The sequence below is a fragment of the Streptomyces triticagri genome, assembly GCF_003429565.1.
GTDB lineage: Bacteria > Actinomycetota > Actinomycetes > Streptomycetales > Streptomycetaceae > Streptomyces > Streptomyces triticagri.
This window is the reverse complement of the sequence record NZ_QUAK01000075.1, coordinates 56,706-151,837: the sequence shown is the minus strand read 5'-3', so window position 1 is coordinate 151,837 and position 95,132 is coordinate 56,706. Positions and strand designations below refer to the sequence as shown.

Here is a 95,132-nt window from a genome sequence, read left to right as displayed (position 1 = left end):
GGGCTCCACGCGCGCAGGGCGGACGTGCACCCGCGGCCTCCTCACGCGAGACCGAGGGCGAACACCGCGAACCCCGCCGCGAGCAGCCCGGCGACCGCCCGCCGCACCTGCGACGCCCGCGTCCCGGTCTGCCACGGCGCCTCGAACTTCCGCGCGTACCGCCCGATTCCGATCAACAGGGCCGCGAACACCGGCAGCCAGAGGAGCCGCGCCGCCACCCAGCCCAGCGTGTCAGGGGCGGCCGTCAGACCCGGCACCGAGCCGAGCAGCGCACCCGAGGCGGCCGCCGAGAACATCGCGGTCTGGTGCCAGCACAGGATCGTCATCGCCGACAGATTGATCACGACCACCGGCGCCCACAGCGCGGGCCGCTGCAGAAGTGCCCCGATACGGTCCCGCAGCAGGATCGCCGCACCGCTCTGCGCGGCCGCGAGCGCGAGCACGAGCAGCGACGGCGGATGCGAGTTGGTGCGCGCCTCGCCCGGCACTCCGACCATCGACGCCGGGTAGTGGAAGGCGAGCAGCAGCACCGCGAAGAGCGCGGCGCCCCCGGCGAGCAGCAGCCAGGCCCCGCGCCGGCCGAGCCGCTTCTCGCCCCAGGACACACCGAGTTGGTACGCGAACATCCAGCCGGGCAGCAGATTCAGCAGGCTCAGCCAGGACGGCATCGCCTCGGCGTACGGCCCGTACCGCAGGAAGTCCACGGCGGCGACGACCGCGAGCAGCGGGGCGGCCGCCCAGGCACCGAGCCGCTCGGAGGCCAGTACGCAGTACGGCGTGAGCACGGTGATCACCGTGTAAACGCCGACGAACCACAGCGGCTGGATCACCAGCGTCGACCCGGTGCGCAGCGTCGTGCCCGGCACCCCCAGGGCGTACAGCAGCGGGATGAGCGCGGCCCACACCGCGGTCACGCCGAGCACCGGCCGCCCGAGCCGGGCCACCCGGCCGCGCAGCCAGCGCCCGGTGGACTCGCCGCGCCCGGTCGATCGCCGGTACGAGAGCACCGAGGCGTAGCCGCCGACCAGGAAGAACACCCCGAGCATCTGCAGGACCCAGCTGAGCGGCGCGAAGAAGCCGAACGAGGAGAGCGGGCTGGCGTTGTGCAGGCCCGCGGAGTCCAGGGTGAAGCCGCCGAGCAGCCAGTGCCCGGTCGGCACCGCGAGCAGGGCGAGCGCCCGCAGCCCGTCGACGGCCCGGTCCCGGTGCGCGGGCGTCTTCGCGTCGATGGACTCGGCGCTCCTGCGCAGGACGGTGAGGGTGCGCGTACTCATGAGCGGCCTCCGAGACTGTGCTTGCCGGCGTCGGAAACGCCGAAGTCGTGGTCGCCGACGGCGATCCGGGCGAAGGCACGCAGCGAGTCCGTGCCGGGGGCGAAGTAGCCGGTGTGTCCCTCGGCGGTCGCCGCGGGGATGCGCCGGGCGCCGAAACCGGCGCCGGCCGGGTCGGCGCCGTGGCCGAGCCCGAGCACGTTCACGTTCGGGACGCGGCCGATCCAGTCGTCGTCGTTGCGCGCGGCCCAGACGCGGGCCTTGGTGTCCAGACCGGCGGCGTTGTCGCTGCGCATGCCGGGCGAACCGGCCACCACCAGGTCGGCGGCGGGTAGTTCGGCCGCGGCGAGACCGCATACCACCGAGCCGTAGCTGTGGCAGAAGACCGCCGGCTTCGCGCTTCCGTTCGCGGTGAGGCCCTGGACGAGTCGGGTCAGACGCGGGGCGCCGGCCTCGGCAAGGCGCCCGGTGGCTGCATCGGGCCCGAGCCCGACGGGCGTGGTGTATCCGGCCCAGGCGACCACGGCGGTGCGCTCGCCGGTCGCGCGGTACAGCGAGCGCGCCATGCCGGTCGGTGTGCCGTACGGGTCCGAGTCGCGGTCGAAGGTCTCCAGATCGATGTCGGAGCCGGGCACTACCACGGCCGTGTGCTCGGCACGCCTCAAGTCCCCGTACACCTCGGCGACTTGGCCGCGGCCGCGCGGATCGAAGGCGAGGATCCGGCGGCCGCCGGACAGCAGCCGGTCGTAGCGCTCGGCGCGCTCGCGGGCCGCCGCACGGTCGCGGGCGGGAGTGGATGCGTCGTCGGCGCGGCGGAGCTCGGCGGCGCGCTCCTGCCGCAGCGCCGCCGCGTTGGCCCGGTAACGCAGTTCCACCGGTGCGCCGTCCAGATTGCCGACCACCAGGGCGTGCCGTTCGGCGAGCGCCCGGTCGTGCCCGGCGGGCAACGCCTGGAAGAAACGGGCGACTTCGGCAGGGGTGGCGCTCGCCGGGTCCGGCAGCGGCCCGTCCGGCCCGCGGTCCGCGCGCCACTCGGCGGCCCCCGGTACCGGCCCGGTCACCGCGACCTGCTCGCTGCCGACCGCCCAGCCGGCCGTGCCCGCCACCGCGACGGTGGCCACGGCACCGGCGAGCAGCGTCCTCAAGTAGCGCCCGTGCCCTGCTCGTTGGCGCCCCTGCCCGTTGCGGCGGCTCATGGCCCGTCTCCCTCGTCCGTCGACTGCGTTGACGGAGGGAAGTAAAGGAAGACGCCCTGCCCGCACACGTCACACCGCGGAGCCAACTGCGGGGTGCTACCGGGGTAGGGGGTGTACGGGGCGGGCCGCGGCAATCAGCCGCGAACACCGAGGGGTTGAAGCGGACGCCGGCCGGTCAGGGCGCGGATTCCCCCGGCGTCACAAGCCCCGACTCGTACGCGAAGATCACGATCTGGGCGCGGTCCCGCAGATCCAGCTTGGCCAGGACCCGGCCGATGTGCGTCTTCACGGTCTGCTCGGCGAGCACCAGCGTTTCGGCGATCTCCTGGTTGGACAGGCCGCGGGCGATCAGTTCGAGCACCTCGGTCTCGCGCGGTGTGAGCCCGTTCAGGCGCAGGCTCGTGGCCTTGCGCGGGGCCGTCCGCTGCTTGGCGAAGTCGGCGATCAGGCGGCGGGTCACGGACGGCGCGAGCAGCGCCTCGCCGGCGGCCACCACCCGTACCGCCGCGATCAGATCGGCGGGCGGAGCGTCCTTGAGCAGGAAGCCCGAGGCGCCGGCCCGCAGCGCCTCGTACACATAGTCGTCGACGTCGAACGTGGTCAGCATCAGGACCTTCGGCCGGTGCACCACACCCGGCGGCGGGTCGAGCAGCGCGCGGGCGGCCGCGAGCCCGTCCATCTCCGGCATCCGGACGTCCATCAGGACCACATCGGGATGGGTGCTGCGGCTGACCTCGACGCCCTGCCTGCCGTCCGGGGCCTCGCCCACCACGTCGATGTCGCTCTGCGCGGCGAGCAGCGCGGCGAATCCCGCACGGACCATGGCCTGGTCGTCGACGATGATCACGCGAATGGTCAAGGGGTACCCTCCGGGGTCGGCACATCGCTGAGGCCCAGCGGAAGTCGGGCGGCGACCCGGAAACCCCCGTCCGGCAGCGGCCCCACGTCGAGCGAGCCGCCGGTCAACCGTACGCGCTCACGCATGCCCACCAGGCCGTGCCCGGTCCCGGAGCTCTCGAGCGGCGTATCGCGCGCGGTGGGCGGTCCGTTGACGATGAGCACGGTCAGATCGGTCCCGTCGGAGCCGACCGACACCCGGGTGCCGGCACCCGGCGCATGGCGCACCACGTTCGACAGCGCCTCCTGCACGATCCGGTACGCGGACAGGTCCACCGCCTGCGGTACGGCGCCGAGTTCGGCCGCGAGCGAGAGCTCGGCGGGCACCCCGGCCCGTACCGTCGCCTCCACCAGCTGCTGCAGCTTGTCGAGACCGGGCTGCGGGGTCCGCTCGCCGCCCGCGTCCTCGCTGCGCAGCACCGCGAGCAGCCGCCGCATCTCGGCGAGCGACTCGCGCGCACTCGCCGCGATCGCGCCGAACTCCTCCTGTGCCGCCGCCGGAATCCCCTCGATCCGGTACGGCGCCGAGTCCGCCTGCACGGTGATCACCGACATGTGGTGGGCGACGACGTCGTGCAACTCCCGTGCGATGCGGGTGCGTTCCTCGAGCAGGGTGCGCCGGGCCCGTTCCGCCTCGCTGATCGTCTCCTGTTCGACGAGCCGGCGTTCCGCGGCCCCGCGCTCGCGCAGCGCGTAGGTGACGACGAGTGCGACACCGCTGAGCACGAAGAGCAGCAGCTGGACACCGTCGCTGCGCTCCTGCGAGATCAGCTCGAAGAGCAGGCCCGCCGCCCCGGTCGCCAGCCACACCGCGAGCAGCGTCCGCCGGGACTCGCGCAGTCCGAGCAGGATCATCAGGAGGACATAGCCGACCACGACCATCGGCGGCCAGGGCCAGGACAGTTGATGGGTGGGGCTGCCCAGCAGGGCGAACGCCCCGACCACATCGGCCGCGAAGATCACCCACCAGGCCTGCAGGGGCCGGGTCAGAGCCAGCAGCAGGGGCGCGGTCTGCGCGGTGGCGAGCGCCCCCGCGAGCGCGCCGTTGACCTCGTAGTTCCGCACCAGGAGCGTCACCGTCACCGGCAGCAGTGCAGCGACGAAGCCGAAGACCACCACATACGGCAGGGTCCGCACCCAGCGCTTCGGGGACCGGGCGAACGGTGCTTCGCCGGCCGCGGCGGGCGTCGCGAGGGCGAGGCCCAGCTCCCGCAGCGCGGACTGCAGATGCGCGGTGCCCCCGCCGGAGCCGGCCAAGGGCGGCCGGGAGGGGCGGAGCCTGCGCAGCCGGGAGCGGAGCGCGGCGGCTCGGCCGGGCGTCTCCGGCGACTCCGGGGGCTCCGGCGGCTGCGCGGGCGAGGGGTTCGGTTCGGTACTCATGGCCCGATCAGCGTAGACACGGCAGGTCCCGCCCGGCGTCATACCGGAGAGCCGGACCGGGTGCTACTCGGGTATCACCCCACGGTGCCGGCCGCGCGGCCCATGCCTCCCGTGCGGCCGCTTCCGCTTCCGCTCCCGCTCCCGCTCACAGCTCGGCGAGCAGCTCCGCCTTCTTCGCGGTGAACTCCGTGTCCGTGAGCAGCCCCGCCTGATGGAGCTCGCCCAGATGCCGGATGCGGTCGGCGATGTCCGCCGGGTCCCGGCGCCCGGGCGGCCGCTCGGCCTCCACCGGGTCCGGGCCGCAGCTGCGTACCGCGCCGAGCACGGCCGCGGCGAACGGCAGCGACTCGTGCACCGGGCCGTACCCGAGCCCGAACACCACGGCGGCCGGGTCCTGGTCGGCCTGCGCGGGCTGCGGCACCCCGTTCGGCTTGCGGAGCAGCCGCAGATAGCCGTCGAAGACCTCCGGCGAGCGCCACTCCACACCGCTGAGGTCGTTCACCCGGAAGGTCTGGTCGCCCGCCTTCCATTTCGCGGACGACGCCCCCGTCCAGAACCAGCGGAACGACGCCGACGTCCCGTCGAAGGACGCCTTCCCGTCGTAGGCCTTGAACTCCTTGCGGCCCTCCGGCGGCGCCACCAGATACGAGTCGGTCGGCCCGGTGTCCTCGGGCAGCAGCGGACGCAGCTCGTCCGCGTAGTACTCGGCGAGCGTCTCGCGCTCGCCCGGCAGCACCAGGCGGTACGGGTCGCAGTGATCCTTGAGCTGGCCGGCGGCCGCTTCCATCAGCGGGTCGGCACCGGGTCTCGGCGAGGCGTGCAGGACCACCGTCCCGCGCTTGCCGGGAGCGAGGGTCACCGCCGCCAACGCCTCGTAGGGGATGCGGCGTTCACCGAGCGCCTGGAACAGCCGCGGCGTCCTGATCCCCCGTTCGAAGCGGATGAGCACGGAGTCCGATTCGAACTCCCAGGCGGCATGAAATCCGGCCAGTACATCACCCATGCGGCTCATCGTATGCGGCACGGACGTCCACGTCCCCCCTCGTGACGGACCCACCGCTTTCCGGGCACGGCGGGCTTCTACGCGCGTCAGGCCACCGCCGCGCCGGTGGTCCTCCGGCAGGCGTCGTCACCGCCCGCGCAGTTCACCGACTGATATGCGCCGACGCCGATCCTGGCGAAGTTGCGCAGGCTGTCCGTCCCCGGCTGGAAGTAGCCGGTGTGCCCGGACGCGCCCCGCGCCGACACGACCCGTGCGCCGAACTCGGCGGAGACGGGGTCGGCGCCGTGCCCGAGCCCGCCGAACTCCAGGTGCGGAATGTCCGCGATCCAGTCGTCGGCATCCCGCATCGCCCACACCCGGGCCCCGGTCCCGAGCCCGCCCGCCGTACCGGAACGCATGCCCGGACTGCCGGCGACGGCGATGTCGGAGACCCGGCCGGGCAGCTTGTCCGCGGCCACTCCGCACACCACCGATCCGTAGCTGTGGCAGTACAGGGCGATCTCGGAGGTGCCCGGCAGCGTACGGGCCAGCTCCTCGAGGCGCTCGGCGCCGTCCTCCGCCCGCTTGGCGGTGGCCGCGTCCACGCCCACGCCCACCGGCGCGGTGTAGTCGGCCCAGGCGATGACGGCGGTACGGGTGTCGGGGCTCTGGCGCCGCTCCTCGCGGTAGAGGGCGTTGGCCATGCCGCGCGGCGCGGTGTAGCGGCCGTTGGTCTTCTGGAATGTCAGCACATTCGTGTCGACGCCCGGCACCACCACCGACACCCGCTGGGCACGGTTCAGGTCGCCGATGACCTCGGCGACGCGGCCCGCGCCGGTCGGGTCGAAGGCGAGGATCTGCCGGTCGCCGGACATCAGCGAGTCGAAGCGGTGCATCCTGCGGCCCGCCTCGTGGCGGCCGACGTCGGAGAGCCGTTCGTCGTCCATGCGTTGTCGTTCGACTTCTCGCGCCTTGGCCAGTGACGTCCGGTTCGCCGCGTACCGCACCTTCGGCGGGACGCCGCTCATGTTGCCGACCGCGAGCGGATGCCGGGAGGCGAGTCTGCGCTGCTGTGCGGTGCTCAGGGAGGCGAAGAAGCGGGCGACCTGGTCGGCCGACGCATGCGACCCGGGGAGCGGGCGGCCGTCTATGCCGCCGCGCTCCCAGGCGCTCATCGCGGCTTCGAGCGGACTGCTGCCGCCCTGGTGGTTGCGCACCACGGTCCAGCCGGTGGTCGCCAGCATGACGAACACGACGGCGAGTGCGAGCAACGCACGCCAGGCGTTGAGGTGGGGGGACGAGTCGAAGGAAGTCACTGCGGGACACCCTAGGAGAACCGCGCACCGCTCCGGGCCAGGGGTGGGGCAGATCACGTTTCCCGCCGGGAGAATGAGACAAAGCGGGCCTGGGTGATACGGAGTGACTACGCTTCGTGCGCTTTGACCTGGTTCTCGGCCTGGACGCCGGCCGGGTTCGTGGCCCCCGGCTCCCCGGCCGCGGACGCCGGGTCCTCGCCCCCGCCGCGCCAGTGCTGGGCGAGGGACGGTCCGAGCTGGTCCAGACAGGACTCCGTCACGGCGCGCATCGAGGCCACCGAGAGATCGCCGCCCGCGCCCCACAGCCTCCCCGTCAGCCGCATGACCCCGCTGAAGGTGGCCACGGCGACCCGCGGACGAGGATCCGCGTCGACATCGACACCCTCGCGCGCGGCGACGATCCGGGCGATCTCGTCCTCGCTCTCCACCGAGCGCCGCAGCTGCACGGCGAGCAGCGCGGGAGTGGACTCGATCAGCAGGCAGGCCCGCATGTACACATCGACCGGTACGACGCGCTCGATCGCCTCGCCCACGTCGTCCCAGGACGCGAGCACCGCCTGGCGCAGGGCCTCGAGCGGCGGCTCGTCGGCCGGCCGCTCGCGCAGCACCGCGGTGAAGTGCCGCTCGACCATCTCCTGTACGGCGAAGGCGGCCTCCTCCTTGCCCGCGAAGTAGCGGAAGAAGGTGCGCTGCGAGACGTCGACCTCCTCGACGATCGCGTCGACGGTGGTGTTCTCATAGCCGTGTGTGATGAAGAGTTCGAGCGCTGCGCGCAGCAGCGCGTCGCGGGTGCGCTGCTTCTTGCGTTCGCGCAGGCCGGGCGCGCGCAGGTCGGGTCGGCCTTCGCGCGGGCCGGTTTCGGTGCGGGGTTTCACCACTCCATGGTCCTCTTTCCCGCCGTCCGGATTCGCCCGTTCCGTTCCCATCCCCGGAACTGTGAGCAACGTGACAGTTACCGACTTGTGAATTGGTTTGTCAACTGTCAGTAGCTGACATTAGCCTCACCGGCATGACTAGTCAGACCACCGTCGCGGACGAGGCCCCGGATCCACTGGGGAAGCCGGCCGCTCCCGAGCCGGCCAAGGGGCTGCGCGGCCACCCCTGGCTGACGCTGTTCTCCGTCGCCATCGGCGTCATGATGGTCGCCCTCGACGGCACCATCGTGGCCATCGCCAACCCCGCGATCCAGAAGGACCTGGGTGCCTCGCTGCAGGACGTGCAGTGGATCACCAACGGGTACCTGCTCGCCCTCGCCGTCTCGCTGATCACGGCGGGCAAGCTCGGTGACCGCTTCGGCCACCGGCAGACGTTCCTGATCGGCATCGTCGGCTTCGCCGCATCCTCGGGTGCGATCGGCCTGTCCGACAGCGTCACCATGGTCATCGTCTTCCGCGTCCTGCAGGGCCTCTTCGGTGCCCTGCTGATGCCGGCCGCGCTCGGTCTGCTCCGCGCCACCTTCCCGGCCGAGAAGCTGAACATGGCGATCGGCATCTGGGGCATGGTCATCGGCGCCTCCACCGCCGGCGGCCCGATCCTCGGCGGCGTACTCGTCGAGCACGTCAACTGGCAGTCGGTCTTCTTCATCAACGTGCCCGTCGGCGTACTCGCGCTCCTCCTCGGCCTGTGGATCCTCAAGGACCACCGCGCCGAGAACGCACCGCGGTCCTTCGACATCCCGGGCATCGCCCTGCTCTCGGCGGCGATGTTCTTCCTGATCTGGGCGATCATCAAGGCCGGCGAGTCCTGGGGCTGGGGCGGCGGCAACACCTGGCTGTTCATCGGCGCCGCGATCGTCTGCTTCGCCGTCTTCGCGTTCTGGGAGACCCGGGTCAAGGAGCCGCTGATCCCGCTCGCGATGTTCCGATCGGTGCCCCTGTCGGCGGGTGTCGTCCTGATGGTGCTGATGGCCTTCGCGTTCATGGGCGGCATCTTCTTCGTGACGTTCTATCTGCAGGGCGTGCACGGCATGAGCCCGGTCGACAGCGGTCTGCACCTGCTGCCGCTGACCGCGATGATGATCGTGTCCTCGCCGATCGCCGGTGCCCTCATCACCAAGTTCGGGCCGCGCGTCCCGCTGGTCGGCGGCATGACCTGCACCGCCGTCGCGATGTTCGGGATGACCACTCTTTCGACGGACACCGGCACCTTCGCCATGTCCCTCTGGTTCGCCCTGCTCGGTCTCGGGCTCGCGCCGGTCATGGTCGGCGCCACCGAAGTCATCGTCGGCAACGCCCCGTTGGAGCTGTCCGGAGTCGCCGGCGGTCTGCAGCAGGCGGGCATGCAGGTCGGCGGCGCGCTCGGCACCGCCGTACTGGGCGCCGTGATGTCCAGCAAGGTCACCTCCGAACTGCCGAACCAGTGGCGGGACGCCGGCCTGCCGGGCGAGCCCGCACCGGGCCTGGACCAGGCCGCCGAGGTCGGTGTCGTCCCGGTCAAGGAGCTGTCGAAGGCCCCGGGGACGACCCCCGACATCATCGACAAGATCGGCGGCGTCATCCACGACACCTTCATGTCGGGCATGCACCTCGCCTTCGTGACGGCCGGCGTCGTCGCCGTGATCGCGGCAGGCGTGGCCCTGCTCACCAAGCGCGGATCCAACGCCGACGCGGGAGCGGGCGTGGGCCACATCTGAGCCCTCGCTCCGCCACGGCCGACTGCATGGCTCGTGCGGCAACCCGAGGCCCCGCCGGTTCACCCGGCGGGGCCTCGGCGCGTTCCCGCCCCGGCATTCGTGTATCAGGGTGGCCGCTCGCGTACCCCCTTCCCGGCCGGCGTCGCCGGAGGCCACAGTGGCGCCCCAACTGATCCGTACGACACGGGGGTTACGACCATGAAGCACATCCCGACGACCCGACACACCTCGACTTCGCGACGCGCCTCGACGCGCGGCCTGGCGCGGCCCGCGCTCCTCGCCGCGGCCGCCGTCTGCTGTCTGGCCGCCGGCACGGCCGCGACAGCCGCCCCGGCCGCCGCGAGTCCCGCCACGGCCGACACCCGCTGCGGCGCGGGAGAGCTCTGCCTCTGGGAAGGCGCGAAGTACCGAGGCACCCGGCACACCTACGAACTGTCCGGCACCGACATCGAGAGCTGCATCGCCCTGCCGGCCGGCGCCGCCGCCAACGCCCTCGCCAACCGCACCGGACGCCCCGTCACCACCTACCAGTCCGCCGAGTGCGCGGAGACCGGCGAGTTCGACACCTACCCCGGCAGCGGCACCCTCGCCCCGCAGACCCCGTACCGCGTCCGCGCGTTCAAGATCTGGGAGAACTGACCGCGCCGCGCGTCGGCACCCACCCGCCCACACGGACCACGACCCCGGCCGGAGAACTCCGGCCGGGGCCACGATCCATCAACTGCGGTACGGGGCAGGCCCGTACGGGAGCCCTACGCGTCGCCGCCCGCCGGACCCGGGTCCGCGGCCGCGACATCCAGGAGCTGATAGCGGTCGATCGCCTGCTTCAGGACCGACCGGTCCAGCTTGCCCTCCTGCACCAGCTCGGTGAGCACACCGAGCACGATCGACTGCGCATCGATGTGGAAGAACCGGCGAGCCGCCCCACGCGTGTCCGCGAAGCCGAAGCCGTCCGCCCCCAGCGAGTTGTAGCGGCCGGGCACCCAGCGCGCGATCTGGTCCGGCACCGCCCGCATCCAGTCCGACACCGCGACGAACGGCCCCTCGGCCGAGGACAACTTCCGTGTCACATAAGGGACCTGCTGCTCCTCGTCCGGATGCAGCAGATTGTGCTCCTCCACGTGGAAGGCCTCGCGGCGCAGCTCGTTCCACGAGGTCACCGACCACACGTCCGCCTTGACGCCCCAGTCGTCGGCCAGGATCTGCTGAGCCTCCAGCGCCCACGGCACCGAGACTCCGGAGGCCATGATCTGCGCGGGCACGGTGCCCGCCTCGCCCCGCCGGAAGAGGTGGATCCCCTTGATGATGCCCTCGATGTCGGCGCCCTCGGGCTCCGCCGGGTGCTGGATCGGCTCGTTGTACACCGTGAGGTAGTAGAAGACGTCCTCGCCCGGCTGCCCGTCCGCGGTCTCGCCGTACATCCGGCGCAGCCCGTCCCGCACGATGTGCGCGATCTCGAAGCCGAAGGCCGGGTCGTACGCCACACAGGCGGGGTTGGTCGAGGCGAGGAGCTGCGAATGACCGTCCGCGTGCTGCAGCCCCTCGCCGGTCAGGGTCGTACGACCGGCGGTCGCACCGAGTACGAATCCGCGCGACAACTGGTCGGCCATCTGCCAGAACTGGTCGCCGGTGCGCTGGAATCCGAACATCGAGTAGAAGACGTACACCGGGATCAGCGGCTCGCCGTGCGTCGCGTACGCGGAACCCGCCGCGACCAGCGATGCGGTGCAGCCCGCCTCGGTGATGCCGTCGTGCAGCAGCTGCCCGGTCGGCGACTCCTTGTAGGCGAGCAGCAGTTCACGGTCCACGGACTCGTACTGCTGACCCAGCGGGTTGTAGATCTTGGCGCTCGGGAAGAAGGAGTCCATGCCGAAGGTCCGGTACTCGTCCGGCGCGATCGGCACGAAGCGCTTGCCGATCTCCTTGTCCCGCATCAGATCCTTCAGCAGGCGCACAAAGGCCATCGTGGTGGCGATCGACTGCTGCCCCGACCCCTTGCGCACCGAGGCGTAGGCCTTGTCGTCCGGCAGCTGCAGCGGCTTCGCGCGCACCACACGCGTCGGCACGTACCCCGCGAGGGAATTGCGCCGGTCGTGCATGTACTGGATCTCCTCGGAGTCCCGGCCCGGGTGGTAGTACGGCGGAGCGCCGTCCTCCAACTCCTTGTCCGGGATCGGCAGATGCAGCCGGTCACGGAAGCGCTTGAGGTCGTCGACCGTCAGCTTCTTCATCTGGTGGGTCGCATTGCGCCCCTCGAAGTTCGGGCCGAGCGTCCAGCCCTTGACTGTCTGCGCGAGGATCACCGTCGGCTGGCCCTTGTGCGCCTTGGCCGCCGCGTACGCCGCGTACACCTTCTTGTGGTCGTGACCACCGCGGCCCAGGTGCAGCAGCTGGTCGTCGCTCATGCCCTCGACCATCGCCCGAAGCCGCTGGTCGTCACCGAAGAAGTGCTCGCGGATGTAAGCACCGGACTCCGTCGCGTACGTCTGGTACTGGCCGTCCGGAGTGGTGTTCATCCGGTTCACCAGGAGGCCGTCCCGGTCCTGGGCGAGCAGCGGGTCCCAGGAGCGGTCCCAGATCAGCTTGATCACATTCCAGCCGGCGCCCCGGAACTGGGACTCCAGCTCCTGGATGATCTTGCCGTTGCCGCGCACCGGACCGTCCAGGCGCTGCAGATTGCAGTTGACCACGAAGGTCAGATTGTCCAGACCCTCCCGGGCCGCGATCGACAGCTGGCCGAGCGACTCCGGCTCGTCCATCTCGCCGTCGCCGAGATACGCCCAGACATGGGACTTGGAGGTGTCCGCGATCCCGCGGGCCTCCATATAGCGGTTCATCCGCGCCTGGAAGATCGCGCCGAGCGGGCCGAGACCCATCGACACGGTCGGGAACTCCCAGAAGTCCGGCATCGACCGCGGGTGCGGATAGCTGGACAGGCCGTTCGGCGCCTTCGACTTCTCCTGCCGGAAGCCGTCGAGCTGCTCCTCGGTGAGCCGGTCCAGGAGATACGCCCGGGCGTAGATGCCCGGTGAGGCGTGCCCCTGGAAGAAGACCTGGTCGCCGCCGTCGCCCTCGTCCTTGCCCCGGAAGAAGTGGTTGAAGCCCACGTCGTAGAGCGAGGCCGAGGAGGCGAAGGTGGCGATGTGGCCGCCGACGCCGATGCCCGGACGCTGGGCGCGCGAGACCATCACCGCCGCGTTCCACCGGGTCGCGTTGAGGACCTTGCGCTCGATCTCCTCGTTGCCCGGGAAGAACGGCTCGTCCTTGGTCGCGATCGTGTTGACGTAGTCCGTACTGCGCATCTCGGGCACCGCGACGCGCTTCTCGCGGGCCCGCTCGATCAGCCGGAGCATCAGGTAGCGGGCCCGCTCGCGGCCGCGCTCGTCGACCGCGGCGTCAAGGGAGTCGAGCCATTCCTGAGTCTCTTCGGGATCGAAGTCCGGGACCTGGCTGGGCAGGCCGCCAATGATGATCGGGTTGCGATCTGATCCGGAAGCCACGCTGTTCCTTCGCTGTCGGTCTTGCCTGCTATGCCTGGGAGTGCGTCTTGCCTGCTACGCCTGGGAGTACACCGTCCGGCGCGGGGCACGCTCACTCCGCGGGACCTCCGCGCCGCCCACCATCGTCCCCCCGGGGCATCCAAACGTCATCTGTACCGAGAGGTAACCGAGTGGGTCGCGAGCGGTCCGGCGTAAGCTTCTTCTCAAATCGCAACGATACGCCCGCGCACCGCGTCGGCTTCGTCCGGTTGTCCACGGGGCGGTCCGCGGAGTTCCCGACCGGTCGGGAACGTCACCGTTTCGGCGGTCTCGACCGCCGGGTACTTGCGCGATCCGTCCCGCCCGTGTGGACTACGGCCAGTGACGCGCGTACGCGCGTGGCTTGAAGACATCACCGAAACATGATCAGGAGGCAACCCGTGAGCGCGACCGCGGACCACGCGGAGGAGCGGACCAACCCTGCCGCAAGGCTGGGATTCCAGCCCGAGCAGGTGGTCCAGGAGATCGGCTTCGACGACGACGTCGACCAGGAGCTCCGCGAGTCCATTGAAGAGGTCATCGGCAGTGAGCTCGTCGACGAGGAGTACGACGATGTCGCCGATGCCGTCGTGCTGTGGTTCCGGGAGGACGACGGCGACCTGACGGACGCGCTGGTGGACGCATCCCAGCTGGTCGACGACGGCGCCCCGGTCTGGCTGATGACCCCCAAGACCGGCCGCGACGGCTACGTCGAGCCGAGCGACATCAACGAGGCCTCGCAGACCGCGGGTCTGTCCCAGACCAAGAGCATCAACGCGGGCAAGGACTGGACGGGCAGCCGCCTGGTCACCCCCAAGGCGGCGAAGTCCAAGCGCTGAGCCACCGTGCCGTGCCGAGAGCCCCCGCAGACACCGTCTGCGGGGGCTCTCGCGATCTCTCGTAGGCTGGGCGGCACCCGTTCGGCGGCGTGCGGCGTCGCCGGGCAACGGTCATGACGAAGGGAACCAAGCACATGGCGATCGAGGTCGGCACCAAGGCCCCGGATTTCGAGCTGAAGGACCAGCACGGCCAGACCGTGCGCCTCGCGGACTTCCGCGGCGAGAAGAACGTGGTGCTGCTCTTCTACCCGTTCTCCTTCACCGGCGTGTGCACCGGCGAGCTCTGCGCGCTCCGCGACGAGCTCCCCAAGTTCGTCAACGACGACGTCCAGCTGCTGGCGGTCTCCAACGACTCGCCCTTCACCCAGCGCGTCTTCTCCGAGCAGGAAGGCCTCGAGTACCCGGTGCTCTCGGACTTCTGGCCGCACGGCGAGACCTCGCGCGCCTACGGCGTCTTCGAGGAGGAGAAGGGCTGCGCGGTCCGCGGCACCTTCATCATCGACAAGGAGGGCGTCGTCCGCTGGACCGTCGTCAACGGACTGCCCGACGCCCGGGACCTGAACGACTACGTCAAGGCGCTCGACACCCTCTGATCCTTCAAGGGGAAGAGCCTGGTTGACCCGGGAACCGGTCACTAGGATCAATTCGTTGATCCGATGCCATCGCAAGACGGGGGCGCTGCCCCTCAACACTTTTGGGAGGACTCGTGGGAGTCAGCCTCAGCAAGGGCGGCAACGTCTCGCTCTCCAAGGAGGCCCCGGGCCTGACCGCAGTACTGGTCGGCCTCGGCTGGGACGTCCGTACCACCACCGGTACGGACTTCGATCTCGACGCCAGCGCCATCCTGACCACCGAGGACGGCAAGGTGAGCAGCGATGCGAACTTCGTCTTCTTCAACAACCTCAAGAGCCCCGACGGCTCGGTCGAGCACACCGGTGACAACACCACCGGTGAGGGCGAGGGCGACGACGAGGCGATCAAGGTCAATCTGACCGGAGTGCCGGCAGAGATCTCCAAGATCGTGTTCCCGGTCTCCATCTACGACGCCGAGAACCGCCAGCAGTCCTTCGGCCAGGTGCGCAACGCGTTCATCCGCGTCGTCAACCAGGCCAACAACCAGGAGATCGCCCGGTACGACCTCTCCGAGGACGCCTCGACGGAGACCGCCATGGTCTTCGGCGAGCTGTACCGCAGCGGCGCGGAGTGGAAGTTCCGCGCGGTCGGTCAGGGTTACGCCTCGGGCCTGCGCGGCATCGCGCAGGACTTCGGTGTGAACGTCTGACCGGGATCCTTCTCCGTACGTACACGTGCCAGACGTACGTCACGTACGCCACGTACGGCCCCCGGGCCGTACGGTCACGTCCGGCGCCGCATGCTGAGTGCGGCGCCGGACGCCTTGTGCCAGTCTGTTCAGCATTTCGGGGAGGATCACGATCATGGGCGTCACACTCGCCAAGGGGGGCAATGTCTCCCTGTCCAAGGCCGCACCCAACCTCACGCAGGTGATGGTCGGGCTCGGCTGGGACGCACGATCCACCACAGGTGCCCCGTTCGACCTGGACGCCAGCGCACTCCTGTGCCAGGCCGGCCGGGTGCTCGGGGACGAGTGGTTCGTCTTCTACAACAACCTGAAGAGCCCGGACGGATCGGTGGAGCACACCGGTGACAACCTGACGGGTGAGGGCGAGGGTGACGACGAGTCGCTGATCATCGACCTGACGAACGTCCCGGTCAATGTCGACAAGATCATCTTCCCGGTCTCGATCCACGAGGCCGACAACCGCGGCCAAACGTTCGGCCAGGTCAGCAACGCCTTCATCCGCGTCGTCAACCAGGCCGACGGCCAGGAGCTCGCGCGCTACGACCTCTCCGAGGACGCCTCCACCGAGACCGCGATGATCTTCGGTGAGCTCTACCGGTACGGGGGCGAGTGGAAGTTCCGTGCAGTTGGTCAGGGGTACGCATCGGGCCTGCGAGGCATCGCTCTAGACTTCGGGGTCAACGTTTCTTAAAGCCGCTCGCGGCGCGGGGGAGTCCCGTACACGGGGAGACCCGTTCACAACGATGGGGTAGCCAGTGGTTCTGAAAACCTTCGGCTGGTCGTTCGCAGTTACTGCGCTCGGCCTGGTCGCGGCGGTGTTCTACGGAGGGTGGGCGGCGTTCGGGATCGTCGCGATCCTGTCCATCCTCGAGATCTCGCTGTCTTTCGACAATGCGGTGGTCAACGCCAGCATCCTGAAGAAGATGAATGCCTTCTGGCAGAAGATCTTCCTCACCATCGGCATTCTCATCGCCGTGTTCGGCATGCGTCTTGTCTTCCCCGTCGTCATCGTCGCCATCAGCGCCTCGATGGGCCCGATCGAGGCCGTCGACCTGGCCATGACCGACAAGGACCGCTACCAGGAGCTGGTGACCGACGCTCACCCGTCGATCGCCGCCTTCGGTGGCATGTTCCTGCTGATGATCTTCCTCGACTTCATCTTCGAGGACCGTGACATCAAGTGGCTGGGCTGGCTGGAGCGGCCGTTGGCCAAGCTCGGCAAGGTCGACATGCTGTCGGTCTGCATCGCGCTGATCGTCCTGATGATCTCCGCAATGACGTTCGCGACCCATGCCCACCAGCACGGCGGCACCCATGTCGACAAGGCGGAGACGGTACTGATCTCCGGTATCGCCGGTCTGATCACCTATCTCATCGTCGGTGGTCTCTCCGGATACTTCGAGGACAAACTCGAAGAAGAGGAGGAGCGCGAGCACGAGGAGGAGGAAGAGGCCAGGAAGAAGGGCAAGCCCGTCTCGGCCGTCAAACTCGCCGGCAAGGCCGCCTTCTTCATGTTCCTCTACCTCGAGGTCCTCGACGCCTCGTTCTCGTTCGACGGTGTGATCGGCGCATTCGCCATCACCAACGACATCATCCTGATGGCTCTCGGCCTCGGCATCGGCGCCATGTACGTCCGTTCGCTCACGGTCTACCTGGTCCGCCAGGGCACCCTGGACGACTATGTGTACCTGGAGCACGGCGCGCACTACGCGATCGGCGCGCTCGCCGTGATCCTGCTCGTCACCATTCAGTACGAGATCCACGAGCTCATCACCGGTCTCGTCGGTGTCTTCCTGATCGCCGCATCCTTCTGGTCCTCGGTCCGGCGCAACAGGGCACTGGCGGCGGCCGAAGGCGGCGGCGACGGTCCGGCCCCGGGGGAGAAGACTGAGGTCTCTTCCGGGGTGTGACCCACGGCCCGGTCAGGGAACGCTCTGAAGCGGGGCGGCCACGAGGTTGGACCTCGGGGCCGCCCCGCCGCATGGGATCAGACACCAGGGGGCAGGATGTCCTTCTTCGACGGGCTGCGGCGAGGTCGGGCCGCGCAGTTCGACTCCGGCAGCGCTGCGTCCAACGCAATCGAGCTCACCAAACGGAATCCGTCCGTCTCACTGACCAAGCAGGGGGCGGCCACCGGCAATCTGCGGGTCAACCTCTCGTGGCGGATGCGTACGTCCGACATCGAGGGGCGCTCCCGGCAGAGCGGACGCCTCTTCCGGCACCCGTTCCGGCTCTTCCAGCCGGACGTGGTCCAGGCCCACACCCAGGGTGTGGTCAACGTGGACCTGGACATCGGCTGCCTCTACGAACTTGCCGACGGCACAAAGGGCGTGGTCCAGCCACTGGGCGGGTTCTTCGGCGATCTGAACGGCCCGCCGTTCGTCAAGCTCAGCGGCGACGACCGCTTCGGCTCACCCTCGGGCGAGACCATCTACGTCAATCTCGACCATCGCGAGTCCATCAAGCGCCTGCTGATCTTCTGCTACATCTACGACCAGACCCCGGCCTTCGACCGTACACATGCCAAGGTCACCCTGTATCCGAGCAACGGGCCGCGCATCGAGATCGAACTCGACGAACGAGCCCCCCAGGCCCGCTCCTGCGCCGTGCTCACGCTCGAGAACGTCAAGGGCGAACTGGTCGTGCGCCGTCACGTGAAGTTCGTCTACGGCTTCCAGGCCGAGCTCGACCGGCTCTTCGGCTGGGGGCTGCAGTGGGGGCGCGGATACAAGTCGTCGGTGGGGGAGCGCTGACGGGTGCGGTGCCCTCTCGGTGAGGCGTTTCTGGTGGTGCCCCTTCGGGCCGTCCAGGTGCGGCGTGCGCGTGAGTTCGGTGGTGCGCCCGCGTGACTCCGGTGGTGTGTCCGGGTGACCCCGGTGGTGCGCCTCAGCGGCCGACGAACTGCGGACCCTGGGGCGGGAGTTGGAAGTCGGGGTCCGGCGCGATGGCCGGGACGGGCGGACTGACGGGGGCGGCGGGTCCGACGGGGTCGGTGGGTGCCGCATGTGGGCTCACGGGCCCCGGGTAGCCGTAGGAACCGCCCTGTGCCGGGACAGGCTGCGGATAGCCGTACGCGGGTGCGGCTGTGGCCGGTGCTGCCGGTTGCGCGGGTGGTGGTGCCACGGGCGGCTGGGGGTAGCCGTACGCCGGCTGGGCCGACGGCTGTGGCGCTCCCTGGGGCTGGACTGCTGGTGGCTGGGTGGCCTGGGGCTGCGGCTCGGCCTCCGGAGGCTGGGCCGGCGGCGGAGGTCCCGTGGGGCCGGCCGTGGCGGCGGGCGGCGCGGCCTCGGCCTCGGACTCGTCGACCGAGATGCCGAAGTCGGTGGCCAGGCCCACCAGACCGTTCGAATACCCCTCTCCCAGCGCACGGAACTTCCAGGCGTCACGCCTGCGGTACAACTCCCCGCAGATCAACGCCGTTTCCGCGCCGGTCTCGGGATTCACGTCGAAGTATGCGTACGGCTCGGCATCCGCGTCGGTCGATGCCGCGTCGTACAGCAGGATGCGCAGCTCCCGCACTCTCCCGAAGGCCACATCGTCCGCCGAGGCGACGATCAGCACACGGTGGACCTCGCTGCCCAGACCGGACAAATCCGCCTGGATGGTGTCGGTGAGTCCATCGGGCCCGGCCTTCTTTCCGAGCCGCCACACCTTGCCCGACGGGTGGCGCGGCTGGTTGTAGAAGACGAAGTCACCGTCGGAGCGCACTCGGCCGTCCGCGCCGAGGAGCAGCGCGGAGGCGTCGATGTCCGGGACGTCGGGGCCGGCCGTCCACCGCAGCACGGCGCGGACCGCCGTGGCTTCGAGCGGGACGTTCGATCCCTTCACCATCGCGTGCGTCATGTCGTCATCCTGCCTTCCCGGTCGGTGTACGGACAACGCGGGGGCGGTGGTATCCAGGGTCTTCGCCGTGCGGTTGGGGAGATTTCCGGCCGTAACCGTGAGGATCGGTTACCGGATTTTCATCCGGGTGGGGAACTGTTGATGTGCGCCCCCACGTACTATTACCGGCCACAGCAAGTCAGCGGGAGCGCTGCATAGGTCAGTCAGGATCCTGCAACGGGGGAGTCTCATGCGTCATTTCGGATATATTGCGCCTGAGATCCGGAAGGGCCTATTCCACAGCGAGCCGTGCGAGTTCACTCTGGACTCGTCGCCCGAGGTGCTCTCGGTGGCACTCGGAGCGACCCTGTACAGCCCCGCGACCAGGCTGCATCTGGCCGACGACATACTGAAGCAGGCCTCCCGCGGTGTGGCGTCCATGGTCATCTGCCTCGAGGACTCCATCGACGATGCCGATGTCGAGCAGGCGGAGCAGAACCTGATCTCCCAGTTCCTCGAGCTCGCCAGGCGGGCCGCGCCCTTGTCGAAGGCGGGCGAGGATGCGGTCTCGACCGGGTCGACCGGCTCTGCGCCGACCATCGACGATCTGCCGCTGTTGTTCGTCCGCGTACGTGAGCCGGCGCAGATATCGGATCTGGTCCGACGCCTCGGCCCGGCCTGTGCCCTGCTGTCCGGATTCGTACTGCCGAAGTTCACCGAGGAACGAGGAGCCCCGTTCCTCGAAGCCCTCGCCGCCGCGGAGACTGCGGCCCGGCGTCGGCTTTTTGCCATGCCGGTCCTCGAGTCGCCCGAACTCCTGCACCGCGAGACCCGGGGCGAGACCCTGGCCGGAATCGCTCGCACCGTCGACAAGTACCGCGACCGTGTCCTCGCCCTGCGCCTCGGTGTCACCGACTTCTGCTCGGCCTACGGACTGCGCCGCACCCCTGATATGACGGCCTACGACGTACAGATCGTGGCCTCCGTCATCGGCGATGTCGTGAACGCCCTCGGCCGCGCCGACGGCACCGGCTTCACCGTCACCGGACCGGTCTGGGAGTACTTCAAGACCCAGCAGCGGATGTTCAAACCGCAGCTGCGCAGCAGCCCGTTCCTCGGGCGGGCGGAAGAACTGCGCAGCTCGCTCATCGAGCACGACATGGACGGCCTGCTCCGCGAGATCGAACTCGACCGGGCCAACGGTCTGCTGGGCAAGACCTGCATCCACCCCTCCCATGTGCTGCCCGTACACGCACTGTCCGTGGTGAGCCATGAGGAGTTCAGCGACGCCGAGGACATCCTGCGGCCGGAGCGCGACGGCGGCGGCGTTCTGAGGTCGGTCTACACGAACAAGATGAACGAGGTGAAGCCGCACCGAGCCTGGGCCGAGCGCACCCTGCGCCGGGCCAGTGTCTTCGGTGTCGCGCGGGCCGAGACGGGCTTCGTGGACTTGCTCACGGCCGGACTGCCGCATTGATCCGGGCATGGCGTCACGAGTGGCGGTGCTCCCACCCGCGTCGGCACGGGGGACCGGAGCGGATCGTGTGAAGCGCGCGGCACGAGCCGCGTCGATCACGCGCGGAGTACGACTGGTACGAGTGGGACGGGAATGACGGAAACGAAGAGCACGGCGACGAACACCCCCGACGACCGAGCGCCACACGGAACGCAGGCGACCGAGGCCGGCAACTCCACCGCTCCGGCGGGACACTCGACCTGGTCGGGCTCCTGGGTCGCCGAACGCCTCGGCGTCGAGCTCGCCGGGGACGAACAGCTCACCTCCATGCTGGGCCTCGCCCTGCGGCGCAATCCGAAGCGGGCCCACCTCCTCGTCTCGAACGTCCTCGGCAAGCACGTCCCGCAGAGCCCCACGATCGTCTGGCGCGCCGGCTACGACCTCGGCCGCCGCGTGCACGACCTGCTCGGCACCGAAGAGGCCGCACGCGCTGTCGTCCTCGGATACGCCGAGACCGCCACCGGACTCGGGCACTCCGTCGCCGACGGCCTCGCGCTCGCGCCCTGTCTGCACTCCACCCGCCGCCCGGTCGAAGGCGTCGACCGAGCAGGCGGCTTCGAAGAGTCCCACTCCCACGCCACCTCTCATCTGCTGCTTCCCGAGGACCCCGCCCTCCTGCGCGGCGACGGCCCGTTGGTCCTTGTCGACGACGAGTTCTCCACCGGCAACACCGTCCTCAACACCATCCGCTCCCTGCATGCCTCCTTCCCGCGCAAGCGATATGTGATCGTCGCCCTCGTCGACATGCGCTCGGCCGAGGACCAGGGGCGATTGGCGGACTTCGCGGACGAGATCGGCGCCCACGTCGACCTGATCGTCACCGCGAAGGGCACGGTGCACCTCCCCTCCGACGTCCTGCAAAAAGGCCAGGATCTCGTCGCCCGGTACGAGACCACGTCCCACGCAGGCACGGCCGACCCCGCTGCCGCTACTCCTCCCTCCGGTTCCTCGAGCTCCTCCGGTTCCTCCGGCTCCATGCCTGTCCGGGACCCCGCTGCCGTACCGGGCCCCAGACACCGGAGCGCACGGACAGCCACCCCGGCATCCGCACCAGGCACCGAAGTGCCGGACACAGCAACGGCGTTCGGAGCAAGGCCGGCCGAGGTGACCAGAGTCGACCTCGGCTGGCCCACCGGCCTGCCGGACGGCGGCAGGCACGGGTTCACCCCTCGCGACCGGGAGCGACTGGAACAGGCGCTCCCCGCAATGGCCGCTCACCTGGCCCAGGAGCTTGCGCTCCCCGCCGTGTCCGGCACTTCCTCCATGGCCTCACCGGGGCCCCGGCCGGGCGCGGACGGCCGCCGCTCACGTGTACTCGTGCTCGGCTTCGAGGAGTTGATGTACGCCCCACTGCGACTCGGCGCCGCCCTCGAAGAACTCGTCGACGCCGACGTGCGCTACTCCACCACCACCCGCTCACCCGTACTCGCCGTCGACGACCCCGGCTACGCCATCCGCAGTCGCCTTGTCTTCCCCGCCCACGACCGTCCGGCAGACGGCCCCGGTCCGCGCTACGCGTACAACGTCGCCGGTGCCGGCTTCGACGCGATCGTCGCCGTGGTCGATTCGACCGCGGACACCCCCGAACTGCACGCCTCCGACGGCCTCCTGGCCCAACTCGCCGCCCATACAGGGCGGCTGCTCCTGGTGAGCCTCCCCTCCTATGTGCCCACCCGGCATCACGCCGCCATGGACTCCACCTCTCCTTCCGCCACCCACCCGGGCACGCACACCACCAACCGCATCACCGAACGGCAGGACCCTTCCATGCTGCCCGAGCCCCTTCGCGGCCCCGCCTTCTCCTCCTACCGATCGGACGAGGTGGGCTGGCTCCTCCAAGACCTTTCCGACGCCGAACTCGAGGCGCCCACGGAGGAACGCGAAGAGGCCATCCAGAGCGGCGGCGCGCACTACGCCGAGTCCCTGCCGGTCGAGTACCAGCCCAGCCCGGCCTACCAGTCCCTTTTCACCTCCGCTCTCGCACAGTCCGCCTCCCGGGTCGCCACCGCCGTGGGCACCGTCACAGACACCGTCCTCACCGAACTCGCCCAACGCTCCGGAAACCCCGATGCCCGACCGGTCCTGGTGTCGCTGGCCAGAGCAGGAACCCCCGTGGGTGTCCTGATGCGACGCTGGGCCCAGCACCGCCATGGCATCGAACTGCCGCACTTCGCCGTGTCGATCGTGCGTGGCCGGGGCATCGACACCAACGCCCTGCGATGGCTCGCCGCCCACCACAACCCTGCCGACGTCGTGTTCGTGGACGGCTGGACGGGCAAGGGAGCGATCACCCGAGAACTCGCCCAAGCCTTGGAGCAGTTCGAGAAGTCCACCGGCATCACGGGCTTCAGTCCTGAGATCGCCGTGCTCGCGGACCCCGGATCCTGCGTGCGCACGTATGGCACCCGCGAGGACTACCTGATCCCCTCCGCCTGTCTGAACTCCACGGTCTCAGGCCTCATATCGCGTACGGTCCTGCGCGCCGACCTCGTCGGACCGAACGACTTCCACGGCGCGAAGTTCTACCGAGAACTCTCCGACTCCGACGTGTCCGTCGCCTTCCTCGACGCTGTCCAGGCCCGCTTCGACGAGGTCTCCGACGCCGTCGACGCACAGGTGAAGGACATGCTCGCCCTCGACCGTTCCCCCACCTGGGAGGGCTGGGCCGCCGTCGAGCGCATCAGCGAGGCCTACGGCATCCACGACGTGAACCTGGTCAAGCCGGGCGTCGGCGAGACCACCCGGGTCCTGCTGCGACGCGTCCCCTGGAAGATCCTCGCCCGGCGAGGCGCCGGTCCCGACCTCGACCACCTCAGGATGCTCGCGGAGCAGCGGGGGGTCCCTGTCGAGGAGGTCGACCAACTGCCCTACTCCTGCGTCGGACTGATCCACCCCAAGTACACCCGCGGAGCGACCGGAGCCGACGGTAAGGCGGTGACCGCTCCGTGAACAACCGGCCCTTCCCCCCTCGGTCAGCTCCGCGAACACTCGCGGCGAGTCCACGTGACTCCGCCCGGCCCACGGCCGGCACATTGGTCGCGAGCGACCTCGACCGCACACTCATCTACTCGGCACCAGCCCTCCAGTTGTCCGTGCCCGACGCCTCTGCACCCCGGCTGCTCTGCGTCGAGATCTATGACCGCAAGCCGTTGTCCTACCTCACCGAGGACGCTGCCGAGCTCTTTGCCGAGCTCGCCCGCACCACCGTCTTCGTGCCCACCACCACCCGTACTCGTGAGCAGTACCGGCGCATCCACCTTCCTGGCCCGGCACCGCAGTTCGCCATCTGCGCCAATGGAGGGCACCTCCTGGTCGACGGTGAGTCCGACCCGGACTGGCAGCGTCACGTACGCCGGCGTCTGGCTGACGAGTGCGCCTCCCTCGACGAGATCCGCACCCACTTGCGGCGCACCGCCGACCCCGCCTGGCTCCTGAAGGAGCGCGTGGCCGAAGACCTCTTCGCCTACCTGGTCGTGGAGCGTGCCCTGCTGCCCGAGGGCTGGGTCAAGGAGCTCGCCGCATGGGTCGAACCCCGTGGATGGACCGTGTCACTTCAGGGCCGGAAGATCTACGCCGTACCGCAACCGCTCACCAAGAGCGCCGCGATGCGCGAGGTCGCCCGCCGCACTGATGTCGAACTCACCCTCGCCGCCGGAGACTCGCTCCTCGACGCCGACCTGCTGCTCGCCGCGGACCGCGCCTGGCGGCCCGGCCACGGCGAACTCGCCGACTCCGGGTGGCGTGCACCGAACCTCACGGTTCTCGACGAACAGGGAGTGGCTGCTGGCGAGCAGATTCTGCGTGAGTTCCTGCGCGCCGCCGGCCACGGCCGGGGCGCTTGAGTATTCGCGTCCCGATGAACGTCAGCACGACCAGCGCCGCGCCTCCGAGAACCACGGTCGAATAGGCGGACACATAGCCCGTCACCTGCGCCCAGTTGTCGCCGAGGAGATAGCCGGCAAGGACGAACACGGTGTTCCATATCGCGCTGCCCAGCGTCGTGAGCAACAGGAACATCGGCAGGGGCATCCGCTCCACACCTGCGGGTACCGAGATCAAGCTGCGGAAGATCGGGACCATGCGGCCGAAGAAGACCGCCTTGCGGCCGTGGCGGGCGAACCAGGCTTCCGTCCTTTCTATGTCGGAGACCTTGACCAGGGGGAGTCGTGAGGCGACCGCGATGATGCGGTCGCGGCCGAACAGCGCCCCGAGGCCGTACAGAGCGAGGGCGCCAAGCACCGATCCCGCCGTTGTCCACAGCAACGCGGCCGCGAGGTTCATCTCCCCTGTGCTCGCCGCGAATCCCGTGAGAGGCAGGATCACTTCGCTGGGCAAGGGCGGGAAGATGTTCTCCATGGCGATCGCGAGGCCCGCGCCCGGCGCTCCGAGCGTGTCCATCAGGCTGTTGATCCAGTGAGGTGCCGTGCTTTCGATCATGCAGCCAGGCTAGGAAATCGCAGCTGAAGGCACACTGAAGCCAACCGCAAGAAGTTGGTGGTGTGCACCGCAGCCGAGGATTGCGGTTTTCCGCAATGTGCTCGGCCGGATCGTCCCGCTAACGTGCCTGATCATGAAAGCAATGGCACGAAGCGGGTTGCGGCTCGCAGCAGGACTGGGGCTCGGCGCCGTAGCGGTGGTCGCCGAAGTGGTCTTCGTGCTGCTGTCCGCACTGGCCCTGCTGTTCGTGCAGACCTGGCCCGGACCGCGGCGCGTAGTACAGAGACAGGTCGGGCACCTCGCCAGAAGGCTCGCAGAGGCCCATCGGCGCAGACTCGGCACCTTCCTGGGCATACAGTGCTCCCCCGCGTACCCGGACGCGCAAGCTCTGAGCTACATCGCCACGCGCTGGCCGTTGGGGGTGCTCGGCGCGGTGGTCCTGTTCAGCGTGATCCTCGGCGCGGGCTACGGCTCCTTGGTGATCATCGGCTGGTTCATACCTGATGTGCGATACCCCGTCACGTTGCTCGTCACCGGCTGTGCCGGTCTGTTCCTTCTCTTTCTCGCCGTCCAGGGCGTGCTCGGAGTCGCCACATTGGAGCGGAAGTTGGCGCGGCGGTTCCTGGGCCCGAGCCGGCAGGAAGAACTGCAGCGCCGTATCGAGGAGCTCGCCGTGAGCCGAGCCGGTGTAGTGGAAGCCGTCCACGATGAACGACGTCGCATCGAAAGAGATCTGCACGACGGAGTGCAGCAGAGACTGGTGGCGCTCGGCATGTTGTTGGGCCGTGCGGTGCGCGGTCAGGATCCCGACCGATCGGCCGAACTCCTGCGCCAGGCACACGAGGAGAGCAGACACGCGCTCACCGAACTGCGCGAGGTGGCCTGGCGGGTCTATCCCACGGCGCTCGACGAAGCAGGTCTACGGGCGGCGTTGGAGACCGTGGTCGAGCGGTCGACGATCGAAGTGGCTCTGACGTACGAGATAGCCGCCGAGCCACGTCGGCCCGTGGCGACCGTCGCGTACTTCGTGGTGTCGGAGGCCGTCACCAACGCCCTCAAGCATTCCGAGGCGAGCCTGATACGGGTCGACGTCAGAGAGGAGGATTCCCGCTTCGTCCTGTGCATCGAGGACAACGGCAAAGGAGGGGCGGACTCCTCGGGAAGCGGCTTGATCGGCTTGGCCCAGCGCCTGGCCGCGCTCGATGGGAGACTTGCGGTGAACAGCCCTCGGGGTGGGCCGACGATCATCACAGCGGAGCTGCCGTGCGTCTGATCCTCGCGGAAGACTCAACTCTGCTGCGCGAAGGCCTGATTCGATTGCTGGTCGAGGAGGGGCATGAGGTTCTCGCGGCTGTCGGCGACGCCGAGAAGCTGATCGAGGCAGTGTCCGAGCAGCGTCCTGATGTGGTCGTGGCCGACGTCCGAATGCCGCCCACACACACCGACGAAGGGCTGCGGGCAGCCCTGGAGATCAGAGAACGCTGGCCGGGGATCGGTGTTCTGGTGTTGTCGCAGTATGTCGAGCGGAGGTTCGCCACCGAGCTGTTGACGGGGGAGTCCGAAGGGGTGGGATATCTGTTGAAGGACCGTGTGGTTCAGGTCGACGAGTTCCTCGACGCCCTGGAGCGGGTGGGCCAGGGCCGGGCGGCCTTCGACCCCGATGTGGTGCGACAACTCCTCGGCCGCTCCGCACACACGGACCTTCTCTCACGCCTGACTTCCAGGGAACGCGGCGTTCTGGCCGAGATGGCCCAGGGGCACACAAACGCGGCCATCGCCAAGCGGCTGCATGTGTCCCAGAGCGCTGTGGAGAAGCACATCAACGCGATCTTCGACAAGTTGGAACTGACCGGCACGGCGGGGTACTCACGGCGAGTACTCGCGGTGCTCCGATACCTGGGCACCTGACAGCGGCCGACCCCTCGAGCCGACGAAGGGGCGCCGCGGTCAACCGCAGCAACCTCCACCGCAACAACCGCCGCCCCCGCCGCCGGCGGCCGGGGCGGAAGCGCCGCCCGAGCCGGCTGTGCTCCCTACAGCGACCGTGGACAGCAGCTTCACCGTGTCCGTGTGACCGGAGGGGCAGTCCGCCGGCGCGGAGGACTGGGACATGGGGCGGCTGACCTCGAAGGTGTCGCCGCAGCTCCGGCAGCGGAATTCATAACGGGGCATGCCCACAGGCTAACCGCCCGCTCGCCCGGCGGGAACGCCACACAGGACGCAGTCGATCGAGACCGAGTACGGAGGGACCGTGATGTTCGACGGACTGTCAGCGCACCACAGTGCCCGACTCCGCACCGAGGAGTGCGAGCTCGGACCGAGTGGGAGCGCCCTCCCAGTCCCCGTGCGAAGCCACGGCGAACGCTCCTGTGGTGACCGCACGCTCCAGCCTGCCGGTCACGCCAGCACCGTCGAGCAGCGCGGACACGTACCCGGCGACGAAAGCGTCTCCGGCACCGACCGGATCGACAGCTTCCACGGATCGGGCCGGCCTGTGCACGCTGCCTTCCGCCGTGTACGCCGTCGCCCCCGCCGCACCGAGCTTCACGACGACCTCGCGTACCCCCTGCGACAGCAGTTGGTCGGCGTGCATCTCCGCCGGATCCTTGCCGGCGGCGGATGCTCCGTCCCGGGAGACGGACAGACACAGCGGAAGTTCGTCGTCGGAGGCGATCAGCACATCGACGTACGGCATCCAGTCGCGCAGCACGGCCGCCGCATCGGCCTCGTTCCACAGCCGGGAGCGGAAGTTGACGTCGAGACAGACCTGCACGCCGTGCTCGCGGGCCAGTTCAAGGGCCTGGCGTGCTGCCGCGAGCGGTGCCGGCCCGAGGGCCGGCGTGATGCCGGTCAGGTGCAACAGACGGGGCGGCGCGCCCGCGCCGTCGGTGAACGCGGCGGTTACGGCAGCGCTGTCGACCCGAGAGCCGGCGGATCCGGACCGGTAATAGTGCACGCGTGTGACCTGCGGCAATCGAGGTTCGAAGAGCAGCAGGCCGGTCGGAGCGGAAGAGTCCCTGGAGCTCCCGGTGACGTCCACGCCTTCGGCTCGGAGGGTGCGCAGCACCAGTTCACCGGCTTCGTCGTCGCCGACGGCGCCCGCCCATCGCACTCGGTGCCCGAGACGGGCCAGCCCGATGGCGACGTTGGACTCGGCACCGGCCACCGACACATCCAGGGAGCCACCCAGCCGGAGCGGTCCGCTCCCGCGCAAGGCCACCATCGTCTCGCCGAAGGTGAACACCTGGGTATCGCCGGACACCGGTACAGCATCCCGGCCCGCAGACGGACCACCCGCGCTCACGAGCACACGGCCTTGAACTCGGCGGCACGTCGACGCAGCCCGTCCAGATCGCCACCGTCGGCAGCATCCCCGACGAGAGGAGAACCGACACCCACAGCCACGGCACCCAGCCGCAGATAGTCAGCGGCCTCCGATGCACCGACCCCACCGACCGGCACGAACGGCACATCGGGGAACGGCGCGCGCAACGCCTTCAGATAGGAGGGACCACCCATCGCGGACGCAGGGAAGATCTTGAGCGCCGTCGCCCCGCAGTCGGCGGCCTGGCACACATCGGTGGGGGTGAGTACTCCGGCCAGCACGGGCAGTCCGCTCTGCACCGCCGTACTGACTCCGGGGCCGAGCCCGGGGGTGACGATCAGATTCGCGCCGGCGGCCGCCGCTCGCTCGGCGTCTGCGGCAGTGAGCACGGTTCCGGCGCCGAGCCAGGCCGATTCACCCAGTTCGATACGTGCTCGTTCGATCACCGCAAGTGCGTCCGTGCTGCTCAGCGACACCTCGATGAGGTCGACACCTGCCTCCGCCAGCGTCAGTACGGTCCTGAACGACGCCTCGGGGTCCTTGCCGCGGACGATGGCGACGAGCCGTCGCGTCCGCAACGCGCTGCTGAAGTCCATGCTCCTGCTTTCCTCGGGACTTCCGACCAGTCGAGGGCGCACACGGCACCGTCACCGAGGCCGACTCGGGCCGTCCGCCGGATCGACCCCAGGGCGCCCAGCACTTGTCCTCGCGCTCCTCGACCGGACCCATACCTGTGTACGGAACTCTACGTGCGCACTCACTGCCGCCCTCGGCCGGGCGGGTAGGCCGGCACATGTCACGCGTAAGGCGACTGCCCGCCTCATGCGCCGCGGAGTAGAGGCTGCGGCTCGGGTGCCCGGCGGACGGTCCTCAAGCGGGCAGGCGGTGTCGGCCGGAGCGCCGGCGTTGCTCGTCGGCGGCCTGCTCGGGGTGCCGCGCCATCCAGTACGGGTTGTCGTGCGGCAGGGCGCTGCCGACCCGCCCGTACATGCCGAAGAGCATCAGCAGCACGCCCACCACGAAACTGAACAGGACGTTCTGGATGCGGAAGGCGAGGAAGTTCAAGCCCGTTTCAAGCAGCGCGAGATTGACGAAGCCACTCAGGATGAATGCGATGCCGAGGACCATATTGAGCGTCGACGCGAAGTTGCCACCGATCACCATGCCGGCGAACAGGAGCAGCCCGACACAGATGGACAGCACACTGAGTGCACCGTTGGTGTTCAGACCGGCCACGCTGTCGCCACCGGTGTCGAAGAAGCCGATCCGGTTGATCAGACCCAGGATGCCGAAGGCGAGCAGCAGCAGACCGGTGAGGCCGGCGCCGATTCGATAGACCTTGCTGAGGCGGTGGTCGACGGGCAGATGCTCGTCGAGGGTGATACGCCGCTTGGTACCGGAGCGAATTGCTTGCGTGGCCATGTCCGCCTCCCTCGGGTCGCGGAGGCCGCTTGTCCCGGCGCGCTGCACGCGCCGCATGTCCAGGATCCGCCTTCGGAGCGACGAGCGCCACACCGAGTTCCGGATCGCCGGTCAAGCTCCCATGCCCCGATCCTCCCGGATCTGCGAGACGACCCGGCTCACGGTCTGGCGTACCGCCTCCGTCTCCGTCAGGAAGTGCCAGTAGTCGGGGTGGCGGCCCTGGAGCGAAGCGATCGCACGGTCCAGACGTGCCACCGAGTCGTCCAGCGGCCGGGCATGCTGGGGATCCGGCGTGTGCCGGCCGGCCATGGCGAGCCGCTGGGCATCACGGATGGCGAACCGAGTGCGTTCGATCTCCTGCTCCGGGTCCTTGGAGACCGCATTCAACTGCTGCAGGCGATCGCCTGCAGCAGACACTGCCTCGTCGGTCGAATTGAGGAGCGCACGCACCGTGCTCAGGAGCGCGGTCGCATCGGGCCAGCGCTGCTCGTCGCGAGCCTTGCGGGCCTCCGCCAGGCGCTGCTCGGCCTGCTTGACCGACGCAGACGCCTGATCGGGGACCTGCTGCAGATCCTGCCAACAGGCGGCGGCGAAGCGACGCCGCAGCTCACTGAGCACCGGGTCGACCTGAGCCGCCCTGGTGGTCAACGCCTGGGCCCGGGTACGCAGCGAAACGATGCGCTTGTCCATCTCGGCTGCCAGCTCGGGAAGCCGCTCGGCCTCGGCCCTGATCGTCTCGGCCTCGCGCAGCACCTCATCGGCCCGATGCAGCGTGTCGGTCACGCCGTGCCGCCCGGCGCCCTGATTGAGCTTGGTCAGTTCCGGCCCGAGAGCCGCGAGGCGAGTGGCAAGATCGTCGGCGCGCAGTCCGGAATTACGTGCCGAGTCGAGCGCGGTGCTGGCAGCGAGCAGTGCCTGGCGGGCCCGCTCGACCGCGGGCGCGAGGCGCGCCAGCTGCGTCTCCGCCTTGTCGAGAAGTGGCCCGAGTCCCTGAGCGAAACGGTCAAGATCCTGCTTGACCCTGACCAGGTCGTCCTTCGCCCGGGTGAGCTCGGTCTTCGCCTGCGCGGCGACCGACGCCTCCAGATCGTCCCGGTCCAGATCGTAGGAGTCCACCGCCGCGATATACCGGTGGCTGACCTCGTCGATCCGGTGTCCGAGTGCCTCGAAATCGGAGACCGTCCGCTGAGCGGCAGGCGTACCGTCGACCGCGGTGATCGTCTCGATGGAGATGCGCAGATCACGCTGAGCGGTGTCGAGTTCATAGAACGCTGCGGCAGCGGCGTCCTTGGCCGCCTGAGCTTCGGCACGCTGGCCCTCGCCCCGTCCGCCGAACCAGCGGCGCGTACCCCCTCCGGCGAACGCTGCCGGAAGCACGCCCGCCAGGAGGGGCACGGGAAGTGCTATGAGGGCCAGCACATCACGGGCAGCGCGTCGGTGCGCCCGGCGCGGGCGGCCGACGGCGGCCGTCTGCGCCGAGTCAATTCGATCCGTCGTACGGCGCCGGGCGGCCGTACGGCACCGGGCAGCCGCCCGCAGACCGGTGGTCTCGGTGATTTCGGTGACCTCGGTGAGCGAGGCAGCCGGGAGAGGACCCGCGGACTCACGGTGGCGCGCAACTTGCTGCGTGTACGGCTGCGATGGTGTCGCCGTCACATCCCTCTCCCGTGCTGTCATCCGCCCTGCCCGGTGACATTCTCCCACCGGTTGACGTCGAACACACGGGTCCTTTAGATCGCGATTACACAGCTCGCCGGAACGCGATGGCCTTGCCCGGCGGATCGCGCCCACGAAGTCAGGATCCGCCCGCCTTCCAACCGCCCCTCCGCTTCAATGCGCACCACCGGAAGCCCTACGCCAATGCACCCGGCCCGGGACTCACCTCTCCCGCACGGTCACCCTGCCGTCATCGCTGTGCGCCGACACCGCATGCCGACTCGAGGAATCCCGCGGCACACCCACGTCCACGGCGCCGTCCCCACTGCCCGCATCCACCCGATACCTGCCGTGCGGCACCTCCACCGTGACCGAACCGTCCCCGCTCCGTGCCTCCACGGCTTCCGGAACGCGGGAGAGACGCACGTCCACCCGGCCGTCCTCGGACCGCGCCGTGACCCGACGGGACGACACGTCGACGGCCTCCACCCGGCCGTCCTTGCTCAACAGGTCGAGCGGTCCCTTCGAGTCGCGCACCGTCACGCGGCCGTCGTCGGCTCGTACCTTCACCGGGGTCGCGAAGCCCTTCGCCGAGACCGACCCGTCGCCGTTGACCACGTCCACCGCCACCCCGGAGGGCACCTCGATGCGATGCCGTGCGTCGCAACTCGACGCCACCCCAGGGCACTTGGTGCGCAGCTTCAAGGTGTCGCCCTTCATCTCCCAGCTCACACCGGCGTCCCCACCCAGAAACGTCCTCCCGGCGAACCACCGGGTCACCTCGATCCGTGCAGCGCCGCGACGGCTCTCACCGTCCGCCGCCACCAGCTCGATCGCGGAGTCGTCGGAGTCGACCTTCAACGTCCCGCCATCGAGTTCGAACGACCGAGTCTCCGGCTCCTCGTCCGACTCCGCGTCCACGCATCCCCCGGCCAGCAGCGCGACGGCGACCACACCGCCGAGCGCGAGCGCGGAACGGCGACGACGGTCACATACGGCGGTGCTGCCCATCCTGATCTCCCCGTGCAGTTCGACGGCCGGCCCGAGCTCGTAGGTACTGTCCGAGCCCGTACGTCGAAGCTACGGAGCCGCAGCCGTCGAGAGCATCCGGCCCGCCACCGAATCCCGGGTGGGGAAAACCCCCGATCCGCCCCGGCCCGTCGGCCGTTTGCCCTGCACGTCCCGCGTCAGGGTAGGCTGTCGAAACATCCCGGGCGCGTAGCTCAGCGGTAGAGCGCTGCCCTTACAAGGCAGATGTCGGCGGTTCGAAACCGTCCGCGCCCACCAGCCTCCCGGCACACAAAAGGCCCAGGTCAACCGGTACGAATCCGGAAACCTGGGCCTTGATCTTTTAGGGCGGTCGACGGGCGCCGTGCCACTCACGTGCCAGATGGGCCGCCGCGAGGCCGCTTGGCCCGCTGGATCTGGTCGTCCACATGGTCTGCGATCTCCTGGTCCCGTCCGTTGACGAGGTGCTGATAGATCAGCGCTGCGCGGACCGACGAGTGCCCCATGCGGTGCATCAGTTCGCGGGTCGAGGCGCCACCGGTCGCGGCGAGGGCGTTGCCCGTATGCCGGAGATCATGGAAGTGGACGTCACCCAGGTCCGCCGAGTCGAGGGCCCGCAGCCAGATACGACGGAAGTTGTTCCGACGCAGGAGCCACCGAGCGGCCCGACGAATACGAGGCCAGTTCGGCCGGCATCGGCGTACTCGGCGAGGTGCGCGGCCAGCTCGGTCGTCAGCGAGGCCGGGAAGGCGACGGTCCGGACGCCAGCGGCACTCTTCGGAGTTTTGATCAGCAGCCCGTCGGAGCGGGTCTCGGCGAGTGCGCGGCGTACGGAAATGGTGCGCTGGTCCAAGTCGATGTCTCGGCGCTGTAGGGCGGCCAACTCCCCGAAGCGCAGTCCGGTGAAGGCTGCAAGCAGGATCAATGCCCGGTAGCGCGAAGGCACTTCGCCAGCCAGCCGGTAGACCTCATCCGCCGAGAGGAACGGGCGCTCGGCACTGACGGCGTTACCTGCGCCTTTGATCCGGCACGGATTGCGCTGGATCAATCCGTCGTCGACGGCGGTATTCATGATCGCGCGGAGGATCTGGCACGCCTTTGCGACCGTGGGACCGCCAACCCCGTTGTCGAGCAATGTCGTGCGCCACCGGCGGACTTGCGGAGTCGTGATCTCCTTCAGCGGGAGCGCGCGGAAGGCCGGGAGTACGTGCAGCTTCAGGGCGCTGCCGTTGCGCTCTCTGGTCGTCGCCGCGTAGTCGCGATCCTTGAACCAAGACCCCCGCGCACGGCGCGGGGCGCGCCGCCTTGCGGCGCGGCCCGCCTCCATGTCTTCGCCACCGGCAGTGGTGGAGTAGCGGCAGGTGTTGGTGGAAAAGTGGCCCCGGAAGCCGAGCATGTGGGCCCACTGGCGAAGCCGGAGTTCTTCGAGTGCCGGCCGCGCGCCGAGCTGCCAGGCCGTGCGGATCATCCGGCGAGCGTGCTCGCTGATGCGGAGCTGAGCGAGCTCAGCGAGGAACTTGAGCGGCCGGTCCAGCGTGCGCGTGGTCGCCTCTGCGCCCTTGGTGGCGTAGTTGGCGATGTACTCGGCTACGGCACGGTCGGTGAGCTCGGTACCGCCAGCGAAGTCCGCCGAGCGGATCGGGCGGATGTCGAGCTGTGTACCGAAGGCGAACGAGTGGGCGCGTTCGCTGACCCGTGGACCGGGTACCTCAGCCGCCCGAGCAGCTGCTCGGATCGCATCGGCCGGTGGCGGACTGTCGCCGCCGTCGGGGCCGTCGAGGCGGACCACGGCGTGGAAGTGGACCGCGCCACGGCGCTGGTATTCCGCCATCTTGGCGAAGGACACCCGCGCGCATTCCTCGAAGGCGCGACGGCTGAGTCCTGCGCATTTGGCGACCTCCCGGCGAAGGTAGGTCGTGAAGCGGGCCTAGATCTTCGAGGCATGCGCGTTCCAAATGCAGTTCGCAATGCTGCGGGGAGCACCAGACATACGAACTGTCGAGGGTGGCGATGTTCTTAGGGCGCGGGCGGATGCTGAGCGTCCACCCGAAGCCGCGGCGGATCGTTCAGGTGGCGACGAGTGATCCACTGCTGCTTCCTGGCCACTTTCCGCCAAAGGCCGCTTTCTCGATTAGGCTTCGCACAGATGTCAGTACGTTTTCCGGTGAGGCGATTGCGAGCAGTACGGCCATGGGAATCAATGTCGCTTGAATGGCATCGGGTGATTCCCGGAGAGCTGGAAATAGGGGGAGGGTGAATGCGGCGACGATCAGCGTTATCGATGGTCCAAATCGTGCTGTCATTTGGATGACTCGCGAGGTCGAGGTGATTTCTGGCGCGTAAAAGAGGAGTGCGTCCCAATCGTCTGCCGCAGCAGCCCTGAGTCCGTCCTCGCTTAGATCTGATATTTGATTGATGAATTCCCAGATTCTAAGCCGTTCATCGATGGTCTGTTCTCGAATTTGGATTAGCCCTATTTCCTGGGTCGTCTGTCTGAAGCTTCTGACCGTTGAAGCCAAACTTTCCCCCAAAGAGTTGAATGTCTCCATCGGTGCGCGTAGTTGCGTCAGCGTGCGTGGCGTCGTAATAGAGGATGAGGCTGGATCGGAAGCCTAGCGAACTGTTCGATTGTGGTGGGGAGTTCTAGGCAGAACTGCGGGCATTGGCCTACAGGCGGTCGTGCCGAGGAGTCTGCTCAGCACGTCAGCTGGACAAGCGGGACCTTGTGACTGTGGCTAGATCGGGCTCTTGCCGGTGGCGCCTGTACGTGTCACACAGTTGGTACGCGGGGTAGCCGGGGGAGAGGACTCTGCATGTCTGTGCTGGGTGGTAAGCAGGGTGGGCCGTCCGACTGGGCAGTGAAGCGGTTTGGGCGGCATGCCGGCAGGCTCGTCGAGGCGATACCTGAGCAGTTGGCCAGGGCTCATGCTCGCGCCCACGCCGTGCACCTCACGGCAGGGCTGAAGAAGCGGAGCCCATACGGCGTCACCCTGGCTGAGGCCGTGCGAGAGAACCTGGCGGACATGGCTCGGGAGTTGGACGAATCCGTGCGGGATGTGCGCGGCTACGAGTACGCCGTCATAGGGGACCACGCGCTCTTTCCCTTCAAGTACGCAGACCGACCGAGGCCGCTTGAGCGTGCGCGGTTGTCTGCTGGCGCGTCCCCTACGCGCCGTCGGCTCCTCCTGGGCCATGGCCCAGATGCGCCGGAGGGTCTCTTCGAGCTCGACGACGGGATGACGACAGAGGAGTACGAGCAACTACACGAGAGTTTCGAGGCGTTGGGAGCTGACACGAAGCTCGTGTGTTTGTTCTTTACGGCCGACGCTGAGGCGGGGATTCACTTCATCCACTGGGGAGACGCTCACCTCGAGCCGGACCGCACGTTCACGTGGCTCTACAGCGAAGAGCTTCCGGTGGCGGCACAGCCGCTGGAGTGAGTAGTGCGGACGGTGCTGTCAGTGCTCGGCCGTACGCTTCCGCCATGCGTAGAGGTGAGATATCGCGGGAGTCCGTACTCAAGACCCTGGCAGAGCACGATGAGCTGGGACGTGACGCCTTCCTGGCGAAGTATGGCTTTGGGGAAGCGCGGTCCTACGTCTTGGTGCACGAGGGTCAGGAGTACGACTCCAAGGCCGTCGCGGGGGTAGCGCACAAGTGGGAGCAGGGACGGGCCCTCGCGCCGGGAGAGTTCAGCGGAGGCAGGGACCACGCCGCGGCGTGGCTCAAGCGAGCGGGCTTTCACGTCAAGGCCATCCAGAACCCGGACTGGGCACGGGACGAGATTATCCTCGCCTGCCAGCTGGTGATGGAGAACGGATGGAAGGGACTGGAAGCCCAGGACGGCCGGGTGGAGGAGCTGTCTGCCCTGCTCCAGTTGCTTCCCATCCATGCTGAAGCCGAGCGCAACGAGAAGTTCCGCAACCCCAACGGCGTCGCACGCAAGACGTTCGACATCGCTACTCGGCACCCGGAGTACCAGGGCAAGCCCACCAACGGCGGTGCCCTCGATGTCGCGGTGCTACGCGAGTTCCTCGCTCGGCCGGAGGAGATGACCGAGACCGCGCGACTCATCCGACAGGGAATCGCCACGGGCGAGCTGCAGCCCCTTGCGCCGACTGAGGACGAGGAGTTCGACGACTACAGCGCGCCCGAGGGGCGACTCCTCATGCGCCGGCACAGGGCACGCGAGCGGAACAAGGGCCTGCGGAAGAAGAAGATCGCGTCCGTACTTCGGCGCGGCGGACGGCTCGCTTGCGAGGCGTGCGGCTTCGACTTCGAAAAGGTCTATGGGGAACGCGGAGCTGGATACATCGAGTGCCATCACGTCCTTCCGCTTCACGTCGCGGGTGAAGGGCGGACCAAGCTCAGCGATCTCGCTCTCATCTGCGCCAACTGCCACCGCATGATCCACCGGCAAGCGCCATGGCCGACCCCTGGAGAGCTGAAAGCCTCCATACAGGAAAAGCATGCAGCTGACGTGCGTGCAGCGGCAGCTATCGCGCGTCCACGCTGGGCGGCTGACGAGCAGATGCCAAACCCCTGAGCTGACATCCACAGCTGACATCAACGGCAGGGGACAGTACCAACGTTCGGCAGTCACCGAGGAAGCCCGTACGCCGAGCAAACGCGGAGCTCAGGCCCTCTACGGCGAACTTACAAGGCAGATGTCGGCGGTTCGAAACCGTCCGCGCCCACCAGGTTGAGCAGTGCAAGAGCCCCCGGTTCCGCAGGTCATGCGAGGTCGGGGGCTCTTTTGACGCTCAATCAGTGCACTCTCGCTGCGCGTTAGCTATGCGCTGAGTCCGCTCCCGCTACTCCCGAGGGGCGGTCGGCTCCGCCAGAACGCCCCTCGGGACAACAACAGCGAGCCCGGACTCATTGCGGCGCAAGGTCAGCCGGCGCCCCCGGGTGACCCGTGCTCGTCACCCATGGCGGAGGACCGCCCTGCGAAGTCTCCGACCGTCGCGACCACAGCGCCGCCGGGCGAACCCTCGCTTTCACCAGCGGGAGCCGCACCGCCGCTGGGTGAGCCGCTGCCGTCGTCCATGGGGGCAATGCCCCATTCGTTCTCATCCTGTGGCGCGAGACCGCCGGTGGGGGCGCCACTGCTGTCACCCGTCGGCGCGAGGCCGCTCGTGGGCGAGCCGGAGCCATCTCCCAGCGGTACGAGGCCCCACTCGTTCTCGTCCGTGACGGAGAGGGGTCCCGCGAAGTCCCCGACGGTCGTCGGAGTCACACCGGCACCGGGTGCGCCGTGGTCGTCGCCGGCCGTGGCTGCACCCGCGCCCGCAGCCATGCCTCCGGTCGCGAGCAGCGCCACCGCGGCAGCACGCGCCATCGTCTTCTTGATCGTCATTGCCGTCTCCCACCACTCATCCACGCGCGGACACTCCAATGAACCTCCGTCACCTGCCAGGCGCCGCACCAGACGTTTCGGCCGCCCCCGAAACAACCGTCAGTGCGTCTGCCGGCCCGACACTCCACCCTGCCCATTGATCACCGCGAACCGGGCGACGTCCATCTCGTCCCGGTCCGTCCTGAAACCCGGCCTGGGGACCACGACTCCGTTCGGAACCATCCGCGCCCACCAGGGCGAAGACCCCCAGCCGGGCCCGGCTGGGGGTCTTCGTGTTTGCGGTCATGCGGTCAAGCGGCGCTGCGGCGTTGTTGGTTGTGGCAGGTGGGGTCGTGGTCGGTGCCGAGGGCGGTCCACCAGCGTTCGCAGCAGGCCGTGTTGAGTTGGGTGACCGTGTGGTCGACGGATGCCTCGTCCGTCGTGGGGTGTGCGGAGGCGTTGTGCCGGCGGCGAGACGCGAGGGTTCTTGTGGCGGTGTGTGGGTGTGGGCGTGTGCGTGGGCCGGCGGGCCGCTCCGTTTCGCGTACTGCGGCGTCGATGGGGGCGAGTGAGGCGAGCCCGAAGAGTACGGCGATGGGCCAGGGGCCGTAGAGGGCGTACTGGACGGCGACGAACGCGAGGCACGTGGTGGCCGTGCCGTGCAGGGCGATCCGGGCGCGCTGGGTGTGGGTCATGAGGTCTCCGTGTCGTGCGAGCGGCTGGCCGCGCTGTGCACAACGACGGAGACGGCCGAGGCGAACGGGGCGAGAGCGGGGGATTCCGGGACACGGAGGATGGGGGCGGGAGGTAGGCAGGGCGGCGGAGGTGGGTGTAGGAGGCATCGCGTTATGCAACCAGTTGCAAAACATCGTGTGGATGGTCTACAAACGGAAGTCGAGCGGTCCACCGCCACCGACAGGAGATTCCGATGCCCTCCCACTCGTACCCACGGCTCATGGCCCCCCTCGACCTGGGATTCACCACGCTGCCCAACCGGGTCGTGATGGGCTCGATGCATGTGGGCCTGGAGGAGGCGGAGCGGGGCTTCGAGCGGATGGCGGCCTTCTACGCGGAGCGGGCGCGCGGCGGCGTGGGGCTGATCGTCACCGGCGGCATCGCGCCCAACGAGCAGGGCAGGCCGTACCCCGGCGGCGCGATGATGACCACCGCCGATGAGGCGGCACGCCACCGCGTCGTCACCGATGCGGTGCACCGCGAGGGCGGGCGGATCGCGATGCAGATCCTGCACTTCGGGCGGTACGCCTACCACCCCGACCTGGTGGCGCCGAGCGCGCTGCAGGCGCCGATCAGCCCGCACGTACCCCGCGAACTCACCGATGACGAGGTCGAGTCGACGATCGAGGACTTCGTCCGGGCGGCCGAGCTCGCCAAGAGGGCCGGCTACGACGGGGTCGAGATCATGGGCTCCGAGGGCTATCTGATCAACGAGTTCATCGTGTCCGCCACCAATCGGCGCGAGGACCGCTGGGGCGGCTCGTACGAGAACCGGATGTGCTTCCCGGTGGAGATCGTCCGCCGGGTCCGGGAGCGCGTCGGCCCCGACTTCATCCTCGTCTACCGGCTCTCGATGATCGATCTGGTGCCCGGCGGCTCCACGCTCGACGAGGTCGTGACACTGGCCCGCGCGGTCGAGGCGGCCGGTGCGACGATCATCAACACCGGTGTCGGCTGGCACGAGGCCCGCATCCCGACCATCGCGACCTCGGTCCCGCGCGGCGCCTACACCTGGGTCACGCGGAAGCTGATGGGTGCGGTCTCGGTGCCGCTGGTGACGACGAACCGCATCAACACCCCCGAGCTCGCCGAGCAGGTCCTGGCGGACGGGGCTGCGGACCTGGTGTCCATGGCGCGCCCCTTCCTGGCCGATCCGGAGTTCGTCGCCAAGGCGCGGCAGGGCAGGGCCGACACCATCAACACCTGCATCGGCTGCAATCAGGCCTGTCTTGACCACACGTTCAGCGGCAGGATCACCTCGTGCCTGGTCAATCCGCGGGCCTGTCACGAGACCGAGCTGGTCCTGGTGCCGGTGCAGGAGACCCGTCTGCGCAAGGCGGTCGCCGTGGTCGGGGCCGGGCCCGCGGGACTGTCGTTCGCCGTGTCCGCGGCCGAGCGCGGGCATCGGGTGACGCTCTTCGACGCGGCCGGCGAGATCGGCGGTCAGCTCAACGTGGCCCGGCGCGTCCCGGGTAAGCAGGAGTTCGACGAGACGGTCCGCTACTTCCGTACGCAGCTCGAACTGCGCGGTGTGGACGTGCGGTTGAACACCCGCGTCACCACCGACGAGTTCCTGGACGGGAGCCTCGGACGCTTCGACGAGTTCGTGATCGCCACCGGAGTCACCCCGCGCATCCCCGACATCCCGGTCGTGGGCGAGGGCGGGCCGCGGGTGCTCAGTTATCTCGATGTGCTGCGCGACGGCGCCCCGGTGGGGGAGCGGGTCGCCGTGGTCGGGGCCGGCGGGATCGGCTTCGACGTCGCGGAGTTCCTCACGGACGCGGGGGACAAGGCGTCGCTCGATCCGGAGGTCTACTTCCGGCAGTGGGGCGTGGACATGTCGTACGGCGAGAGGGGCGGGCTCGGCACTCCGGAGCGGCCCGCGCCGCCGCGCGCCGTCCACCTGCTGCAGCGCAAGCCGACCAAGGTCGGCGCCGGCCTCGGCAAGACCACGGGCTGGATCCACCGCACCGAACTGCGCCACCGCGGGGTCAGCATGCGCGCCGGTGTCTCCTACGAGCGGATCGACGCGGCCGGCCTGCACATCACCGTCGACGGACGAAGCGAGGTCCTGGACGTCGACACCGTCGTGCTGTGCGCGGGTCAGGAGCCGGAGCGCGGGCTGTACGAGGGACTCTCGGCGGCCGGCCGGACCGTGCATGTGATCGGCGGCGCGGACGTCGCGGCCGAGCTCGACGCGAAGCGTGCTGTACGGCAGGGGACGGAACTGGCGGCGGCGGTCTGAACGATTCGCCACCCGCCCGGCCTTCGCGGGCGGCGTACTTAGGATGCCGACATGTCCCTGCCGCACGCCATCCTCACCGCCCTCCTTGAGAAGCCCTCGTCGGGGCTCGAGCTGACGCGTCGATTCGACAAGTCGATCGGCTACTTCTGGTCGGCGACGCATCAGCAGATCTACCGCGAGCTCGGCCGGCTCGAGGAGTCCGGACTGATCCGCGTCCTGCCGGCGGAGCGTCCGGCCCGCGGACAGAAGAAGGAGTACGAGGTGCTCCCCGCGGGCCGGGACGAGCTGGCCGCCTGGGTGGGCAGGCCGGAGGATCCCAAGCCGGTGCGCGACCCGCTGCTGCTGCGGCTGCGCGCGGCAGGGGTGGTCGGCACGGGCGGTCTGGTGGCCGAGCTGCGGCGCCATCTGGGCCTGCACCGTGGGCAGTTGGCGGAGTACGAGGCCATCGAGGAGCGGGATTTCCCGCCCGGCCCGTCCGGCGCCGAGGACCGGCTGCGCCACCTGGTGCTGCGGGGCGGCATCGACCTTGAGACCTTCTGGGTCAACTGGCTGACCCAGGCACTGGCCGACGTGGAGGGCGGCGCGCAGCGCAGTCGTAGCCGCGACACCCGGTGAACTCCCGGGCGACAGCAGCACGGTGGAGCTGCCGGCGGCTCAGCCCGACAGATGGCGGGTGTCGCCGAGAGCGACGACCTGGCGGTTGTGGAAGTAGTCGTCCTCGTGCAGCACCGTGATGCTGCCGGCCGCCGCCCGGAAGGCCGCGCGGCCGGTCGACTCGGCGGGTATCCCGAGCCAGGCCGTCACCACGAACGTCAGTGAACCGCCGTGCGTCACCACGATCTGCTGTGTGCACGGCCGCGCCAGGATTTCTCCCATGGCCGCATGGACGCGAGCCACCCACACGGCCTTCGTCTCGGCACCGGCGATGCCCTCGTCGTGGTCGAGGCGCTCGCCGACGGCCGGGGGCGGTACGAAGCGTTCGTCCAGCCAGGACTGGGGCCGGCCCTCGGCCCGACCGTAGGACTTCTCCCGGAGCCGGCGGTCCAGGAACGGCTGCACGCCGAACAACTCGCCTATCGCCGCGGCCGTCTGCCGGGTGCGGCGCAGGTCCGAGGAGAACAGCTCGACCTCCGCCCCCTCGGGCACCCGCGCCCGCAGCGCACGGGCGGCGGCGTCGGCTGCGCACTCGCCCGCCGCGGTGAGTGCCGAGTCGTGCCATCCGCCGACCACGCCCTCGACGTGGTGCGTCGCTTCCGGGTGGGTGACGACGTACAGACTGCGCATCAGTGCACGGCCTCTCTGCTCGGCAAAGTCATTCGGCTGCTCCGGGCTCGGCCTGGTCATCCCGCTGTTCCGGGCTCGGCCCGGTCGTTCCGCGCCGCGCCCTCGCCCGGTCCGGTCCGCTTCAGGCGCATCCGGGCGCCCACCAGATCCTCGGCGTCGAACTCCTGCCAGTGCCGATGGCAGGTGATGAACACCGCCAACTCCCGCTCCCGCTCTCGTAACTTCTCCACCTCGGCCTGCTCGTCCGCCGTCCAGCCGGGCGAGGCGGGGCGCTCGATCCTGCGCCAGCCCGCCGTGTCACTGAAGCCGTCCAGCGGCTCGACTGACCAGGGGAGCCGCTTCAACAGGGCCAGCAACTCGGCTCGCACCTGGTGCAGCTCCTCCTGCCCCGCGAGGAGGTCGCTCGGAAATTCTTGGGTCGCTGCCACACCGCAATGCTACGCCTGTTCGAATTTCAAACGCGAGGTCTCTTCGGTCCCATCACCCGAAAGTGGCCCCGCGCGGCACACTGGAGGCATGTGCCGCAGCATCAAGACCCTTCGCCCGCCCGTGATTCCCGAGGAAGCCACCGAGGAGGAGATGCGCGCAGCCGCCCTGCAGTACGTGCGCAAGGTCTCCGGCTTCCGGCAGCCCGCCGCACACAACCGCGAGGTGTTCGACCGCGCCGTCGAGGCAGTGACCGCGGCGACCCGCGATCTGCTCGCCGACCTGGAGGTACGCGGATCGGCAGCAGCGCGATCCGTGGAACGGTCGGTCAGCGAGCCGCGGCAGCAGGGCGCCGCATGAGATAGGCCGCGGCAGCACCCGCGGCGATCAGGGCGACGAGCGAGACCCCCGTCGCCAGCCAGGTGGCGCCCAGCCAGTGGCCGCCGAAGTAGCCGAGGCCCACGCTGTACGCGGCCCAGACCAGGCCGGCGAGGGCCGACCAGGGCAGGAACTCGCGGCTGGTGCGGCGGGCCGCGCCCGCTCCGATCGAGACGACCGAGCGCCCGGCGGGCGCGAAGCGGGCGACGACGACGAGCGCACCGCCGCCGCGTGCGACGGCGGCGCCGAGTCGTTCCTGCGCGGACGTCAGCCGGCGGGACCGGGCGATCGCCCGGTCGAAGCGGCCCCCGTCGCGCCGCGCGAGCCGGTACGCGACGAAGTCGCCCAGCACCGAGGCGGTCGCGGCGCACAGGATGAGCGCCGCGATGTCCGGCACGTCCTGCACATGACGTGCCGCGCCGGTGCCCGCCGCGGCCGCGGTGGCGGCCATGATCACCAGGAGTCCGCTGGGCAGCACGGGCAGGAAGACGTCGAACAGGACCGAGATCGCCACGATCACGTAGATCCAGGGGCTGCCGATCAGCGACCCCACACTCTCCAGCACCCGAAACTCCCCGTTCCTCAACTACAACGCCGCGACGTCGCAGGGGAGCGGCAGGGGCGGCCATGACGGTCAGCCATACAGCGTACGCGTGAGGTGCGACAGTCGGGGCGCAGGGGGTGCAAGTGTTCGCCGATTCACGTTCACCCGGGTGTCGATTCCCGTGCGCCGTACGGCTTCACCCGCATGCCGCGTCCCGGACGGCGGCCGTCCGCGTTGTCCCGTACGAACGAGGAAGACCGAGGCGGGACCGAGAGGAGCGGGACGATGGTGGCAGCGATGGTGGCGGGTGCGGTGGCGAGCGCGCTGTTCGCGACGGGCAGTGCCGGCGCGGGCTCGGCGGATGTGTATGCGACGCAGGTGAGCGGAGTCTTCGCGCCGCCTTCGGCGCTGGTGGCGTCGTCGGCCAAGACGTACGACCTGAAGACGGTGCCGGCGGGAGCGCGGATCACCGTCGGCGAGACCGCCACCCCGGCGGGCACCGCGGTGACGCTGCATGTCTCGGGTCTGAAGGCGGGCTATGCGTACGGAGCGCATGTGCACCAGAAGCCCTGCGGGACGCAGCCGGAGGACGCGGGCGGGCACTACCAGCACCGGGTGGACCCGGTGCAGCCCTCGACCGACCCGGCCTATGTGAATCCGCGCAACGAGGTCTGGCTCGATTTCACGACCGACGCGCAGGGGCGCGGGCACGCGGTGGCGGAGCACGACTGGGGCTTCCGCAAGGGCGGCGCCGCCTCGGTCGTCCTGCACCGCGAACAGGGCGGTGCAGGCGACCGGCTGGCGTGCTTCAGTGTGCCGTTCGGACCTCATCGGGGGTGACGGTGGCTGCGGGTCCGGCCGGCTGCTCCGCGCTCCGCGAGGAGAACAGCCGGTCGACGCCCAGCGCTCCGGAGCCGGTGAAGACGAGCAGCAGGAAGGCCCAGCAGAACATCGCGGCCGGCTCTCCGCTGTTCTCCATCGGCCACAGGGCCTCGGGCTGGTGGACCTTGAAGTAGGCGTACGCCATGGAGCCGGAGGCGACGAGGGCCGCGATGCGAGTGCCGAGACCGAGCATCACGAGTCCGCCGCCGACCAGCTGGATCACCGCCGCGTACCAGCCGGGCCAGGTGCCGGCGGGTATGGTGCCGCCGCCCATCGCTCCGCCGAGCACGCCGAAGAGCGAGGCGGCGCCGCGGCAGGCGAAGAGCAGTCCGACGACGATGCGGAACAGGCCGATCGCGTAAGGCTGGGCGCTGTTGAGACGTCCAGTCATGGGGGGATCTCCTTCGGTTCGTGTGGGGACGGGAAACCGATCGGGAAGCCCCTAGGTTAGGCAGGCCTAACCTGTGCTTGCAAGTTCAACATTTAATTGGCGTCCGGTTTCTGCCGGACCGTCCGAAGCATCCCTCCGCTATGTGATCGCCGACTCCTCCACCGTCCTCAGGCGCGCCTTGCCGCCCCGCAGGGCCTGGGCCTGATCCATCCGCAGCCGTGCGGAGCGGCCGCGCAGGGTCAGGGTCATCAGCTGGTTCCCGAACCAGGGCCCGCCCGTGCGGCGCCAGTCGACCCGGGCCGGGCGGGTGCGGCCGTGCCGGGCGAGGCGCCGGCCGAGCCCTCTGCCGAACCGGCTCCAGCCGAAGCGGAATCCGAGCTTGATCACCGCGGGGATCGAGTTGTGCATGGGGGAGCAGGTCAGCTGGAGCACCCGGGATCTCGGGCCCGTGCCCGCCGGCCAGCTGGGCTCGGCGACATAGGCGTGGTGCACATCGCCGGAGAGGACGCAGATGGCGGCCGGTGCGTCCGGTCGGCCGCCCACCTCCTCGATCAGCGTGGTCAGTTCGTCGAAGGAGTCGGCGAAGGCCGGCCAGTGCTCCAGGTCGCTGCGGCGCCGGATGTCCTCCGCGAAGCGCGCCCAGCGCGGGCCGCGCTCGCCGGCGGCCAGCGCCGCGTTCCACCCTTCGGCGTCGTGGATGAGGTGCGGCAGGAGCCAGGGCAGCGAGGTGCCGATGAGCAGGTGGTCACAGGGGCCGTCGAGGGCCTGGGCCCGGATCCAGGCCGCCTCCTCGGGATCCACCATCGCCCGCCCGGACTCCTCCAGGACGCGGGCCGCGCGGGTGTCGATCATCAGCAGCCGGACGCCGCCGAAGTCCCGCCGGTAGCTCCAGCGCGCGCCGGCCGGATCCTCGTCCGCCGCCGCGGCGAAGTCGCGCAGCGCGTCCGTGCCGTCCGGGTGGGCGCGGACCGCCGCGTACACCGCGTCCGCCGCGAGCTGCTCCGGGGTCAGATTGCCCAGGTGCTGGTACACCCAGTACGACATCAGTCCGCTGAGTATCCGCTCGCGCCACCAGGGTGTCGCACGCATCTCGGCGACCCAGGCCGCGCTGGTGTTCCAGTCGTCGATCACGTCGTGGTCGTCGAAGATCATCAGGCTGGGCACGGTGGAGAGCAGCCAGCGGACCTCCGGGTCCAGCCAGGACTCGTAGTAGAGGTGCGTGTATTCCTCGTAGTCGGCGACCTGGTCGCCCGGTGGCTCGGAGAGGTCACGGCGGGCGGCGAGCCAGCGCCGGGTGGCCGGGGAGGTCATGTCCGCGTAGACCTGGTCGCCGAGCAGCAGCAGGACGTCAGGCCGCTCGGCGGCGGGGTCGGCGGCCAGGCGTACGGCCAGGGTGTCCAGCGCGTCCGGGCCCATCGGGTCCTTCTCGCCGGTCGGCGAGATCGCCCAGCGGCAGGAGCCGAAGGAGACCCGCAGTTCGTCCTGTGTCCCGGCGGGGGTGCGGATCGTCGAGGGCGGGAAGGGGGAGTCCGGCTGCGGCCATACGCGGTCGCCGTCGAGCAGGACCTCGTACGCCGTCTCCGTGCCCGGCGTCAGGCCCTCGACCGGGATCAGGGCGTAGTGGTGACCGGCGACCTGGAACGTACGGGTCCGGCCCGCGGCGCCGTCCGCACAGCGCACCTCGGCGGTGCTCGGCCGGTCGGACTCGACCCAGATGGTCGCCGCGCCACCGTCCACGTGGCGCAGCAGCGGTCCCAGGCGGAGCCTGGCCATGGTGATCACTCCCCTCCGTCGCCCCGTACGGTACGGAACGAGGGAGGGGAGTGGACAGGTTCCGGCCGACCGGTGATCGGTGGGGCCGGCCTTGAAGGCCCTTTGTCAGCAGTCCTCCGTCAGCGGTCCTCAAGGAGTGCCGACAGTGGGTCGGGTGGGCTTGTCAGCAGTCCTTGAGGACGCCCTGGAGTGCGGTCTTCTCCGCGGGGTCGACGGCCAGGTCGTAGTAGTGCTTCACCTGCACCCACATCCGGGCGTACAGGCAGTTGTACGAGGCCAGCGGCGGCAGCCAGTCGGCCGGGTCCTTGTCGCCCTTGGACTGGTTGACGTTGTCCGTGACCGCGATGAGCTGCGGGCGGGTGAGGTCGTTGGCGAACCCCTCGCGCGCGGTGTCGGTCCAGGAGGAGGCGCCCGAGCGCCAGGCCTCGGCGAGCGGGACGATGTGGTCGATGTCGACGTCGCCGGACGCGCTCCAGGTCTCGCCGTCGTACTCGGAGAACCAGGTTCCGGATGTCGCGGCGCAGCTGCTGTCCTGCTCGACGTCCTTGCCGTCGCGCTTCAGGACGACCTCGCGGGTGTCGCAGGAGCCGTCCTGGGTGCTCCAGTGCGGGAACCTGTCCCGGCTGTACCCGTCCGACGAACCCTCGGCCTTCTCGGTCAACTGGCCCAGATACGTACGGGCCGTGGAGGCGGCGATGGGGGTCGGGGGCGAGGCCTCGGCGGTGCTGCCGGTGAGCAGGGCGGCGACCGAGACGCAGCCGGTGACGGCGGCGAGCCGGCGCGGGGACCGGTGACGCGCGTAGACACCTGACATGCGAACTCCCTTGATGTGGGGGGACGTTGGCCGTGGTGGCCAGGTCATGGTGGCGCCCCGGGGTTTCCGTGGGGTGAGCGCCGGATGACAGGGTCGCGTCATTGGCGCGCGCACATCAAGGGTCTGGCGAGGTGTCATCCGGGGGCGGATGCACGGGAGTTGGGTGCGCGGGCGCGGGAAAGGGGTGGGCGCTCGGTGGCGGTGGTGGGCGTTATCGATGCATTCGTCTGTGAATGAGTCGATGCTCGAACCGGTGGATGTCGGGCCGTCTCGGTGGTTCCGGGCGGCGTGCCGGTTGTGCCCGGATTCGGGCAGGCGGGTGGCGGTGGCGGCCCTCGGTTTTGTACCGTGCAGGAACAAAGTGGTCCTGCCCGTTCACCCTGACCGGCGGGCGGGACCGCTTCTTCGTCTCTGTCTGGAGTCCGCCGATGACGGCCAAGCCCACCGCCCTGTCCGCCCGCGCCCTCCTGCTCGACATGGATGGCACGCTCGTCAACTCCGACGCCGTGGTCGAGCGCTGCTGGCGCCGCTGGTCCGCGCGGTACGGACTCGACTTCGACGAGGTCATCAAGGTGGTGCACGGCCGCCAGGGCTACGCGTCCATGGCGGTACTCCTGCCGGACCGCCCGATGTCCGAGAACTACGCGGAGAACCGGCAGATGCTCGCCGAGGAGACCGCGGACATGGAAGGTGTCGTACCGGTCCCGGGCGCGCCCGCGTTCATGGATGCGATCGCCGGACTGCCGCATGCGCTCGTCACCTCAGCGGACCGGGCGCTCTCGGACGGCCGGATGGCGGCGGCCGGACTGCGGATGCCGCTGACGCGGATCTCGGCGGAGTCGGTGGGCGCGAGCAAGCCCGATCCCGAGGGATTCCTCAAGGGCGCGGCGGAGTTGGGCGTCGATCCGGCGGACTGCCTGGTCTTCGAGGACTCGGCCGCCGGGATCGCGGCCGGCGCCGCGGCAGGCATGCGGGTCGTGGGTGTGGGGGAGCGGGCCGCGGAGTACGGGCCCACGGTGTGGGTGCGCGATCTTCTCGGTGTACGGGTGGTGCGGGACGGGGACGGGATCCGGGTCTCGTTCTGAGACGGGTGGGCGTTTCCGGGGCCGGGTCCGGCGCCGGGGCCTGCACCCCGGGCGTCAGCCTTCGAGAGCTCGCCGGGTGGCGGGTCCGTACACGCCCCAAGGGTCGTCCGTGAGGCCCCGGGACTGCTGGAAGCGGCCCACCGCCTCGGCGACCCGCCAGTCGTAGTCACCGTCGATCCGGCCGTCGTAGAGGCCGGCCTGACGCAGCCGCATCTGCAGCTCGAGCACCTCGGGGCCCCTGTCGCCCTGGCGCAGCGTGTTCTCGTCCTCCGCCTCGACCGGGTCGTCGGGCGTGGACGGCGGCGGGCCGGGGCGCTCGGTCCGCGACGGCCGCTTGCTCGGCGCCGACGGCCGGGTCGCGCTCTTCGACGGCCGGGTCGGCGAGGCCTCGGCCGGAGCCGAACCGGTGGCGGACGCCGACGGCGAGGGCGATGTGGACGAGCCAGTCGAGACCGAAGGTGACGGGGACGCGGTCGAGGCGGACGGCGACGGGTCGGGCGCCACGGTGACCGGCGTCCGGGTCGGGTCGGGCAGCGCGCGTTCCTCGTCGCTGTCCGGCGAGAACAGGCCTGCCGAGACCGCGGCGATCGCCACCACGGCGCCCACGGCGCCGGACACGGCCAGGACCGCGCGGCGCCGACCGCCGCTGCGCGCGGGCCCGCGACCGCGGCGGCGGTGCGTCGTGGCGGATGCGGTGGCCGTGGTGATCGGGGCCGCCGGTCCGCGGGCGCCGTCGTCGCTCGGCGGCGTGGACACGTCGTACGGGGCATCGAGCCACGGGTCGCCCGGCTCTGCGGCGTGCGACGCGGGGGCGTGCGACGCGGGAGCGTGCGACTCACCGCCGTCCGGGCACGCGAGGGGTGGCATCGGGCCGGGGAGCGGGGCCGCGCCGGGCGTCAGGTCCGCACCGCCATCGGCATCGTCCGGCAGCGGCATCGACACGTACGGCCGAATCCGCAGCCGCAGCGGATCCGCGCTCTCGCCCTCTGCCGCCGCCGGATTCCGCGCCCCCGCGCACCCGCAGTCCACGCCGTCCGCCGGCCGCGGCGCACCGCAGTCAGGACATATGCGTCCGCTCACCTTCAGGGTCCCCTCCCTCGAGCCGGGCCCCGTGTCCGGACGGCAGTCCGCGCACAGGGCCTCGAGCGATTATGCCGCCGCGCCGCCGTACGGCCCGAAGCGGCCCCGAGGCTACTCGACAGGCCATAACCGCCCGCACCGCCGAGGATGGAGAAGCACGGAACCCGCCGGACGGAGGCGTCGATGGCTCAGGACGTGAGCGACCGGTCGGTCGCGCCGGGGGAGGGGCAGGCCCCGCGCGCCGTCCTGGTGTCGATCGGAGCGCTGCTCCTCGGGATGCTGCTCGCGGCGCTCGACCAGACGATCGTGTCGACCGCGCTGCCCACCATCGTCAGCGACCTCGGCGGGATGAAACACCTGTCCTGGGTGGTCACCGCGTATCTGCTCGCCTCCACGGCGGCGACACCGCTGTGGGGCAAGCTCGGCGACCAGTACGGGCGGAAGAAGCTCTTCCAGTCCGCCATCGTGATCTTCCTGATCGGCTCCGCGCTCTGCGGCATGGCGCAGAACATGCCGCAGCTGATCGGCTTCCGGGCGCTCCAAGGGCTCGGCGGCGGCGGTCTGATGGTGCTGTCGATGGCCATCGTCGGCGACCTCGTGCCGCCGCGGGACCGCGGCAAGTACCAGGGCCTGTTCGGCGCCGTGTTCGGTGCGACCAGTGTGCTCGGGCCGCTGCTCGGCGGTCTCTTCGTGGACCATCTGAGCTGGCGCTGGGTCTTCTACATCAACCTTCCGCTCGGCGTCGTCGCGCTCGCCGTGATCGCCGGTGCGCTGCACATCCCCGTGCGCCGGCAGAAGCACCGGATCGACTATCTCGGGACCTTCCTGATCGCCTCGGTGGCCACCTGTCTGATCCTCGTGACCTCGCTCGGCGGCACCACCTGGGACTGGGCGTCGGCACAGATCATCGGGCTCGCGGTGCTCGCCGTCGTGCTTCTGGTGGCCTTCGTGGCGGCGGAGCGGCGGGCCGCGGAGCCGGTGATTCCGCTGAAGCTGTTCCGGATCCGTACCTTCACGCTGTCCGCGGTGATCAGTTTCGTCGTCGGCTTCGCGATGTTCGGTGCGATGACGTATCTGCCGACCTTCCTGCAGGTCGTGCACGGGATCTCGCCGACGATGTCCGGCGTCCACATGCTGCCGATGGTGCTCGGACTGCTGCTCTCCACCACTGTGTCCGGGCAGATCGTCAGCCGGACCGGGCGCTGGAAAGTGTTCCCGGTGGTCGGCACGGCGGTCACCGCGCTCGGCCTGCTGCTCCTGCACCAACTGACCGAGCACAGCAGCACCCTGGAGATGAGCGCCTTCTTCTTCGTCTTCGGACTCGGTCTCGGCCTGGTGATGCAGGTACTGGTGCTGATCGTGCAGAACGCCGTGTCGTACGAGGATCTGGGCGTCGCCACCTCAGGGGCCACGTTCTTCCGGTCGATCGGCTCGGCCTTCGGTGTCGCGATCTTCGGCACGATCTTCGCGAACCGGCTGGACGGGGCACTGACCGAGGTCCTGGCCGATCAGGACCTGCCTCCTGGCATCACGGCCGCCGCGCTCGAGGCGGATCCGCGCCTGATGGCCCAACTGCCCCCGGGGACCCGGCCGGAGGCCCTGCACGCGTACTCCGAGTCGATCACCGACATGTTCCTGTACGCGGCGCCGGTGGTGCTCCTCGCGTTCGTGCTGTCCTGGCTGCTGCACGAGGACAAGCTGCGCGGGTCTGTGACCGCGCCGGAGATCACCGAGACACTGGCCAGCAATCCCGTGGAACGGTCCTCGGACGACGAGGCGCTCAGAGCCCTGTCGGTGCTAGGCAGCCGCGAGGGCCGCCGCGAGATCTATCGCACCATCACCGAGCGGGCCGGGTACGACCTGCTGCCGGCGGCCAGTTGGATGCTGCTCAGGATCCGGCACCGGGGATCGGTGGAACCGGCCGTCCTCGCGGAGCGCAGCACCGTGCCGCTGCACATCGTCCAGGCGGCGGCGATCCAGGTCGAGGAGCGGCGTCTGGCGACCCGTGAGGGGCTGGACCTGATCCTCACCGAACAGGGCCGGAAGGTCGCCGACAAGCTCTTCAAGGCGCGCGAGGAGTCGCTCGCGGAGCTGCTCGGCGACTGGTGGGGCCCGGGTCGCCCACGCAATCTGATCGCCCTGGTCCAGGAACTGAACGCCGAACTCTGCGGCTCGGACGGCGAACGCCCGCACAACGGCGCGGCACGCCCCACGGGTGGTGCGGGTGGCCGAGCGCGGTCCTGAGGGCCTGAAAACGCCCCCTTACGCGTACGCGCGCGTGCCCGTCGTTTCGAGGTCCTTGGCGTACCACACCTCCGCGTACGGTCCCCTGTTGTGGGCCGGAACCTCCGCATAGCCGTGCCGCGCATACAGGGCCCTTGCCTCGACGAGATCGAGCCGCGTGTCGAGCACCAGCCGCCGCACCCCGAGACCACGCGCGGTGTCCTCCGCGGCTTCGAGGAGCAGCCGGGCGCCACCCGTGCCGCGGGCCTCCTTGCGCACGTACACGCGCGTGAGCTCGGCCCTGGTGGCGTCGAGCAGACGGAGGCCGACGGTGCCCGCCGCTACGCCTGCGCAGCGGCCGACGAGCAGGGTCCCGGTCGGCGGCGCGAGGTCGGAGCCCGTCTCACTCGCGATGCCCCGCTCCAGGTCATCGGCCGGAGTGCTGTGGCCCGGGCCGTACTCGCGCGCGAACCAGCGGTCGCTGACCTCGGTGTAGTACGCACGCCAAAGGGCCGTGGCGGCGGGGGAGTCGGGGGCTTCCGTGGCGATCGTCCAGGTGCGCATGGAGCGCGATTATGGCCGGTGGATCTCCGCGGGTCACCGTAGAATCCGGCGCTCGGTGGCGTGCGCCACGCGCGCGTGGACGACGAGCGAGGAGTGTGGCCGGTGGCTGTGGACGAGCGTGTAGGACCGCCCCATGCCGGGAGTGAGCGGGAGACGTTGCGGGGGTTTCTGGATTATCACCGTGCGACCCTCGCGATGAAGTGCGCAGGGCTCGACGACGCGGAGCTGCGGCGGCAGGCGATGCCGCCGTCGACGCTGTCGTTGCTCGGGCTCGTGCGGCACATGGCGGAGGTGGAACGGGCCTGGTTCCGGCGGGTGTTCGAGGATCCCGACGTCCCCATGGTCTGGTCCGACCGCATCGACTTCCAGGCGGCGTACGACACGAGCGGGGCCACCGGGAGCGAGGCGTTCGCCGCCTGGGAGGCCGAGGTCGAGCACGCGCGCCGCATCGAGCGGGAGGCGGACTCCCTTGACCTGACCGGGCACCAGCCGCGGTGGGGCGAGGACGTGTCGCTGCGGATGGTGATGGTGCACGTGCTCCTGGAGTACGGACGCCACAACGGGCACGCGGACTTCCTGCGCGAGGGGATCGACGGAGCCGTGGGCGCCTGAGCGACCACGGCCCGACCGGAGGCCGCTACGCGCTCTTCGGGGCCGCCTGCTGGGCGACCTCGAAGGACCACACCGCGGCGCTGCTCGACGCGGGCTTCGGGCGGTCGCCGCCGCCCTGGTGGGCCGACTTCATGGGGCCCTCCATCCAGGCCTGGAACGACTCCTCGTCGCGCCACCGCGTGTACACCAGGTAGTCGTCCGTGCCCTCGACGGGGCGCAGCAGCTCGAACCACTCGAAGCCGTCCGAGCTCTCCACGACGCCCGCGCGGGAGGCGAACCGCTTCTCGAGCGTCTCCCGCTGCTCGGCCGGCACGGACAGGACGTTGATCTTCACGATGCTCATACGCCCCATCGTGCCCCATGGGGCGGGGAAGCGGGCGGCCGGTGCCGTCGCCCTCAGTGCCCTCAGTGCCCTCAGTGCCCGCCGTGCCCGCCGTGCCCGTCGCGGGTCTCGTGCCAGCGGGCCACGATCTCGTCCGGGTCGTACGGGGTCAGGCCGAGGGGAGGGCCGGGCGGGGGCCTGCGGAGGTTGGCGGCGATCTTCTCGTTGAGGGCGGCGACGGCCTCGCGCACCGCGCGTTCCGAAGGCGCGTCCGGGACGGCCGCGAGGGTGTCCTCGGCCTCCTTGCGCAGGGCGAGCGTGGGCGGCAGCTGCGAGTAGCCCTCGCGCGCCATCTTCTGCTTGATCCACCACAGTTCGTCGTAGGGCTGGTCGAGACTCGGCAAGGGCTTGCCCGCTCCGGTCAGGTGCGCGAAGTCGCCGCGCTCCTCGGCTTCACGGATCTGCCGTTCGACCCAGGTCTCCACGCGCATGCCGGGAGGCTTCCGCTCGGTCATGCGGCCATTGTCGCAAAGCGGTTGAATGGAGGGACAGGGGGCTGTGGTCCCCGTCACGTGCCGGTATGCAGGGGCGGGCCTAAGATGCGGCGGCGCGTGTGCACGCGCGCGTACTCGTCGGCGGAACCCGTGACTTGAAGGAGCCCACGTGCTCGAGCTCACCATGGCCACTGTCTCGGAGGTGAACGCCGGTGCCACGGCGGGCATGCTCATGGCCGACCACGAGAGCGAGCCCGGTGCGGTGCTCCGGGTGGGCCGCGACCGCAGCGTGTGCCGGCTGTCGGCGCCGGACGACTGGCTGTTCGTCTCGCGTACGCATCTGGAGTTCCGCTGCGAGGCGGACCGGACCTGGTCGGTGACCTGGTTGCGCGGCTCGCAGGCCGAACCGTCGTCCGAGGTCCGTCTGGTGGTCGACGGGCAGAGCTACCCGCTGCAGTACGGCGGCGCGATCCGGCTGCCCGCCGGCGGGTCGGGCGAGCTGGTGATCCAGGACCGCTCGGCACCCCGGAGCGTGAACGTGGGCTTCTTCCACGAGGCGTGAGACACCGGACGGCAGCGTGAGGCACCGGCCCCGAGCGCGGGATGCGCGGCGCCGGCCGCTCGGGCACGGGACGGCGGCGGGGCGGCCTCTTCTCGGACGTGCCCGGCCTCGGAGTCGATTGTCAGTGGCGGACTGCATACTGGCCGAGCCGCTGGAGACGCGGGGAGTTCGGGGGAGAACAGGGGATTCGGGGGATTCGGGGGATGAGCATGACTGAAGAACAGCGGAGCGGGAGGGTCGCGCCGGGAGCGGCGGCCGCCTGGCCGCCGGAGGCGGTACGGACACTCGCGGAGCGCTGGCTGCCCGGTGTCGCCGAGGGCGAGGGCGACTTCGTCTGCTCGCCGGCCGGGCTGTGGCTCGCGCTCGCGGCCGTCGCGGCGGGCAGCCGTGGCGAGACGGCCGCGGAGTTCGAGCAGCTGCTCGAGGTCGCCGGTGACACGGCCGCGGATGCCGTGACGGCCGCGAGCCGGGCACTCGCGGAGACCGACGCCCTGGAGGTGGCCACCGGCGTCTGGAGCGCGGTGCCGGTGTACCGGGCGTACCGCGAGGCACTGCCCGATGTCGGATTCGGACCGCTCGACCCGCCGCGCATCGACGGCTGGGTGCGGGAGGCGACCGGCGGCCTGATCGAGCGGCTGCCGGTGGAGCTCTCCGCCGGGACACTCCTTGTCCTGGTCAATGCGCTGGCTCTCAAGGCCCGTTGGGATGAACCTTTCTCGGGTACGTCCACCCACTCCCGGCCGTTCACCGACGTACGAGGGCAGGTCCACCAGGTGCCGACGATGCACCGGTCCGTCCCGCTCGCCGACGCCTGGCGCATCGACGGGACCCGGGTCGTGGAGCTGCGCTGCCGGGGTGGTGCGGCCCCCGCGCGTGTCCGCTTCGTCCTCGGCCGGCCCGGGCAGCCGGCGCACGAGGTGCTGCCCGCCGCCTGGGCACCCGGCGCGCTGCGTGCCGCGCTCGACGCCGAGCAGGTGGTGATGGCGCTGCCGCGGCTCGCGCTGCGCACTCGTATCGAAGCGGCTGACCAGATCCGCGCTCTCGGCGTCCGCACCGCGTTCCGGAACGGCGCCGATCTTTCCGGCATATCGCCCGAACCGCTCGCGATATCGGATGTCGTCCAGGAATCGGTGCTCAGGATCGCCGAGGAGGGCGTCGAGGCGGCCGCGGCGACGGCCGTCCCCGCGCGCGCCGGGTCCGCGTACCGGCCGGTGCGGGTGGAGCGGGTCGCCTACGACCGCCCGTTCGGTGTGGTCGTGCTCGGCGGCGAGGACGTACCGCTCTTCGTGGCCTGGCAGGCCGGAGCTCCGGACGGGGCGGCCGAGACACCGCGTACGAGCGAGCACCGGCCCGCGTGACCGCCGGATGTGACCGGTGTCGCGCGGTCCCGGAGCAACGCGGACGCGGCCGGCAGCGTCACACGTACCGACGTCATCCGGTCAAAACAACGAGGGCGGGCAGGTGAAGGAGGGGTTGCCTGCGTCTTGAGGACGGGGGACTGGGAGCCTCATAGGATCCGTGGACGGCTCCGGGACGCACTCCGGAGTCCGGACGACGGGGACGGACATTGGGACGGGCGGAGGGCCGCGAGGCGTGGCGAATGCGGAACACGGTGGATCGGGCGGTGCCTTCGGCGCCGGCCAGGACACCAAGATGGCGGCAGTCAGGGTGGGGCTGTGGCTGATCGCCGCCGCACTGGCGGTGTGGCAGGTCGCGGTGGTGCTCACCACACCGCGCGGCGAGCGGCTGACCGATCTGGAGACCTGGATCGGTGAGAACGGCGTGCTGCACGTCCGGGGATCGTTCTACGACACGGACGCGTTCACCGGCACCCCGCTGGCCGGCCTCGTCCTGCGCCCGCTGACCCGATCCGCCGAGCAGACCCTCGGGGTCGGCTGGACCTTCGGGACGCTGCTCCTGGTCGTGCTGCTCGGCATGCTCGCCGCACGCTCCCTGCCGAGCCCGGTCTCGCGCCGCACCGCACTGCTCGCGGCCCCGGTGGCCGTATCGCTCCTGATGCTCTCGCTCCCGGTGCGCAACACCCTGCACCTGGGGCAGACCAGCATCATCCCGGTGCTGCTCGTGCTCGCCGGCTGCCTCGCCGCCCGCGGTGAGCGCACCAGCGGGGTGCTGATCGGCGTCGCGGCGGCCCTGCAGCCCACGGTGCTGCTCTTCGCGCCGCTGCTCTGGTTCACCGGCCGCAAGCGCGCCGCCCTGTCCACCGGCGTGACCTTCCTGACCTGCACAGCGCTCGCCTGGGCCGCGATGCCCAAGGATTCGTGGACGTTCTGGGTGCACCACTTCGCCGGCACCGGACTCGGCGACCGGCCCGACGGGGTGGGGAACCAGTCGCTGCACGGCGCGCTGCTGCGCCTCGGCCTCGAGGGCACGGGCGAGAAGGCGCTGTTCTTCGCCCTGGGCGCCGCCGTCGTGTACTTCGGCCTGCGCCGTGCCGTGCGGTACGCGCGCGACGGTCAGCTGCTCCTCGCCGTCGCCGTCACCGGCTGTGTCTCCGCGGTGGTGTCACCGACCGCCTGGCAGCACCAGCTCCTGTGGGTGCTGCTCGCGGTCGTCGGCCGGGTCGGCAAGCGCCGCTCGGACCGCCTGGTCTGGCCGGTCGCGGTGGTCCTGGTGATGACCCTGCCGGCCAAGATGATGCTGCCGAACATGGAGTTCCTGTACCCGATCAGGGACAACGCCCTGCTGATCGCCGCGCTCGCGGCGGCCTGTGTGGTGCCATTCGTGCTGCGCACCTCGCCGCATTTCGACAACCCGGTGCCGACCGAGTACGGCGCCCCGGTCCCCGCCCGTTTCAGGTGGGTGCCGCTGCTGCCGTTCTGGAAGCGCGCCCTGAGCCGGCCGAATCTGCTGCTCGAGCTGCTCCTGATCCGCGTGGGGTACTCGATCTACCAGCAGACCCGGCTCGTCGCGGCCGGCAGCCGCGCCACCGCCGAGGAGCACGGCAGCCAGATCCACGCGATCGAGCAGTTCCTGTTCATCGACATCGAGCACTGGGCGAATCACGCCACGGCAAGGCTGCCCTGGCTCGAGGAGTTCCTGAACTTCTACTACACGTCCTTCCACTTCGTGGTGCCGCTGACGGTGCTCGCGGTGCTCTACATACGGCGGCCGGTGGACTTCCGCTGGGCGCGCGGCGCGCTCGGCTTCGCCACGGTCCTCGCCCTGCTCGGCTTCTGGCTGTACCCGCTGGCGCCGCCCCGCCTGATGCCGGACCTCGGATTCATCGACACCGTGCACGGCGTCCAGGACTTCAGCAAGCCGGACTACGGCACGCTGACCGCGGTCACCAACCAGTACGCCGCGATGCCGTCGCTGCACTTCGGCTGGTCCCTGTGGTGCGGTGTGGTCATCGCGATCCTGGCCCCGAAGACCTGGATGAAGCTGCTCGGCCTGCTGCATCCGGCGTTCACCTTGTGCGCGATCGTCGGCACCGGCAACCACTGGATCCTGGACGCGGTGGGCGGCGCGGCCGTCGTCGGCGCCGGTTTCGGCCTGGTCTACGTACTCGGCGGCCCGCGGCCGAGGAGCAGCGCCGCCGAGCAGCCGGAGACGGCGACCGCGAAGTCGCCGCCGGGCCCGCGCCCGGTCCCGGACGCCGAGCGGGCCCCGGACGCGGAGGACCCGCCGGATGCGGCGGACGAACCGGCCGATCCGAGCGCCCCGGACGACGACAAGGACCGGACCGAGGCCCTCAGCAGCGCGAAGCGGACACCGCCGCCGGGCTGAACGAGGACCCGATCCGGTACGTCCCGGGTTCGGTCACCGTGAGCCGGGTGAACTCCCCGTCCCGGCTCAGGCATCCACCGTCCACCCGCAGCCACGGCGAGTGGGCGATACGTACGGTGACCGCCCCGGCCGAGGGGACCCGCACGACGACCGAGGAGTCACCGGAGCGCAGCACCGAAGCCGGCGCCTCGACCAGCGGTGTCGCGTCCCTGACCCGGTAGATCCGCCAGTGCTCGTCGCTCCAGACCGGCTCGAGCCAGTCCGGCCGGCTGCGGATGAGGTCGCGCTCGCGCCAGGCCGGCGAGTCCGGCACGGCATCCGGTACGACGACGAGGCCGACCGCCCAGCGGTCCAGCCAGGCACGGTAGGCGGCGGGCGTGAAGGTGCCGGGGGCGACGTCGGTGCCGTCGTAGCCGTCGTAGAAGAGCCGGCCGCGCTGCACGTCCGCCTGCCGGTTCCAGCCGCGGGCCAGGTTGACATGGGGTGCGAGCACCGCGGCCTCGCGGTGGTCGCGCGAGGGCACCACTTCGACCCGGGTACGGTCGGCGCCCAGCCGGTCGAGCGCGTCGACGACGCCGTCGGTGTGCCGGGCCCAGGCCGGCACCTTGGTGTACACGACGATGTCGTCGACGGTCTTGTCGGTCACCCAGGCGAGCGACAGCACCAGCGCGACGACCAGCGCCGCCCGCCGCGCCCGCAGCGCGGCCGGGGTGGCGAGGAGCGCGGCGAGGAGGGCCGCGGGCGCGAGGAGTTGGGCGAGGCGCTCGACATTGGTGCCGATCGGTGAGGCGATCAGATAGGTGAGCGCGCAGCCAAGCGCATACACCGCGGCGCCGATCCGGAGCACCCGCCACGGCCGGGGCGCGAGCACCGCGACCGCGAGGGCGAGCAGCGCGGGCGCCCAGATCCGCCCGAACTGCATGGGCTGTTCACCGGAGAAGGGGAACAGCCAGCTGGTCGTGCCGACGACCACCACCGGCGGCAGCAGCAGCGCCGCGGCCCGGCTCCGGTCCCGTACCAGCAGATACCCGGCCCCTGCGACGACCAGGAAGAGCCCCGCGAGTGGACTGGCAAGCGTGGCAAGCGCATTGACCAGGGCGGCCCACCACGGCCGGTGCCGTCCCACCAGCAGCAGACAGGCGCCGAGGCCGAGTGCCGCGCCGAGGGCGAAGGTGGTGCGTCCCGAGACGACGTTGCACCACAGGGCGAAGGCGGCGAGCAGCGCGGGCCACTGCGGGCGGGCCGCATCACTGCGCACGAAGAGCGCCGCAGCGGCCCAGGTGGCAGCGAGCCCGGACGCGGCCGTCACGGCCACCACCCCGAACACGGCCATCAAGTAGGGAGAGACCAGGCTGTAGTTGGCGGTGTGCAGACCCCCGTACCAGGAGAGGCTGTACGGGGACCCCGGGTGCCGCTCGACGAATCCCGCCCAGGCCTGCTGTGCCGCGAGGTCGCCGCCGCCGGTGGCCAGGAACGCGGCCCACAGCCCGTACAGCGGAAGCGCGACCGCGGTGCAGAGGAGCGGGACGCGATGGCGCAGGTGCCACGGCTCGGCGGGGGGCGGCGCCGCGGCGTCCGGGTGCAGCGGGACGGACAGCTCGGGGGAGTGCACGGGTGGCGCTTTCCGTTCGACGTCGGGCGGACACGTCCACGGTGGCGCTCCGCCGGCGGCGCGCCACCGTGCCATTGTCCTCGACGCGCACTCCCGCGACCAGGCTTGATCAGGTCAAGCGCGGGCCACCCGCAGTTCCTTGATGCCGTTGATCCAGGCCGAGCGCAGCCGGCGGGGATCGCTGACCAGACGCAGGTCGGGCAGGGTGTCGGCGAGCGCGTTGAAGATCAGGTCGATCTCCTTGACGGCAAGGGACTTGCCGAGGCAGAAGTGCGGGCCTCCGCCGCCGAATCCGATGTGCGGATTGGGGTCGCGGGTGATGTCGAAGCGCTCGGGGTGGTCGAAGACCTCGGGGTCGTTGTTCGCGGAGGAGTAGAACATGCCGACCCGGTCGCCCTCCTTGATCCGTACGCCGCCGATCTCGGTGTCCTGGGTGGCGGTGCGCTGGAATGCGGTCACGGGGGTGGCCCAGCGGACGATCTCCTCGGCGGCGGTCTCGGGCCGTTCGCGCTTGTAGAGCTCCCACTGCTCGGGGTGGGTGAGGAAGGCGTACATGCCGTGGCTGATCGCGTTGCGGGTGGTCTCGTTGCCCGCGACGGCCAGCAGCAGGACGAAGAAACCGAACTCGTCGGTGGAGAGATTGCCGTCGTCCTCGGCGGCCACCAACTGGCTGACGATGTCCTTGGCGGGACACTCCTTGCGGGCCGCCGCCATGTTCATGGAGTAGCCGATGAGTTCCATCGCGGCCTCGGCGCCGACCTCCTCGGTGATGGCGTACTCCGGGTCGTCGTAGGCCACCATCTTGTTCGACCAGTCGAAGAGCCGGGCACGGTCCTCCTGGGGTACGCCGATGAGTTCGGCGATGGCCTGCAGGGGGAGTTCGACGGCGATGTCGGTGACGAAGTCGAAGTCTCCGCCGCCCGACTTGCCGGCCTCGTCGACGATCCGGCGCGCGCGCTCGCGCAGCGTGGACTCGAGTCCGCGTATCGCCCGTGGGGTGAATCCGCGCTGGACGATCTGCCGGACCCGGGTGTGCTCCGGCGGGTCCATATTGAGCATGATCAGCTTCTGGAGCTCGATCTGGTCCCGGTTGATGTGCTCGTTGAAGCGGACCACCGCGGTGTTGGGCGTGGAGGAGAACAACTCCGGGTGCGTGGACACGTACTTGACGTCCGCGTGCCGGGTCACCGCCCAGTAGCCGTCGTCGTCGAAGCCGGTGATGCCGCGCTGCTGCGGGCACCACCACACCGGCGCGGTCCGCCGGAGCTCGGCGAACTCCGGGTGCGGCACGCCGGACTGGAGCAGATCGGGGTCGGTGGCGTCAAAGCCGTCAGGCAGCGCGGGACAGGGCATCGGCAACTCCATCGTCATCGTCTGACGGTCCATCAGAAGTTGCTCGCAAGGTAGTAACGGGTTCTACAAGTGGCAAGGGCCGCGGGCGTATCGGTTCTGGGTACGCCGAGTGAAGGGGCGTGTGTGATGCGTGCAAGACCCTTGCGGTGGACGGGGTGCAGTCATAAGACTGCTGGGAGAACTAGAACGCGTACTAGTTCCTTGCTACGGCACTGGGGCACTGGCCATCGCGCGCGGGCTGGTTCTGGAGCTGGTCCGGTCGGTGGGGCGCCGGGACGCCGCGCCGCGAGGACGCAACGACCAACTGACGAACAGGCGCCCTGTCCGCGCGCACGCGAAGGCGCGCGGTCCGGTGCCGCAGGAGGGACGAGCTCATGGCCGCGGAACCCGTCATCGTCGAAGCCGTACGCACCCCCATCGGCAAGCGGGGAGGTGCGCTCGCCAATCTCCATCCGGCCTATCTGCTCGGCGAGACGTACCGCGAACTCCTCGCCCGTACCGGCATCCACGCCGACTGCGTCGAGCAGATCGTCGGCGGCACCGTCACGCACGCCGGCGAGCAGTCCATGAACCCGGCGCGCACGGCCTGGCTCACCGTCGGACTGCCCTACGAGACCGCCGCGACCACCGTGGACTGTCAGTGCGGGTCCTCGCAGCAGGCGAGTCACATGGTGGCCAACATGATCGCGGCGGGCGCCATCGACGTCGGTATCTCCTGCGGTGTCGAGGCGATGTCACGGGTGCCGCTCGGCAGCGGGTCCAAGCACGGTCCTGGTAAGCCCTTCCCCGACGAGTGGAACGTCGACCTGCCGAACCAGTTCGAGGCGGCCGAACGCATCGCGCGCCGCCGCGGGTTGACCCGGGAGAACGTGGACTCGCTCGGGCTGATCTCGCAGGAGCGGGCCGCGCTCGCCTGGGCGGAGGAGCGCTTCAAGCGCGAGACGTTCGCCGTGCAGGTGCCCACCACCGAGGAGGAGCAGGCCGCGGGGCAGGGCATGTGGCGGCTCGTCGACCGGGACGAGGGGCTGCGTGACACCTCGATGGAGGCGCTCGGCGGGCTGAAGCCGGTGATGCCGACCGCGGTGCACACGGCAGGCAACTCCTCGCAGATATCGGACGGTTCGGCCGCGATCATGTGGGCGTCCAAGCGGATGGCGCGCGCCCTGAAGCTCAAGCCGCGAGCGCGGATCGTGGCCCAGGCGCTGGTCGGCGCGGACCCGCACTTCCATCTGGACGGGCCCGTGGACGCGACCCGGGCGGTGCTCGGCAAGGCGGGGATGTCGCTGCGGGACATCGATCTCGTCGAGATCAACGAGGCGTTCGCGTCCGTCGTGTTGAGCTGGGCGCAGGTCTTCGAGCAGGACCTGGAGAAGGTCAATGTCAACGGCGGCGGGATCGCGCTGGGTCACCCCGTGGGGGCGACGGGGGCGCGGCTCATCACCACGGCGCTGCATGAACTGGAGCGCAGGGACAAGGAGTTCGCCCTGATCACGATGTGTGCGGGTGGCGCGCTCGCCACGGGGACGATCATTCAGCGGCTCTGACGTTCAGCGGCTCTGACGTTCAGCGGCTCTGACGGAACGCGCCCTTCGCGGCGTCGACCGCCGGGACACCTCCACGGGTGCACCCGGAAACACCCCCGGATCCGGGGGCGGGCCGGATGGTTCGTCCCAGTTCGGCCGACGACGCTCGGCGTATGACGAAGAACACCGGAAAGACGGCTCCGGGGCCCGCCAAGTCGACGTGCCGGAAGCGCGGTTCACGGATCGGCCGAGGGGCGGCCGCAAGCTGCGCTGCGGCCGCACTCGCCCTCGGCGCGGCGTCCCAGGCACTGGGCGCGGACGCTCTCGGCACCGAAGATCGTGCGCTGGTTCGACCGTCTGCAGAGGTGAGCGGGGCGCTCGCCGGAACGCGCGCGAGCGGCCGTCCCCCCGGTGAGGGGGCGGCCGCTCGAAGTCGCGGGCGCGGTGGGGTGGTTCGGCCCGTGGGGCCGGGCCGTGACGGGCCGTGGAGACGGCTCAGTACCAGCCGTTGGACTGCCAGAACTGCCAGGCCTCGGCCGGGCTGCCGTAGCGGTCGTTCATGTAGTCGAGGCCCCACTTGATCTGCGTGGCCGGGTTGGTCTTCCAGTCCGAACCGGCCGACGACATCTTCGAACCGGGCAGCGCCTGCACCAGGCCGTACGCACCGGACGGGTTGCTCGCCTGCGGGTCCCAGCCGCTCTCGTGCTCGACGATCTTGCTGAACGCCTGGTACTGCTTCGCGTCCGGGATCAGCTTCTTCGCGATCGACTTCGCCGAACCGGTCGAGGCCTGCGGGGCCGCGACCTTGGCGGCGGGGGCGACCGGCGCGGCCGTGGGGGCGGCGGCCTGGGCGGGAGCCGCGATCGTCACCAGGCCGGCCGTGGCGAGGCCTACGACGGCGCCGGTGAGGGCCTTCTTCGGGGTGGCGACACGGCGGATGCGCGAGACAGTCACAGATGACCTTCCATGGGGAACAAGGCAGTCGCGGGCATGCCGGAACCGCTCATGAGGAGTGGGGGAATGCGTGAGCGCCACCGGCCGTGCGGCCCGGGCGGCGCCCTGCGACACCTCTACAGAAACAGGACGGATCGGACGTTGCAACGCCCCCCTGCTACTAGCCCGGATCGCATCCGGTCGCATTCGGGGCGGTTCGTGGCGGCGAGCGCTGCGTGCGGGAGCCGCTCAGGGGTGTCCCGCGCCGGCTACGAAGCCGCCTAGGACGGGACGAAAGTACTGTGGGTGCCCTCACTCCGGGCGGCCGTGGATCCCACGCAGCGTGTCCGCGCCCGCACGGTCCGCGGCCGGCGAATGTGACCTGGGTCAAGCCTGCGAGTCGTCCGGGTGTGACGCAGATCTACTCGAAAGCGACCGGCGCCTCGAAGGCCGCGCGGCGCGTGGCCCGGCGCAGCGCCTTCAGCACGGTGGCGCCCGCGAGGACCGTCAGGACCACCGTGATCGCGGCCCGGCCCAGGTCCCAGCCGAGCGAGGTGGCCATGCAGTACGCCAGGAAGCGCACCAGATTCTCGTGCAGCGGGTCACCGGGCCGGAAGGACACCCCGGAGCCGAGGCCCGGCACGATCGTCCAGCCGTAGAGATTCATGATCGTGCCGTACAGCAGTGCGGACAGCGCACCGTACAGGGCGAGCAGGGCCAACTCGGCGCGGCCGCGCAGCCGTTCCGCGCCGGGCAGCAGGCCGGCACCCATCGCGACCCAGCCCATCGACAGCATCTGGAACGGCATCCACGGCCCGACGCCCCCGGTCAGCAGCGCGGAGGCGAACATCGTCACCGAGCCGAGCACGAACCCGAAGCCAGGGCCGAGCACCCGCCCCGCGAGCACCATCAGGAAGAACATCGGCTCCAGACCGGCCGTCCCCGCGCCGAGCGGCCGCAGCGCCGCCCCGACCGCCGCGAGCACCCCGAGCATCGCCACCGCCTTCGCGCCGAGTCCGCTCTCCGCGATGGTCGCCGCCACCACGCCCACCAGGAGCGGAAGCAGCGCGGCGAACAGCCAGGGCGCGTCCTGGGCATGCGCGGTCAGCCCGGACCCGCCGTCCGCGAGCAGCGGCCAGCCGAAGCCCACCGCACCGACCGCGCTGACCAGGACGAGTGCGGCCACCGACTTGGGGCCGAGCCGCACCGCCCGGATCCGCGGGGCGTCCGGTACGAGCGGGGCGTTCCGTACCGAGGGGCTCTTCATCGCGCACCCGCGAGTGCCGTGCGCACCTGGCCGAGGGTGAGCCAGCGCAGCGGTGCGAGCACCTTGGCGATCTGCGGGGCGAACGCGGGCGACGACACCACCACGTCCGCCGTCGGTCCGTCCGCCACCACCTCGCCCTCGGCCAGGATGACCACCCGGTGGGCCAGTTCGGCGGCGAGCTCCACATCGTGCGTGGCAAGCACGATCGCGTGGCCCTCGGCCGCAAGGCCGCGCAGCACGGTCACCAGGCGCGCCTTGGCCGCATAGTCGAGCCCGCGGGTCGGCTCGTCCAGGAGCAGCAGCGGCGGCCGCGCGGTGAGGACGACGGCCAGGGCGAGCGCGAGCCGCTGCCCCTCGGACAGGTCACGCGGATGGATCCCGTCCGCGATCCCCGGGATCAGCTCGGAGACCAGGGCACGGCAGCGTCCCGGCTCGGCGCCCGCGTCCTGGTCGGCGGCCGCGCACTCGCCGGCCACCGTGTCCGCGTACAGCAGGTCTCTCGGCTCCTGCGGTACGAGGCCGACGCGGCGGATCAGCTCGCGGGGCTCCGTGCGATGTGGTACGGCGCCGCCCGACCTGACCGATCCGGAGGACGGCTCCAGCATGCCCACGAAGGCGGAGAGCAGGGTCGACTTCCCGGCGCCGTTGCGGCCCATCAGGGCGATCGTCTCGCCCGGTTCGACCGTGAGCTCCACCCGGCGCAGTGCCTCGACGCGGCCGCGCCGTACCGAGAGCGCGGCGGCGACGGCGACCGGACCGTCCTCGCCAGCGGCCTCCGACGCCGGTGCCTGTGCCCTCGCCGCGGGCGTACGGACAAGGCCGCGCAGCGTGAACCGCCGTGCCCGCGGCCGCCGTTGGGGGAGAGGCGCCGGGGGCGCCACCCTCCCGCTCCCCGGAGCCGGCGCGTCCGCCAGACGCTCGCGCAGCCCGGCGGCCCGCCGCCGTGCGTCCCGCACCGTCAGCGGCAGCGGCGACCAGTCGGCGAGCCGCCCGAGACCCACCACCGGCGGATACACCGGCGAGACGGCCATCACCTCGGCCGGGGCGCCGACCACCGGCGCCGCACCGGGCGCGGGCAGCAGCACGACCTGGTCGGCGTACTGCACCACCCGCTCAAGGCGGTGTTCGGCCATCAGGACGGTGGTGCCCAGGTCGTGCACCAGGCGCTGCAGTACGGCGAGCACCTCCTCGGCCGCGGCCGGGTCGAGCGCCGAGGTCGGCTCGTCGAGCACCAGGACCTTCGGGTGCGGGGTGAGCACCGAGCCGATCGCGACCCGCTGCTGCTGGCCGCCGGAGAGCGTGGCGATCGGCCGGTCCCGCAGTTCGGCGAGGCCGAGCAGGTCCAGGGTCTCCTCCACCCGGCGGCGCATCACGTCCGGGGCGAGACCGAGCGACTCCATGCCGTACGCCAGCTCGTCCTCGACGGTGTCGGTGACGAAGTGCGAGAGCGGATCCTGGCCCACCGTGCCGACCACATCGGCCAGTTCGCGCGGCTTGTGGGTACGGGTGTCACGCCCGGCGACCGTGACCCGGCCCCGCAGGGTGCCCCCGGTGAAGTGCGGGACGAGACCGCTGACGGTGCCGAGCAGGGTCGACTTGCCGACGCCCGACGGGCCGACGAGCAGCACCAGTTCGCCCTCCGGCACGGTCAGGTCGACGCCGGCCACGGACGGCGCGTCCGCACCCTCGTACGTCACCGTGACGTTCTCGAACCGGATCACGGGAGCTCCTTCGTCTTCTTCGTCTTCGACGCGGCCGGGGCCGCGGGCGCCGCAGTTCGATCGGCCGGATCGCCCGGTGCGGGACCGCCGCGCACCGGCACCGGCGCCACCACCGCGGGCAGCAGCCCGATCAGCACCGCGAGCGCGGGCCACAGCGGCAGTTCCGGTGCCACCAGGGGTACGACCCCGGGGGCGAGGGCCGCAGGATCGGCGGACGCCGCCCAGATCATCAGGCCCGCCACGGCGACCCCGGACCCGGCCACGAGCCAGGCGCGCACACCCCAGCGGTCCGGCCGGTACCGGGTCCGTACGCTGCGCCGCCCGCCGAGCCGGAGCCCGGCGAGCGCCGCCGCCAGACCGGCACCGAGCACGGGCAGGCCGAAGCCGGCGCCCTGCGCCGCGAGCAGGCCGTAGCTCCCCGCGCACACCCCGAGCAGACCGCCGAGGGTGAGCACCGCCGTGATGCGCCGCACCCGTGCCGGCACCGCGGCCGTACGCCCGTACCCGCGGGCGTCCATCGCGGCCGCGAGCGCCACCGACCGCTCCAACGCGCCCTCGAGGACGGGCAGTCCGACCTGGACGAGGCCGTGCAGACCGCGGTCGGGGCGGCCGCGCAGCCGCCGTGCGGCCCGCAGCCGCTGGACGTCCGCGATCAGCTGCGGGGCGAAGGTCATCGCGACGACGACGGCCACCCCGGCCTCGTAGAGCGCGCCGGGCAGCGATTTGAGCAGCCGCGCCGGGTTGGCGAGCGCGTTCGCCGCGCCCACACAGATCAGCAGGGTGGCCAGGCGCAGACCGTCGTAGAACGCGAAGGTCAGGCCCTCCGCGGTCACCCGGCCGCCGATCTGCACCCCCTTCGCCCAGTCGGGCAACGGCACTTCGGGAAGCGTGAACAGCGTGTGGGTGCCGGGGATCGCCGAGCCGAGGAAGACCGTGAAGCCGAGCCGGATCGCGATCACCAGGAGGCCCAGCTTGAAGAACGCGCCGTAACTGCGCGCCCAGGGCGCATCGCTGCGGCGGGCCGCCACCACATAGCCGGCCACCACGATCAGCAGCGCGAGCAGCAGCGGATTGCTGGTGCGGGACGCGGCCGTGCCGAGGCCGAGCGCCCACACCCACCATGCGCCGGGGTGCAGCGCGTCCGCCCGCCGGGCCTCGGGGGCGCGCAGCGGCCGCTCCTTCGCGAGGGTGCCGGACCCCGGGGTCCCGGTCCGTGCGGTCCCGCGGCCGGTGCGTGCGCCGTGGTCGGTCATCGTTCGCCGTCGCCCGTCATGTGCAGTCCGTCATGTGCAGCCCGCCCGCCGTCAACCGTGCCGTCGCCGTGCCTGCCAGACGGCGCCGGCGCCGAGTACGAGCACGCCTGCGACACCGACGATCACGCCGACGGAGGGGCCGTCGCTGTCACCGTCGTCCTGCGCGCCGCCCGTGCCGGACGCGGCGGGGGCGGGGGAGGCGGACTCGTCGCCGTTGCCGTCGCCCGACACCTGTTCGCCGCAGCCCGTCTTCGGGTAGCCGGCGATCGCGCAGAGCAGGGCGTTGCTGTCGTACCGCAGCGGGTCGGCGACCGCGGCCAGGGCCTCGGCCGAGGTGCCGTTCTCGGCGATCCGGGCGCAGGCCGTACGCGGCTCGGGCGGGGTCTCCTTGCCGGGGGCGTCCTTCGCGGTGCCGAAGTCGATGACCAGGGCGATGCGTTTGCGGCCTTCGGCGGCCTTCGTGCCGGCGCAGATCTTGCCGAAGTCGGCGGTGCCGCGCGGCTTCGCGGCGTCCGCGGAGTCCTCGCTGACGGAGAACCGGAAGCCCTGCACCGCGCCGTCGTCGGGCCGTGCGACGGAGGGCCCCTGCGAGGCGTAGGCCCATTTGCCGTCGTCGCCGCGGTCCCAGAACGACCAGTACCGGTAGCCGGCGGCCTGGGCCGGTGCCGCGCAGAGCAGCGCGAGCAGCCCGGCCGCAAGGAGCGCGGCGAGCAGGCCCGCCGGGCGGACGCGGGTGCCGGTCACAGGTTCTGCTTGCTGCGGCCGCTGAACAGGAAGCCGATGCCGACACCGGCGACGAGGCCGACGCCGACGATCCACCAGACGCTGATCGTCATGCCGTCGTCGTCCTTCTTCTCCTCGGCCTGCCCGGCGCCGGAGGTCTTCTCGGGCTCGGGGCCGGTCGCGTTCAGGGCGGCGACGAGGTCCTTGCCGCCGAAGTCCCGCGGGTCGCCGCCGGTGGCGTGCGCGGCGAACACCAGCTGCGCGTACGCGGCGGGCCCGGCCTTCTTCGCCCAGGCGGGGCCGTTCTTCTCCAGCCAGGCGTACGGCTTCTCGGCCTGCTCGGTGAGCCCGGAGGCGGCGAGGGCGACCACGGCGTCCGCGGTGTTGCCGACGTCCGGCTGGTCGTCGGAGCCCGGCATCGACGAGGTGAGGTGGCCGTCCTTGCGCAGGGTCGACGCCAGGTACGAGGCGCCGTTGTCCGCGGCCTGCTCGACGTCGGTGGCCTTCTTGCAGGCGGTCAGGGACCGCGCCTCGCCGGCCTTCAGGACCAGGCCCTTGCCGAGCGAGCCGGTGACCCCGGCCGCGGTGGCGTCCGCGTTCGCGGCGAGCTTCTTGGTCTTCATGTCCGCGAGGCCGAAGGCGCCGCCGCCGGACTCGTGGCAGGGGATGGTCAGGGTGGGCAGCACGTCGTAGGGCGACTTGCCCTTCTGCGAGGTGACCTCGGCGGGCTTCTCGCCGGCCGCGGCGAGGGCGCCCACGACGATGCCGGTGGAGTTGACGTCGCTGGGCAGGCCCGGGTTGTAGCCCCAGCCGCCGTCCTGGTTCTGCACGGACTTCAGCCAGCCGACGGCCTTGTCGACGGTCTTGGCCTGGCCGCCGAGAGCCGCGAGGGCCTGCACCGCGGCAGCCGTGGAGTTGGAGTCGACCGGGGTCTTGGCGTCGCAGGCCTCGGACGGGTCCGCGCGGAAGGCGGCGAATCCACCGCTGTCGCACTGCTGGCCGGTCAGCCAGTCGACGGCCTTGGCGGCGGGCTCGACGCCCGCGCTGTCCTGGGCGAGCAGGGCGTAGGACTGCCGGAAGACCCCGTCGAACTTCGGGTCGGCCTTGCCGTACAGACCGGACGGCAGGCTCGCGGACGCCGAGGGCGAAGGCGAGTCGTCTGCTGCGGCGACCGGCGCCACGGCCATGGTCAGGACGGCGGTGGCGGCCAGCGCGGCCGCGCTGCGGCGGGCGTTCATGATCGGGCGGGTGCCTCTCCTGCGGGGAGCCGGGCACGGGCCCGCGAAGGCACCGGGCTCCGGCTCCGTATACCTCGACGGGGCCGATCGCCGGGTTCGGCGACTGGAGCCACGCACGCCCCACGGGGTGTTCCGGCTCACCGTCGTTTCATGCGACTTCATACGACTTCATACGACTTCGTGCTACTTCGTACGACAGTCGCTTCGCGACGGCTCACGGCTGCGGGTCAGCGCCGGATTCGCACCGGCTTCCCCCCGCGTGGGTGTGGTGATGACCCGGCTACTCTACCGGGCGTTCGAAAGCCCGCCCGGGTCGCCCGCCCGGGTCGCCCGTACGGGAGCGGCCGGCGCCCACCGGGAGTCAGACCGCCTGATAGCGCAGCGGGTCGCTGCCCGGCACGGTCTCCACGTCCCCCAGCTTCACCAGGCGCCGCAGATGGGCCTCGGCCTCGGAGACCGCGATGTTCTTCGAGCCGTACGGGATGCGGTCCCACGGGCGGTTCCACTCCATGCGCTCGGTGATCTGCCAGAGGGTGAGCGGCTCGGCGAGCAGCAGGAGCAGGTCCCTGAGCCGCGCCTCGTGGTGGTCGAGCAGCGCGCGGACCCGGGCGGCCGAGTCGGTGAAGGCGTACTGGTGGGCGGGCAGCACCTCGGCGACGCCGAGCCGGCCGATGCGCTCGAGGGAGTCGAGGTAGTCGCCGAGCGGGTCGGCGGCGCCCGTCGCGTCCGCGGGGTCCTCGTACAGGCCGATGTGCGGGGAGATCTCCGGCAGCAGGTGGTCGCCGGAGAACAGCCGGCCGCGGCCGGGGAGGGCGGCGGGATGCTCCTCCTCCAGATGGAGGCAGACGTGCCCCGGAGTGTGGCCGGGGGTCCAGATCGCGCGGAGCCGGCGGCCCGGCAGGTCGAGCAGGTCGCCGGGGGTGATGTCGCGGTCGGGGAGCGCGGCGTCGAGGCCGGGCACCGTGCGCAGCCGGCCGCCGTCGCGGGCGGTGACGAGCGGGGCCAGATGCTCGGCCGGTGCGCCCGCCGCGGCCAGGCGGTCGACCAGGTAGTCGGCCCAGCGGCCGCCGGTCTGCTCCCGGGTGCGGCGGACCACCTCGGTGTCCGCGGCGTGCATGGCGATCCAGGCGCCGGAGGCCTCGCGGACCTTGCCGGACAGGCCGTGGTGGTCCGGGTGGTGATGGGTGATCACCATGCCGTGTAGTTCGGTCATGGAGACCCCGCAGGCGTCCAGCCCGGCCACCAGGGTGTCCCAGGACTCGGCGTCGTCCCACCCGGTGTCGATGAGCACCGGGCCACGGTCGGTGTCGAGGAGGTGCACCAGGGTGTGGCCGAGCGGGTTGTCCGGGATGGGCACCCGGATGCTCCACACGCCGCCGCCGTGCTCGGTCACCTGTGTCATCGGACGGACCTCGTCTCTGCGCCGCCGCCGGATCCCGTACGCCCGGCTTCCGTTCGCCAGCACCGTGTCGGCACTGGAACTAGTTTCAATGGTCGCCCAAGTCCACCATTTTCGCTGAGGTATTGATCACGTGTCAGCTTGTGCGGTGCCGGCCCCGCACTCTCCCTCGACTCCTGCAACTGGAACTGGTATCAGTTCCCGGGAAGCCTGAAACGGTGTCAGATACCGCCCCGCAGGAGGCAGTCGGCCATGACGGAGCTCGTGGAACACGGAAAGCTGTTCATCGGCGGAGAGCTGACCGACCCCTTGGGCCGGGATGTGATCGAGGTGATCTCGCCGCACACCGAGGAGGTCATCGGCCGCGTCCCGCACGCCTCGCCCGCGGACGTGGACCGCGCGGTCGCCGCCGCCCGCAAGGCCTTCGACGAGGGCCCGTGGCCGCGCAGCACGCTCGAGGAGCGGATCGAGGTGGTGACCAGGATCAAGGACGCCTTCACCGCCCGGCACGAGGAGTTCGCCCGGGTCATCAGCTCCGAGAACGGCACCCCCTACACCTCCGGAATCATGGTCCAGGCGCTGGCCGCGATGATGGTCTGGGACTCCGCGATCGCCACGGCACGGGGCTTCACCTACGAGGAGGGACGCGACGGCGCCCTCGGCAAGCTCCTGGTGCGCCGCGAACCGGTCGGCGTGGTGGCGGCCGTCGTCCCGTGGAACGTCCCGCAGTTCACCGCCGCCGCCAAGCTCGCCCCGGCGCTCCTGGCCGGCTGCTCCGCGGTGCTCAAGGTGTCGCCCGAGACGCCGCTCGACGCGTATCTGCTCGCCGAGATCGCCGCGGATGCGGGCCTGCCCGAGGGAGTCCTGTCGATCATCCCGGCGGACCGCGAGGTCAGCGAGTACCTGGTCGGGCACCCGGGCGTGGACAAGGTCTCGTTCACCGGCTCGGTCGCCGCGGGCAAGCGTGTGATGGAGGTCGCCGCCCGCAACCTCAGCCGGGTCACGCTCGAACTCGGCGGAAAGTCCGCCGCGATCGTGCTTCCGGACGCGGACGCCGCCACGGCCGTCGGCGGCATCGTGCCCTTCGCCTGGATGATCAACGGCCAGGCCTGTGTGGCCCAGACCCGCATCCTCGTGCCGCGCAGCCGCTACGACGAGTTCGCCGAGGCCTTCGCCGCCGCGGCCGGCGCCCTTGCGGTCGGCGATCCGCTCGACCCCGCGACCGAACTCGGCCCGCTCGTCGCCCGGCGCCAGCAGCAGCGTTCCCTCGACTACATCCGGATCGGCCAGGTGGAGGGCGCCAAGGTCCTCACCGGCGGCGGCCGCCCGGCCGGCCTCGACCGCGGCTGGTACGTGGAGCCGACCCTCTTCGGCGATGTGGACAACGGCATGCGGATCGCCCGCGAGGAGATCTTCGGCCCGGTGATCTGCCTCCTTCCGTACGGCGACGAGGACGAGGCGGTACGGATCGCGAACGACTCCGAGTACGGGCTCTCCGGCAGCGTCTGGACCGCGGACACCGGGCGCGGCGTGGACATCGCCCGCCGGGTGCGCACCGGCACGTACAGCGTCAACACCTTCAGCCTGGACATGCTCGGGCCGTTCGGCGGCTACAAGAACTCGGGTCTGGGCCGGGAGTTCGGCCCCGAAGGGTACGGCGAGTTCTTCGAGCACAAGATGATCCATCTGCCGGCCGGCTACGAGGGATGAGGGGAGACCCGATGGGTGACCGCTGGCAGGTCGAGGTGGACCGGGGGGTGTGCATCGGCTCGGGCCTGTGCGTGAACACCGCACCGGACGCCTTCGCCCTCGACACGGCCCGCCAGTCCCGTCCGAAGGACGCCGAGCCGGACGCGTCCGAGGAGATCCTCGAGGCGGCCGAGGGCTGCCCCGTGGAGGCGATCCAGATCGCCCTCCTGGGCTCTGGCGAGCAGGTGTTCCCGCCGGAGGACTGACGGCGGACGGACGAGGCCGCCGGCCTATGCTGGCCACGGCCGCCCGCCTGAGCCTCGCGACCGGGCACACGGCCGCCGCCCCGACCGCCCGGAGTAAGCCGTGACTGCCGAACTCCCCGACTGGATGGTCCCGCCGCGGCCCAGCGGTTGGGAGGCGGACGACCTGGACCACCTCACACAGGCACCGCGCCACACCGAACTCATCGACGGAGCCCTGATCTTCGTGATGTCTCCGCAGCGGTCCCGGCACCGCCGCCTTGTGGAGAACCTGACCTTCGCTCTACGTGCGAAGGTTCCGGTCGGCTTCGAGGTGGAGCGGGAGATGACCGTGCGTCTCGACCGCAAGAGCCGTCCTGAAGCGGACGTCCTGGTCACCACGGCGCCGTATGCCCCGGACCGCACGTGGTACGCCCCGGACGAGGTGGCCGTGGTCGTCGAGGTCGTCTCGGAGGAATCGGCGGACCGGGACAGGTCGCTGAAGCCGTTCAAGTACGCACAGGCCGGGATCCCGCACCACTGGCGGGTCGAGGACGAGGCGGGGGCGCCCGCGGTCCACGTGTACGAGCTCGATTCCATGACCGGCAGGTACGTGGCGACCGGCATTCACCGGAACCGGCTGAAGCTCACCGTGCCGTTCCCGATCGACGTCGACCTGTCGGGCCTGGTGCCCTGACGGCAGGTCGAATGGTCGAATAGTCGAACACAAGGCCTCAGGGGGCCTTGTCCGGTGGTGACGTCAGGTCGATCAGGCGGCACACCGTCGCGATGTCGATCTTGACCTGGGCGATCGAGGCGCGACCGGAGAGCCAGGTGATCAGGGCCGAGTGCCAGGTGTGCTCGATGACCCGGACCGCGGAGAGCTGCTCGGGGGTCGCTGCGTCCTCCAGGCCCATCGCGTCCAGGATGATCGCCGTGGTCAGCCTCGAGACGGTGTCCACCTCGGGGGAGACGCTGCGGTCGGCGAAGGTCAGGGCGCGCACCATGGCGTCCGCGAGGTGCGGCTCGCGCTGCAGCGCCCGGAAGGCGCGCATCAGGGTCTCGGCCACCCGCTCGGCCGCGGTGTCGCCCGCCGGGGGCCGCTTGCGGATCGTGGTGTGCATGTGTCCGAGCTGGTCCTGCATGGTCGCGACCAGGAGGTGCACCTTGGACGGGAAGTAGCGGTACAGGGTGCCGAGCGCCACCCCGGACGACTCGGCCACCTCGCGCATCTGCACCGCGTCGAAGCCACCCTTGCTGGCGAGCTGCGCGCTGGCATGGAGGATGCGCCGCCGGCGCGCTTCCTGACGCTCCGTCAGGGGCGGGTGGGTGGTGCCGGAGTTCTTCGCGTCTGCTGTCATCTGTCCCGTTCCGCGGTTCTCGCTCGGGGGTGCCGGTGGCACAGGGGGCGGGCGTGCTTCCCGTGCCGCTTCCCCCGGCCGCGCACGGCCCAGGATGGCAGGGCCTCGCGCCGTGGCGCGAATCACCCGGCCCGGGCCGCCCGGCCGGGCTACCAGCCGGTAGATTCGGAGCTCCTCGAACGATCAAGTCTGAAACTTGTTCTAGGTTAGCGTCCCGCGTAATCTCACGGGAACCGCAGGAAGAAGGGGGCCGTGAGTGACCGCTGAGGCCATGGAGTCAGGCCCCGGGCCGGGCTCGCCGCCCGACGGCCGGCACCCGCTGCGGATCGCGCTCCTGTCGTACAAGGGGAACCCGTTCTGCGGCGGCCAGGGTGTCTACGTACGCCATCTGTCCCGGGAGCTCGCCCGGCTCGGCCATCAGGTCGAGGTCATCGGGGCCCAGCCGTACCCGGTCCTCGACGAGGGCGTCACGCTCACCGAGCTGCCGAGCCTGGACCTCTACCGCAGCCCCGACCCCTTCCGCACCCCGCGCCGCGGCGAGTTCCGCGACTGGGTGGACGCCGTCGAGTTCGCCACCATGCGCACCGGCGGCTTCCCCGAGCCGCTGACCTTCTCGCTGCGCGCCCGGCGCCATCTGGCCGCCCGGCGCGGGCAGTTCGACGTCGTGCACGACAACCAGACCCTCGGCTACGGACTGCTCGGCGACCTCGGCGCGCCCCTGGTCACCACCATCCACCACCCCATCACCGTCGACCGCAAGCTCGAACTCGACGCCGCCGAAGGCTGGTCGGGCCGCGCCTCGGTGCGCCGCTGGTACGGCTTCACACGGATGCAGCGCCGGGTGGCCCGCCGCCTGCCGTCCGTGCTCACCGTCTCCGGCACCTCGCGCCAGGAGATCGTCGAGCACCTCGGCGTGCCCGACGGCCGTATCGGCGTCGTGCACATCGGCGCCGACACCGACCTCTTCTCGCCCGACCCTTCGGTGGCCCGGGTGCCGGGCCGGATCGTCACCACGTCCAGCGCCGACGTACCGCTCAAGGGCCTGGTGTACCTGGTCGAGGCGCTCGCCAAGCTGCGCACCGAGCACCCCGACGCCCATCTCGTGGTGGTCGGCAAGCGCGCCGAGGACGGCCCGGTCGCCCAGGCCATCGAGCGCTACGGCCTCGGCGGCGCCGTCGAGTTCGTGAAGGGGATCTCCGACGCCGAACTCGTCGACCTGGTCCGCTCCGCCGAGGTGTCCTGTGTGCCCTCCCTGTACGAGGGCTTCTCGCTGCCCGCCGCGGAGGCGATGGCGACCGGCACCCCGCTGGTCGCCACCACCGGCGGCGCCATCCCCGAGGTCGCCGGGCCCGACGGCGAGACCTGCCTCGCGGTCACCCCCGGGGACGCCGGCGCACTCGCCACCGCACTCGGCCGCCTCCTCGGCGACCCGGAGCTGCGTGCCCGGCTCGGTGCGGCCGGACGCGACCGCGTACTGAGCCGCTTCACCTGGGCCCGCGCAGCCGAAGGCACCGCCGAGCGCTACCGCGAAGCCATCGACCGCCACTCGCCCGCGCGCCCCACCGGGGTGCGCCCGTCAGGTCCCGCCGAGGTGTCCGTCCGGCGACGGACACCGGCCGCAGGGACGCCCACCGGGAGCAATCACTGATGCTGACCGTCGACTTCACCCGCTTCCCCCTCGCCGCGGGCGACCGCGTGCTCGATCTGGGCTGCGGCGCCGGCCGGCACGCCTTCGAGTGCTACCGGCGCGGCGCCCAGGTCGTCGCCCTCGATCAGAACGCGGAGGAAATCCGCGAGGTCGCCAAGTGGTTCGCCGCGATGAAGGAGGCCGGCGAGGCCCCGGCCGGCGCCACCGCCGCCGCCATGGAGGGCGACGCCCTGCAACTCCCGTTCCCCGACGCCTCGTTCGACGTCGTGATCATCTCCGAGGTGATGGAGCACATCCCCGACGACAAGGGCGTGCTCGCCGAGATGGTCCGGGTGCTCAGGCCCGGCGGCCGGATCGCGGTGACCGTCCCCCGCTACGGCCCGGAGAAGGTCTGCTGGGCGCTCAGCGACGCGTACCACGAGGTCGAGGGCGGCCACATCCGCATCTACAAGGCCGAGCAGCTCCTCGGCAGGATGCGCGAGGCGGGCCTCGAGCCGTACGGCACCCACCACGCGCACGCCCTGCACTCGCCGTACTGGTGGCTGAAGTGCGCCTTCGGCGTGGACAAGGACGGTCAGGACGCAGCACTGCCGGTCCGGGCGTACCACAAGCTTCTGGTCTGGGACATCATGAAGAAGCCGCTGGCCACCAAGGTCGCCGAGCAGGCCCTCAACCCCCTGATCGGCAAGAGCTTCGTCGCCTACGCCACCAAGCCGCAGCTCCCCGAGGCCGCCGCCAGGGCCGGGTCCGACACCGCCGTGGCGGCCGCCAAGTGACGACACCCCGGACGGAACATCTCGTACTGCCCGGAGTCCTCACGCCCGAACAGGCCGCCCGGACCGTGCGCGGCATCCTCGACGGGCAGCGCGAGGACGGCGCCATCCCGTGGTTCCGCGGCCACCACCTCGACCCCTGGGACCACACCGAGGCCGCCATGGCGCTCGACGCGGCCGGCGAGCACGCCGCCGCCGAGCGCGCCTACGACTGGCTGGCCCGGCACCAGAACCCGGACGGCTCCTGGTACGCGGCCTACGCGGACGGCGACGCGTCCGAACCCACCGACCGCAGCGCCGAGTCCAACTTCTGCGCCTATATAGCGGTCGGCGTCTGGCACCACTACCTGGCCACCGGCGACGAGGCCTTCCTCGACCGCCTCTGGCCGTCCGTGCGCCGCGCCGTCGAATGGGTGCTCGCCCTGCAGCAGCCCGGCGGCGAGATCGGCTGGAAGCGCGAGCCGGACGGCACTCCCGTCACCGACGCCCTGCTGACCGGCTGCTCCTCCGTGTACCAGGCCCTGCGCTGCGCCCTCGCGATCGCCGAGGAGCGCGAAGAGCCGCAGCCCGACTGGGAGTTGGCGGCCGGCGCGCTCGGGCACGCGATCCGGCACCACCCCGAGCGCTTCCTCGACAAGGACCGCTACTCGATGGACTGGTACTACCCGGTCCTGGGCGGCGCCCTCACCGGGAAGGCCGCCGAGGCGCGGATCGCCGAGGGCTGGGACCGCTTCGTGGTGCCGGGCCGGGGCGTGCGCTGTGTGGTGCCCAACCCCTGGGTCACCGGCGGCGAGAGCGCCGAACTCGCCCTGGCCCTCTGGGCGGTGGGGGAGTCCGACCGCTCGCTCGAGATCCTGCGGTCCATCCAGCGGCTGCGCGACGAGTCCACCGGCCTGTACTGGACGGGCCATGTCTTCGACGCGGACGCCGTCTGGCCCGAGGAGCAGACGACCTGGACCGCGGGTGCGGTGCTGCTCGCGGTGGCCGCACTCGGCGGGGACGAGGCGACCTGCGCGGTGTTCGGCGCCGGCCGCCTGCCTGCCGGGCTCGACCCGGACTGCTGTGCGGGAGTTGCGGGCCAGTAGCGGGGCGCGGGTCAGTAGCGGCGGATCCGTCCGGCCACCGCGTGCCCGATCAACAGGTAGACCACGGCGGCGAGTCCGTACCCGGCGACCACCCGGGCCCACTCCGCGTCGAAGGTGAACAGATCGTGCGACCAGCCCGCGAGCCAGCGGGAGGCGTCATGGGCGAACTGCACCAGATCGTTGGCGGGGTTCGCGTCCAGGAGATACATCAGGATCCACAGCAGGATGATGGCCGCCACGATGTCGGCGGCCCTCGCGATGATGGTTCCGGCCTGACTGGTTCGGTTCCGTTGCGAGGACATACTCAGTGGCTTGCCGCTCCGTCCTCGGCGAAACGCTCCGGCCCGGGATCGGTTGATTTGTGTACGACCTCTGCGGCAGGCGTTGTTCGGGGTGCGGTCCTCGCGGCGCGTACGACCCTTGCGGCAGACGGCCCGTGGCCCGTACGGGCTCGCCCGAGTGGCGGACGGCAGGACGCGGGGTGAGGCTGCCAGAGTGCCCGGCCGGTGAGTGCCGGCCCGGCTCTTCCGGCTCCCAGGAGGTCCGCCGTGCCCAGTTCCGTACCGATACGCAGGCTCTTCGTCGCGCTCACCCTGTGTTGTGCCCTGCTGGTGGGCACCACCGCGTGCGGCGGCGGTGGCGGGACGAGAGCCGAGGGTGGGACCGAGAAGATGGCGGCCGCGGTCGCCGAGGCCGCGCCCTCGCCCAGCACTTCGGTGGAACGGCAGAAGCTCGCGAAGACCCGCTTCGTGGCCAACGCCGGGCTCGCGGCCGGCGCCGCGTACCAGTGGATCATCAAGCCCGCGAAGGCCGGCAAGTTCAAGAAGGGCGCCAAGGGCCGCAGGTTCGCCATGGTCAAGGCCGGGCTCGCGGGCGCCTTCACGTACAACCGCCTGAAGGCCGCCGCGCGGAACGCGCAGGGCGACCCCACGCTCGCCAAGGCCGTCGCACCGCTGACCGCCGGGATCGAGTCCCTCAAGGACCTGCCGTCCAAGCTCCGCAAGGGGCAGAGCGGCGACGCGACGGCCGGCATCTTCGACGACGTGATCAACCAGGTCAAGGACGCCGGCAAGGACGCGGGCGCGAACGTCGTCGACAAGGTCCCCTCGACCAAGCAGCTGACCGGCGGCTGACCCGCCGCCCTTCGCGAACCGCGGTTCAGAAGTGGGTGCCACCGTCCACCCGCACCTCGGTGCCGGTGATGAAGCGGCCGTCGTCCGAGGCCAGCATGGCCACCACGGACGCCACGGTCTCCGGGCCCGCGAAGCCCTGGCCGAGCGCCGGTGACAGCTTGGCGAACAGCGCCATGTCGGCGTCCGCCGGAAGGCCGGGTCCTGTGCTCTGTCCGCTGGCCCCGCTGCCGTCGGTCATCCCGGACGCGATGGAGCCGGGCTGTACGGCGGTGAAGCGGATGCCCTGCGAGGCGTACTCGCTCGCGAGCGCGTGCGTCATCGACTGGATGCCGCCCTTGGACGCCGCGTACGCCGCCATGTACGGGTGCGCGAACATCGCGGACGTCGAACTGAAGTTGACCACCGCGGGGCCGTTCCCCGCGAGGAGCGCCGGTATCGCCTCGCGGATCATCAGGAACGTGCCGGTCAGGTTGACGTGGAGCACCCGATTGAAGGCATCCAGGGTCGTCTCGTGGGTGTGCGAGGAGCGCAGGATGCCGGCCGCGTTCACCAGCACGTCGAGGCCGCCGCCGAGCGCGGCGACCGCGGAGGCCATCGCCGTACGCACCGAGGCCTCGTCGGACACGTCGAGCCGCACGGTGGTCAGCCGCTCCGCATGCTCGCCCGCCTTGCGGAGGGTGTCCGCGAGGCCCGCCTCGCTGACGTCGGCGGCGACCACGCGGCCGCCCTCGGCCAGCATCCGGAGGGCGGTGGCCTGCCCGATGCCCGAACCGCCACCGGTGACCAGGGCGCGGCGGTTCGCATAGCGGGTGAGGGGGGCTGCTGGGGTGTGGGTGCCGGTGGGGGTGGTGCTCATGGTGCGTACTCCTCGTCGAGACGCGGCCCTGCGGTGGGCCGCGGCCTGCTCCGGGGTCCCCGGAATGGTGTCCACCGTACGCCCAGATGGCACAGATTGCCATCAGTGCATTCCGTGTCATGCGATACGTCACGTCGTACCCTCGACCGGTGAGCTCCCCGACATCGCGCCCCACGGGCCTGACCGAACGCCGCAAGGCGGCCACCCAGCTCGACATCGCCCGGGCGGCCGCCGAACTCTTCGCCGAACGCGGCCCCGACGCCACCACGGCCGAGGAGATCGCCCGGCGTGCGGGCGTCGCGCTGCGCACCTTCTACCGGTACTTCCGCAGCAAGCAGGACGCGGTCGGCCCGCTGCTCGCCGGCGGCGGCGACCGCTGGCGCGCTCTCCTCGCGGAGGCCGGTGCGGCGACGGACGGCCCGGCGCTCGACCTGGGCGCCGTTCTCGCCGATGCGGTACGGGAGTCGCTGACGCCGGCCGACGCGACGGCCGGCGAAGCCCTGGAGGTCACCCGCGGCATGCTGCGCGCGGCCCACGAGGACGCCGCACTCCGGGCGGTCTGGTACCGGGTCAATCAGGAGTCCGAGGAACGCCTGGTGCCGGTGCTCGCCGGTCTGGCCGGCGACGGCGCCGATCCGCTCGATGTGCGGCTCGCCGCCGCGGCCGCCACGGACGCCATCCGGATCGCCGTGGAGACGTGGGCGGCGTCCGACGCTCCGGCCGAGGGGCCCGGCTCGCCGGCGGATCTCGCCGAGGACACCCTCCGTCAACTCACCGGCGGGCTGCGGCTCCTGGGCGCGTGAGGCGGGGGTGGTCGGACAACCTCCCCGTGATCCCTACGAGTTGAGCTCGGCCAGCACCCGCAGCGTGTGCGGATCCGGGGACAGGGCGAGGAGGTCGGTGACCGGGCCCTTGCGCCACAACTCCAGTCGCTCCGCGATCCGTTCGCGCGGGCCGACCAGGGAGATCTCGTCCGCGAAGGCGTCCGGGACCGCCAGCACGGCCTCCTCCCGGCGCCCCTCGGCGAACAGCTGCTGCACCCGTCGCGCCTCCTCCTCGAAACCCATCCGGGCCATCAGATCGGCGTGGAAGTTCCGGGCCGCGTGCCCCATCCCGCCGATGTAGAAGCCGAGCATCGCCTTCACCGGGAGCAGCCCCTCGGCGATGTCGTCGCAGACCGTGACCCGGGCCATCGGCGTGATCCGGAAGCCCTCGCGCAGCCCGGTCAGGGACGCCTCGTACACATCCGTGCGCATCGGCGACCAGTACAGCGGCAGCCAGCCGTCCGCGATGAGGGTGGTCTGGGCGATGTTCTTCGGGCCCTCCGCGCCGAGCAGTACGGGCAGTTCGCGGCGGAGCGGGTGGGTGATCGGCTTGAGGGGTTTGCCGAGTCCGGTGCCGTCGGGGCCGTCGTACGGATGCGGGTGGAAGCGCCCGTCGAGCTTCACCGGGGCCTCGCGGGCCAGGACTTGGCGGATCACGTCGACGTATTCGCGGGTGGCGGTCAGCGGGCTCTTCGGGAACGGCCGGCCGTACCAGCCCTCCACCACCTGCGGACCGGAGAGCCCGAGGCCGAGCGCCATGCGCCCGCCGGAGAGATGGTCGAGAGTGAGGGCGTGCATCGCGGTCGCGGTCGGGGTGCGGGCCGCCATCTGCGCCACGGCGGTGCCCAGTTCGATCCGCGAGGTGTGTGCGGCGATCCAGGTGAGCGGGGTGAAGGCGTCCGAGCCCCAGGCCTCGGCGGTCCACACCGAGTGGTAGCCGAGCCGCTCGGCTTCGCGGGCCAGTTCGAGGTGGACGGGGTCGGGGCCACGGCCCCAGTAGCCGAGTGCGAGGCCTAGTCGCATGAGCCCTCCCCGGGTGCGCGGCAACATTCTGACGGTACGTCAGTTCGGCCGAACTGTACGGCGGGGTGCGGGACATGGCAACGCCGGAGCAGGGTCGGGCAAAGCCGAGGACCCCGTCCGCAGTGGACGGGGTCCTCGGGGTGCCGAACAGAAGCCGGCGCTCAGCCGCGCTGGATGCCGGTGGTGTCCTGCAGGACGCCGCGGCGGCCGTCCTGGGTCTGGGCGACGAGGCCGGGGCCGCGCTGCTCGACCGCGAGGTACCAGGTGCCGGGTGCCAGCTCGGCGATCGGCGTCGGGTTGCCGTCCTCCGCGTACAGCGGGCGCGGCACGGGCACCGCGAACCAGAACGGGGAGAAGTCGCCCTGCGGGGCCGCGGGCTGCGCCTGCTGCGGAGCCTGCTGACCCATCGGCTGCTGGCCGCCCTGCGGGCCGGGCTGACCGCCGAACGACGGGGCGCCCGGCTGCTGCTGGCCGCCGTAGGGCTGACCCGGCTGCTGCTGGGCGCCGGGGTAGCCGTAGCCACCCTGCGGCTGGCCGCCGTAGGGCGGCTGGCCACCCTGCGGACCGCCCGGGGTCGGGGCGCCGACCAGGCCGGCCTTGAGGGCGGGGACGAGCGGAGTGGCGATCGCTGCGGCGGCGAGGAGGAGAGCGGCGATCAGGCCGAGGATGAGGCCGACGCCGAGGTCGGGTCCATCACCTTCTCCGCCGAGGTTGTTGAGGCCGCTGGCCGGGTCGATGACATTGGCGAGTGCGCTCCAGGCCGAGAACACCGCGAAAGCGACACCGGCCTGGCCGAGGTCGAGACCGGCGACCTTGCGGGGCTGCGGCGACGCGCGGCCCACAACGATGAGCGCGGCACCGATGATCCCCGCGAGAGTGACACCCATCAGGATCGGCGCGCTTTCCCAGGAGTTGGGGAACTCGAAGCCGTTCGGCGCGTCCTTGGAGTCATAGATGTCGAGGAAGGAGGCGATGAACAGCAACACCGCTGCTGCGATCACCGCGCCGTCGCCTCGCGTGAGAGAGCGGAAATTCACTTCGGATCCTTTGTAGTCAGTCGTCGAGTCGGTAGGCGTCGCTGTCGCCGTCACAGGGTGCGAAGCGCGGGGTTGGCCCCCCATCGTACGGACGACACTATCGCCCGGTCGGCCGGGGTGTCTGCTCCGTATAAAGACCTCGGTACAGACTCCAGACGCAGCTCGGACGCACCCAGTTCCGCACTCCCGGCTCTACCCCTTGAGGAAGCCCGCGATGCCCTCCGAGATCCCGTCCGCCGCCTTCTGGCGCCAGTCGGCGCTCTTCAGGAGAGCCGCGTCCTTCGAGTCGCGCATATTGCCGCATTCGATGAACACCTTGGGCACAGTGGACAGATTGAGCCCGCCGAGATCGTCGCGGACGTCAAGTCCCGTGCCCGAACCGATGTAGTTGGACGGTTTGCTGCCCGTACTGCGGACGAAACCGCCCGCGATGCGTGTGCCGAGCTCGCGCGAGGGCCCGGTGATCCTACCGGTGTCGGCGTCGCCGCCGCTCACCTTCGCCGGGCTGATCACATGGAAGCCGCGGTTGCCCGCTCCGGAGCCGTCGGCGTGCAGCGAGACCACGGCATCCGCCTTCCAGTCGTTGCCCATGCGGGCGCGCTCGTTCACGCAGGGGCCGAAGCGGCGTTCGCCGTTGTGGGTCAGGCGGACCGTGGCGCCCTGCTCGCGGAGTGCGTTGCGCAGTCGGTGGGCCACGTCGAGGGTGAACTCGGCTTCCGTATAGCCGTCGTTGGTGGACGTGCCCGTCGTGTCGCACTCCTTGCGGCCCGTGCCGATGTCGACGAGCCGGGCGATGTCCTTCGGATGCCGGAAGTTGTTCGGATTGTGACCCGGGTCGATGACGATGAGTCGGCCCTCGAGCGGGCCGGACTTGCCGCCTTTGCCCGATTCAGGCGGCGATGCCGTGGACTTGGCGTCCCCCTTGCCGTCCTTGCCGCCCTTGTCTCCCTTGTCGGCTTCTTCGTCCTCGCCGTCGGGGTTCTTCTCCGGCGGTGCGGCGCTCTCGCTCTGCGAGCCGCTCGGGCTCGCCGCGGTCTGCGCCCCCGGTGCACCCTGCTCTTCGGACCCGCTCGCCACCTGCCAGAGCAGCCAGCCCGCGAGTCCGGCCGGCACCAGTGCGGCCACGGCCACATAGGCGCCACCGCGGCGGAACGGGCGGCGGCCGGTGGGGGACGGGCTCTTGGGATCGTCGTACGACACGACAGAGAGCGTAGGCCCTACCTGCCGGAGCGGGACGAGGAGTCCTCAGATCCCCGACCCGGTGCGGCGCAGCACGCGCAGGGAGTTCGTGACGGAGATCTCGTCGAAGGCGCCCGACTTCAGCGCGCGCTGATGGATCCGGTACGGGGCCTGGCCGCCGTCCGCCGGGTCGGGGAACACGTCGTGGATGACCAGCAGGCCGCCCTCGGCGAGATGCGGCACCCACCCCTCGTAGTCGGCGGTGGCGTGCTCGTCGGTGTGTCCGCCGTCGATGAAGACAAGGCCGAGCGGGCCGCCCCAGACGCGCGCGACGGCGGGGGAGCGGCCGACGACGGCGATCACATGGTCCTCGAGGCCCGCCAGGTGCAGGGTGCGCCGGAAGGTGGGCAGGGTGTCCATCAGGCCGACCTCGGAGTCGACCACGGTCGGGTCGTGGTACTCCCAGCCGGGCTGCTGCTCCTCGCTGCCGCGGTGATGGTCGACCGTGACGGCGCTCACGCCGGCCGTGCGGGCGGCGTCGGCGAGCAGGATGGTGGAGCGCCCGCAGTACGTGCCGACCTCGAGCAGCGGCAGGCCGAGCGCGGCGGCCTCGGTGGCAGCGGCGTGCAGGGCGAGACCCTCGTCGGCGGGCATGAACCCCTTGGCGGCCTCGAAGGCGGCGAGCACTTCCGGCGGGACTTCCGGACCGGTCGGCCTCGGGGCCATGGCGTTCCTCCTGGTCGTACGCGTACGGACGGGCCCCATGCTGCCGTACGGCGGGGGTGGGGCGGCCCGCGGGGGCGACCGGCTGCACGGAGAACGGTCACCGATCTGACCTTCCGTCAGAATGAAACGTGTTCTACTGTGCGCCGCATGGGGATCGGAATCACGCAGGAACACCGTGAACTGGCCGATGCCGTACGCGGCTGGGCCGCCCGCACCACGCCTCCGGAAGCCACCCGCAAACTCCTCGACTCCGCCGCACCACCGGGCCGGCCCGCCTACTGGGACCGGGCCGTCGCCCAGGGCCTGCCCGGCATCCATCTGCCGGAGGAGCTCGGCGGCCAGGGCGGTGACCCGACCGATCTGGCCGTCGTCGTGGAAGAGACTGCGCGGGCCGCACTGCCGGGCCCGTTCCTCGCTCATGTCACGACCGCGGCGCTGCTCGCCCGGACCGGCCCGCCCGAACTCGCCGCCCCGCTCGCCACCGGCGAACGCATCGCCGCCCTCGCGCTCGGCCCCGGCTCGCTCACGGCCGTCCTGGACGACGAGGGGCTCGTCCTCGACGGTGCCGCCCCGCCCGTGCTCTCCGGCGCCGAGGCCGATCTGCTGCTGCTCGCCGCTTCGAGCGCACAGGGCACCGTATGGGCCGCGGTCGACGCACGGACCCTGCTCGTACGCGCCCACGACAGCGCCGACCCGACCAGGCCGACCGCCGAGGTGCGCGCGGACGGCACCAGGGTGCCGCGGTCCCGGATCCTGGACCTGGACAGCGCCCTCGTACGGGACGTCGCCGCAGTGCTGTTCGCCGCCGACGCCTGCGGCACGGCGGACCGGGCGCTCGCCATCGCGGCCGAACACGCCAAGGTGCGCGAGCAGTTCGGGCGCCCCATCGGCAAGTTCCAGGCGGTCAAGCATCTCTGCGCGGACATGCTGGTGCGTCTGGAGGCGGCCCGCGCCCTGGTCTGGGACGCGGCCCGCGCACTCGACGACGCCGCACCGGACGTCCGCGGACTGGCCGCGGCTCTCGCCGCAGGGAGCGCCCTGGACGCCGCGTACTCCTGCACCAAGGACTGTGTGCAGATCCTCGGCGGCATCGGCTTCACCTGGGAGCACGACGCCCATCTGTATCTGCGCCGCGCGCTCGTCGCCCGGCAGCTGCTCGGTGCCGGCGACACCCACCGCCTGCGTGCCGTACGCCTCGCCGCCGGCGGCGCCCGGCGCGCGCTGACTCTCGAACTGCCGCCGCAGGCAGCCGAGTTCCGCGAGCGGGCCCGCGAGGCGATCGCCCCCGCGCGCGGACTCGACCCGCCTGCCGCCCGCCGGGTGCTCGCGCCGACCGGGTACGCGGCCCCGCACCTGCCCCGGCCGTACGGGCTCGGCGCGGGTCCCGTCGAACAGCTCGCCGTACAACATGAGTTGGCCGAAGCCGGGGTGCGGCCGAGTGACCTCGGCATCGCCACCTGGGTGGTCCCGTCGCTCATCGCCCACGGAACGCCCGAGCAGCAGGACCGCTACCTCGGCCCGACCCTGCGCGGCGAACTCCTGTGGTGCCAGCTGTTCAGCGAGCCGGGCGCCGGCTCCGACCTGGCGTCCCTGACCACCCGGGCCGAGCGCACCGAGGACGGCCGCTGGCGCATCAACGGCCAGAAGGTGTGGACGAGCGCCGCCCAGTGGGCCGACCACGGCATCCTGCTCGCCCGCACCGACCCGGACGCCCCCAAGCACAAGGGGCTCACCTACTTCGTCGTCGACATGAAGCACACCGACGGCATCGACATCAGGCCGCTGAAGGAGATGACCGGGGACTCCCTCTTCAACGAGGTCTACTTCGACGACGCCCTGCTGCCCGCGGACGCCGTCGTCGGCGAGGTGGACGACGGTTGGCGGGTCGCCCGCAACACGCTCGGCAACGAACGCGTGCACATGGCCGACCAGTTGACGTTCGACACCGGGCTCGAGGCGCTCGTCGAGAGGTCCGCCGAGCTGGACGGCGCCTCCCGCGCGCGGATCGGCGCACTCGCAGCCGACGCCCAGGCCCTCGGCTGCATCTCGCTGCGGACCACGCTCCGGCAGGTCGACGGCGCGGACCCGGGGCCGGGCGCCTCGGTGCGCAAGCTCGTACAGACCGTGCATCAGCAGCAGGTGGCCGAGCTTGCGCTCGAACTCCTCGGCCCGGAAGGGGCGTTGCGTGAAGGCCCCGGTGAGCGCGCGGTGCACGGATTCCTGCTCTCCCGCTGTCTGACCATCGCGGGCGGCACCACCCAGGTCCAGCTCAATGTCGTCGCCGAGCGCATCCTCGGCCTGCCAAGGGATTGAGAGCTTATGAAGGCGTATCTCGTCGGTGTGGGCATGACGAAGTTCGAGAAGCCCGAATCGCGCGACTGGCAGTACTGGGACATGGCGAAGGAGGCCGGCGGCAAGGCACTCGACGACGCGGGCATCGGCTACGACCAGGTGGGCCAGGCGGCCGTCGGCTACTGCTTCCAGGTCTCCACCGCCGGCCAGCGCGCGGTCTACGAACTGGGCCTGACCGGGGTGCCCGTCTACAACGTCAACAACAACTGCGCGACCGGCTCCACCGCACTGATGATGGCGCACCAGTTCGTCGAGGGCGGTCTCGAGGACTGCGTACTGGCCCTCGGCTTCGAGAAGATGGCGCGTGGCGCGCTCGGGGGAGAGAGCGGTGGGGAGGACTTCAAGACCTCGCCGGTGGCCCGGCACTACGGGATCATGGCCGCCAGGCACGGCTTCGAGATGACCCCGCCCACCGCGCAGATCTTCGGCGGCGCGGCCCGCGAACACATGGAGCTGTACGGCACCACGCCCGCGCAGCTCGCCGCGGTCGGCGCCAAGAACCACCGGCACTCGGCGGACAATCCGTACGCCCAGTTCCAGGACGTCTACGAGGTCGACGAGATCCTCGCCGCCAAGCCGATCCACGAACCGCTCACCAAACTGCAGTGCTCGCCGACCTCCGACGGCGCCGCGGCGGCCGTGGTCGCCTCCGAACGCTTCGTGGAGCGCCACGGGCTCGGCGACCGCGCGGTCGAGATCGCGGCGCAGGCGATGGCGACCGACACCGAGGAGTCGTTCGCCTCCGGCTCCTGCATCGACGTCGTCGGCAAACCGCTGTCCCGGTCCGCGGCCCGGCAGGTGTACGAGCGGGCGGGCCTCGGCATCGAGGACGTGGACGTCGTCGAACTGCACGACTGCTTCTCCGTCAATGAGCTGCTGACCTACGAGGCGCTCGGCATGTGCGCCGACGGAGAGTCCGGCAAACTCCTCGAGTCCGGGGCGACGACGTACGGCGGGCGCTGGGTGGTCAACCCCTCCGGCGGGCTGATCTCCAAGGGCCATCCGCTCGGCGCCACGGGCCTCGCACAGGCCACCGAGCTCACCTGGCAGCTGCGCGGCGAGGCGGGCGCACGGCAGGTCGAGGGCGCCCGCACCGGCCTCGCGCACAACATCGGGCTCGGCGGTGCGGCGGTGGTGACCTTGCTGCGGAAACCGTGACGCGAGGGTGCGGCGGCACCGGGGACCGGGGACCTAGGCCCGACGTCGTACGGCGGCTGCGTCGAAACCCCGATGCACTCGGCGAGCGCGGCCTGGGACCATGTCCGTCATGGTCCAGACGCCCACTGACACTTACCTCGCCGCCGCGCCCGTGAAATCACCGCCCCTGTGGGCGGTCGTACTCGCCGCGTGCGCCGGGCAGTTCCTGGTCGTGCTCGATGTGTCCGTGGTCAACACCGCTCTGCCGTCGATGCGGGCGGATCTCGCGATGAGCGCCGTCGGCCTGCAGTGGGTCGTCAATGCCTACTCCATAGCCTTCGCCGGCTTCATGCTGCTCGGCGGCCGGGCCGGCGACCTCTTCGGACGCAAGCGGATGTTCCTGGTCGGACTCGGCCTGTTCACCGCCGCCTCGCTCGCGGGCGGGCTCGCCCAGGAGGGCTGGCAGCTGCTGGCCGCCCGCGCCGTGCAGGGCCTCGGCGCCGCCGTGCTCGCCCCGTCCACGCTGGCCCTGCTGACCTCGGCGGTGCCCGAGGGGCCCGCGCGGATACGGGCGATCGGGACCTGGTCGGCGGTCGGGGCCGGCGGTGGTGCGGCCGGCGGTCTGGTCGGCGGCGTCCTCACCGATCTGCTGTCCTGGCGCTGGGTGCTCCTGATCAATGTGCCGATCGGCGTGCTCGTCCTGGCCGCCGGGGTCGCCTGGCTGCGCGAGGGGACGACGGACCGCGGCAGACGGCTCGACCTGCCCGGCGCGATCCTGGTCACCGCCGGACTCGCCACCCTCGCGTACGGCATCGTGCAGACCGAGATCGAGGGCTGGACCTCGGCGGCCACCCTGGTGCCGCTCGCCGTCGGCCTCGCGCTGCTCGGCGGATTCCTGCTCGTCGAGGCGCGCAGCAAGTCCCCGCTGATGCCGCTGAAGCTGTTCCGGGTGCGGTCGGTGTCGGCGGCGAACGCGTCGATGTTCGTGTGCGGCGGTGCCATGTTCGCCATGTGGTTCTTCATGACCCTGTACGCGCAGAACGTCCTCGGCTACTCGGCGATGCTCGCCGGACTCGCGCTGATCCCCAGCTCGCTGAGCGTGGTCGTCGGCTCCAAGGTCGCCCCGCGTCTGATGCCGGTGATCGGCGCCAAGAACGTCTCCATGATCGGCATCGTGGTGGCGGCCGCCGGATTCGGCTGGCAGTCGACGATGACTCCCGACGGTGCGTACGTCACCTCGATCATGCTGCCCGGCATCCTGATGATGCTCGGCGCCGGCCTGGCCTCCACCCCGCTCGCCTCGCTCGCCACTTCGGGCGCGGCTCCCGGGGACGCGGGCCTGGTGTCCGGACTCATCAACACCTCGCGGACCATGGGCGGTGCGCTCGGTCTCGCCGTACTGTCCACCGTGGCCGCGTCCGCGAGCGCCGGCTCGGACAGCCGTCAGGCCCTGACCGAGGGGTACGCCGCGGCCTTCCGCACCAGTGGGTTCATCCTGCTCGCCGGGGTGGTCGTGATGCTCCTGTGGATGCCGGCGACCCGGGCCGCCGCCCGTAAGCCGTGAGCAGGGCGGCCGCGGGGTGCGGCCTCAGAGCCAGCCCTGGCTGCGGGCCTCACGGAGCGCTTCCGTCCGGTTGCGCGTACCGGTCTTGCCGATCGCCGACGACAGATAGTTGCGCACCGTCGACTCCGACAGATGCAGTCGATCGGCGACATCGGCCACCGTGGCCCCGTCCGCCGAGGCCTTCAGTACGTCGCACTCCCGCTCGGTGAGCGGGTTGGGCCCGGCGCTCAGGGCCGCCTTCGCGAGCGCCGGGTCGATCACCGTCTCGCCGCGCAGCACCTGCCGGATCGCCTCGGCGAGCTCCTCCACGGGGCCGTCCTTGACCAGGAATCCGGCCGCTCCCGCGTCCATCGCGCGGCGCAGATAGCCCGGCCTGCCGAAGGTGGTGAGGATCAGGACCCGGCAGTCCGGGCACTCGTCGCGCAGGTCGGCCGCCGCGTCCAGGCCGCTGCGGCCCGGCAGTTCGATGTCCAGGAGCGCGACGTCCGGCCGGTGGGTGAGCGCCGCGTCCACGATCGCGTCACCGGCCGCGACCTGCGCGACCACCTCGATGTCCGGCTCCATGCCGAGGAGCAGGGCGAGCGCTCCGCGCATCATGCCCTGGTCCTCGGCGAGCAGTACTCTCAACGATTTCCTCGGGCGCCGTTCCTCGGGCATCTCGTTCACGGGCTCAGCGTACGGGCGCGCGACGGACCTCGCCGTGCGCTGCGCAAACGCGTGCCGTGCAGCGGGGCACCGGAAGGTCCGCCGTCGCCTTCTTCACCGCTGATCCGGCGAGCTGTCCACGGGCACCTCCGCGGTGACCCGGAAGCCGAGCTCCGGGGCGGCGCCGGACTCGAGGGTGCCGCCGACCGCCGCGAGCCGCTCGGCGAGCCCGCGCAGTCCGCTGCCCGGGTGCCCGGTCGCGGCCTCCTCCCAGAGCGTCGCCGGGTCCGGGCCGCGCCCGTCGTCGGTGAACACCAGCCGGACCCGGTCGTCGGTCCGGGACACCTCGATCTCGCAGCGCTCGGCGCCGGAGTGCCGTACCGCATTGGTCACCGACTCGCGCACCACCCAGCCGAGCAGGGCCGCGATGCCGGGTGGCAGCGGCGGGCCCGACTGGCGTACGACGGTGGCGATCCCGGCGGCGCCCAGGGTGTCGCGGGCCCGGTCGAGTTCGGAGCCGAGGCTGCCCTCGCGATAGCCGGTGACCGCCTCGCGGATCTCGGCCAGGGCATTGCGGCCGACCGTCTCGATGTCGCCGACCTGGGACATCGCCGCGTCCAGATCGCGCGGGCCGAGCCGGCGCGCGGCCTCCGACTTCACCACGATCACGGACAGCGTGTGCCCGAGCAGATCGTGCAGATCGCGGGAGAAGCGCAGCCGCTCGCGCTCCACCGCGCTGCGGGCCAACTCCTGGCGCGTGTCCCGCAGTTCGATGATGGTCTCGGAGAGGGTGAGCAGCGCGGCCGCGACCAGTCCGCTGACCAGGCTGCCGTAGCCGATGGTGACCGCGTCCAGCGGGCCGCCGCGCAGCCCCGCGACGGTGGCGCCGCCGCCCGCGAGCAGGGCCAGGGTGCCCGCAAGCCACTTGCCGCGCAGCACGGTGCCGCAGGCGAGCGCGAGCAGCGGGATGAACATCAGCCAGCCGCCGCCCTGCATGGTGAGCGCCAGGGCGAAGGTCACGACGGCCATCGCGGCGAGCGCCCCGAAGGTGGCGGGGTGACTGCGGCGTTTCGGGTCGAAGGACCGGAACACCACAAAGATGTAGAGGGAGTTGAAGACGAAGAGGCCGACGCCGCCGACGATCGGATTCGGCGTCTCGCTGCGTACCACGTTCGAGAACGCGCCCATGCCGAGCAGCAGGAACGGCAGATAGGCGAACGCGGTCCGCGGCGATCCCGGCCCCGGGGCGCGGCCGCGCAGCATTCCGCCGAGCCGGCCCGTCAGCTTCTTGCACTCCATCGGCCCCATTGAAGCGCTGTCCGGGGCGGTGGTCGTGCAGGGGGCGTCGGTGTGTGCGGCCGGGAAGCGCCCGATGTGCTCCGTGGGCCGGTCGGCGGGGGCGGTCGGGCCGCCTGTCGTGTCGTTCGGCCGGGTGGTCGTGGTCGTGGTCCGGTCGGTCGTTTCCGGGTGGAAGTCGGTCGTCCAAGTCATGTCACCGACGCTACGGAGCGGGCCCGCCCCCGCGGCAGATCCGCCTGTCCGGTCCTCGGCAGGACAAATGTCCCGGGTGGCCGCGGCGGACGGGGCACCCGGTCCGTATCTGACATCCAGTCAGGAGTATTCACAACTCCACGGCGCTGCGTTATACATGGGGCCAACCGGCCTAGAACGCGTTCTAGAACGTCGATCCGGACGGCGGACCGGGCCGGTCCAGGACGACCTCGGTGCGGCCGACGGTGCGGACGGTCGCACCGAGGTCTTGACCCCATCCGCCCGCAGATGCGCACCCCGACGATGCCCGCCGCGCACCGCCCCGCCGGCAGTCGTGTCCCTCCTCACCAAGGAGCAGCGTCCACATGCCCATTGATGCCGCCCAGGCCGTAGCCGCTGCGCCCCGCCGCGCCGAACTCACCTGGGGCCACAAGGACATCCAGCTCTACCACCTGGGTCTCGGCGCGGGCACGCCCGCCACCGACCCGGACGAACTGCGCTACACCCTCGAGTCCCGGCTGCATGTGCTGCCCAGTTTCGCCACCGTCGCGGGCGGCGGCATGGCCAGCCAGGGCGGTCTGGCGGCCCCCGGCATCGACGTCGACCTCACGAAGGTGCTGCACGGCGGCCAGCAGGTCACCCTGCACCGGCCGATCCCCGTACAGGGCAAGGCAGTTCAGGAGGCGAGCGTCGCGGCCGTGTACGACAAGGGCAGCGCCGCGGTGGTCGTACTGCGGGCGGAGGCCGCCGACGACGACGGTCCGCTGTGGACCTGCGACAGCCAGATCTTCATCCGCGGCGAGGGCGGCTTCGGCGGCGAACGCGGCAGCTCCGCGCGCCAGGAGCTGCCCGACCGCGCACCGGATCGCACCGTCGAGATCCCCGTACGGGAGGACCTCGCCCAGCTCTACCGCCTCTCCGGCGACTGGAACCCTCTGCACGCCGACCCCGAGTTCGCCAAGCTGGCCGGCTTCGACAAGCCGATCCTGCACGGCCTCTGCACCTACGGAATGACCCTGAAGGCCGTGGTGGACACCGAACTCGGCGCGGACGTCTCCCGCGTGACGTCGTACGGCACCCGGTTCACCGGAGTCGTCTTCCCCGGCGAGACCCTGCGGGTGCGCATGTGGCGCTCCGAGGGCCGGGTGCAGATCACGGTGACGGCCGTGGAGCGCGAGGACGCGGCCGTCCTGTCCGACACCGTCGTCGAGCACAGCTGACCCGAGTACGAGCACAGCTGACCGAGTAGCCGAAGGAGCCGCACCGATGCGCGCAGCCGTACTGCACGAGACAGGCCAGGAGAAGCTCGAGGTCGTCGACGACCTGGAGGCGGTGGGCTTCGGCCCGGGCAAGGTGCGGATACGGGTCCGGGCCACCGGGCTCTGCCACTCCGACCTCTCCGCGATGAACGGCGTACTGCCCCAGCCCGCCCCCTTCGTCCCCGGGCACGAGGGCGCGGGCGAGATCCTCGATGTCGGCGACGGCGTCACCTCCCTGAAGCAGGGCGACCGGGTGCTGATGTGCTGGCTGCCGTCCTGCGGCGAGTGCCCGTCCTGTCTGCGCGGCCAGACCCAGCTCTGTCTCGCGGGCTTCATGAACGCCGGCGTACCCAACTTCAAGCGCTCCGGCGGCGATGTCTTCGGCTTCGCCGGCACCGGGACGTTCGCCGAGGAGGTCGTCGTCGACGCGGCCTGTGCGGTGCCGATCCCCGACGACGTGCCCTTCGACATCGCCGCCCTGATCGGCTGCGGAGTGACCACCGGACTCGGCGCCGCGGTCAACACGGCGGACGTGGAGGCCGGTTCGTCGGTCGCGGTGATCGGCTGCGGCGGTGTCGGCATCTCCGCGATCCAGGGTGCGCGGCTCAAGGGCGCCGCCCAGATCGTCGCCGTTGATCCCGTCGAGTCACGACGCGAGGCCGCGCTGCGGTTCGGCGCCACCGAGGCCGTCGCCCCCGATGCCCTGGACGACGCCAAGCAGCGGATCACCGCGGGCGAGGGCTTCGACTACGTCTTCGAGGTGGTCGGCAAGTCCGCCACCGCACGCGTCGCCTACGACACCACCCGGCGCGGCGGCACCCTCTGCATCGTCGGCGCAGGAGCTCTCGACGACTTCCTGCAGCTCAATATGTTCGAGCTGTTCTTCGACGAGAAGCGGATCCTGCCCTCGATGTACGGCGGCGGTGACGTCCTCGGCTCGTACCGGCGCTCCATCGCGCTCTGGCGGGCCGGCCGTATCGATCTGGCGGGCCTGATCACCCACCGGGTGCAGCTGCCCGAGATCAACGAGGCCCTCGACCAGATGCGCACCGGAGTGGCCCTGCGGACCTGTATCGAGGTCTGACCCGGAGCCGACACCCGGCCGCCCGTAGCTGCTTCCTTCCTGAGAGGACCCGGATCCACCATGTCACTTCCGCTTGAGGGCCGTTCGGCCGTCGTCACCGGCGCGGGCCGCGGACTCGGCAGGGCCGAGGCGCTCGAACTCGCCCGGCTCGGCGCGAGCGTCGTCGTCAACGACTACGGGCAGCCCGGCCGCGACGGTTCGGGCGCCGCATCGGACGGACCCGCCGAGGAGGTGGCGGCCGAGATCCGCGCCTCGGGCGGCCGGGCCGTGGCCCACCAGGGCGACGTCGCCGACCACGAACAGGCCCGCGCCCTGGTCCAGTCGGCGATCGACACGTACGGCACGCTCGACATCCTGGTCAACAACGCGGGCATCCTGCGCGACCGGATGGTCTTCTCGATGAGCGAGGAGGAGTGGGACTCGGTGATCCGGGTCCACCTCAAGGGCCACTTCAACACCACCCACTTCGCCGCCGCACACTGGCGCTCCCGCTCCAAGGAGTCGGGCGGCCCGGTCTACGGACGGATCGTGAACACCTCGTCCGAGGCGTATCTCGCCGGGTCCGCGGGCCAGCCCAACTACGCGGCGGCCAAGGGCGGCATCGTCGGCCTCACCACCTCGACCGCCCTGGCCCTCGCCAAGTACGGCGTGACGGCCAACGCGATCTGCCCGCGCGCCCGCACCCGGATGACCGAGGACGTCTTCGCCGGCTTCGCCGAGCCGTCCGACGACGCACTCGATCCCCTCTCGCCCGAGCATGTCGCCCCGCTGGTCGGCTATCTCGCGGCGCCCGCGGCCGCCCGCGTCAACGGTCAACTCCTCGTCGTGCACGGCGGGATGGTCGCCGTGATGGAACGCCCGAAGGTGGCGGCCCGGTTCGACACCGCCAAGGAGGCCTTCACCTTCGAGGAGCTGGACGAGCTGGTCTCCCCGTACTACGCGGAGCGGCCGGAGGGCGAGACCTT

At 70.9% G+C, this 95,132-nt stretch carries 89 protein-coding genes, 1 tRNA gene, 1 pseudogene and 1 riboswitch (1 of these 92 only partly in view); of the genes and pseudogenes, 41 read left to right on the top strand and 50 right to left on the bottom strand.

The window, feature by feature from the left end:
* Positions 1–41: 41 nt before the first annotated feature.
* The 7 genes from DY218_RS13920 to DY218_RS13890 all read right to left on the bottom strand — a co-directional run bounded on the left by DY218_RS13920 (position 42) and on the right by DY218_RS13890 (position 7,917).
* Positions 42–1,274: an acyltransferase family protein gene (locus DY218_RS13920; protein WP_128556302.1), complete on the bottom strand. Its 1,233-nt coding sequence runs from the start codon at positions 1,272–1,274 to the stop codon at positions 42–44.
* Complete coding sequence (locus tag DY218_RS13915; protein ID WP_128556301.1) at positions 1,271–2,467, bottom strand: alpha/beta hydrolase; 1,197 nt, start codon at positions 2,465–2,467, stop codon at positions 1,271–1,273. The genes DY218_RS13920 and DY218_RS13915 overlap by 4 nt, the downstream gene beginning before the upstream one ends.
* Positions 2,468–2,642: 175 nt before the next feature.
* Positions 2,643–3,326 carry a response regulator gene (locus tag DY218_RS13910; protein ID WP_128556300.1) on the bottom strand — a complete coding sequence of 228 codons (684 nt, stop codon included), beginning with the start codon at positions 3,324–3,326 and terminating at the stop codon, positions 2,643–2,645.
* Positions 3,323–4,744: a sensor histidine kinase gene (locus tag DY218_RS13905; protein ID WP_128556299.1), complete on the bottom strand. Its 1,422-nt coding sequence runs from the start codon at positions 4,742–4,744 to the stop codon at positions 3,323–3,325. Before DY218_RS13905 ends, DY218_RS13910 begins: the two co-directional genes overlap by 4 nt.
* Positions 4,745–4,889: 145 nt before the next feature.
* A complete protein-coding gene (locus DY218_RS13900) occupies positions 4,890–5,747 on the bottom strand; it encodes a DUF4429 domain-containing protein (protein WP_199566720.1) in 858 nt (285 codons plus the stop codon).
* 86 nt (positions 5,748–5,833) lie between these two features.
* Entirely contained in the window at positions 5,834–7,042 is a 1,209-nt protein-coding gene (locus tag DY218_RS13895; RefSeq protein WP_128556298.1) for an alpha/beta hydrolase, read from the bottom strand.
* A 107-nt stretch (positions 7,043–7,149) separates the two neighbouring features.
* On the bottom strand, positions 7,150–7,917 hold the full coding sequence (locus tag DY218_RS13890; protein WP_233521581.1) for a TetR/AcrR family transcriptional regulator: 768 nt from the start codon (positions 7,915–7,917) through the stop codon (positions 7,150–7,152).
* A 134-nt stretch (positions 7,918–8,051) separates the two neighbouring features.
* On the opposite strand from DY218_RS13890, the gene DY218_RS13885 reads away from it, so the two are divergent.
* Together DY218_RS13885 and DY218_RS13880 are read left to right on the top strand one after the other, a co-directional pair.
* Positions 8,052–9,674: an MFS transporter gene (locus DY218_RS13885; RefSeq protein WP_128556296.1), complete on the top strand. Its 1,623-nt coding sequence runs from the start codon at positions 8,052–8,054 to the stop codon at positions 9,672–9,674.
* Between the two features lie 198 nt (positions 9,675–9,872).
* Positions 9,873–10,313 (top strand): peptidase inhibitor family I36 protein, encoded by a 441-nt coding sequence (locus DY218_RS13880; protein ID WP_128556295.1) that lies wholly within the window; start codon positions 9,873–9,875, stop codon positions 10,311–10,313.
* A 113-nt stretch (positions 10,314–10,426) separates the two neighbouring features.
* Here DY218_RS13880 and aceE read toward each other — a convergent pair whose 3' ends face one another.
* A complete protein-coding gene (aceE, locus tag DY218_RS13875) occupies positions 10,427–13,174 on the bottom strand; it encodes a pyruvate dehydrogenase (acetyl-transferring), homodimeric type (RefSeq protein WP_128556294.1) in 2,748 nt (915 codons plus the stop codon).
* 419 nt (positions 13,175–13,593) lie between these two features.
* Here aceE and DY218_RS13870 point away from each other — a divergent pair, with 419 nt between their 5' ends.
* The 6 genes from DY218_RS13870 to DY218_RS13845 all read left to right on the top strand — a co-directional run bounded on the left by DY218_RS13870 (position 13,594) and on the right by DY218_RS13845 (position 18,105).
* The gene (locus DY218_RS13870; RefSeq protein WP_128556293.1) at positions 13,594–14,031 is read left to right on the top strand and encodes a DUF3052 domain-containing protein; all 438 of its coding nucleotides are present in this window, start codon (positions 13,594–13,596) and stop codon (positions 14,029–14,031) included.
* Between the two features lie 134 nt (positions 14,032–14,165).
* On the top strand, positions 14,166–14,624 hold the full coding sequence (locus DY218_RS13865; protein ID WP_128556319.1) for a peroxiredoxin: 459 nt from the start codon (positions 14,166–14,168) through the stop codon (positions 14,622–14,624).
* 113 nt (positions 14,625–14,737) lie between these two features.
* Positions 14,738–15,313, top strand: a complete 576-nt coding sequence (locus DY218_RS13860; protein ID WP_128556292.1) for a TerD family protein — start codon at positions 14,738–14,740, stop codon at positions 15,311–15,313.
* 154 nt (positions 15,314–15,467) lie between these two features.
* Complete coding sequence (locus DY218_RS13855) at positions 15,468–16,043, top strand: TerD family protein (protein WP_128556291.1); 576 nt, start codon at positions 15,468–15,470, stop codon at positions 16,041–16,043.
* Positions 16,044–16,107: 64 nt separating this feature from the next.
* Positions 16,108–17,262: a DUF475 domain-containing protein gene (locus tag DY218_RS13850; RefSeq protein ID WP_128556290.1), complete on the top strand. Its 1,155-nt coding sequence runs from the start codon at positions 16,108–16,110 to the stop codon at positions 17,260–17,262.
* A 96-nt stretch (positions 17,263–17,358) separates the two neighbouring features.
* On the top strand, positions 17,359–18,105 hold the full coding sequence (locus DY218_RS13845; RefSeq protein ID WP_128556289.1) for a TerD family protein: 747 nt from the start codon (positions 17,359–17,361) through the stop codon (positions 18,103–18,105).
* A gap of 133 nt (positions 18,106–18,238) precedes the next feature.
* On the opposite strand, the gene DY218_RS13840 is transcribed toward DY218_RS13845, so the two are convergent.
* Entirely contained in the window at positions 18,239–19,195 is a 957-nt protein-coding gene (locus DY218_RS13840; protein WP_128556288.1) for a TerD family protein, read from the bottom strand.
* Between the two features lie 229 nt (positions 19,196–19,424).
* Between DY218_RS13840 and DY218_RS13835 the strand changes: the two genes are divergently transcribed.
* The 3 genes from DY218_RS13835 to DY218_RS13825 all read left to right on the top strand — a co-directional run bounded on the left by DY218_RS13835 (position 19,425) and on the right by DY218_RS13825 (position 24,532).
* A complete protein-coding gene (locus DY218_RS13835; RefSeq protein ID WP_128556287.1) occupies positions 19,425–20,651 on the top strand; it encodes an HpcH/HpaI aldolase/citrate lyase family protein in 1,227 nt (408 codons plus the stop codon).
* A 132-nt stretch (positions 20,652–20,783) separates the two neighbouring features.
* A complete protein-coding gene (locus tag DY218_RS13830; RefSeq protein WP_128556286.1) occupies positions 20,784–23,639 on the top strand; it encodes a phosphoribosyltransferase in 2,856 nt (951 codons plus the stop codon).
* An 83-nt stretch (positions 23,640–23,722) separates the two neighbouring features.
* A complete protein-coding gene (locus DY218_RS13825; RefSeq protein ID WP_128556285.1) occupies positions 23,723–24,532 on the top strand; it encodes an HAD family hydrolase in 810 nt (269 codons plus the stop codon).
* Here the strand turns inward: DY218_RS13825 and DY218_RS13820 are convergent.
* The gene (locus DY218_RS13820) at positions 24,444–25,127 is read right to left on the bottom strand and encodes a DedA family protein (RefSeq protein ID WP_128556284.1); all 684 of its coding nucleotides are present in this window, start codon (positions 25,125–25,127) and stop codon (positions 24,444–24,446) included. The two genes, DY218_RS13825 and DY218_RS13820, sit on opposite strands and share 89 nt — an antisense overlap.
* Before the next feature lie 133 nt (positions 25,128–25,260).
* On the opposite strand from DY218_RS13820, the gene DY218_RS13815 reads away from it, so the two are divergent.
* Together DY218_RS13815 and DY218_RS13810 are read left to right on the top strand one after the other, a co-directional pair.
* Complete coding sequence (locus tag DY218_RS13815) at positions 25,261–26,400, top strand: sensor histidine kinase (RefSeq protein WP_128556283.1); 1,140 nt, start codon at positions 25,261–25,263, stop codon at positions 26,398–26,400.
* Positions 26,391–27,035 carry a response regulator transcription factor gene (locus DY218_RS13810; protein WP_199566719.1) on the top strand — a complete coding sequence of 215 codons (645 nt, stop codon included), beginning with the start codon at positions 26,391–26,393 and terminating at the stop codon, positions 27,033–27,035. The genes DY218_RS13815 and DY218_RS13810 overlap by 10 nt, the downstream gene beginning before the upstream one ends.
* A gap of 39 nt (positions 27,036–27,074) precedes the next feature.
* Here DY218_RS13810 and DY218_RS13805 read toward each other — a convergent pair whose 3' ends face one another.
* The 6 genes from DY218_RS13805 to DY218_RS13780 form a co-directional block, all read right to left on the bottom strand.
* Entirely contained in the window at positions 27,075–27,299 is a 225-nt protein-coding gene (locus DY218_RS13805; RefSeq protein WP_128556282.1) for an FmdB family zinc ribbon protein, read from the bottom strand.
* Between the two features lie 97 nt (positions 27,300–27,396).
* The gene (locus tag DY218_RS13800) at positions 27,397–28,389 is read right to left on the bottom strand and encodes a sugar kinase (RefSeq protein WP_267899372.1); all 993 of its coding nucleotides are present in this window, start codon (positions 28,387–28,389) and stop codon (positions 27,397–27,399) included.
* Between the two features lie 38 nt (positions 28,390–28,427).
* Positions 28,428–29,048 carry a bifunctional 4-hydroxy-2-oxoglutarate aldolase/2-dehydro-3-deoxy-phosphogluconate aldolase gene (locus DY218_RS13795; protein WP_128556281.1) on the bottom strand — a complete coding sequence of 207 codons (621 nt, stop codon included), beginning with the start codon at positions 29,046–29,048 and terminating at the stop codon, positions 28,428–28,430.
* A 274-nt stretch (positions 29,049–29,322) separates the two neighbouring features.
* Complete coding sequence (locus tag DY218_RS13790; RefSeq protein WP_128556280.1) at positions 29,323–29,874, bottom strand: DUF4383 domain-containing protein; 552 nt, start codon at positions 29,872–29,874, stop codon at positions 29,323–29,325.
* Positions 29,875–29,985: 111 nt separating this feature from the next.
* Positions 29,986–31,359 (bottom strand): hypothetical protein, encoded by a 1,374-nt coding sequence (locus DY218_RS13785; protein WP_128556316.1) that lies wholly within the window; start codon positions 31,357–31,359, stop codon positions 29,986–29,988.
* Positions 31,360–31,752: 393 nt separating this feature from the next.
* Entirely contained in the window at positions 31,753–32,541 is a 789-nt protein-coding gene (locus tag DY218_RS13780) for a DUF4097 family beta strand repeat-containing protein (RefSeq protein WP_128556279.1), read from the bottom strand.
* A gap of 201 nt (positions 32,542–32,742) precedes the next feature.
* Between DY218_RS13780 and DY218_RS13775 the strand changes: the two genes are divergently transcribed.
* Positions 32,743–32,817: transfer RNA gene (locus tag DY218_RS13775), tRNA-Val, on the top strand.
* Between the two features lie 92 nt (positions 32,818–32,909).
* Here the strand turns inward: DY218_RS13775 and DY218_RS35610 are convergent.
* The 4 genes and pseudogenes from DY218_RS35610 to DY218_RS13760 form a co-directional block, all read right to left on the bottom strand.
* A complete protein-coding gene (locus tag DY218_RS35610; RefSeq protein ID WP_407703617.1) occupies positions 32,910–33,134 on the bottom strand; it encodes a hypothetical protein in 225 nt (74 codons plus the stop codon).
* The gene (locus tag DY218_RS35095) at positions 33,053–33,709 is read right to left on the bottom strand and encodes a tyrosine-type recombinase/integrase (protein ID WP_407703616.1); all 657 of its coding nucleotides are present in this window, start codon (positions 33,707–33,709) and stop codon (positions 33,053–33,055) included. Before DY218_RS35095 ends, DY218_RS35610 begins: the two co-directional genes overlap by 82 nt.
* Positions 33,707–34,504 (bottom strand): annotated as a pseudogene (locus DY218_RS13765) (replication initiator); the annotation flags it as partial. The gene DY218_RS35095 and the pseudogene DY218_RS13765, both read right to left, overlap by 3 nt.
* A gap of 100 nt (positions 34,505–34,604) precedes the next feature.
* On the bottom strand, positions 34,605–35,087 hold the full coding sequence (locus DY218_RS13760) for a hypothetical protein (protein WP_128556278.1): 483 nt from the start codon (positions 35,085–35,087) through the stop codon (positions 34,605–34,607).
* 264 nt (positions 35,088–35,351) lie between these two features.
* Between DY218_RS13760 and DY218_RS13755 the strand changes: the two genes are divergently transcribed.
* Together DY218_RS13755 and DY218_RS13750 are read left to right on the top strand one after the other, a co-directional pair.
* Positions 35,352–35,978 (top strand): hypothetical protein, encoded by a 627-nt coding sequence (locus DY218_RS13755; RefSeq protein ID WP_128556277.1) that lies wholly within the window; start codon positions 35,352–35,354, stop codon positions 35,976–35,978.
* A 44-nt stretch (positions 35,979–36,022) separates the two neighbouring features.
* A complete protein-coding gene (locus DY218_RS13750; RefSeq protein ID WP_128556276.1) occupies positions 36,023–37,084 on the top strand; it encodes an HNH endonuclease in 1,062 nt (353 codons plus the stop codon).
* A gap of 348 nt (positions 37,085–37,432) precedes the next feature.
* Here the strand turns inward: DY218_RS13750 and DY218_RS13745 are convergent, their stop codons facing one another.
* Positions 37,433–37,897, bottom strand: coding sequence for a hypothetical protein (locus tag DY218_RS13745; RefSeq protein WP_128556275.1), 465 nt, complete (start codon positions 37,895–37,897; stop codon positions 37,433–37,435).
* A gap of 290 nt (positions 37,898–38,187) precedes the next feature.
* Positions 38,188–38,571: a hypothetical protein gene (locus DY218_RS13740; protein ID WP_128556274.1), complete on the bottom strand. Its 384-nt coding sequence runs from the start codon at positions 38,569–38,571 to the stop codon at positions 38,188–38,190.
* Positions 38,572–38,804: 233 nt separating this feature from the next.
* On the opposite strand from DY218_RS13740, the gene DY218_RS13735 reads away from it, so the two are divergent.
* Positions 38,805–40,856, top strand: coding sequence for an oxidoreductase (locus tag DY218_RS13735; RefSeq protein WP_128556273.1), 2,052 nt, complete (start codon positions 38,805–38,807; stop codon positions 40,854–40,856).
* A gap of 51 nt (positions 40,857–40,907) precedes the next feature.
* Positions 40,908–41,471 (top strand): PadR family transcriptional regulator, encoded by a 564-nt coding sequence (locus DY218_RS13730; protein ID WP_128556272.1) that lies wholly within the window; start codon positions 40,908–40,910, stop codon positions 41,469–41,471.
* A 39-nt stretch (positions 41,472–41,510) separates the two neighbouring features.
* Here the strand turns inward: DY218_RS13730 and DY218_RS13725 are convergent, their stop codons facing one another.
* A complete protein-coding gene (locus tag DY218_RS13725) occupies positions 41,511–42,140 on the bottom strand; it encodes a histidine phosphatase family protein (RefSeq protein ID WP_128556271.1) in 630 nt (209 codons plus the stop codon).
* Between the two features lie 56 nt (positions 42,141–42,196).
* Complete coding sequence (locus tag DY218_RS13720; RefSeq protein WP_128556270.1) at positions 42,197–42,568, bottom strand: hypothetical protein; 372 nt, start codon at positions 42,566–42,568, stop codon at positions 42,197–42,199.
* An 88-nt stretch (positions 42,569–42,656) separates the two neighbouring features.
* Here DY218_RS13720 and DY218_RS13715 point away from each other — a divergent pair, with 88 nt between their 5' ends.
* Positions 42,657–42,926, top strand: a complete 270-nt coding sequence (locus DY218_RS13715; RefSeq protein WP_128556269.1) for a DUF2277 domain-containing protein — start codon at positions 42,657–42,659, stop codon at positions 42,924–42,926.
* Here the strand turns inward: DY218_RS13715 and DY218_RS13710 are convergent.
* On the bottom strand, positions 42,895–43,509 hold the full coding sequence (locus DY218_RS13710; RefSeq protein ID WP_199566718.1) for a DedA family protein: 615 nt from the start codon (positions 43,507–43,509) through the stop codon (positions 42,895–42,897). The two genes, DY218_RS13715 and DY218_RS13710, sit on opposite strands and share 32 nt — an antisense overlap.
* A 264-nt stretch (positions 43,510–43,773) precedes the next feature.
* Here DY218_RS13710 and DY218_RS13705 point away from each other — a divergent pair, with 264 nt between their 5' ends.
* The gene (locus DY218_RS13705; protein WP_128556268.1) at positions 43,774–44,328 is read left to right on the top strand and encodes a superoxide dismutase family protein; all 555 of its coding nucleotides are present in this window, start codon (positions 43,774–43,776) and stop codon (positions 44,326–44,328) included.
* Here DY218_RS13705 and DY218_RS13700 read toward each other — a convergent pair.
* From DY218_RS13700 to DY218_RS13690, 3 genes are all read right to left on the bottom strand, one after another.
* Positions 44,297–44,761, bottom strand: coding sequence for a DoxX family protein (locus DY218_RS13700; protein WP_128556267.1), 465 nt, complete (start codon positions 44,759–44,761; stop codon positions 44,297–44,299). The genes DY218_RS13705 and DY218_RS13700 overlap by 32 nt on opposite strands.
* A 138-nt stretch (positions 44,762–44,899) precedes the next feature.
* Complete coding sequence (locus DY218_RS13695; protein ID WP_128556266.1) at positions 44,900–46,534, bottom strand: alkaline phosphatase D family protein; 1,635 nt, start codon at positions 46,532–46,534, stop codon at positions 44,900–44,902.
* Positions 46,535–46,697: 163 nt separating this feature from the next.
* Entirely contained in the window at positions 46,698–47,348 is a 651-nt protein-coding gene (locus tag DY218_RS13690; RefSeq protein WP_128556265.1) for an HNH endonuclease family protein, read from the bottom strand.
* Between the two features lie 428 nt (positions 47,349–47,776).
* Here DY218_RS13690 and DY218_RS13685 point away from each other — a divergent pair, with 428 nt between their 5' ends.
* Positions 47,777–48,433 carry an HAD-IA family hydrolase gene (locus DY218_RS13685; RefSeq protein ID WP_128556264.1) on the top strand — a complete coding sequence of 219 codons (657 nt, stop codon included), beginning with the start codon at positions 47,777–47,779 and terminating at the stop codon, positions 48,431–48,433.
* Between the two features lie 54 nt (positions 48,434–48,487).
* Here DY218_RS13685 and DY218_RS13680 read toward each other — a convergent pair whose 3' ends face one another.
* Entirely contained in the window at positions 48,488–49,513 is a 1,026-nt protein-coding gene (locus DY218_RS13680; RefSeq protein WP_128556263.1) for a peptidoglycan-binding domain-containing protein, read from the bottom strand.
* A 183-nt stretch (positions 49,514–49,696) separates the two neighbouring features.
* Between DY218_RS13680 and DY218_RS13675 the strand changes: the two genes are divergently transcribed.
* Positions 49,697–51,757 (top strand): MDR family MFS transporter, encoded by a 2,061-nt coding sequence (locus DY218_RS13675; protein ID WP_128556262.1) that lies wholly within the window; start codon positions 49,697–49,699, stop codon positions 51,755–51,757.
* An 18-nt stretch (positions 51,758–51,775) separates the two neighbouring features.
* Here the strand turns inward: DY218_RS13675 and DY218_RS13670 are convergent, their stop codons facing one another.
* Entirely contained in the window at positions 51,776–52,300 is a 525-nt protein-coding gene (locus DY218_RS13670) for a GNAT family N-acetyltransferase (protein WP_128556261.1), read from the bottom strand.
* A gap of 102 nt (positions 52,301–52,402) precedes the next feature.
* Between DY218_RS13670 and DY218_RS13665 the strand changes: the two genes are divergently transcribed.
* The gene (locus DY218_RS13665) at positions 52,403–52,912 is read left to right on the top strand and encodes a DinB family protein (protein ID WP_128556260.1); all 510 of its coding nucleotides are present in this window, start codon (positions 52,403–52,405) and stop codon (positions 52,910–52,912) included.
* A 25-nt stretch (positions 52,913–52,937) separates the two neighbouring features.
* On the opposite strand, the gene DY218_RS13660 is transcribed toward DY218_RS13665, so the two are convergent.
* The gene (locus DY218_RS13660; RefSeq protein WP_128556259.1) at positions 52,938–53,255 is read right to left on the bottom strand and encodes an antibiotic biosynthesis monooxygenase family protein; all 318 of its coding nucleotides are present in this window, start codon (positions 53,253–53,255) and stop codon (positions 52,938–52,940) included.
* Between the two features lie 71 nt (positions 53,256–53,326).
* Entirely contained in the window at positions 53,327–53,749 is a 423-nt protein-coding gene (locus DY218_RS13655; protein ID WP_128556258.1) for a DnaJ family domain-containing protein, read from the bottom strand.
* A gap of 148 nt (positions 53,750–53,897) precedes the next feature.
* Between DY218_RS13655 and DY218_RS13650 the strand changes: the two genes are divergently transcribed.
* The 3 genes from DY218_RS13650 to DY218_RS13640 all read left to right on the top strand — a co-directional run bounded on the left by DY218_RS13650 (position 53,898) and on the right by DY218_RS13640 (position 58,037).
* Positions 53,898–54,290: an FHA domain-containing protein gene (locus DY218_RS13650; protein ID WP_128556257.1), complete on the top strand. Its 393-nt coding sequence runs from the start codon at positions 53,898–53,900 to the stop codon at positions 54,288–54,290.
* Positions 54,291–54,499: 209 nt separating this feature from the next.
* On the top strand, positions 54,500–55,648 hold the full coding sequence (locus tag DY218_RS13645; protein ID WP_128556314.1) for a serpin family protein: 1,149 nt from the start codon (positions 54,500–54,502) through the stop codon (positions 55,646–55,648).
* Between the two features lie 235 nt (positions 55,649–55,883).
* Positions 55,884–58,037 (top strand): bifunctional glycosyltransferase 87/phosphatase PAP2 family protein, encoded by a 2,154-nt coding sequence (locus tag DY218_RS13640; RefSeq protein ID WP_233521580.1) that lies wholly within the window; start codon positions 55,884–55,886, stop codon positions 58,035–58,037.
* On the opposite strand, the gene DY218_RS13635 is transcribed toward DY218_RS13640, so the two are convergent.
* Together DY218_RS13635 and DY218_RS13630 are read right to left on the bottom strand one after the other, a co-directional pair.
* Positions 58,003–59,634, bottom strand: a complete 1,632-nt coding sequence (locus tag DY218_RS13635) for a hypothetical protein (RefSeq protein ID WP_407703615.1) — start codon at positions 59,632–59,634, stop codon at positions 58,003–58,005. The genes DY218_RS13640 and DY218_RS13635 overlap by 35 nt on opposite strands.
* A gap of 129 nt (positions 59,635–59,763) precedes the next feature.
* Positions 59,764–61,002: a cytochrome P450 gene (locus tag DY218_RS13630; RefSeq protein ID WP_128556312.1), complete on the bottom strand. Its 1,239-nt coding sequence runs from the start codon at positions 61,000–61,002 to the stop codon at positions 59,764–59,766.
* A gap of 374 nt (positions 61,003–61,376) precedes the next feature.
* Here DY218_RS13630 and DY218_RS13625 point away from each other — a divergent pair, with 374 nt between their 5' ends.
* Entirely contained in the window at positions 61,377–62,546 is a 1,170-nt protein-coding gene (locus DY218_RS13625) for a steroid 3-ketoacyl-CoA thiolase (RefSeq protein ID WP_128556255.1), read from the top strand.
* Positions 62,547–63,020: 474 nt separating this feature from the next.
* Here the strand turns inward: DY218_RS13625 and DY218_RS13620 are convergent, their stop codons facing one another.
* The 7 genes from DY218_RS13620 to DY218_RS13590 form a co-directional block, all read right to left on the bottom strand.
* On the bottom strand, positions 63,021–63,479 hold the full coding sequence (locus tag DY218_RS13620; protein WP_128556254.1) for an aggregation-promoting factor C-terminal-like domain-containing protein: 459 nt from the start codon (positions 63,477–63,479) through the stop codon (positions 63,021–63,023).
* A 400-nt stretch (positions 63,480–63,879) separates the two neighbouring features.
* Entirely contained in the window at positions 63,880–64,725 is an 846-nt protein-coding gene (locus DY218_RS13615; RefSeq protein WP_128556253.1) for an ECF transporter S component, read from the bottom strand.
* Positions 64,722–66,446: an ABC transporter ATP-binding protein gene (locus DY218_RS13610; RefSeq protein WP_128556252.1), complete on the bottom strand. Its 1,725-nt coding sequence runs from the start codon at positions 66,444–66,446 to the stop codon at positions 64,722–64,724. Before DY218_RS13610 ends, DY218_RS13615 begins: the two co-directional genes overlap by 4 nt.
* A complete protein-coding gene (locus DY218_RS13605) occupies positions 66,443–67,699 on the bottom strand; it encodes an energy-coupling factor transporter transmembrane component T (protein WP_128556251.1) in 1,257 nt (418 codons plus the stop codon). Before DY218_RS13605 ends, DY218_RS13610 begins: the two co-directional genes overlap by 4 nt.
* A gap of 51 nt (positions 67,700–67,750) precedes the next feature.
* On the bottom strand, positions 67,751–68,443 hold the full coding sequence (locus tag DY218_RS13600; protein WP_128556250.1) for an SCO2322 family protein: 693 nt from the start codon (positions 68,441–68,443) through the stop codon (positions 67,751–67,753).
* Positions 68,440–69,660, bottom strand: coding sequence for a prenyltransferase/squalene oxidase repeat-containing protein (locus DY218_RS13595; RefSeq protein WP_128556249.1), 1,221 nt, complete (start codon positions 69,658–69,660; stop codon positions 68,440–68,442). The genes DY218_RS13600 and DY218_RS13595 overlap by 4 nt, the downstream gene beginning before the upstream one ends.
* Before the next feature lie 125 nt (positions 69,661–69,785).
* A riboswitch (cobalamin riboswitch) is annotated at positions 69,786–69,915 on the bottom strand.
* 106 nt (positions 69,916–70,021) lie between these two features.
* The gene (locus tag DY218_RS13590; protein ID WP_128556248.1) at positions 70,022–71,062 is read right to left on the bottom strand and encodes an MBL fold metallo-hydrolase; all 1,041 of its coding nucleotides are present in this window, start codon (positions 71,060–71,062) and stop codon (positions 70,022–70,024) included.
* A 249-nt stretch (positions 71,063–71,311) separates the two neighbouring features.
* Between DY218_RS13590 and DY218_RS13585 the strand changes: the two genes are divergently transcribed.
* The 3 genes from DY218_RS13585 (at position 71,312) to DY218_RS13575 (ending at position 73,687) form a co-directional block, all read left to right on the top strand.
* Entirely contained in the window at positions 71,312–72,769 is a 1,458-nt protein-coding gene (locus tag DY218_RS13585) for an aldehyde dehydrogenase (protein WP_128556247.1), read from the top strand.
* Between the two features lie 11 nt (positions 72,770–72,780).
* The gene (locus tag DY218_RS13580; protein ID WP_128556246.1) at positions 72,781–73,014 is read left to right on the top strand and encodes a ferredoxin; all 234 of its coding nucleotides are present in this window, start codon (positions 72,781–72,783) and stop codon (positions 73,012–73,014) included.
* A 124-nt stretch (positions 73,015–73,138) separates the two neighbouring features.
* Positions 73,139–73,687 carry a Uma2 family endonuclease gene (locus tag DY218_RS13575; protein WP_128556311.1) on the top strand — a complete coding sequence of 183 codons (549 nt, stop codon included), beginning with the start codon at positions 73,139–73,141 and terminating at the stop codon, positions 73,685–73,687.
* Between the two features lie 37 nt (positions 73,688–73,724).
* Here the strand turns inward: DY218_RS13575 and DY218_RS13570 are convergent, their stop codons facing one another.
* Complete coding sequence (locus DY218_RS13570; protein ID WP_128556245.1) at positions 73,725–74,351, bottom strand: TetR family transcriptional regulator; 627 nt, start codon at positions 74,349–74,351, stop codon at positions 73,725–73,727.
* A gap of 256 nt (positions 74,352–74,607) precedes the next feature.
* On the opposite strand from DY218_RS13570, the gene DY218_RS13565 reads away from it, so the two are divergent.
* The 3 genes from DY218_RS13565 to DY218_RS13555 are packed head-to-tail and all read left to right on the top strand — an operon-like array spanning position 74,608 to position 77,857.
* Positions 74,608–75,999 carry a glycosyltransferase family 4 protein gene (locus DY218_RS13565; RefSeq protein WP_128556244.1) on the top strand — a complete coding sequence of 464 codons (1,392 nt, stop codon included), beginning with the start codon at positions 74,608–74,610 and terminating at the stop codon, positions 75,997–75,999.
* Positions 75,999–76,775 (top strand): class I SAM-dependent methyltransferase, encoded by a 777-nt coding sequence (locus DY218_RS13560; protein ID WP_128556243.1) that lies wholly within the window; start codon positions 75,999–76,001, stop codon positions 76,773–76,775. Before DY218_RS13565 ends, DY218_RS13560 begins: the two co-directional genes overlap by 1 nt.
* Positions 76,772–77,857, top strand: a complete 1,086-nt coding sequence (locus DY218_RS13555; RefSeq protein WP_128556242.1) for a prenyltransferase/squalene oxidase repeat-containing protein — start codon at positions 76,772–76,774, stop codon at positions 77,855–77,857. Before DY218_RS13560 ends, DY218_RS13555 begins: the two co-directional genes overlap by 4 nt.
* A gap of 11 nt (positions 77,858–77,868) precedes the next feature.
* On the opposite strand, the gene DY218_RS13550 is transcribed toward DY218_RS13555, so the two are convergent.
* Complete coding sequence (locus DY218_RS13550; protein WP_128556241.1) at positions 77,869–78,159, bottom strand: hypothetical protein; 291 nt, start codon at positions 78,157–78,159, stop codon at positions 77,869–77,871.
* Positions 78,160–78,405: 246 nt separating this feature from the next.
* Between DY218_RS13550 and DY218_RS13545 the strand changes: the two genes are divergently transcribed.
* Positions 78,406–78,990, top strand: a complete 585-nt coding sequence (locus DY218_RS13545; protein WP_128556240.1) for a hypothetical protein — start codon at positions 78,406–78,408, stop codon at positions 78,988–78,990.
* 25 nt (positions 78,991–79,015) lie between these two features.
* Here the strand turns inward: DY218_RS13545 and DY218_RS13540 are convergent, their stop codons facing one another.
* Positions 79,016–79,846 carry an SDR family NAD(P)-dependent oxidoreductase gene (locus DY218_RS13540; protein ID WP_128556239.1) on the bottom strand — a complete coding sequence of 277 codons (831 nt, stop codon included), beginning with the start codon at positions 79,844–79,846 and terminating at the stop codon, positions 79,016–79,018.
* A 119-nt stretch (positions 79,847–79,965) separates the two neighbouring features.
* Between DY218_RS13540 and DY218_RS13535 the strand changes: the two genes are divergently transcribed.
* Complete coding sequence (locus tag DY218_RS13535; protein ID WP_128556238.1) at positions 79,966–80,649, top strand: TetR/AcrR family transcriptional regulator; 684 nt, start codon at positions 79,966–79,968, stop codon at positions 80,647–80,649.
* Positions 80,650–80,682: 33 nt separating this feature from the next.
* On the opposite strand, the gene DY218_RS13530 is transcribed toward DY218_RS13535, so the two are convergent.
* The 4 genes from DY218_RS13530 to DY218_RS13515 all read right to left on the bottom strand — a co-directional run bounded on the left by DY218_RS13530 (position 80,683) and on the right by DY218_RS13515 (position 84,635).
* Positions 80,683–81,693 carry an LLM class F420-dependent oxidoreductase gene (locus DY218_RS13530; protein ID WP_128556237.1) on the bottom strand — a complete coding sequence of 337 codons (1,011 nt, stop codon included), beginning with the start codon at positions 81,691–81,693 and terminating at the stop codon, positions 80,683–80,685.
* A gap of 161 nt (positions 81,694–81,854) precedes the next feature.
* The gene (locus DY218_RS13525) at positions 81,855–82,730 is read right to left on the bottom strand and encodes a DUF5336 domain-containing protein (protein ID WP_128556236.1); all 876 of its coding nucleotides are present in this window, start codon (positions 82,728–82,730) and stop codon (positions 81,855–81,857) included.
* A gap of 192 nt (positions 82,731–82,922) precedes the next feature.
* A complete protein-coding gene (locus DY218_RS13520) occupies positions 82,923–83,930 on the bottom strand; it encodes an N-acetylmuramoyl-L-alanine amidase (protein WP_128556235.1) in 1,008 nt (335 codons plus the stop codon).
* A 45-nt stretch (positions 83,931–83,975) separates the two neighbouring features.
* Positions 83,976–84,635, bottom strand: a complete 660-nt coding sequence (locus DY218_RS13515) for a class I SAM-dependent methyltransferase (protein WP_128556234.1) — start codon at positions 84,633–84,635, stop codon at positions 83,976–83,978.
* Positions 84,636–84,782: 147 nt separating this feature from the next.
* On the opposite strand from DY218_RS13515, the gene DY218_RS13510 reads away from it, so the two are divergent.
* The 3 genes from DY218_RS13510 (at position 84,783) to DY218_RS13500 (ending at position 89,688) form a co-directional block, all read left to right on the top strand.
* Positions 84,783–86,948, top strand: coding sequence for an acyl-CoA dehydrogenase (locus tag DY218_RS13510; RefSeq protein WP_128556233.1), 2,166 nt, complete (start codon positions 84,783–84,785; stop codon positions 86,946–86,948).
* 6 nt (positions 86,949–86,954) lie between these two features.
* Complete coding sequence (locus tag DY218_RS13505; protein WP_128556232.1) at positions 86,955–88,145, top strand: lipid-transfer protein; 1,191 nt, start codon at positions 86,955–86,957, stop codon at positions 88,143–88,145.
* A 109-nt stretch (positions 88,146–88,254) separates the two neighbouring features.
* Entirely contained in the window at positions 88,255–89,688 is a 1,434-nt protein-coding gene (locus DY218_RS13500) for an MFS transporter (protein WP_128556231.1), read from the top strand.
* 24 nt (positions 89,689–89,712) lie between these two features.
* Here DY218_RS13500 and DY218_RS13495 read toward each other — a convergent pair whose 3' ends face one another.
* Both DY218_RS13495 and DY218_RS13490 read right to left on the bottom strand, forming a co-directional pair.
* Positions 89,713–90,345 (bottom strand): response regulator transcription factor, encoded by a 633-nt coding sequence (locus DY218_RS13495; protein WP_128556310.1) that lies wholly within the window; start codon positions 90,343–90,345, stop codon positions 89,713–89,715.
* Between the two features lie 102 nt (positions 90,346–90,447).
* Entirely contained in the window at positions 90,448–91,641 is a 1,194-nt protein-coding gene (locus DY218_RS13490) for a sensor histidine kinase (protein WP_128556309.1), read from the bottom strand.
* Between the two features lie 548 nt (positions 91,642–92,189).
* Between DY218_RS13490 and DY218_RS13485 the strand changes: the two genes are divergently transcribed.
* The 3 genes in view from DY218_RS13485 to DY218_RS13475 are tightly spaced (at most 60 nt apart) and all read left to right on the top strand, a layout consistent with a single transcriptional unit that may run on beyond the window.
* Positions 92,190–93,044, top strand: coding sequence for a MaoC family dehydratase (locus DY218_RS13485; RefSeq protein WP_128556230.1), 855 nt, complete (start codon positions 92,190–92,192; stop codon positions 93,042–93,044).
* A gap of 46 nt (positions 93,045–93,090) precedes the next feature.
* Positions 93,091–94,167 carry a Zn-dependent alcohol dehydrogenase gene (locus tag DY218_RS13480; RefSeq protein WP_128556229.1) on the top strand — a complete coding sequence of 359 codons (1,077 nt, stop codon included), beginning with the start codon at positions 93,091–93,093 and terminating at the stop codon, positions 94,165–94,167.
* Positions 94,168–94,227: 60 nt separating this feature from the next.
* Positions 94,228–95,132, top strand: partial view of a 3-oxoacyl-ACP reductase gene (locus DY218_RS13475; RefSeq protein ID WP_128556228.1) — the 5' portion only. It continues 46 nt past the right edge of the window; only the first 905 of its 951 coding nucleotides appear in the window; its start codon is at positions 94,228–94,230; its stop codon lies beyond the right edge, outside the window.

Excerpts from the sequence above, each read along its gene's own strand:
- DY218_RS13515 (WP_128556234.1), bottom strand. The coding sequence starts at position 84,635 with ATGGCCCCGAGGCCGACCGGTCCGGAAGTCCCGCCGGAAGTGCTCGCC.
- DY218_RS13530 (WP_128556237.1), bottom strand. The coding sequence starts at position 81,693 with ATGCGACTAGGCCTCGCACTCGGCTACTGGGGCCGTGGCCCCGACCCC.
- DY218_RS13865 (WP_128556319.1), top strand. The coding sequence starts at position 14,166 with ATGGCGATCGAGGTCGGCACCAAGGCCCCGGATTTCGAGCTGAAGGAC.
- DY218_RS13835 (WP_128556287.1), top strand. The coding sequence starts at position 19,425 with ATGCGTCATTTCGGATATATTGCGCCTGAGATCCGGAAGGGCCTATTC.
- DY218_RS13655 (WP_128556258.1), bottom strand. The coding sequence starts at position 53,749 with ATGACCGAGCGGAAGCCTCCCGGCATGCGCGTGGAGACCTGGGTCGAA.
- DY218_RS13845 (WP_128556289.1), top strand. The coding sequence starts at position 17,359 with ATGTCCTTCTTCGACGGGCTGCGGCGAGGTCGGGCCGCGCAGTTCGAC.
- DY218_RS13715 (WP_128556269.1), top strand. The coding sequence starts at position 42,657 with ATGTGCCGCAGCATCAAGACCCTTCGCCCGCCCGTGATTCCCGAGGAA.
- DY218_RS13790 (WP_128556280.1), bottom strand. The coding sequence starts at position 29,874 with ATGGCCACGCAAGCAATTCGCTCCGGTACCAAGCGGCGTATCACCCTC.
- DY218_RS13675 (WP_128556262.1), top strand. The coding sequence starts at position 49,697 with ATGGCTCAGGACGTGAGCGACCGGTCGGTCGCGCCGGGGGAGGGGCAG.
- DY218_RS13760 (WP_128556278.1), bottom strand. The coding sequence starts at position 35,087 with ATGGAGACATTCAACTCTTTGGGGGAAAGTTTGGCTTCAACGGTCAGA.
- DY218_RS13685 (WP_128556264.1), top strand. The coding sequence starts at position 47,777 with ATGACGGCCAAGCCCACCGCCCTGTCCGCCCGCGCCCTCCTGCTCGAC.
- DY218_RS13535 (WP_128556238.1), top strand. The coding sequence starts at position 79,966 with ATGCGATACGTCACGTCGTACCCTCGACCGGTGAGCTCCCCGACATCG.
- DY218_RS13780 (WP_128556279.1), bottom strand. The coding sequence starts at position 32,541 with ATGGGCAGCACCGCCGTATGTGACCGTCGTCGCCGTTCCGCGCTCGCG.
- DY218_RS13805 (WP_128556282.1), bottom strand. The coding sequence starts at position 27,299 with ATGCCCCGTTATGAATTCCGCTGCCGGAGCTGCGGCGACACCTTCGAG.
- DY218_RS13855 (WP_128556291.1), top strand. The coding sequence starts at position 15,468 with ATGGGCGTCACACTCGCCAAGGGGGGCAATGTCTCCCTGTCCAAGGCC.
- DY218_RS13900 (WP_199566720.1), bottom strand. The coding sequence starts at position 5,747 with ATGGGTGATGTACTGGCCGGATTTCATGCCGCCTGGGAGTTCGAATCG.
- DY218_RS13510 (WP_128556233.1), top strand. The coding sequence starts at position 84,783 with ATGGGGATCGGAATCACGCAGGAACACCGTGAACTGGCCGATGCCGTA.
- DY218_RS13815 (WP_128556283.1), top strand. The coding sequence starts at position 25,261 with ATGAAAGCAATGGCACGAAGCGGGTTGCGGCTCGCAGCAGGACTGGGG.
- DY218_RS13550 (WP_128556241.1), bottom strand. The coding sequence starts at position 78,159 with ATGTCCTCGCAACGGAACCGAACCAGTCAGGCCGGAACCATCATCGCG.
- DY218_RS13830 (WP_128556286.1), top strand. The coding sequence starts at position 20,784 with ATGACGGAAACGAAGAGCACGGCGACGAACACCCCCGACGACCGAGCG.
- DY218_RS13795 (WP_128556281.1), bottom strand. The coding sequence starts at position 29,048 with ATGGACTTCAGCAGCGCGTTGCGGACGCGACGGCTCGTCGCCATCGTC.
- DY218_RS13725 (WP_128556271.1), bottom strand. The coding sequence starts at position 42,140 with ATGCGCAGTCTGTACGTCGTCACCCACCCGGAAGCGACGCACCACGTC.
- DY218_RS13615 (WP_128556253.1), bottom strand. The coding sequence starts at position 64,725 with ATGAAGAGCCCCTCGGTACGGAACGCCCCGCTCGTACCGGACGCCCCG.
- DY218_RS13585 (WP_128556247.1), top strand. The coding sequence starts at position 71,312 with ATGACGGAGCTCGTGGAACACGGAAAGCTGTTCATCGGCGGAGAGCTG.
- DY218_RS13905 (WP_128556299.1), bottom strand. The coding sequence starts at position 4,744 with ATGAGTACCGAACCGAACCCCTCGCCCGCGCAGCCGCCGGAGCCCCCG.
- DY218_RS13595 (WP_128556249.1), bottom strand. The coding sequence starts at position 69,660 with ATGAACGCCCGCCGCAGCGCGGCCGCGCTGGCCGCCACCGCCGTCCTG.
- DY218_RS13540 (WP_128556239.1), bottom strand. The coding sequence starts at position 79,846 with ATGAGCACCACCCCCACCGGCACCCACACCCCAGCAGCCCCCCTCACC.
- DY218_RS13630 (WP_128556312.1), bottom strand. The coding sequence starts at position 61,002 with ATGCCCTGTCCCGCGCTGCCTGACGGCTTTGACGCCACCGACCCCGAT.
- DY218_RS13490 (WP_128556309.1), bottom strand. The coding sequence starts at position 91,641 with ATGGGGCCGATGGAGTGCAAGAAGCTGACGGGCCGGCTCGGCGGAATG.
- DY218_RS13705 (WP_128556268.1), top strand. The coding sequence starts at position 43,774 with ATGGTGGCAGCGATGGTGGCGGGTGCGGTGGCGAGCGCGCTGTTCGCG.
- DY218_RS13740 (WP_128556274.1), bottom strand. The coding sequence starts at position 38,571 with ATGACCCACACCCAGCGCGCCCGGATCGCCCTGCACGGCACGGCCACC.
- DY218_RS13590 (WP_128556248.1), bottom strand. The coding sequence starts at position 71,062 with ATGACACAGGTGACCGAGCACGGCGGCGGCGTGTGGAGCATCCGGGTG.
- DY218_RS13575 (WP_128556311.1), top strand. The coding sequence starts at position 73,139 with ATGGTCCCGCCGCGGCCCAGCGGTTGGGAGGCGGACGACCTGGACCAC.
- DY218_RS13670 (WP_128556261.1), bottom strand. The coding sequence starts at position 52,300 with ATGCGCACCTGGACGATCGCCACGGAAGCCCCCGACTCCCCCGCCGCC.
- DY218_RS13700 (WP_128556267.1), bottom strand. The coding sequence starts at position 44,761 with ATGACTGGACGTCTCAACAGCGCCCAGCCTTACGCGATCGGCCTGTTC.
- DY218_RS13560 (WP_128556243.1), top strand. The coding sequence starts at position 75,999 with ATGCTGACCGTCGACTTCACCCGCTTCCCCCTCGCCGCGGGCGACCGC.
- DY218_RS13880 (WP_128556295.1), top strand. The coding sequence starts at position 9,873 with ATGAAGCACATCCCGACGACCCGACACACCTCGACTTCGCGACGCGCC.
- DY218_RS13625 (WP_128556255.1), top strand. The coding sequence starts at position 61,377 with ATGGCCGCGGAACCCGTCATCGTCGAAGCCGTACGCACCCCCATCGGC.
- DY218_RS13820 (WP_128556284.1), bottom strand. The coding sequence starts at position 25,127 with ATGATCGAAAGCACGGCACCTCACTGGATCAACAGCCTGATGGACACG.
- DY218_RS13920 (WP_128556302.1), bottom strand. The coding sequence starts at position 1,274 with ATGAGTACGCGCACCCTCACCGTCCTGCGCAGGAGCGCCGAGTCCATC.
- DY218_RS13645 (WP_128556314.1), top strand. The coding sequence starts at position 54,500 with ATGACTGAAGAACAGCGGAGCGGGAGGGTCGCGCCGGGAGCGGCGGCC.
- DY218_RS13735 (WP_128556273.1), top strand. The coding sequence starts at position 38,805 with ATGCCCTCCCACTCGTACCCACGGCTCATGGCCCCCCTCGACCTGGGA.
- DY218_RS13485 (WP_128556230.1), top strand. The coding sequence starts at position 92,190 with ATGCCCATTGATGCCGCCCAGGCCGTAGCCGCTGCGCCCCGCCGCGCC.
- DY218_RS13730 (WP_128556272.1), top strand. The coding sequence starts at position 40,908 with ATGTCCCTGCCGCACGCCATCCTCACCGCCCTCCTTGAGAAGCCCTCG.
- DY218_RS13690 (WP_128556265.1), bottom strand. The coding sequence starts at position 47,348 with ATGTCAGGTGTCTACGCGCGTCACCGGTCCCCGCGCCGGCTCGCCGCC.
- DY218_RS13570 (WP_128556245.1), bottom strand. The coding sequence starts at position 74,351 with ATGACAGCAGACGCGAAGAACTCCGGCACCACCCACCCGCCCCTGACG.
- DY218_RS13480 (WP_128556229.1), top strand. The coding sequence starts at position 93,091 with ATGCGCGCAGCCGTACTGCACGAGACAGGCCAGGAGAAGCTCGAGGTC.
- DY218_RS13840 (WP_128556288.1), bottom strand. The coding sequence starts at position 19,195 with ATGACGCACGCGATGGTGAAGGGATCGAACGTCCCGCTCGAAGCCACG.
- DY218_RS13605 (WP_128556251.1), bottom strand. The coding sequence starts at position 67,699 with ATGACCGACCACGGCGCACGCACCGGCCGCGGGACCGCACGGACCGGG.
- DY218_RS13755 (WP_128556277.1), top strand. The coding sequence starts at position 35,352 with ATGTCTGTGCTGGGTGGTAAGCAGGGTGGGCCGTCCGACTGGGCAGTG.
- DY218_RS13750 (WP_128556276.1), top strand. The coding sequence starts at position 36,023 with ATGCGTAGAGGTGAGATATCGCGGGAGTCCGTACTCAAGACCCTGGCA.
- DY218_RS13495 (WP_128556310.1), bottom strand. The coding sequence starts at position 90,345 with ATGCCCGAGGAACGGCGCCCGAGGAAATCGTTGAGAGTACTGCTCGCC.
- DY218_RS13695 (WP_128556266.1), bottom strand. The coding sequence starts at position 46,534 with ATGGCCAGGCTCCGCCTGGGACCGCTGCTGCGCCACGTGGACGGTGGC.
- DY218_RS13885 (WP_128556296.1), top strand. The coding sequence starts at position 8,052 with ATGACTAGTCAGACCACCGTCGCGGACGAGGCCCCGGATCCACTGGGG.
- DY218_RS13660 (WP_128556259.1), bottom strand. The coding sequence starts at position 53,255 with ATGAGCATCGTGAAGATCAACGTCCTGTCCGTGCCGGCCGAGCAGCGG.
- DY218_RS13505 (WP_128556232.1), top strand. The coding sequence starts at position 86,955 with ATGAAGGCGTATCTCGTCGGTGTGGGCATGACGAAGTTCGAGAAGCCC.
- DY218_RS13500 (WP_128556231.1), top strand. The coding sequence starts at position 88,255 with ATGGTCCAGACGCCCACTGACACTTACCTCGCCGCCGCGCCCGTGAAA.
- DY218_RS13915 (WP_128556301.1), bottom strand. The coding sequence starts at position 2,467 with ATGAGCCGCCGCAACGGGCAGGGGCGCCAACGAGCAGGGCACGGGCGC.
- DY218_RS13580 (WP_128556246.1), top strand. The coding sequence starts at position 72,781 with ATGGGTGACCGCTGGCAGGTCGAGGTGGACCGGGGGGTGTGCATCGGC.
- DY218_RS13745 (WP_128556275.1), bottom strand. The coding sequence starts at position 37,897 with ATGACGATCAAGAAGACGATGGCGCGTGCTGCCGCGGTGGCGCTGCTC.